The sequence below is a fragment of the Bacillus sp. AM 13(2015) genome (assembly GCF_001518755.1).
Taxonomy (GTDB): domain Bacteria; phylum Bacillota; class Bacilli; order Bacillales; family Bacillaceae; genus Bacillus; species Bacillus safensis.
On sequence record NZ_LKCP01000022.1, the window covers coordinates 1 to 115,343 of the forward strand.

Consider the following 115,343-nt stretch of genomic DNA (forward strand, 5'->3'; position numbering starts at 1 on the left):
ATTCGGCCTTTTGATATCGGCTACTCCATCCTCAATTGACGCAGCCAATTCTGGAGAAATGGACGGCTCTTCTTTGTACTGAATTTCTGCAACCCCAATTCGTTTTCTTTCTTTTTTTCCAAGTACGTAAGCAGTAAAAAGTATAAAAAGACCGCCTCCAACCATCGTTGGGAGTAATGGAATGAAAAATTCGCCTGCATCTAATCCAAGCGCCGCGATGGCACGAGTAGCTGGGCCGCCCCATGGCGTCATTCCGCTCATAATTCCTAATGATAATAATGAAATTGTTCCTAAAATTAATGGGTTCATCCCAATTCTTAAGAAAAGTGGCAGCATAGCTGATACGGTAATCATATACGTTGTTGTTCCATCACCATCTAAAGCAACAAGCATAGACAAAATCGCTACCCCAAAAGCAATTTTGACAGGATCACCTTTTACAATACGTAGAATGAGTTTAATCAGAGGATCAAACAATCCAGCATCCAGCATGACACCGAAGAATAAAATCGCAAATAACAATAAAGCAGCTGATGGTGCAACAGTTTTCAGTCCATCAAGCATCATGTCCCCTAATCCTTTGTTAAAGCCACCGATCAATGCAAATATGATAGGTACAACGGTTAGAGCCACCACCGGATGCATACGTTTAGTCATAATGAGAAATGTAAATGTCAAGACCATCAAGATCCCTAAAATAGCTAGCACTTTATATCCCTCCATCCTCTTCTTTACATGATCTGCAAGCGCCCCCTTGCACTTGCGATCTATATGTTAGCGCTTTCTATTTCAAGGATATAATAGCTTTTTTTATAATGAAAATATCGATTTTTTCGTATATTCAATAAATTCCTTTTATAATCAACCTTGCTGATTTCTTAAAAACTCAATGAACGCTTTCACAACAGACAAATGAAGTGAGTCTGGCTGGTACATGAGCCATGTATCTCTTAAAACAGGCTGTCCATCTTTATACGAAAGACCTTTTACAAATAACTCATCACTTGGTCTGAGGCAAATTTCTGGGACAATGGCATAGCCTAAACCATGCTTCACCATCTCTTTTGATGTATCCTGACGGTCTGTCTCCATTGTGACAAGCGGAGGCATTGTGAATGTTTCCTGCCACCATCTATTAATCAGCCGTTTCAATGAACTGTCTGTATGATAGTCAATGAGCGGCAGATTCGGGAGATCCCTTAGCTGGATTTCTGATTTTGAAATGATGCAAAGACGCTCTTTATCGAGCAAAAAACGCTCTCCATTCCAGTCATAATCGCCTCTTAAAATCCCTAAATGCACACTTGATGTTCCTAATAAATCCATTACCTTTGTGCTCCAGCCTGTGTTGACCATAAATTGAACATGTGGATACTGCTTAGAAAATTCTTTTAATATTTCTGGCAGTTTATACTGGGCAAAGTTACTTGAGACCCCTAACCGGATCGTCCCTTTGACCTTTTTTTGCATATTGAGCATGCCATCTTTTGTTTGCTGCAGCTGTTTGAGCATGTCATTTGCATATTTAGCCAAGTATTCGCCCTCTGATGTAAATTCAATTCCTCGTTTTCTTTTAAAGAAAAGCTTCATATCAAACTCCTCTTCAAGCTGTTTCAAACGATAGCTTAGGGCAGGCTGAGAGACAAATAATTTTTCTGCCGCTTTTGTGATGTTCTTTTCTTCATAAAGTACCTTTAAAAACCGCCAATCTTTTTCATCCATTGTTTGTCCTCCTTTTTTACTAATTATAAAATAATTTTATTGATTTCTCTTAAAATAATGTATTTAACTTATTTCTTATTATACTTTACCATTTTGGTTAGATAAACAGTTTATTAAAAATTGAGGGTGAGAGTAATGAGAAAAGTTCCAATCACAATCATGCGAGGCGGTACAAGCAAAGGGGTATTCATTCACGCGAACAATGCACCATATGAACACGATGAGCTCGAAGCATTTCTATTAGACATAATGGGCAGCCCTGATCGGCTGCAGGTCGATGGAATCGGCGGCGGTAATTCTTTAACAAGCAAAGTGGCGATCATCGATAAAGCCACACGCCCGGATGTGGATGTGAACTATACATTTGCACAAGTCAGCATTAATGAGAGATATGTCGACTTTAAAGGAAACTGCGGGAACATCTCATCAGCCGTTGGGCCGTATGCGATCATTAAAGGACTTGTTCAAGCGGTTGAGCCCATTACGACTGTACGTATCCTCAATACCAATACAAATAAAGTCATTACGGCAGAGGTCGAGGTCGAAAATGGAGAAGTAAAATTTGAAGGACAGGCAGAAATTCCAGGCGTAAAAGGAACTGGTTCTCCCATTTATTTATCCTTTGAGAAACCTGAAGGCGCTGTCACAGGTAAAACCTTTCCAACTGGAAACAAAATTGATACGATTCAAACAAAGTTTGGCGAGATTCCAATCTCGATCGTTGACATTGCAAACCCAATTGCCTTTATTCGCGCGAAAGATATTCAATTAAAAGGAACTGAATTGCCTGAAGAGTTTACAGACGAATTACTGGACGATTTAGAAGAAATTCGTTCCCTTGCTGCTGAAATGTGTCATTTTGCACCAAAAGAAATGGCCACATTACAGTCTCCAGCTGTTCCAAAGCTTGCGCTCATTAGCGAGCCTACTGATTATGTAGATACAAATGGCATCTTGAGACGAGCAGAAGATATGGACATCATCGTTCGTATGCTATCGATGCAACGACCGCACCAAGCACTTGCCATTACCGGGTCTGTCTGCGTGACAGCCAGCTGTTTCTTAGATGAAACGCTTCCTTCTCAGCTGTTTCAAGGAAAAGATGACACCCTTCGAATTGGGCATCCTGCTGGTATTATGCAAACTGAAATTGACATCTCTGAAAACAGAGTCAAAGTTATTCGAACCGCAAGAGAAATTCTAGACGGAGTTGTCTTCACAAAACAAGACTATGTGATTCAGCCTCAGATTAAAAGAGAAGCTTAAAGCAGACGATGTTCTCGTCTGCTTTTTTTAATGCTGTAGCGGTGCATCTATATCTCCGGCCGAATGAGCTTTTATTTGCCCTTTCTCATCTTTTAGCTGGAGATGACCGTTGTGGTTGACCCCGCAGCAAATACCCTCTTCCCATGTTTGTTTTTCACGGTCTAACGAAATCCGCAGCGGTTTATGAAGACGATATAACCGTTTGTTGTAGAGGGCAGTGAGTGATTCAAACCCTTCATTCTTCCAGCGTGTATGATATTTTTCAAAAGCGGCTGCAAGTTCCTTCACAAGCTGATCGGCATTCACCTCTGTAAGCTCTGATAGGCAAATGGTTTTGTACGGAACATGCTCTGGCTTTGTCTTCACATTAATGCCAACCCCGATATAAATAGCGGTACGGTCCGCTTCAATCAATGTGCCTGATACCTTTGCTTCATTGATGAGAATATCGTTTGGCCATTTAATCGCCAGCTGATCCTCAGCCCTTATGAGAGATTTAAGTACATCGTAGATCGCTAGTGCGGTCAGCGGAGCAATCGTTGACTGGGTGGAGAGTTCTTCTGGCGGCAAAACTGTCATGGTCACAGCGACATTTCCTGCAGGCGTTTCCCACGGCCTGCCTAGCCTGCCTCTTCCTGCTGTCTGCTGATGTGCATAGACAGCAAATGAAGGTTTTTCTCCTTGCTGAATGAGCCTTTTCGCTTCATTATTAGTACTATCAATGGTGTCATATTGAAAAATCTTCATGTGTTCTCCTTTTGTTTCTTCTTGATATGGTCTTTTTATTATAACAAAATGAAGCTTACACGTTGACGAGACTGCATACTACCCATTTCGCTGAGCTTGAAATGTCTCTTTTTCTTCCTCTGTAAATGGAACAGGAGCGCCTGTTTCTTTATTAATTTGGACCATGGTGACTGAGCCTGTAAAGCATGGTTCCTGCTGCTCGTTTTCTCCTAAGTAATGAAGGATAAGTGAGCTTGACCCGACTTTTTCCGGTTTTACATACACACGAAGCCGTTCCCCTATCTCCACCTGTTTGATGTAATCACATTGCAGGTTTGCCACGACTGTAATCGTCTCTTTCACACGTTTCATTCGTTTATCCACAATTCCTGTTTTTTGAAAAAAGGCAATCCGTGCTTCTTCAAAATACACAAACGGGGTGACATTGTTCATATGGCCGAACATATCCGTTTCTGAAAAACGGACAGTCGTTTCAACATAAAATCGAAAAGATGCCCTCCACTCTTCAAACGGTTCCTTAATATATGACGGAAGTCTCACTTCATCATCTCCTTATTCATCAATAAACGCCTCTCCCAATATTGGAAGAGGCGTTTATTTTGTGTTCCACCCAGCCTCTTGTAAACACTCATCATGATTGGCAAAGAGGACTGAATGTGATGTTATTCTGCGTGATCGCTTCCGAAGAAGTTACGGAAAGCTTGTAATGTTGTATCTCGGTTAAGTGCTGCAATTGATGTTGTCAGCGGGATTCCTTTCGGACAAGCCTGCACACAGTTTTGAGAGTTCCCACAGTTCGCAAGACCGCCGTCACCCATAATTTCTTCTAGACGGTCAGACTTATTCATCGCACCTGTCGGATGTGCGTTAAATAGACGTACTTGTGAAAGCGGTGCAGGGCCCATAAAGGAAGACTTATCATTCACGTTTGGACAAGCTTCAAGGCAGACACCACATGTCATACATTTAGAAAGCTCATATGCCCATTGACGTTTTTTCTCAGGCATTCTTGGTCCAGGTCCAAGATCATATGTGCCGTCAATTGGCACCCATGCTTTTACTTTTTTCAAGGAGTTGAACATACGGCTTCTATCAACCTGCAAGTCTCTCACGACCGGGAATGTCTTCATCGGCTGAAGACGGATCGGCTGATCCAACTGATCAATTAGTGCTGTACATGACTGGCGTGGTTTTCCATTAATGACCATAGAGCAAGCTCCGCACACCTCTTCAAGACAGTTCATATCCCAGTTGATCGCCGTTGTTTTTTCACCTTGTTTATTGACCGGGTTACGTCTAATTTCCATGAGTGCAGAAATGACGTTCATATTTGGGCGGTAAGGGATTTCGAATTCTTCATCATAAGGCTTTCCATCTGCTGTATCTTGACGCGTGATAATGAATTGAATTGTGTTTTTTTCACTCATCTTATTTCTCCACCTTTTTCTTCGAGTAATCTCGTTTACGAGGTGCAATTAACGATACATCGACGTCCTCATAGTGGAATGCAGGCTTTTGATTTTTCCCTTTGAACGTAGCCATCGTTGTTTTAAGGAATTCTTCATCGTTTCTTTCTGGGAATTCCGGTTTATAGTGTGCGCCTCGGCTTTCATTCCGGTTATATGCCCCGATCGTAATGACTCTTGCCAGCTGAAGCATGTTGTCAAGCTGACGCGTGAAGGCAGCGCCTTGGTTGCTCCATGATGCGGTATCGTTGATGTTGATCTTCTTGTAGCGCTCCATTAGTTCTTCGATCTTCTGATCTGTTTTTAAGAGTTTGTCATTGTAACGAACCACTGTAACGTTATCCGTCATCCATTCTCCAAGCTCTTTATGAAGCACGTACGCATTTTCTGTACCATCCATGCTGAGGATGTTGTCCCATTTCTCCTGCTCTTTCTTCACGGCACTGTCAAATGTTGCAGAAGAAAGGTCTTCCGCAGACTTCTCAAGACCGCTAATGTACTTCACTGCATTTGGTCCAGCGACCATTCCGCCGTAAATCGCAGAAAGAAGTGAGTTTGCACCAAGTCTGTTTCCGCCGTGCATCGAGTAATCACATTCTCCGGCAGCGAACAGACCTTTGATATTCGTCATTTGATCATAATCGACCCATAATCCGCCCATTGAGTAATGAACAGCAGGGAAGATTTTCATCGGAAGCTTACGCGGGTCATCACCCATGAATTTTTCATAGATTTCAATGATTCCGCCAAGCTTAATATCAAGCTCTTTAGGATCTTTATGAGAAAGATCGAGATATACCATGTTCTCTCCGTTGATGCCAAGCTTTTGCTCGACACATACGTCAAAGATTTCACGCGTTGCGATGTCACGCGGTACAAGGTTCCCGTATGCTGGGTATTTTTCTTCAAGGAAGTACCAAGGCTTCCCGTCTTTATATGTCCAAACTCGTCCGCCCTCACCACGAGCTGATTCACTCATAAGACGAAGCTTGTCATCTCCTGGAATCGCTGTTGGGTGAATTTGAATGAATTCTCCATTTGCATAATGCGCACCTTGCTGATAAACGATAGATGCAGCAGACCCAGTGTTAATCATGGAGTTCGTTGATTTACCGAACACGATTCCAGGGCCGCCTGTTGCCATGATGACCGCATCTGAACGGAAGGATTCAATTTCCATTGTCGTCAAGTTCTGCGCGACAATCCCTCGGCATACTTCCTCGTCATCTAAAACAGCACCAAGGAATTCCCAGCCTTCATATTTCGTGACAAGTCCTGCTACTTCGTAGCGGCGAACCTGCTCATCCAGTGCGTATAATAGCTGTTGGCCTGTTGTAGCTCCAGCAAACGCTGTACGGTGGTGCTGTGTTCCCCCGAAGCGGCGGAAGTCCAATAATCCCTCTGGTGTTCTATTAAACATAACACCCATACGATCAAGTAAGTGGATAATGGACGGCGCTGCTTCACACATTGCCTTTACTGGCGGCTGGTTGGCTAAGAAATCTCCGCCGTATACCGTGTCATCAAAATGCTCATAAGGTGAATCCCCTTCACCTTTTGTATTGACCGCTCCGTTGATTCCGCCCTGTGCACATACAGAATGCGAACGTTTCACAGGTACGATTGAAAATAGTTGAACAGCTGTTCCCGCTTCTGCTGCTTTAATAGTTGCCATGAGACCAGCTAAGCCGCCTCCGACAACGATGATGCTAGAATTACTCATTGTAGCCCCTCTCCCTCTTCTACTAATCTATTTCCTCTTAAACAAAAGCGAAAATTGCTCTTAGCCCTACATATGAAAGCGCTATAAATATACCTAATGTCACAAATGTGGAGATTCTTTGTGAGCGTGGTGAAACCGTAATTCCCCAGCTGACAGCAAATGACCACAAGCCATTAGCAAAGTGGAAAATAGTAGATAAAACGCCGACAATATAGAAACCTAGCATAAATGGAGAGCTTAAAATATTCGCCATCATGTCGTAGTTGACTTCAGCTCCAAGCTGAGCTTGAATGCGTGTTTCCCATACGTGCCAAGTGATAAAAATCAATGTGATGATACCTGAAACCCTTTGCAGTCTGAACAACCAGTTTCTTAAGTAACTGAAGCGAGACGTGTTGTTTTGTGCCGTAAAGGCTATGTACACCCCATAAACAGCATGATAGATCAGTGGTAAGAAAATCACGAACAGCTCAAGTGCGTACCTGAATGGCAGCTGTTCCATAAAGTGTGCAGCTTTGTTAAACGCCTCTGGTCCATCCGTCGCAAAGTGGTTAATCACTAAGTGCTGTACTAAAAATAGACCGACCGGAATGACGCCAAGCAAAGAATGCAATCTCCGATAAAAAAATTCTTTGTTCCCCGACATTACTTTACCCCCTAGTAAAAAAAGTGCAATTGCTTGAAAATTGTCTTACCCCCGCTTCTTTCAATTGTAAGCACTTTATTCAAATTTATTGACAATTTCATTTTACTCCTATGTCAAAAAAGCGTCAAGAAACCGCGTACATAAATTAAAATTTTCCGAAATTTAAAAGTTTTAAATCAAAATTCGTTTTACTACAATAAGAATTTCTTAGACTTCAGGGAAAACTCTGTCATCATATGCCCACATAAGCTATAATAAATTGTTGAAAGAGGGGAGCCGTACAATGAATAAATTCGAATCTAACTTAGAACAGCTAAAAGAAATTGAAGTCAATGGATTTGCCTACGAGCTGATACGCGAAGTTCTGCTGCCAGATATTCTTGGTCAGGACCATTCATCTATGATGTATTTTGCGGGTAAACTGCTTGCTCGTAAATTTCCTCAAGAGTCATGGGAAAAGATCCCCGAATTTTTCCATGATGCCGGATGGGGGACTCTCACAATGGTCCATTCGAAAAAACAGGAAATTGAGTTTGAGCTCGAAGGTCCACTAGTATCCAATCGACTCACCTATCAAAAGGAGCCATGCTTTCAGATGGAAGCGGGTTTTATTGCTGAACAAATTCAGCTTCTTAATGAGCACGTAGCTGAATCCTATGAACAAGTGAAAAAGCGTGCTGAGAAAGTCATTTTAACCGTAAAATGGGATTTAAGAGACCCTAGCTAACAATGCTTATGAAAGGCGTGGACTTCGTGTCACGCCTTTTTTATATGCCCTTCTATCATAGCATACACACAGAAGCTGGATTTCCTTTCATCAGAAAAACATCTACCCCAATTCGGAGTAGATGCTCCTTGTTCATTTTTTACTTTTTTGATATGTCTTTAAGTATCCCTTCACCTTTTCTGCATCTGGCTTTAACTCGTTTTTTGTTTCGACAAGCGGACTGACTGTAGATGAAGCCTTGTTTTTATGACCTTGGTAGAAGTTGACGAATTCCTCTTGATTGATTGAGTAAAGGATGGCTTTTCGTAAGTCTTCACTTTTTGCCACTTCACGTTTAGACGTGTTAAATAACAGATAGGCAACAGCATTACTCTGATTCTTTTGCAAAGCTAGCTTGCTGTCTTTCTCGACCACATCATATTTTGTTTCAGGTATTCCGTTAAAAATATGAATCTCACCATTTCGAAGTGCAGATAGTGCACTATCTGGATTTTCGATAAATCGAACAGTGACTTGTGAAATGTTTGGCTCGTTCTCTGTTCCTTTCATATATGCAGGGTTTTTATAAAAAACCGCTTCATAGTCGTTCTTATAAGATAAAATGTATGGACCGCTCGCAAACAATTCGTTGTTGTATTTCTTCCCTTCTGTCACTGTATTTTGATCACCATAAGGTATATCCTTTGATGGATCAAAGGAATCAACATCATATGTGTTTATACGCTCTACCTGTTTCTTGGAAACAATTCCAGCTGATTGGTGGGCTAAATAGTTTAATACTTGCGGGAATGGCTCTGTTGTCGTGATCTTTACCACTTGATACGCACCTGCTTGATTGTCTGCATCTTCTTTATCTTTTACGAGCTTTTTCACCTTCTGTTGCACATCTTTTTCTAAATCTTCTTTGATCGTACCGCCATTACCTGATGTTGCTTTCAGTTCAGATAGATCGGTTACAACCTCTGCGCTTTGAATATGCTCATGCAATGAGTATGTACGATGGTCTGGTACTGCGTTTTTATCCTTGGCTCTATTCAGCGAAAAAACCACATCATCTGCACCTACTCGTTCACCCGAATCCATCGCTTTTTTATTCTCCACCTTTGCAAAACGGATATCGTCTCTTAATAAGAAGTAATAATGTGTTTTATCTTTTGCTGCGGCATGATTCCAAGAAAGTGAACCTTTTGATGTGACTTTATCATCATCTGTCAAATTCACAAGTCTTACATACATATTGGTATTCAGTGTATTAATTGATCCATCATTGCCTTTGATCGGATCAAGCGATGTAAGGGAAGCCAGCGCCTGCTGCGTGATGAGCAGATCTTTATTTCTTTTGGATGAATCGTTAAAATCAATTGATTCCCATGCAACTGCCCGAGATTTAGCTAGACGAACGGTCTTCTCATTGATCACACCTTTGTTCACACCTTGAGCTTTCAATGAATTGTAAAGCGGCGCAATATAGGCCTTATCAAAGACGAGACGCTTTTCTAATTCTTGATACGTTTGAATGTATTCGTCAGGCGTTTCTGTTGCTGCTTTGTCAATCAATTGATCGATTTGTTTATCTGACATGATGCTGTTATCAGCACCAGTTTTAAACAGGCCACGAACCGCATAATCTGGGTTCCCCGTCACAGTCGTCCAGCTCGAAAGAACGATGTCATAATTCCCGGCATCCTTTTGAGCTGTATAGCTGCCATAATCAGGCTGAATATTGAGTTTTACTTTAAAGCCACTCTTGACCAATTGATCTCGAACGATATTCAGGTCATCTTCACTGCTGCTCATTCCAAGTAACTCAATGGTTTCTTTCGACGTTTGACTACCTTCCTCATTTCCTACACTTGACTTCGTATTGACACAGCCTGCTAATACGAGAAGCAATATGATGAGCAATGATAATACACTTTTTTTCATAGTATTTCCCCCTTTTGTTTTTACATTTCATCTAATTTTGGATCTAACGCATCCCGTAATGCGTCACCTAAAAAGTTAAATGATAAGACAAGCATGATAATGGCGAGCCCTGGAAAAATGGCTAGATAGGCATGAGATTCTAAGTAGGTACTCCCCGCTTTTAATATATTTCCCCATTCCGGAATATGAGGTTCAACACCAAGACCCAAGTAACTCAAACTACTTGTTGCAATCACTGCCGACCCAATTGTTAAAGTGGCTTTCACAATCATCGGCGCCAGTGCATTAGGGACAATTTCTTTAAAAATAATAGACCAATCACTAGCACCTAATGCACGGGCTGAGTGAACATATTCTAGATTAGAAATCATCATGACATTGGCACGCATTGTTCTGGCATAGGTCGGAATCGCTCCTACACTAAGAGCAATGATCAAGTTCACAATATTGGCTCCAAATGCTGCAATGATAGCGATCGCCAGCAATATACCAGGGATGGCATAAAGAACATCCAGCAGCCGCATAATGACATGATCTATTTTTGGCGTGTAGTATCCTGCAATCGCCCCCAAAAAACCTCCAATGACAGCTGGAATAAGGGTTGAAATGCAGCCAACGAGTAAGGAAATTCTTGCCCCAAAGACAATTTGCGAAAATACATCACGGCCAAATTGATCAGTTCCAAGTGGATAAGCAAGACTTGGTGTTTGCAAAATAGCACCATATTGATTCTCGACCGCCAAGTCATAATCGAAGGTAAACACACTCCACATTGACAGAGAAAAAACAAAAACAATAAACAACAGTCCTAGCATCGCTGCTTGGTTTCTCGTTATTTTCTCCCAGATGGAACGCCATTTTTCAAAACGATATTTTTTGATATGTCCTGTTTTCACCGCAAGCTGTATCGCCAGAAGAAGAGCAAATACGTTGCCCATCACAGATGAAAGCACAAGGGTAATAGCAAAATATGTTCCCGCTACCGGTGATAGCTTTCTATCCTCCTGCTTGATGACAAACACAAATACTGCCGTATAAAAGAGGCCGATGACAAGCAGAATCAGCATAGCAAGCGGAAAGGAATCCGTTACATAGGGTTTGAATAAATTAAGAGCGGACAAAGCCATCATCACGATATGATTGATCAGCATGTAAAAAGCAAATATATATGCCAGAGATTTTCTTTCTTTTATGAGACTAAAGGCAAAAACGGTGATGATGAGATGACCAGCCAAAAGACTCAACAGCTGCACATAACCTAGACATCTCGTGAAGGTTTGAATTACACCTGTCTTTTCTAGATCGTTCTTCATTTTCCATGTAATACTGACTTGAATAAGCGAAAAGAAAAGGTAAATAAAAGATACACTGAACATCAGTGGCTTCACGGTTTTATTCGCAATATCAACGCTGTTTATAAAGAAAAGAATGGTCAAGACAATTGATGCAACAGATGTGAATTTTGCGCCAATATACTCGATAGACCGCTTTTTCACATGATGCTGCTCATGAGAGTGAATCGACTTCATCGTTGCTGACATTCCTACACCTACTTCAATATTGTTTCATCTTTGATCTAATACGAGGATCAAAAAATGCATATAAAATATCAATGATGACATTCACGACGGAGATGGTAATCGCCACATATACAACCCCTCCCAAAATACTCGGAATATCAGGGATAAACTGCTTATCAACAATATAGCTTCCAATTCCACTAATGTTGAATACCTTTTCTGTAACAGCCGCTCCTCCAAGCATGCCGCCGAAAAGCAGTCCAATAACGGTAATAATCGGAATCATGGCATTGCCAATTCCATGTCGCCATAGAATATACTGCTGACTTAGCCCCTTTGCTTTTGCTGTAATCATGTAATCTTCATGAATAACTTCGAGCATAGATGACCTGGTCATCCGAGCAATTGAGGCAGTTAACCCCGTACCAAGGACAATGACTGGCATGAGTAAAGATAACCAATTTTCTGGGGAATACGTGGCGGGAAGCCATTTCCATTTAATCGAAAAGTTCAAAATGAAAATGAGTCCTTGCCAAAAGTTTGGAATAGACAACCCAAGTAATGCGATAAACATGAACGAATAATCAAAAAATGAATATGGTCTTGTCGCAGAAATAACCCCTATTGGAATGGCAATCACAATCGCCATGACGAGTGACCAAACAGCTAATGTGAGCGTGATAGGAAATTTATTCGCTATGCTTGTTGCCACTTCTTCATTTCCGGTAAACGATTTTCCTAGATCAAATGTGAAAAGTCCTTTTAAAGCATTCCAAAGCTGTTGGATATATGGTTGATCTAGACCATATAGGTGATTAAAAGCTGCGATTTGCTCATTTGTTGCGGATTCTCCAAGAATATTTACTGCTGGATCAAATGGAGAGAAATAGAGAATGGTAAAGACAAGAATGACTACACCGATAATCACCAATACACTCATAAGAAGCCGTTCAACAACATATTTCAAGAATGCATGCCGGTATAAAAAAAGCAAAATGTACATTGGTAAGCCTGGAATCAATGTCATCTTAAGAAAAAGCCGGTTAGATAATAGTGAAGCAAAAACCGTGTGAAACGTGACTTTCGCCTGACCATGTTTTTTCAGCTCTTCCTCAACCTTCAATTTCACTGTTTTTTGAAAGGCTTCTTCTGTCCACTGATGAGTGAGGCTGTCGATCTCATGTGGGTCTATTTTTTCATGGAAGAATTCTTTTTTCCTCAACACTTGCTGCTGAATATCCGCTCTCATTTTCTCTTTAACGCCGGAAACATCTAAACGAGCCTTCACTTCTTCTAATACATGAATATATGTATCTTGTTTACTCTTATGTAAATAATAAAAAAACACAAACAAATGCACGGGTAAACCAACAATCCACAGCACTAATTGATATGTGCGGCGCGATTGAATGTCTTGAAATATTCGACTGACCCAGGATGGATGAGATATGCCGCCAATCTCATCATGTTTTACAGCTACCATTCTCGACAACCCATCGTGCCCCCTTTCACATGAATGTTCGTTCCAAAAAGTTAATTGCATTATTCCGATCTGTATAGTAAAGTTTATGCTAGCTTCATTTGAAAGTCAATATCCATATCATACAGGTGGTGGAAAAAATTGAAGGATTTAGCACCTCTTCTAACAGTGAAGGATTTACATATATCTTTTCACACACGAGATGGCGAATTAGAAGCTGTCCGTGGCATTAGCTTTGAAGTAAACAAAGGAGAAACACTTGGTATTGTCGGGGAATCAGGAAGCGGGAAAAGCGTAACAGCCCGGAGTATTTTACAACTTCTTCCATCACCTCCTTCTTTTTTAAAATCAGGAAGCATCACCTTTCAGGGGGAAGAACTCACAACAAAAACGGAAAAAGAAATGCAGGCTGTAAGAGGGCGTGATATTGGCATGATTTTTCAAGACCCAATGACTTCTCTCAATCCAACGATACGGATCGGCCCTCAAATCGCTGAAAGCTTAATCAAACGCAAGAAGCTTTCAAAAGAAGAAGCGAAACGACAGGCCATTGACCTGATGAAACTTGTAGGAATTCAGCATAGTAAGGAGCGCTATCAGCAATATCCGCATGAATTCTCTGGCGGTATGCGTCAACGGATCGTCATTGCCATCGCTTTAGCCTCTCAGCCAGCCCTGCTTATCGCAGATGAACCAACAACTGCACTCGATGTGACGATACAAGCCCAAATTTTACATGTGATGAAGGATATTCAAGAGCGGTTTGGGACATCGATTATTTTCATCACACACGACCTAGGCGTTGTTGCCGGAATGTGTGATCGAGTGGTTGTGATGAAAGAAGGAAAAATTGTCGAATCCAATACAACAGAAGAATTGTTTGAGAACCCTCAGCATGCATATACACAACAGCTTCTCAATTCTTTGCCTCGTTTACATGAAAAGAAAAAAAACAAGAAAAATTTTGATGCCATACATATCCAACAACTTTCGCCTTTACTGGAAGTTAAATCATTATCTCAGCACTTTCAAATCGGTAGAGGGCATGTGCTAAAAGCGGTTGATCAGATTGATTTTTTGATTAAACGCGGAGAGACACTAGGACTTGTTGGCGAATCAGGTTCAGGGAAATCAACCACTGGCCGAGCGATACTTCGCTTAAACGAACCAACAGACGGCGATATCTTATTTCAAGGAATTCCAGTTCACCGTCTGTCGAAAAAAGAAATGAAAACGATGCGGCGGCATATGCAAATGATTTTTCAAGACCCTTATTCTTCTCTAAATCCTCGCTTTAAAGTGCTGGATATTATCGGACAGGCGCTTGATCTCCACAGGTTAAGCACAAACAACACCGAAAGGAGAAAAAGGGTGGAAGCACTGCTTGAGATGGTCGGCCTCAAGCCGTCACATGCCGATCGGTACCCTCACGAATTCTCCGGAGGACAGCGTCAGAGAATTGGGATCGCCAGGGCGCTTGCCGTCGAACCACAATTGATTGTATGTGATGAACCTCTGTCTGCACTTGATGTTTCTATCCAAGCGCAAATCGTACGATTATTAGAGGATCTTCAGAAAAAGCTTGGGTTGACTTATTTATTTATTGCACACGATTTGTCGATGGTGAAACATATTAGTGACCGAGTGGCTGTGATGTATGCTGGTAAAATTGTTGAATTAGCCGAAAGTGAGGAGCTTTACAACAATCCGCAGCATCCCTACACAAAATCGTTACTTTCAGCCATCCCTATACCTGACCCTAAAGTGGAAGCAAAGAAGGAAAGATTCGTTTCAGCAGAACAGATGGACGAAGATCCTTATCATTTACAGAATGCAGAGCTAGTGGAAATATCAAAAGATCACTGGGTTGCCATTCCAACAGCACAATAAAAAAGAGGTGTACCCTTTGTAGCGGGTACACCTCTTTTGTTGTTTAAGAATGAGCAGCTGCGCTCACCTTTGATAAATCAAACGCATCATGCAGCGCTTCAACTGCTTTGACCATATCATCACGGCCGACCACTGTTGAGACTTTGATTTCAGACGTACTGACCATTTTCACTTGAATATCTTTTTGCGCTAACACAGCGAACATTTCAGCGGCTACGCCTGGGTTAGAGACCATTCCAGATCCCACGATGGATACTTTCGCTAATTTGCTTTCTGTCTCAATCTGCTCGTAGCCAAGCGCCCCTTTATATTCTTCTAATACTTCAACTGTTTTGGACAAATCATCCGTTTTCACAGAGAAAGAGATCGACGTCTGGTTGGTGCTTGTGACAGACTGAATGATGATATCAACATTGATATTCTGTTTCGCAAGCGTCGTAAAAATGGTCGATAATGTTGTGAGACCGCTTGAAAGCCCGCACACTGTCACACGTGTAATCTGATCTTCAAACGCAATGCCTCTGACGACTAAATTTTGTTCCATGGATGATTCCTCCTCAATTAACGTACCCGATTCATTTTCAATACTAGAACGGACTTCTAGCGGGACTTGATAATTTTTCGCAAATTCAACAGCTCTTGGATGCAGGACCCCAGCTCCTAAATTAGCCAGCTCAAGCATCTCATCGTATGAAATACCTGCAAGTTTCCGCGCAGATGGTACATAACGCGGATCTGTCGTAAACACTCCTGGTACATCTGTGTAAATATCACATTTATCAGCTTTTAGTGCGGCAGCCAGTGCCACAGCAGTCGTATCTGATCCTCCGCGTCCAAGTGTTGTGATATGTAAGTCATCTGCAATTCCTTGGAAGCCTGCCACAACTACGACTTTCCCCGCACTTAATTCCTCTTTTATTCTTGCTTCATCAATGTCCACGATTCTTGCATTTCCGTGTACATGCTCTGTTTTCATACCAGCCTGCCAGCCTGTGAAGGAAATGGCATCATAGCCTCTTGCTTGGAGCGCCATCGCTAATAATGAAATGGTCACCTGTTCACCAGTTGCGAGCAGCATATCCATTTCTCTTTTGCTTGGATCGTCTGTAAGTTCTTTCGCTAGGTCTACTAGAACATCTGTTGATTTACCCATCGCTGATACAACCACAACCACATCATGTCCTGCCTCGCGTTCAGCGATCACTCTCTTTGCGGCATTGCGAATTTTTTCTGTTGACCCAACGGAAGTTCCGCCAAATTTTTGTACAATTAATCCCATGTCTACCACCCTTTTTCAAAAGTTCACGTGTGAGAGAAGAGGCTGCTTTGGAGACTGTCCGCTCACTGCAAATAAAAAAGCAATGAGAGAACAAATCTCCCATTGCTTTAAAATCATCATTAAACGATGCAAACAATGAGATAGCCCTCCAAGAAAATGAATTCTTGACAGCCCTACATTTCTTCAATGTACAGCCAGCGAATAAAATGAGTGGATTTTATTCACTTCGGCGACGCTCCCCTTTCAGCCCTCTTCTTAGATCCCATCGATCTCCGAAGGCTTACTCTTGAAGTTCGCACCTCTATCTTCAACAAACAACACGTTCATTTATTAAATTAGTCACATCTTAACAGACTTTTGGAAAAAGTACAATCTATTTTTTTAATGCTTCCATTAAAAGTTCAGCCGTCTGTTTTGGAATGCCCGCCTCCTGAAAGTCTTGGATAGAGGCTTCTTTCATCTTTTTCACAGAGCCAAAATGTTTGAGGAGCTGCTTTTTACGCTTCTCTCCGATACCTGGTACATCGTCTAAAATAGACTGGAATGCATTTTTTCCGCGCAGCTGCCGGTGAAAGCTAATGGCAAACCGGTGCACTTCATCTTGAATGCGCTGCAATAAGTAAAAGGCCTGGCTATTTCGCTCCAGCGCAACAATTTCAAGTGTATCTCCCATCATGAGATTTGAAGTCCGGTGTTTTTCATCTTTTACAAGACCTGCGACTGGGACAGACAAATTCAATTCATTTTCAAGCACATCGATGGCTGCGTTGATCTGTCCTTTTCCTCCGTCAATTAAAATTAAATCTGGCAGCGGCAGTTCATCCTTTAACACGCGGGTATATCGTCTTCTAATGACTTCACGCATGGATGCATAATCATCTGGTCCTGAGACGGTTTTAATTTTGTATTTTCGGTATTCCTTTTTATATGGCTTCCCGTCCTGAAAGACAACCATGGCAGAAACCGGGTCTGCTCCTTGAATATTGGAGTTATCAAACGCCTCAATTCTGTACGGCATATAAATATTAAGCGCATCCCCAAGCTGCTTCACCGCACCAATTGTCCGCTCTTCATCACGCTCAATGAGCGAAAACTTTTCTTTTAAGGCGATTTTGGCATTTTGATGGGCAAGTAAAAGTAAATCCTTTTTCTTTCCTTTTTTCGGCTGGTGAACGTTTGTCTCAAGTAATTGCTCAATCATCTCTTGATCGACACTGTCCGGCACCAAAATTTCCTTCGGCAGAAAATGGTTGTTCTTTTCATAAAATTGCCCCATAAACGTGAGGAACTCCTCTTCAGGGTCCTGATACATAGGAAACAGGCTGACATCACGTTCAATCAATTTCCCCTGTCTGATGAAGAAAACTTGGACACACATCCAGCCTTTATCATAGGCATAGGCGAAGACATCTCGATCTGATAAATCACTCATCGTCATTTTCTGTTTTTCCATCGTTGAGTCGATATAAGCGATTTGGTCTCTCAGTTCTTTTGCCCGTTCAAACTCTAAATTTTCAGCAGCTTCCTGCATCTTTTCGGTCAGTTCTTTTTTGATTTGCTGATGTCCTCCGTTTAGAAACCTTGTGATTTCGTCCACGAGCTGCTTATTCGTTTCCTCGGAAATGTCATACACACATGGTGCAAGACATTGCCCAAGATGATAATAAAGGCAGACACGGTCAGGAAGAGTGGCGCATTTTCTCAGGGGATATAAGCGGTCGAGCAGCTTTTTCGTTTCTCGTGCTGCTTGTACGTTTGGGTATGGACCGAAATATTTCCCTTTGTCCTTTTTTACATTGCGGGTGACGATCAGCTTAGGGTGGCGTTCATTCGTAATTTTTATAAATGGATACGTCTTGTCATCCTTAAGCATGACATTGTATTTTGGGTCATATTTTTTGATTAAATTCAGCTCTAAAATGAGCGCTTCGATATTAGAAGAGGTGACAATGTATTCAAAGTCTTCAATTTCACTGACAAGCCGCTGCGTTTTGGCGTCATGTGATCCAGTGAAATAAGAGCGCACCCTGTTTTTTAACACCTTTGCCTTTCCCACGTAAATGATCGTATTTTGTCTATCTTTCATTAAGTAACAGCCTGGTTGATCCGGCAGGACTGACAGTTTTTCTTTGATTAGTTTGTTCATATTTTCATCCGTCCTTGTTTTCCTCTTTCACTCCTTCTAGTGTATCACGAACATTTGTTTTATACCATGTTGAAAGAAAAGCGGCTCTCGTCTTTACGAGAACCGCTTCAATGATCATGCCGCTTGGACATAGATCGGTTTATAGATGTTTGTTGACAAGTTCAGCAAGTGCTTCTTTTGGTTTGAAACCAACAGAAGTTTCTACAACTTCACCGTCTTTTAAAACAAGAAGTGTTGGGATACTCATAACGCCGTATTTACCAGCAGTTTCTTGGTTATCGTCTACATCAATTTTTACAATTTTCATTTTGTCGCCCATTTCTTGATCAAGTTCTTCAAGAACTGGAGCAATCATTTTACAAGGTCCACACCATGGTGCCCAAAAGTCTGCAAGAACAACACCTTCTGCAGTTTCTTGTGAAAATGTTGCGTCAGTAGCTTTTACGATTGCCATTATTCATTCCTCCAATGTAAATTATGCTTTTTAGTATAGCATCTACCAATGTGACTTGCGAATGAAATGCTTACGAATCATTTTTTAGGAAATGAATTAAAAAACAAACCGTATAATCGCACCAATAACAACAATCGCACCGATGATCATTAGAATGGTTCTAAGCATATGACATGACACCCTTTCCGCTTCATTTACAATGTATGATGCCCCAACATTCTTCTCACCAAACATCGAAATATGCAATCAAGTGAGGTCGACAGTTATCATGACCACTGACATTGGCGGCAGCTCTACCGTTAATTCCCCGGGATTTACAGTCATTTGCTGAAAGTCTTTTGGCTGAACAGAATGAGGATCATCAAATGTATTATGCGCATTCATGCGATCAGCCGTCAGCACACGTCCAGTGACTTTCGTTTGTGCATCAACCCCTTCAATGGCAAGGGATACCTCTTTTTGTTCATGCGGATTCAGGTGACAGTAGCTAATATGCATCTTACCTGATGAACGCGAGGCTGACACACTGACCTGAGGAATTTTTTCACCTTTTCGTTCATACGGCGGTGAAACGAACTCCACTTCAAGCGCTTCTTCCTCTTGATGCACTTGAAACATGTGAAACACATGATACGTAGGTGTCAGAAGCATCTTTTCGTCCTTTGTTAATACCATCGCTTGCAACACATTAACCGTCTGAGCAATATTTGCCATATGAATCCGCTCGCAATGGCGATGAAAAATATGAAAATGGAGGGCGGATACAAGGGCATCTCTTAGTGTGTTTTGCTGATATAAAAACCCAGGATTTGTCCCTGGCTCTGGGTCATACCATGTCCCCCATTCATCAATAATCATCCCAATTCGCTTGTCTGGGTCATAACGATCCATGATTTCTCCATGGTCCTCGACAAGCCGTTCCATCTCATAGGCTTTTTTCAGTGTGATAAACCATTCATCCTCGTCGAATTCAGTCGCTGACCCTTTTTTCTCCCATGTACCAGGTACAGTGTAATAATGTAAACTGAGCCCATCCATCCACGGTGCAGCCCGCTCCATCAATACTTTCGTCCAATTCACGTCATTAGAGTTCGCGCCGCAGGCGATTTTATAAATACGCTGCCCGGCAAATTCTCTTACGTACGTTTGATAGCGTTTATATAAATCTGCATAGTATTCAGGCGTCATATTCCCGCCGCAGCCCCAGCTTTCATTGCCTACACCAACATAGGTCAGCTGCCAAGGTTCTTGTTTTCCATTTTGAATGCGCCAGTCGGACATAGGTGTCCCTTTTGGAAATGTCATGTATTCGACCCAATCGGCTAATTCTTGAACAGACCCGCTTCCCACATTGCCGCAAATGTATGGCTCACATTCAAGCAGCTCACACAATGCCATAAATTCATGTGTACCAAATGCATTGGATTCAACCGTCCCACCCCAATGGGTATTTACCATTGGCTTTCGTTCACTGAGATCACCTACACCATTTGCCCAGTGATACTCGTCTGCGAAACAGCCCCCCGGCCACCTCAGCACCGGAATATGTAATGCTTGAAGCGCCTTCAGCACATCAGTACGAATCCCGTCAATATGGTCAATCTCTGAGTCTTTTCCTACCCAAATCCCGTCATAAATCCCTCTTCCTAAATGCTCCTGAAAGTGCCCATAAATGTGTTTAGAAATGCGTCCGATCACGTCATTGACTTTTACTGTCCCCTTCACTTGTCAACCGCTCCTTTTTTTCTTGATTACATACAAAAAAACCCAGAATACCTAGGCATTCTGAGTGTATGAGCGTTACGAGTGGATATTCATCTTTTTTAACTCTTCATTCAAAAGCGGTACCACTTCAAACAAGTCACCGACGATTCCGTAATCGGCGATTTTGAAGATTTCTGCTTCTGGGTCTTTGTTGATCGCCACAATGACTTTACTGTTAGACATTCCCGCTAAATGCTGAATCGCTCCTGATATCCCGCATGCAATATAAAGGTCAGGTGTGACGACTTTTCCCGTTTGACCAATTTGCAGGGCATAATCACAATAGTCAGCGTCACAAGCTCCGCGCGAGGCTCCGACTGCTGCCCCGAGCGTCTCAGCGAGTTCATTCAGCGGTTCAAAGCCTTCCTTGCTCTTAACCCCGCGTCCTCCAGCAACAATGATCTTTGCTTCCGATAAATCTACACCTTCTGACGTTTTTTTAATGACTTCCTTCACGATCGTCCGAAGGTTCTGAATATCGACAGAAACCGGTGTGACTTCTCCGCCTCGTGACGCATCCCGCTCAAATGGCGCCACGTTGTTTGGCCGGATGGTCGCTAGAAGCAGGCGGTCTGTGGAAATGACTTTTTCGAAGGCTTTTCCAGAGTAAATCGGTCTGGTGAAAACAAGATGTTCGCCGGTAACGCTTACATCGATCGCATCTGAAATCAAGCCAGTCTGGAGACGTGCGGCTATTTTCGGCGACAAGTCTTTTCCGATAGACGTATGGCCAAAAAGCACAGCATCTGGATCGACCTGATCTAATATGGCTTGAAGCGCCTGCGCAAAACCATCTGACGTATAATATGAAAGGTGCGGATGCTCCACAATCATGACATGATCTGCTCCATAGTAAAGCAGTTCATCGGCTAGGCCTTTGACGTCATCCCCTATTAACACGCCAATGACCTCACCACCATCTGCCACTTTGTGAGCGGCAGCAATGGCTTCAAATGTCACATTTCTTAATTTACCGTCACGACTTTCTCCAAGTACAACAACTTTTTTACTCATCTTCAAGCTCCCCCTTGTTCTCGTGATATCGTAAAGTGGATGTTTAGATGACTTTTGCTTCATTTCTGAGTAGATCTGTCAGTTCTTTGACTTGATCCTGAAGCTCGCCGCTCAGCACCTTGCCACCCTCTTTTTTCTCCGGTAAGAAACGTTCAATTGTTTTGATTTTATATGGTACATCGTCTTCGTCCAGATCTAAATCATCAAGTTCCAATTCTTCTAAAGGCTTTTTCTTTGCCTTCATAATGCCTGGTAATGATGGATAGCGAGGCTCATTGAGTCCTTGCTGAGCTGTGACGACTAGCGGGAGTTCGGTAGAAATGACTTCCACATCACCCTCTGCATCTCGTTCAATCGATGCAGAGCCGCCGTCAATTTGAATACTTGTTATCGTTGTCACATATGAAAAGCCGAGTAATTCAGCAAGACGCGGAGCTACCTGTCCAGAGCCGCCGTCAATTGCTACATTCCCTGCTAAGATCAAGGAAGCTTCTTTGTCTTTTAAATAGTGATAAAGAATGGTAGAAGCTGAATATTGGTCCCACTCTTCTAGATCATCTTCCATGTTTAATAAGACGGCCCTGTCACAGCCCATTGCAAGCGCTGTTCTCAGCTGTTTCTCCGCATCTTCACCGCCAACTGTCACAACGGTCACTTCTCCCCCGTGCTCATCACGAAGCTGAATGGCTTCTTCAATGGCATACTCGTCATAAGGATTAATAATGAACTCTGCTCCATCTTCTTGAATTGCACCAGACTGAATAGAAATTTTCTCTTCCGTGTCAAACGTACGCTTCATCAAAACAAATATATTCATTTATTTCTCCCCCTTGTGTCGTACTTATCCCTTATTCCCCTTTAAAGTTCGGTTTGCGCTTTTCGATAAAGGCCTGGATGCCTTCTTTGGCGTCATTTGATTGGAAAACCTCACCAAACTTTTTGGCTTCCAGCTTCATTCCGCCGTCATATGAATACAGTTTTGTTGCGTTCAATAAATCAAGCACATATTCAAGTGATTTTGGGCTTTTCGCTGCAAATTTCCCCGCAAGTGTTTTGGCCGCTGTGAGCGCTTCTTCCTCTGTTTCTGCCAGCTTTGTAACAAGTCCGCAGGCAAATGCTTCTTCACCTGTAATCGGTTCAGCTGTTCCCATCATTTCAAGCGCTTTAGCAGAACCAACGTAGCGCGGGAGGCGCTGCGTGCCGCCGAATCCTGGAATAATGCCGAGGTTTAGTTCTGGAAGTCCAAGCTTCGCATCTTTTGTTGCGATTCGGATATCACAAGACATGGCAAGCTCAAGGCCTCCGCCTAATGCTGCTCCGTGAATCGAGGCAATGACTGGTTTTGGACATTGTTCAATCCGTTCAAAAACTTGCTGTCCTCTATCTGCGAGGCTTGCATAATCAGACTCTTCCTGTAAAGTGGTAAATTCTTTAATATCAGCACCTGCTGAGAAGAATCTGCCTTCTCCGTGAATCACAATCGCTCTTACTTCTTCATTCTGTTCCAGCTCATCGAACATGTCATTAAGCTCAGTGAGCAGCTGAGAGGATAAGGCATTTGCAGGTGGGTTCTGAATCGTGATGAGCGCTGTCTGTCCTTCATGATGTAAGCTGAGTATCTTTTCCATGTCAATCATCCTTTTTCACATTGTTTTTAGGATTGATGTATTCCGCTTAACAGCAGATCATGTACATTTTCTGCGAGTGCAGGCAGATCATACTTTTGATCATTCATGACCCATGTTGTTGCGGTTTCATCAATCGTCCCAAATACCATTTGTCTCGCTAAGCGGACATCTAAATTTTGTCTGAATTCTCCTGTTTTCTTTCCTTCTGTTAAAATTGACTCGAGCATATTTAAATACCCTTTTAGCACTTCATTGATTTTTTGCCGCAGCTCAAGGTTTGACTGCCTGAGTTCAAGCTGTGTCACAAGAGCCAAATGATGATTTTGCGCCAGCATGCGAAAATGCTCCTCAATCAACAGTAGAAGCTTTTCTTTGGCAGACGGCTTCTTTTGAATATCTGTTTCCATCCGTTCGATGAATTGTCCCATTTTTTCTTTGAACAATGAGATGAGAATATCCTCTTTGTTTTTGAAATAAAGATAAATGGTTCCGTCTGCGACCCCTGCTTGTTTCGCAATCTTTGAAACTTGTGATTGATGATAGCCATTCTCTGCAATCACCACAACTGCTGCATCAATAATTTGCATGTACTTCGGTCTTTTCTGCTTCAATGTGCTTCGTCCCTTTCTAAATTGAATGAGCATTCATTCATAACTTTATGTTAAAAAGAAACGGGTGATTTGTCAAGAGATCTTCTTCTTTCTTTTCAACCTTTATCATACCAGAGCAGGCTGTTATCATTCAAATCATCCGGCCGCTCGACCGGATGATAAAGGTCGTTATTTCTTTAATTGATCAACAGCTGTTTCAGATGATGAAGCGTGCTTTCTTTTTTCTTCTTCAATTAAAACTCTGCGCAAAATTTTTCCGACAGCCGTTTTAGGCAGTGACTCTTTAAATTCATACACGCGCGGTACTTTAAATGAAGCAATTCTCGTTCTCACAAAGCGATCGAGTTCATCCTCTGTTAAATAAGCATCCTTTTTCGGCACAACAAATGCTTTTACTGTTTCTCCTCTATAAGGGTCTGGTATACCTGCGACAACAACTTCTTGTACAAGCTCATGCTCATAAAGGGCTTCTTCGACCTCTCTTGGGTAAATATTATAACCGCTCGCAATAATGACATCCTTTTTCCGGTCAACGATATAGAAAAAACCGTCTTCATCCATATACCCAATATCTCCGGTAAAAAGCCATCCATCCCTTAATACAGCTGCTGTCTCCTCTGGCTGATTCCAATATCCTTTCATAACCTGCGGTCCTTTGACGATAATTTCTCCGTGCTCATATGGCTCTTTGAGGCCACCCGTTTCCTCGCAATAAATACCTGCGTCTGTTCCAGGCCACGGACAGCCAATGCTGCCTGTTTTATTCGCTCCCCATAAAAAGTTAGAATGGGTCACTGGTGAGGTTTCGGAAAGACCATACCCCTCCACTAAACGTCCTCCTGTTAATTTCTCAAAGTTCTGTTTGACTTCAACAGGAAGAGCCGCCGAGCCGCTTAAACATGCAGTAATGGACGACAGGTCATACTTTTCAATATTGGGATGATGCAGCAAGGCGATATACATGGTTGGTGCACCTGGAAAGAGTGTCGGTTTCTGTTTTTCAATCGTTTTGAGGGTATCAACTGCGTCAAATCGAGGAAGGAGAATCATTGAATGTCCTTCTTTGACAGCAAGATTTAATACAGTCGTCATTCCGTATACATGAAAAAACGGAATAATGCCGAGGATTCGTTCTTTTCCTCTTGTCGTTTTATACATCCAAGAAGCGCACATTTCAGTATTCGCTAAAATATTTTCATGCGTCAGCATGACCCCTTTTGGTAAACCGGTCGTTCCACCTGTATATTGCAAAACAGCGACATCCTCTTTCGGTTCAAAGGCAAGCTGCGGGATTTGTTCTCCTGATGATTCTTTCATGATTTGTGAGAAGTGATGAATGGTATCACTTTTCTCGACTTGGATGACCATTTTATTTTTTCTTTTTTGGACGATAGGAAACAGAATGTTTTTTGGAAATGGTAAATAATCCTGTAGTTTGGTGATGATCAAGTGTTCCATACTTGTCAGCGCTTTCATTTTATAGGCCTTTGGATACAATAAATCCAATGTAATCAGCACTTTGGAGCCGCTGTCCTCCATTTGATATGCCAATTCTTTCTCCGTATAAAGCGGGTTCGTTTGAACAACGATGCCGCCTGCAATTAAAACAGCATAATAAGAAATGACCGATTGAGGACAGTTTGGCAGCATAATCGCTACTCTGTCGCCTTTTTTCACGCCAATTTCCATCAGGTGACCAGCTAGTTTCAATGCGTCTTCTTGGAGCTGCTCATAGGTGATGTTTTTTCCTAGAAAATGAATGGCTGTATGCTCAGGTGCAGCCTCTGCGGAGCTGAATAAGTAAGATTGTAACGTCTCATTTGGGATGGTGAGTTCGTGGGGAATTTGATTCGGGTAATGCAGAAGCCAACGTTTATCTGACTGCATAAAAACCCTCCTTCCTGAACTTTCGTACTATTTTATTATAGCAAACTTTTCCTTAAGGCAGTTTGCTTTTTTCAAATAGAGCTTGGTTCCATGACCTCTTTATTTCTTCGCTGGTGTTTCGATCGATGCTCTTTTTCCTTCATGATGCCACTGTTCATATAATCCACCGATTGCACGGAATGACTCATTTACTCTCTCCACGATCTGTTGATGGATACTCGGATCATTAGGTAAATGTGTCTGGATGTTGTCGACTTGATACTGCCTCATCATGTCGATGTAGACTGTGAGAAAAATCGTGTCTTCTAAAATCCAGTAAATGACTTCATCCGCCTCTTTTGTTCTTTTGTGCAGCATTTGGATTCCTCGTTCATATTGAATGAGAATATAGCCGCTCGGATCAATTTGAACATAAGGGCTCAAATCATCAAAAAATCCAGTCGTTTGAAATGGACGTGCAATATACGGTTCATATATGTCTCTTGGCAGGGATGTTCTTTGGAGACATGTATCAATACACTTTATGATTTCGTCTTTTTGCAGAATTTGCTTCATATGATTCGCCGCCTTCGGGTGAGATAAAAGCTGCCAAGGGACCCCTGACAGCTTTCTCACTTTGTCTTTTTCATTTCACAGGAACATGTAAACGGCACCAATGACCGCAAAAGTGCAGGCAACTACGATTAAAACTTTTGCTAGCTTTTCCATGTCGTCTCCTTAAATGCCGGCTGCTACTACGTAAGACAGCCCAACTGAAATAATGAGTGAAATAAACCCGACCGCTCTATTATCATTCTCAATCTCTTTGTCTACTTTAAATCGTGGTGTTAAAAATTCAAAAATGAAATAGCTGACAAGCAGCATCACAAAGCCGTATACGCCCCATCCAATCATTTGCAGAAGGGAATTGTGCTGTGCAATAGAATGCTGAAACACATTCGCAATCCCAAAGATCTTTCCGCCTGTTGCCATGGCAACAGCTAAGTTCCCACGCTGAATCTCTTCCCAGTTTTTATAGGAGGTGACGAGTTCAAAAATGGTTAGAAATAAGACAAGACATAGAACGGCCACGCTGTAATAGGCGGCAATTTCCACAAGTTCATTTTCCCAAAAGGCTTTCATGCGTTTTCTCCTTTTTACTTTAATTCGACGATGGTAACGCCTGATCCTCCCTCGCCTTGTTCCCCAAAACGAGCATTTTTCACACTTCGGTGCTGTTTCAGTAATTCCTGAACCCCTTTTCTAAGGGCGCCAGTTCCTTTTCCGTGAATGATCGACACACGGGGATAACCGGCTAAGACAGCATCATCTAAATATTTCTCGACTCTGCTTAAGGCATTTTCATAACGCTCTCCTCTTAAATCAAGCTCAAGCGATACATGATAATCTTTTCCTTTGACTGCCGTAATGGCTTTCTCCTGCTTAAATTCAGGTGCCGATTTGATAAATTCCATGTCTTTTTCTTTTACTTTCATTTTCAGAATGCCCATTTGGACACTCCATTCTTTGTCACCTGTTTGTTCAAGCAGTGTTCCTTTTTGCCCGAGGTGAGCACCTTCACTTCGTCGCCTGATTTTAGCTGTCTTGCTGCTTTTTTCGCCGGCTCTGGCTTTTTCTTCCGGTCAAACTCAGGCACTGCTTCTTCAAGACGCTTTCTCGCATCGATGAGTTCATGCTCTTTGAATGAGCGATGCTCATTTTTTATCGAACGAAGCTCTTGAATGATGTCTTCTGCTTCTTTTGAGGCTTGTTCAATTTTTTCTGCCGCTTTTTGTTCAGCTTCTTCAAGCAGTTTGTCCTTTTGCTCATTCCATTCAAGAATTTGTCTCTGCAATTCTTTATGAAGCTTTTCTGCTTCTTTTCTATAGACTTCTGTCTCATGCAGCTCTTCTTCCGCTTGTTTCTTGCTGTCTTCTAATGAAGCAATCATTTGGTCTACTTCATTATGCTCGGCATGCATATCCGCTTTTGCCCGGTCAATGAGGTGATCTGGCAAACCAAGACGTTTAGAAATTTCAAATGCATTACTTCGTCCGGGCACACCGATGAGCAAGCGGTACGTTGGTGATAAGGTTTCAATGTCGAACTCCACGCTCGCATTTGTGACACCTTCTCGGTTATATCCGTAAGCCTTCAGCTCAGGATAGTGAGTCGTTGCGATGACACGTGCATTTGTTTGATGCACCTCATCTAAGATACTCATGGCCAGCGCGGCACCTTCAGCAGGGTCTGTTCCTGCCCCTAATTCATCAAATAATACGAGTGAGTTAGATGTCAAATTCTTTAAGATATCCACAATATTGACCATATGAGATGAGAACGTACTCAAGCTTTGCTCAATGGACTGTTCATCTCCAATATCAGCAAAGACTTGGTCGAATACAGCTACTTCCGAGCCTTCTTCAACTGGAATATGAAGGCCTGCTTGCGTCATAAGCGTCAAAAGACCAAGCGTTTTTAAAGTAACGGTCTTACCCCCTGTATTTGGACCAGTAATGACGATGGTTGAAAAATCTTTGCCGAGCTCAATGTCGTTTGCCACAACCTGATCACGAGGCAATAGAGGATGTCTTGCCCGTTTTAAATAAATCTCCCCTTGATCGTTCACAGCAGGCTTTGTGGCTTTTTCTGCCTTTGCATACTTGGCTTTAGCAAAAATAAAATCTAGCGTTTGAAGCTCCTTTACATTGTGAAGTAGTTCTTCAATGTGTTCTGACACGCTCGCTGTCAACATTTGCAGGATCTTTTCGACCTCTTGTTTTTCTTTTAAACGGGTTTGCTGCAAAGTGTTATTTAAATCCACGACCACTTGCGGCTCGATAAAAAGGGTTGCCCCAGATGATGACTGATCGTGAACAATTCCGCCGTAATTCGAGCGGTACTCCTGCTTTACTGGAATCACAAACCGGTCATTACGAATAGTAACAATCGTGTCTGACAGCATTTTTGAAGCAGATTGTGAACGAATCATGGATTCTAATTTATCTCGAACTTTTGATTCAAGTGAGCGTAATTGAATCCGCAATGAACGAAGTGCCGAAGTGGCATGATCGAGAACTTCTCCATTATCTCCGATACAGCTTTCGATTTCTTTTCTGACTTCTGGCAGTAAAATCAGTGTCTCTGCATATGTATGAAGGCGCGGTATGTCTACACCATCTTCATACATAGACATGAGAAAATGTTTCATATTCTTCACAGCATATAATAGTCCTGCAATTTCCATGAGCTCAGATGGGCTTAATGTACTTCCGATTTCTGCCCGTTTGACCCCGCGTCTAATATCCGTTAGCCCGCCAAATGGCGCAGATCCCTTTAAACGGATGACATCCTGTGCTTCTGCTACCTCTTCCAGCAAATGCTGAATGGTTTCTATATCCGTCAGCGGCGTTAAATCCTGCGCTCTTTCTTTTCCTAATGAGGATGCGGTATAGGACATGACTTTTTCTTTTACTTTATGAAATTCTAATGATGCTAACACTTTTTGTTGCAGCATGGTCCAGCCTCCTAACGACTACCTGTCACGCGTTAAAAACTTTTTGATCTCGTTTAGAGAAAAAGTATTCACGACATTTGCTTTTGGTGTCCAGCCTTTTCTTGCAGCTGTTACACCAACTTCCATATGATCCAGCATGGCGATATTGTGTGCATCTGTATTGATCATGATGTTCACACCTGCTTCGTTTGCTTTCATTAAATGCTCTGTTTTCAAATCAAGTCTTGACGGGTTGCTGTTGAGCTCTAGTGCAGTTCCCGTTTTCTTCGCAAGCTCTATGAGCTGATCTATATTTAAGGCATAGCCGTCTCGTCTGCCGATCAAACGGCCTGTTGGATGTGCAATTAAATCTACATGCTGATTCCGCAGGGCATTTTCAAGGCGCTCCATGATGACTTCCTCCGGCTGAGAAAAGCTAGAATGGATAGACGCAATCACAAAATCCATGTCTGCTAAAAAGTCATCATCATAATCTAATGATCCATCCGGGAGAATATCCATTTCGACCCCTTTGAAAATGTGAAAATGCTCGAATTCTTGATTGAGCTTGTCAATTTCTTTTGCTTGCAGACGTAAACGTTCTTTTGTTAAACCGTTTGCTACTTTTAAATATTGCGAGTGATCTGTAATCGCCATGTATTCATAGCCTTTTGCGATACATGCCTCTGCCATTTCACGAATAGAAAATGCGCCATCACTCCAAGTCGAGTGCATATGAAGGTCGCCTTTAATATCTTTTAGCTCGACAAATTGCATACTTTCTTTATACGTATCAATCTCCGCTCCGGTTTCACGAATTTCTGGCGGAATGAGCGGAAGTTGAAAATGCGCATAAAAAGCGGCCTCGTCTTCGAACGTTTTTACTTCTCCAGTTTCAATTGTTTCCACACCATATTCACTAATACGCTCTCCGCGTTCCTTCGCCAGCTGACGCATTCGAATATTGTGGTCTTTTGAGCCAGTGAAATGATGCAGCGTTGTTGCAAATTGGTCTGTTGTCACAAGCCGGAAATCTACACTGATCTCAAAATCAAGGGCAAGAATGACAGATACCTTCGTATCACCGCTTGCGATGACGTCTTTGACATCTTGAAGTGCAACGAGCTGCTCTCTGACTTGTTCAGGATTGTCAGTCGCGATGATATAATCTAAATCTTTGACTGTTTCCCGTGCACGTCTTAAACTGCCAGCTCTTGAAAAACGAAGAATCCCCTTCATCTGTTCAAGCGCATGATCAATCCGCTCTGCCACATCTAATGCAAAGCCAATTGGCAGTCGTTCTGGCTGTTTTCCAGCCTCCTCAAGAGCGGCGAGTATCTTTTCTTCGGTTTTTTTACCGAAGCCTGCAAGCGCTTGTACTTTTTCCGCTTCGCATGCTTCTTTTAATGATTGTGCATCATGGACACCAAGCTCTTGGTAAAGCTTAGCAATCTTCTTCCCGCCAAGCCCTTGCAACTTTAAGAGCGGAACAAGTCCTTCAGGCACTTCCTTTTTTAATTGTTCGAGTGTTTCTGATTGTCCTTTTTCGATATACTCTGTGATCACAGCAAAGGTTCCTTTTCCAATGCCGGGTAATGCTAATAGATCATCTATTTGCGAAAGGCTGCGGTCGTCTTGTTCCAGTGCCGCCGCTGCTTTACGAAAGGCAGAAATTTTAAAAGGATTATCTCCTTTTAGCTCCATATATACTGCAATTGTTTCAAGAAGTTTGATAATATCTTTTTTATTCATCTCTCATCCTCCAGCCGCTTTGGCATCTTCCTATATAAATATACAAACTTTCCCTTCATCCTACAACTTTCTGTCATGGAATGAGAAAAAACTTCTCCAGGAAAGGAGAAGTTTTTAAACTCCATACGTCGACCATAGGTCTTTGACAAGACCGGACAGGTAAGGGGTGTTGTTTACGATCACATCTGCTAACATTGATTTGCTCATCATTGTCTGCAGTGCATCTACTGGAAGTAATGCAGCGACAAACAATAGAATAAACACAAATAAATAGGTTTCAAGAAATCCTAAAACACCGCCAAGCAGTTTGTTCACCTGTTTAATCACAGGTATACTTGCAATGGTTGTGAGCAATCCGCCAATGATGGCGAGCAGGATTTTGGTCAAGATAAACAGAATGATAAACGCAATGGTATTATAATAAGCTGTTTCTAGATTTCCACTAAAGAAAGCAAGCTGCGGTTGACCGCCGCTAAAATTAGGTGCTGGAATCCACGTAAGCTGTGGTGCAAGTGACTGATAAAACATGGAAGCCACTAAGATAGAAACAACAAAGCTGATCAATTTAATAAATTGAAGAATAAACCCGCGTTTTAGACCGACAAGCGTTCCCATAAGAAGCAAAAACAAAATGATGATATCGATCACGGTAATTTCATTCCTTTTCTTTTAGCTGAATCTCTAATTTTTCGTATTGCTCTTTTAATTTCAAGTAGTCGTGGACGACATTGACTGCTGTCAGTACAGCTAATTTGTTTATATCAAGGTATGGATTTTTTTCGTTTATTTCTCTCATTTTATCATCAACAATTGACGCAACATGTCGCATATGCATCTTCGTTTCTTGTCCGATGATCGTATAGGACTGTCCGTAAATCTCAACTGTTGTTTTCGTTTTACCGCCGTCAGACAACGTTTCTCCTCCATTCCACGAGAATCCTAGTCTCTATCATAACATGTTTAGACATTGAATGGAAAGACGAGCCCTTCCCTGTTATGGTACACTTTAGAAATCAATGATATCAAGGTAAAAAGGAGTTATCCACTGTGCCCCAATCCGTTTTAAAAGCAACATCAGAAGACCTCAAAAAGATGAAGAGCGCGTATGCGCACCATTTAACAGACACTTTGCCGCCAGGTGCCCTCTTTCAAGCAAAAGTCCCTGGCTGTACGATTACAGCCTATCGATCTGGGAAAGTGCTCTTTCAAGGACAAAAGGCAGAAGCTGAAGCCAGTCAGTTCAGCCACTTGCAAGCAGCTGATACGAAAAGTCAAAAAGCACCTGCTGTTACAAAATACAGTCCGCCGCCCGGCATCGCTTCCATGTCGGTCATCGGTTCAGACGAAGTAGGTACAGGTGATTATTTTGGACCGATCACAGTCTGTGCGGCCTATGTTGATGCCAGCCAGCTTGCTTTAATGAAAGAGCTTGGCGTAAAAGACTCAAAGGGATTAAAGGACCCTCAAATTATTAACATTGCCAAGGATCTCATCAAAACCATTCCGTTCAGCCTTCTCGTTCTCCGAAATGAAAAGTACAATACGATGCAGGAAAAGGGCATGAGTCAAGGAAAAATGAAGACACTGCTTCATAACCAAGTCATTACCTCTGTGCTAGAAAAACTGGGCGGACAGCAGCCTGAGGCTATTTTGATTGACCAGTTTGCAGAACCAGGCATTTATTTCAGGCATCTGGCTGGGAAAAAAATCATTCGGGAGCGGACGTATTTTAGCACAAAAGCAGAAGGCATCCATTTGTCAGTCGCTGCGGCTTCCATTATCGCAAGGTACGCCTTTTTAATTGAAATGGACAAGTTATCAAAGGCTGCAGGCTTTGACATCCCAAAAGGAGCCGGCCCTCATGTAGACAAGGCCGCCGCCAAGCTCATCAAGCTGCATGGTGAAGATGCTTTACGTCAATTTACAAAGCTGCATTTTGCCAACACACAAAAAGCGAAAAAAATGCTATAAAAAAAGCTAGGGCCCATGAGGCCTTAGCTTTTTTCTTTAACCGCGTAAGACGGCTTGATACGTATCTTCTAGTGCTTTCAATACTTTTGTATGAACAGCTGTGACTTCTTCCTCAGTCAACGTTTGTTCAGGGTTTAAATATTGAAGAGAGAATGCAACAGATTTTTTGCCTTCTTCCATATGTTCCCCTTCGTACACATCAAATACAGAGAGGTCTGTGAGTAGATGACCACCTGCTTCATAGATGACTCGCTCCAGCTGTCCGCTTGAGATATGCTGATCGACAACAAGTGCGATATCTCTTGTCACAGCAGGGAATCTCGGAATCGCTGTATATTTCATATCCTTCGTTTCAGATGTCATCACATCTGTTAAATCAAACTCGAACACATACGTTTCTTTTAAATCCAATTCTTTTTCAACAACTGGATGCAGTGCGGCAACAAAGCCAATGACTTTACCATTTAAGTGAACATCTGCTGTTCGACCTGGGTGAAGACCCTCACGCTCTGCTTGAACATATGTGATTTGGTCTGACACACCAAGCTTTTCGAACAATCCTTCAGCAATTCCTTTCGCTACATAAAAATCGACGGCTTTTTTCTCGCCCTGCCAAAGATTTTTATGCCATAAGCCTGTCAGCGCACCAGCGACATGTTCTTTTTCCACTGGTTTTGCTCCTTCAGCTTCTGCTAAGAAAACAGATCCCGTTTCATAAAATCCAAATGAATCGGCTTGTCTTGCCAAGTTATATGCTACAGAATCAAGTAAGTTTGGCAAAAGACTTTGTCTCAGCACACTGCGTTCCTCACTCATTGGCAGAGAAAGCCTCGTTTCATAAGCTGGATGCAGGGCAAAAGCTGTGGACTTATGCTGATTCGTCAATGAATACGTAATCGCTTGAGAAAGTCCTGCGCCCTCTAAGAAACGTCTTACCTTTCTGCGCTTCACTTGGTATGGCGTGAGACCGCCAACCGTGCCAGCTGTTGCAGGCAGTGTAGATGGAATATTATCGTAGCCGTATAATCTTGCAACTTCTTCAATGAGGTCTTCTTCAATCGTAATATCCATTCTGCGGGAAGGAACTGTTACGACAAGAACATCATTTGATTCGCCCACCGTGAAGCCTAGTTTGTTGAAAATCTGAACCATATCTTCTTTTGAAATGCTCATTCCAAGCACCTTGTTCACACGCTCAGTTGATACGTGGATGACATTCATACTTGCTTCAAGGTGATTTTCCTCAACTGTACCGCTTAGCACTTCGCCGCCTGCATACATGCTGATCAATTGAGCTGCTCTTTCTGCTGCCGACTTCGTACGCTGCGGATCGAGTCCTTTTTCAAATCGTGTGCTTGATTCACTGCGAAGTCCTAAGTCTCTAGATGCTTGACGGACTGTTTGACCGTTGAAATATGCCGCTTCTAAAAGAATCGTCGTCGTCTCATCACGCACCTCTGATTCAAAGCCGCCCATGACGCCTGCTACCGCGTGCGCTTTCGTTCCATTTGTAATGACAAGATGCTTTGATGACAATGTACGCTCTTGTTCATCGAGTGTTTGAATGATTTCGCTATCAGTTGCTTTACGAACGACCACCTGTTTTGAACCAAAGCGGTCATAATCAAAGGCATGAAGCGGCTGGCCGTATTCAAGCAGTACAAAATTTGTAATATCCACGACGTTGTTAATTGGACGAATGCCTGCATTCATCAATCTTGTTTGCATCCAAAGCGGTGCTGGTCCAACCTTTACATTTTTAATGATCTTTGCTGCATAAAGTGGATTCGCTTCTTGATCCTCAATTTTTACAGAAATATAGTCTGCTGCTTTTTCAGAAGAAGTGTCATGTGCTGTTTCAGGAAGATTGATGTCTCTTCCTAAAATGGCCGCAACCTCATAAGCGACACCTAGCATATTCAGGGCATCCGCACGGTTTGGTGTTAAGCCAAACTCAAGTACTGCATCATCTAATTGAAGTGCTTGAAGAGCATCATCCCCTGGTTTCACGTCATTCGGGAAGACAAAGATGCCTTCTGCATATTCTTTTGGTACGAGCTTGCTCTCTACGCCTAATTCTTGCAGAGAACAAATCATGCCAAGAGACTCTTCACCGCGCAGTTTTGCTTTTTTAATTTTAAAGTTGCCAGGAAGGACTGCACCAACTGTTGCGACGGCCACATGCTGTCCTTTCTCCACATTCGGAGCCCCGCAAATAATTTGCACCGGTGCGTCTTCGCCGATATCAACAAGACATTTGTTTAATTTATCTGCATTCGGATGCTGTTCACGTTCAATGACGTGTCCAACGACAACCCCTTTGATGCCTTCACCTTTATATTCAACGGCTTCCACTTCAATTCCGCTTCTTGTGATTTTTTCTGCTAATTCATCCGGCTTGATGCCTTCTAAATCGACATAGTCTTCTAACCATTTATATGAAACAAACATGTTGATTTCCTCCTCTTAGTCCTGCTTGAATTGCTTTGTGAATCTAATGTCATTTGTGTAGAAATGACGAATATCATCAATGCCGTATTTCAGCATCGCAATCCGTTCCACACCCATTCCAAAAGCAAAGCCTTGGTAAGTTTCTGGATCAAATCCGCTCATTTTCAGGACATTCGGATGAACCATTCCTGCACCTAAAATCTCGATCCAGCCTGTTCCTTTACATACAGAGCAGCCCTTCCCGCCGCATTTAAAGCAAGACACATCGACTTCAACAGACGGTTCTGTGAATGGGAAAAAGCTTGGACGCAGTCTAATTTCACGATCTTCTCCAAACATTTTTCTTGCGACTGTCTCCAGCGTTCCTTTTAGATCACTCATGCTAATATTGTGATCGACGACAAGCCCTTCAATTTGCATAAATTGATGTGAATGAGTCGCGTCATCACTGTCACGTCTATATACTTTCCCAGGACAGATGATCTTCACAGGACCTTGTCCTTTATATTTCTCAAGTGTACGTGCTTGCACTGGTGATGTTTGTGTTCTCATCAGTGTATCTTCCGTAATATAGAAGCTGTCCTGCATATCACGTGCTGGATGCTCCTTTGGAAGATTCAATGCTTCAAAGTTATAGTAATCCGTTTCCACTTCAGGACCTTCTTCAACGGTATAGCCCATTCCGATAAATAAATCTTCAATGTCTTCGACAACTATCGTTAATGGATGTCTTGCCCCTATTTTGATTGGACTTGCCGGCAAAGTAACATCGATCGTTTGAGAAGCAAGTTTTTTCTTTACTTCTTCTGCTTCCAGCTGTTCATTTTTTTCAGCAATGGCACCAGCAATCTGCTCTCTTACTTCGTTTGCGAGTGCACCCATTTTTGGTCTTTCTTCCGCGGAGAGCTTGCCCATTCCGCGAAGTACTTCTGTAATCGGTCCTTTTTTCCCTAAATATTGAACCCGAATGTCATTGACCTCTTTGAGCGAGCTAGCTGCTTCAACCTTCGCTATCGCCTCTGTTTCAAGCTGTTTTAACGTTTCTTGCATGAGTGTAATCCTCCTTTTGATATACAAAACCGCTCGGATAAACGGCTGTTTGATCGTTTGAAGACAATAAAAAAACCCGTCCCTCCATAAAAGAAGGGACGAGTTGTGGTCGCGGTACCACCCTTGTTAAGCACAAATGCATGTGCGAATAAGCTTCATTGACATAACGGAATCAAACGAATCCGGTTCACCTTTACGCAAAGCAACGCCTGCGGTCCCGGTGACAACTCCAGAGGTGAATTCCTGTTTCAGCATTCCTTAAATGCACTTTCAGTCTACGATGCATTCTCCCTATAAGGCCGCTTCTTGAAACAATCTTCCTCTATCATGGTTTTTAAAATATTAGTTTTATTATAGTGAAAATGAACGCATGTTGCAACATTATCCGCGCAAATGATAGACAAGAACAGCTGCTGCAACAGCTACATTTAATGATTCTGCCTGCCCATACATTGGTACATATAAATTTTGGTCTGTCATTTGCAGAATCTCTGGATCAATACCAGCTCCTTCATTTCCAACAATTAATGCAAATGGGCCTTCTGCCGTTACGCTTTTATACTCTTTCGCATCTTTTAAGGCACTGCCGTATACAGGTAAGCCTCGTTCTTTCAGTTTCATGATTGCCTGTTGAAGGGATTGCTTTAAGATAGGCAGGTGGAAATGAGACCCTTGTGCGGAACGGAGCGTTTTTCCGTTAAACGCATCAACTGTTCCTTCTCCTAAGATCACAGCATCAAGACCAGCGGCATCTGCTGTTCGAATGAGTGTGCCTAAATTCCCCGGATCCTGCACTGCGTCTAATAAAAGAAGCCGTTCAACCTTCTTTTCTTCAAAAACAGGAACTGTACAGACAGCGGCAATGTGCTGAGGCGTTTCTGTTTCTGTCATGGCAGAAAAGGCCTCTTCGCTCAGTTCATAAAGCTCAATGTCAGGCTGGATATGAGGAGGAAGCCTATCGGGCGAAGTGACCATTAATTCCTTCACAATCCCGCTCTTTAATGCTTCTTCGACTAAGTGTATTCCCTCAACGAGAAACAGCCCCGTTTTCGTTCTTTCTTTTTTCGTATGGAGCTTTTTCCACTGTTTAATGTTTGTGTTTTTAGCTGATTCTATATATTTCAAGCGACGTTAACTCCTTTAATTATCATGAATTTATTATATCTCATGCACACTACATAATAAACCTGTCTTTGAGACAGAATAGGGCTATTACCATCAAAAAAGGAGTGTGGGCAATGGATTTTAATTTAAGAGGCGCAGTCATTCAAAACATTACTGGCCATAATCAAGAACAGCTTGAACATACGATTTTAGATGCTATTCAAAGCGGCGAGGAAAAAATGCTGCCAGGTCTTGGCGTGTTGTTTGAGGTGCTATGGCAAGAAGCATCAGAAAACGAAAAAAATGAGATCCTTGAAACACTAGAGCAAGGCTTAAAGCCTCAGCAGCAGCAATAAAAGAAGCCGGTTTGCTTATAAAAGCAAGCCGGCCTTTTTCATTTAGCCAGTGATAGGCGTTTCCATTCGAAGCGCTGGATCACGCCAGATTTCAACCCATTTTTTAATCGCAAACACAATAATCACAAACCCTAAGATCAGCATGATGATCGAAAGCACCGCATTCAGCACACTATAGCCGGATGCTTCAGGATTGAGATATACATTCGCTACCATCCAATAGCCTGCATAATTTACCGTCACATATAAGTAAGCAAGCGGAATTAAACAAGTCAGCATATAACGTCTTTTATCTGCAATTTTTAATACAACCGTTGCCCCGATGATCAACCCAACCGAAGCCATTAACTGGTTTGAAACCCCAAACAGCGCCCAAATAGACCCGATGTCACCTGAGTAAAGTAAGTATCCCCACATAAAACAAGCAAGAGCACTTGCAAACACCGAACCTGGTACCCAGTCAGTTCGTTTAAGCGGTTTATATGCTTCACCTAAGAAGTCTTGAATCAAATAGCGTGCCACACGTGTCCCCGCATCAATAGCCGTTAAAATAAAAACAGCCTCAAACATAATGACAAACTGGAAGAAGTAAGAAGCCAAATGACTAAAGAACGGAATTCCCGTAAAGATATACGCCATCCCTACCGCTAATGTTACGGCACCACCCGTTCTTCCTTCTAAATCAAGGCCGATTTCCTTACTCAGCTGCGGAAGGTTTTCAACGCTCATACCGAGTGTCCGGAACACTTCTGGCGTACTGTTTATCGCAAAATAATCTCCTGGATGCAGGGCCGTAGCCGCAATTAAAGCCATAATCCCAACTAAGCATTCGACCAGCATTGCACCAAACGCAACAGGCTTCATATCACTCCAGCGGTCCAGCATCTTAGGTGTTGTCCCTGAACCAACAAATGCGTGGAAACCAGAAATGGCACCGCAAGCAATGGTAATCGAAATAAATGGCCAGACAGGACCAGCTAATACAGGTCCTCCTCCGTTCACAAACTCTGTAAACGCCGGGAATTGAATGGACGGATTCACCACAAAGATGCCGGCAATCAGCGCAATGAATACACCAATTTTCATAAAACTACTTAAATAGTCCCTCGGTGCAAGCAGCAGCCAAACTGGCAGAGCCGCAGCAAAAAAGGCATAGATCGGCAGGGCAAGAGCAAGCGTTTTTGTATCAAGTGTTAAAAAATCACCTAGTGCCGTTCCTTGAATATTTGGACCAAGGAATACACCAAACATCAGCAAAATAAATCCCGCAGATGTCGCCAGCTTTAAATTGCCTGTTTTTTTATAATACAGACCAACTCCCATCGCAATCGGAATCGTGATTCCAACTGCAAATGTCCCCCAAGGGTTTCGTTCTAAAGCATGAAGCACAACCATAGACAAACCTGCCATTGTGATTGTAATAATAAACAGCATCGCAAGCCCTGTACAAAACCCTGCAACAGGCCCCAGCTCTTCCTTCGCTACCTCTGATAATGATTTCCCCTTTTTACGCATCGACGCAAATAAGACGACTAGATCATGTACAGCTCCGCCTATGACTGCACCAATTAAAAGCCAAAGGAGACCAGGTAAATACCCAAATTGAGCGGCTAAAATCGGACCCACTAACGGACCAGCAGCTGCAATCGCAGCAAAGTGATGCCCAAATGTGACCCATTTATTTGTCGGCACATAATCTTTCCCGTCCTCTAGTAGGTGAGCCGGTGTAGGATGATCATCTGTCACCTTTAATACCTTGACCATCATAAATGTGCCATAAAGACGATAGGCAATCGCTAAAATACACATAGATCCTATTACAATTGTAACCGCATTCATTTAACCATCCCCTTTGTATAAACAATTTGTTACAAATATAACATAAATTGATTGATTTTTCTTTTTTTAAAACCAAGTTGACAAATAAGAATAATATGTTTATTCTTAAGGTAGCTTCACCTACTTCCATAAACTCTCTTTTGGCAGGGCATTCTATGGCTCTGTCCTTTTTATTGCTTTCATCTTACAAAAATAAACGCTTGATCACATGTGCCTTATTCACTAGGAAACGTTCTCTTCTTTTACCAAAAACAGTTCTTTTGGCGCATCTCGAAAAAACATCGTTCATTTCCTGGGAAATTCAATAAAAAAAGCCTTTCCCCTGTACTGAGGAAAGGCTTCCTTACTTATGAACCGTACGTAATTTGTTCGACGGTTTTTTGATCAAGTCTTTTGATCACTTCTGTTAAAAGCTTCACTGCATTTTCATAATCATCTCGGTGAATCATTGCAGCATGGGTATGAATATATCTGCTCGGAATTCCGATAGATAGTGATGGAACACCATGACCCGTTAAATGAATACCGCCAGCATCTGTCCCGCCGCCAGGCATTGAGTCATATTGATAAGGAATGTTCAGCTCATCCGCTGTTTGGACAACAAAATCACGAAGTCCTTTATGAGAGACCATTGAAGCATCAAATACAACAATCGTTGGGCCTTTGCCAAGTTTGCTTGTTGCTTCTTTCTCAGTGATGCCTGGTGTATCTCCTGCCACACCTACATCAATGGCAAATCCAATATCAGGCTGAATTGTAGCCGCTGCTGTTTTAGCTCCGCGCAGGCCTACTTCCTCTTGGACAGTTGCGACGCTGTAAGCAATATTCTCATGCTGAGCGTTGTGTAAGTTTTTCATGACATCAATGGCCACGGCACATCCAATGCGGTTGTCCCATGCTTTTGCAAGGAGCATTTTTTCATCATTCATGACTGTAAACTCAAAGTAAGGAACGATTTGATCTCCAGGCAGCACACCCCACTCCATTGCCTGTTCTTTGCTTGACGCCCCAATATCAATAAACATATCCGTAATCTCAATTGACTTTTTGCGAGCTTCAGGTGACAAGACGTGTGGTGGTTTAGAACCAATGACCCCTGTAATCTCTCCCTTTTTCGTTACAATGGTGACACGCTGGGCCAGCATGACCTGTGACCACCAGCCGCCGACTGTTTGAAAACGAATGTAGCCTTTGTCATCAATTTTTGTCACCATGAACCCTACTTCATCTAAGTGACCTGCGAGCATAATTTTAGGCCCGTTTGCGTTTCCTTCCTTCTTAGCGATCAAGCTGCCAAGGCGGTCTGTAGAGACTTCATCTGCATATGATTCTATGTATGTCTGCATGACTTTTTTGACATCACGTTCATTTCCTGGGATCCCTTTTGCATCCGTTAGGTCTTTCAGCATAGTTAATGTTTGATCTAGCTTTGTCATTCCATTTATCCTCCTTTATCTTCATGGTGCATTCTTATTATACAAAACCTCTTTCGTTCAATACGATCTTTTTATGAATATTTTTTCGTTTTACGAAATATTTTTTAAAAAAAGTTGAAACCTTTTGGCGTTTTCATTCGTAGTACATCAGATAACGGTATTGGAGGTGCATCCTGTCATGTTTGTAATCCTCATGAGACTAGCTCTTGTTGCACTGCTTGTCTACATCTTCTACATGGCGGTAAAATTCTTCTCAAATCCGAGAAGAAAGCTGAAACAAGCACAATTAAAAGAAGGCTTTTATTTTATGGACGAACAGCAAAACGCGCGCAAAAACTTTAATTTCGTCTATAAAGGTGTCTTGTTTGAAGGGGAGAAGCATGTTCCTTCTAAGGATCATCCTCTGTTTGTCCACTCCATTTACGTTTGGACGGAGTCACCTGAGAAGCTGAGTGAATTTACATTAGAAGACTTTGAAAAACTAGAGGAAAACATTATCGAGCGTTATCCTCAAACCAAAATTGATTGGGATCAGCCCATTAAAAAAATCAAACAAAAAAAAGGAGCAGACACGCCGTCCTGATGGCGTCTGCTCCTTTTTCAAGTAACTTGGATATATCCCAATAGGATCAACTGCAAAATCATTAATACAGGCATGCCGATTTGAAAGGCAGGATGCTTTGTTTTATGCCGGAAATACTGCATTCCCAGATACGATCCAGCGGCGCCAAAAAGCACCGCAGCACTCCATAAATGCGCCTCTGAAATTCTCCATTTATGTGCTTTGGCCCGGCGTTTGTCCTCACCCATGAGAAAAAAGCCGTAGCCATTCACTAAAATAAGCAGCAGGATCAAAGCCATATTCATTCATTTCACCTCACATGATGAGAAAAAAAGATCACCCCTCGAAGGAATGATCTTTTATAAAACTTACTTGTCTAGTTGTGCTTTTGCAGCATCAGCAAGCTGATTGAATGCATTTAGGTCATTCACAGCAAGGTCAGCAAGCATTTTGCGGTTTACTTCGATACCAGAAAGCTTTAAGCCATGCATTAAACGGCTGTAAGAAAGACCGTTCATACGAGCTGCAGCGTTGATACGAGTGATCCATAGTTTACGGAAGTCACGTTTTTTCTGACGACGGTCACGGAAAGCGTAGTTTCCAGATTTCATCACCTGTTGGTTTGCTACTTTGTATAATCTATGTTTTGAACCGAAATAACCTTTTGCTAATTTAAGAACCTTTTTACGACGCTGACGCGACACAGTTCCGCCTTTTACTCTTGGCATTGTAATTCCCTCCTATGATTCCTATTCCAAATTACTTGATGTTTGCAAGTTGTTGTTTGATACGTTTGAAATCTCCAGCACTTACGATTGCGCTCTTACGCAATTTACGTTTTTGCTTTGTAGATTTGTTAGCGAACAAGTGACTTGTGTACGCATGAGAACGTTTAAGTTTACCAGAACCTGTTTTTTTGAAACGTTTAGCAGATCCGCGGTGAGTTTTCATTTTTGGCATTGGATGTTTCCTCCCTCTGTTACTTTACTTTTCGACTTTTGGTGCAAGCATGAGGAACATGCTGCGTCCGTCCATCTTAGGTTTTGTTTCTACTGTTGCTACTTCAGCGCAAGCTTCAGAGAAACGGTCTAACACGCGCTGTCCGATTTCTTTATGCGTAATCGCACGGCCTTTAAAGCGGATAGAAGCTTTCACTTTATCTCCCTTTTCAAGGAATTTGATTGCATTACGGAGCTTCGTGTTAAAATCATGTTCATCGATTGTCGGGCTCAACCGAACTTCTTTTAAGCTAATGATTTTTTGATTCTTACGTGCCTCTTTTTCCTTCTTCTGCTGTTCGAATCGGAACTTACCATAGTCCATGATTCGGCAAACAGGTGGTTTTGCATTTGCAGCAACTAACACAAGGTCAAGATTAGCTTTAGCAGCAATTTCCAGAGCTTCCTGGCGGGTTTTAATCCCAAGCTGATCGCCATTTTGTCCGATCAAACGAACTTCACGCGCACGAATACCTTCATTAACTAATTGATCTTTGCTAATAGTGAGCCACCTCCATGAGATTTTGAATTGAGTTCACAATTCATTTTGACCATTTCGTTGTATGTTTTACAGGCAAACAAAAAGTGTGGGCATATAAAACACCCACACTGCGAACATTTGCATGAAAAAATAAATGTACGGTCAACCTGTCAACTACAAACATGTGTCAATCAGGTGAGAAGCGGGTGCTTCTGCTTGTGATATCTATTCAATTCGTTAACTATTCTACACAATTTTCATTTGTCCGTCAAGTAACCGAACTCTTGAAACAACTTTTTCAGTGTAACATGATGAAACGAATTGGGCAAGACTTTTTCACACAATGCCGCCATCAAAGAATCAATTGCATAAAGATTGGGATGACGATAACGGTCACAACACCTACGACCACAACGGCGATACTTGCCATAGCTGCTTCTACTTCTCCCATCTCAATTCCAACAGAAACTCCAAGTGCATGTCCTGATGTACCAAGTGCAAGACCTTTTGCCACTGGGTTTTTAATGCGGAACAATTTTAAGAAGAAGGCACCTAGTGCATAGACAATGACGGCATTAAATATGACCGCAAAGGCTGTGATATCTGCAATTCCGCCAATATCTTTTGCAATCGGGAGAGCAATCGCTGTTGTCGCTGCTTGTGGAAGCATGCTTTTCATCACAGCCGCATCTAAATGAATTCCTTTTGCTACGAGATATACGATCGTAATGGAACAAAGTGAACCTACAAAAATAGCGGATAAAATTTGCCACCAATATTTTTTAAGCAAGGCTCTTTGCTTATAAAGCGGGATAGCGAAAGCAATCGTGGCAGGCTCTAAGAAAAATTTGATAATCTTGCCGCCCTCATTATAATCTGCGTAGGAAAAACCACCAACTTTCAAAAATAAAATGCCCAGTACCATCGCCACAAACAGCGGGGTAAACAAGAAGAAACCTTTTGATTTTTTAAATAAGAATGTCCCTATTCCAAAAGCGACTAATGAGACGACAATGCCAAAATAAGGACTCATTGTACTTGTACCCATTTTGCATCTCTCCTTTAATGCGTACTTGAAGCTGGTTTATTTGAATGAGAAGGAGCAGATTTACTCTCCTTTGTCTCTTTACGTTTCTGTGGTCTTTCTGATAATTGCATGAGAAGCTGTGAAAACAGCCCTGTCGCTGCAAGTAGCATAATGGTTGCAATGATAATGACACCGACTACTTGCACACCTACTTCTTGCATGACACCTAGTGATTGAATAACTGAGATCCCAGAGGGAACAAATAGAAAGCTAATGAGTCCTGTCAATGTTGTACCTAATTGCTCCACCTGCTCCAGTTTGACAATTTTCGTTGTTAACAAAACAAATAATAGAACCAAACCAATCACGGATGCGGGCATCGGAATCGGTAAATACATTGAAATGAGATTAGAAACGAACATTACGGTTGCAAAAATAAATGCTTGAGATAGAAATCCATATACTTTCGTGGCACTCATGCCCCTTCACCTCTTTCTTCGACTGCCATAAGTATACGGCATGAAATAAACGAATAAAGCGTTTACAATAAAACTCACCAGATTCAATGACTGAAATGCAAAAAACGAGTATTGAAATACAAACAAAAAAAGCCCTCCTACTCTAGCAGGAGTGACTTCTTTAATTCTTTGGCATATGTGCGGCTGACAGGAATGATGGACCCGTCTGTCATATGCAGATTGTACGTCGAATTAAACCACGGCTGTACTTCTTTCATATGAGAGGTATTCACGATATAGCTGCGATGGACCCTCATAAAATAAGCCTCAGGAAGTTTCTTTTCAATGACCACCAGCGGTTCTGTGACCTCATACATGTGATCCTTTGTTTTCACAACCTTTTTCCCCTCGCTTAGTCCTACATACATGATCTCTTCAACTTGCAGGATCACAATAGAGTCATCAACTGAGATCGCTAATTTTTGCTGATGGGGTATTTTCTCATCTGACAGCTGGTGCTCTTGCGTTTCAACAGATTTCCATTTTTTAAACTTTTGAATGGTCTGGAGCAAACGCTCTTCATCGAATGGTTTTGTTAAGTAATCAAGCGCACTTACCTCAAACGCCTTCAGCGCATATTGATCAAAGGCTGTCGCAAATACAACCGCTGGCGGATCAGACATCCGGTTGAGCCTTTTGGCAATATCAAATCCATTCTCACCAGATAAATCAATGTCTAAAAAGAGCAGATCCGGCTTCTGATCGACCATCCGATCAAAAGCAGATTCTATATTTTCTGCTTCCTCTATTTGAACTTCCTCTTTCGTTCTTCGTAATAAGTATTTTAATTCATCTCTTGCTAACACTTCATCATCTACAATTAATACCTTTATCAACGAGAATCATCCTTTTTTACATAATCCATTGGAATGCGAAATGAGATGTCAGTGCCTTGGTCACTATGAATCGATAAAGCAGCTTGTCTGCCAAAAATCCCTCTTAACCGCTGATCTAAATTAAAAAGGGCTGTCCCTGTTCCTTCTAGTGATTCGACAGGCGCTTTTAATAGTTGAGCCATCTTATCATCTTCAATTCCCTGCCCATTATCTGTTACTTTCATATAAACATGCCCATCTTTCATCAAAGCGGATACGATGACTTCACAATTTGTTTGATGTTTAGGAAAAGCATGTCTCACAGCGTTTTCAACAAGCACCTGAATCACAAAGGGCGGAATCATCACCTGCTCCAGCTCCTTTTCAATTTGAAAGGTCACATGGTACTTATTTGGAAATCTTGCTTGTTCAAGTGACAAATATGCCTCCACATGCTGAATCTCTTTATGCATCGGAATCAGCAGCTGGCGGGCACCTTGCATATTTGAGCGAAAATAAATACTTAGCTGCAACAGCAGCTTCCTTGCCATCTCCACATTGGTTCTGCACAAAACAGAGATGGTATTAATGGCGTTAAATAAAAAGTGCGGGTTCACTTGTGCTTGAAGGGCTTTGATCTCTGCATCTTTTAGCAGGCGGCTTTGGGTTTCCGCCTCTCCAAGCTCAAGCTGTGTGGAAAAAAGCATCGCCAAACCTTCTGCAAGCTCCTCTTCCACCCTGCTTAATCCGACCGGAGAATTGAAATACATTTTTAACGTCCCGATCGTTTGACCGTTTGAAGTGAGCGGCAGCACGATTGCGGCTTCAAGAGGGCAATGGGCGACGGAACAATTGATTTCGCCCTTCGAATGTGCCTTCATAATCTTGCCGCTCATCAAGACTTGTTTCGACAGCCCCGTAATCAGGCTTTTAGATGGAATATGATGATCTGTTCCATCTCCGACATGCGCTAAAATCTTTTCTGTATCTGTTAAGGAGACCGCATCTGTTTCAGTCAACCGATGAATGATCTCCGCCACACTTTTACAAGACTGTTCATTTAAACCTTGGCGGAAAAAAGGCAGTGTTTGATCGGCGATCAAAAATACACGATGCGTCTGCATCGCCTTTGCCTGCTCTTCTTGCCGAATGACTGACTGTAAAATAGATAAAAAGATAAAGCTGCCGATTCCATTCACAAAAATCATCGGCAGGGCAATGATACTGACTAGCCCCCATGCATCGGCGAATGGTCTTGCAAACAGAAGGATAATGATCATCTGTAATGATTCCATCGCCACACCAAAAAGGGCTGCTTGGCGAGGTGTCACCATTCGATTCCTCCGCTTAAACCTGCTGCCGACATAACCTGCAATGACACCGGCTAAAATGGAAGAAATCGCACAGCTGAGCGCGGTGCTTCCTCCAAGGGAATAGCGATGAATTCCAGCTAAAAGCCCTGCGCCAATCCCTACAAACGGCCCCCCGATCAAACCGCCCATTTCGATCCCCATAATTCTCGTATTGGCGATAGAGCTTGACGAGCCGAGATGATAAGAAAACTCATGATTCATGACAATTTGCTGCTGAATTTCAATTCCTGTGTAATTGCTGATAATGCTAAAAGAAGCAAAAATGAAGACAAGGATTGCCTTTTTCCGAAATCCTTGATTATGTAGCAATAGATTGCGAAAGCCCTTCACATGAGCAAGCACAAATCCTAGAATAACGATGATCCCTACACGCTCGATCATCATGATAATTAAATGAAGCAAACCGGCCACCTCAAATGATGTATGTCATATCTACTGTCTTTCTATTCTATCATGTGCGGTCAATGATCAAAGATCTCTCAAATCTTTTCTTTATTGGCCTCTTCTTCTATTGTAAAATGAACATGAGCCTGTCACTTGCAATTGAAGGTAACACATACATAACAAGGGAGAAGATCATGAAAGCCGTATTTTTCGATTTAGATGATACTTTACTTTGGGACGAAAAAAGCATTCACACAACTTTTCAGGAAACTTGCCGGGAAGCGGAAAAGAAATATGGACTCGATCCAGAATCATTTGAACAGATTGTACGTGAAGAAGCAAGAAAGCTGTACTCTTCCTATGAAACATATGATTATACTGTCATGATCGGCATTAATCCTTTCGAAGGACTGTGGTCCAATTTTAGTGAACCGATTAGCGAAGGCTTCCAAAAGCTGAACGCCATTGCACCAGAATATCGCAAAAACGCTTGGACCAATGGCTTAAGGGCAGCTGGAATTGACGATGAGGCATTTGGACAATATTTGGCTGATTTCTTTGCAGCAGAGCGCAGAAAACGCCCATATGTCTATGAAGAAACATACCCTGTTTTAAACCGCCTGAAAGGCAGCTACGAATTGCTCCTTTTAACAAACGGAGATCCTAGCCTTCAAAAGGAAAAACTTGCGGGTGTTCCTGAGCTTGCTCCTTATTTTAACGAGATTGTGATTTCAGGGGATTATGGGAAAGGCAAGCCTGATCCAGGTATCTTTGAGCACTGCCTTCAGCTGTTAAACTTAACAAAAGACGAAGTGATTATGGTTGGGGATAATCCAAAAACAGATATTCTCGGCGCATCTCGCGTTGGCATCCAAACCGTTTGGATCAATCGCCATGGCAAGAAAAATGAAACAGATGTGACGCCTGATTATGAAATCAAAGACTTACATGAATTGTTTGATATATTAAAATAGAACAAAAAAACACCCTTCTCCTGACGAGATTGGGTGTTTTTTATTCACAGAGCTAAATGATTGCTGCTAGACTTTGCGCTTGCCGGTCTAAGCCGCGTGCTGCTTCTCCTACAATGATGAATTCTTCGCTTGCCAGCTTTACAAGATCCCGGTTTGTAAACACGGTTGTCTTTGCCCGGCTTGTTCCGCTGCTGACCTTCTCTACTTCTGCATGGATCGCCTTCACATATTGATCTACCTTGACGATCGCTTCTTTTGAATTTGTCGCAAGCTTTCGAATTTCTGCTGCCACTACACTAAAGCCATTTCCATAGGAACCCGCATGTGCCGCTTCTATTGCCGCATTTAAGGCGAGCAGCTGGGTTTGTGAAGAAATACTGTTAATGGTTGCAGCAATGGAGCTGATGGACTCTACCTGCTCTGTTAATCCTTTTAGCAAGCTCATATTTTGATCGGTTTCGTTTGCTATATGATTAAAGGAGGCATTGACACTTTGACTATGCTGAATGCCAACTTCTGCTCGTTCCATTAATTTCGCAGACATCTCCTTTAAGTCTTCTACAACCTGTTTCATCGAGAGTTCTCTCTCTGTAATATCTGTCGCCACTTTCACAACACCCACTACAGTTCCTTCTTCATCTCGAACAGGTGAATATGTCGCTTCAAGCCATAAGCTGCTGCCGTCTTTTGTGACCCGCTGCACTTTTTCCTGAAAGACTTGACCTTCTCTCAAACGCTTCCAAAACATGTGATAGCTTGTGTGTTCTGTAATATGTGGAGGACAAAACTGTCTATGTTTAAGACCGATCATCTCTTCTTTAGAATATCCCATGGCTTTTGCAAAAATATCGTTCACCCATAGAACTTCACCTGCCACATTAAATTCAATCATTGCCAGCGAGTGCTCTAATGCACGGAGAACGGCTGATTGCTCCAATACTTGTGACGATAAAGTGTTTGTTGTTTGCTTCATCGATTTCATTCCCCCAATTTGTCTCAAACCAATAGTACATACTTACCCTTACTTTTGTACTATCTAAACGTCTCTTTTTAGGAATTGGATCACTATTGGAGAAAGTTTTCCAAAAAGAAAAAAGCCAGTGATCTAAAAAGAATCACTGGCTGCTTCATTATTTTTTCGCTTCTGCTACTGCATGTTTCACAAAGGCTTCAAGATCCATTGTTTCTGAATCTTGTTCCCCATATTTTCTAACATTGACAGCGCCATTTTCTGCTTCTTGATCTCCGACAACAAGCATGTACGGAATCTTTTGCATTTGCGCTTCTCTAATTTTGTATCCGATCTTTTCATCACGGCTGTCAAGCTCTACACGAAGACCTTCAAGCTGTAAACGTTCTTGCACTTTTTTCGCATAGTCTAAATGAACAGACGGTGAAACCGGGATGACTTGGAATTGTACAGGTGCCAGCCATGTTGGCAGCGCTCCTTTGTATTCTTCAATTAAGAAGGCAACGAAGCGTTCCATTGTAGAAACAACGCCTCTATGAATGACGACTGGACGATGGTGCTTTCCATCTTCTCCGATATATGTGAGATCGAAGCGTTCTGGAAGTAAGAAATCAAGCTGTACAGTGGATAATGTCTCTTCTTTTCCAAGAGCTGTCTTCACTTGTACATCAAGCTTCGGACCATAAAATGCTGCTTCGCCTTCTGCTTCATAATAATCGTGGCCAAGCTCGTCCATTGCATCCTTCAGCATCGATTGTGCTTTATTCCACATCGCATCGTCATCGAAATACTTCTCAGTATCTTCTGGATCACGGTAAGATAAGCGGAATGTGTAGTCATTCAAGCCAAAGTCTTGATACACTTCTTCAATTAAGCGAACTGTACGGATGAACTCGTCTTTGATTTGATCTGGACGAACAAAGATGTGTGCATCGTTTAATGTCATACCGCGGACACGCTGAAGGCCGGATAAGGCACCTGACATTTCATAGCGGTGCATTGTACCAAGCTCTGCAATACGAATTGGCAATTCGCGATAGCTGTGCGGCTCGTTTTTGTAAATCATCATATGGTGCGGACAGTTCATCGGACGAAGAACAAGATCTTCGTTGTCCATTTCCATCACGGGGAACATGTCTTCTTGATAATGCGCCCAGTGTCCTGATGTTTTATACAACTCAACATTCGCAAGAACTGGTGTGTACACATGCTCATAGCCAAGACGCACTTCTTTATCGACAATGTAACGCTCGATGACGCGGCGGATCGTTGCGCCTTTTGGCAGCCAAAGCGGAAGTCCTTGACCAACTTTTTGGGAATTTGCAAACAGCTTCAGCTCTTTTCCAAGCTTACGGTGATCGCGTTCTTTCGCTTCTTCAAGCAGACGTAAATGCTCATTTAAATCTTCTTTGCTGAAGAAAGCTGTTCCGTAAATACGCTGAAGCATTTGGTTGTTACTGTCACCTCTCCAGTATGCACCTGCAAGGCTTAACAGTTTAAACTCTTTGATTTTCCCTGTAGACGGCAAGTGAATCCCGCGGCAGAGGTCAAAGAATTCACCCTGCTCATAAATCGTCACAGCTTCACCTTCTGGAATCGCCTCTAACAGCTCAAGCTTCAACTCATCACCAATCGCTTCAAAGCGCTTTTTCGCTTCTTCTCTTGATACTTCAATTCGCTCAATTGGCAGATTGCTGTTAATGATTTTCTTCATTTCTTTTTCAATCTTTGGCAAGTCTTCAGGTGTGATGGCTACATCGATGTCCACATCATAGTAGAAGCCATTTTCGATGACAGGACCTACGCCAAACTGAACGTGATGTTCTTTTCCATACAGGCGTTTGATCGCCTGCGCTAGCAAATGGGCTGTGCTGTGGCGCATAATGTCGAGTGCTTCTTCACTTTTATCTGTGATGATCTCGATTGTTCCACTTTCTAATAGCGGCGTACGCAGATCTATTTCTTTACCGTTCAATTTACCGGCAAGTGCTTTTTTCTTTAGGCCCGGGCTAATTGATGCCGCGATGTCTTCTGTTGTAGCTGTTTTGTCAAACTCCTTGACTGCTCCATCTGGAAATGTAAGTTGAATTTGTTCTGACATCTCTGGTCACTCCTTTTTTTGGCAATATAAAAACCCCGCCCCCTGGAAAGGGACGAGGTTGAATAAACGGAATCGTGGTTCCACCCTTTTTCCCGTACTTGCAGCTTGCTTTTCATAAGCAAATACGGCTTGCGGTTCGATAACGGGAATTCCCGTCAGCCATTACTAAAAAGTTCACAGCTGATGTTCAAAGGTGGTAAAGCAAATGGTCCTCTGCTAGGAAGCTTTCAGCCGCGGCTTCCCTCTCTTTAAGCGGGTGTTCATTTGTTCATGTCCTTATCAATACGGTCTCTGTATGAAGTTACACCGTATTATAAAACGTTTTTTCGTGAAAATCAAGAAAGCTTTTCACTTTTCTTGTCGAAATGGTCATGTACAAATTGAACATTGTGCTCTTGGAAAGAATGAGACGGGAACACCTCGACCCTTTCTTGAAAAATATTTTGAATCGTTTGCACCATCGAGTGACCTGTATCATTTGTAAATAGGTCAATTTTTTGCGGTGCAATGGAGACAAGCGGTGCAATCAGCTGCGAATCAATATACATTGGATGCTCTCTTACAAACTGTCTGTCTATGTATTGTTTTTGATCACGCTCAGAAGCGTAGCGAAATTCCCAAATCACCAGGCGGTCCTGATGCACAACATGTACTTTTTCGAGCCTAGGCTCTCTTGCCATCACATAGTCTCGAAGCGATTGAATGAAGTTTTGATACTCTTGCTCCATTTTGTATTCTTCAATGGACACTTCAACATAGTTCTTCAGCCTTCGATCATATTCTGACAGTCTAAATGTCATAAATGAACCAATTGAAAAAACACCTTGCTGTAAAGAAATTGCCTCAAGCTCCTTTTTTAAAAGGGCTTCTCTTGATGGGTCTTGCTGAATGCCGGGAATATCATCTAAGTCCCCGTTCATGATACTGTGAGCGATGGAAAGAATTTGGTGCTGCTCTTCGGGATCTTTAAACAAATAAGTGTTTTCAAGGATGCTGCGCATGCGCTCATTTTCTTTGCATTCCAAAAAAAAGTGAACCAATAATGGCCGCACAATGTGCTCAAGTGCTTCTTCTGATTCCTTCGCCTCTATGAGAAGCCGGTCTTTCCCTTGTTGAATTGACATGTGATGCCGACTGTCCAAGTGTTCAGCAAGATGTAAAAAAGCGGCGGTATCATATTCATCTTCAAAGATTATTTCAAGCATGTTTGTCCCCCCTAACGACATCTGTTACATATATATGGGGGAAACATAAAAAATAGACGCCTAAAATAAATCAGGCATCTTTCTTTTTAAAATGAGTGGAACGGAGATAAAGATCAAATAAATCAAACAAACAACCACTAAGGCGGCATAATTGCCGCTGACAAAGCTTGAGCCGAGAACATTTAACGCAATTGTACCCGGTATTAAGCCTAAAAAGGTGGCTGCCACAAATGCACGATAATTTGCACGTGAAGCGGCTGCCGCATAGCTGACAAAATCAAAATGAATCGGTGCAATACGCAATAACAAAATATAAAGAAATCCATGCTCCTGAATGCGGGACGTCACCGCTTTCAGTTTCCGGCTGTTTGATTCCGTTTCCTTCTTTTTCGCACGAAAGGTTGAAGCAATCATGAAGGAGCCTGTTGCCCCGGCTGTAGCCCCAATGAGGGCATAGATCGTCCCAAGGACACTGCCGAATGCCAAACCTGCCGCCAAAGAAAAGACTGTAATCGGGACGAGAACAAACGGGCGGAAAAGAGATAAGAAAAGAAAAACAAAGGGAGCCAGTATCCCAAATTGAAGCACCCAATTCTTCACATCTTTCGGCGCGAGCTGAAGATGCTGTTTATTCAGCCACCACAGCGCAGCAGCAACAATGCCAATCACGAGAAAAAGCAGCCATTTTCTTTTGTTCATTTCATTTGCTCCTCCTTCAGGTGACATACGCTTTTATAAATGACGGCGGTTTTCTCCTTCGAGCAAGACCGGCTCTGCTAAATAGAGAATCCGTTCCATTAAACGAGCGGCTTTGACCTCTTCTTTTTCCCCGCGCTGTGAGTACGTAAAGTGATGCTTCAGCTCATTTGGTGAGAAATTAGAAGAGAAAAACGTCGGCAGCTGCTCTGCCATACGGTATTGTAAGATCGTACCGAGCAACTCATCCCGCACCCAGCTTGTCATCGATTCTGCTCCAATATCATCAAGCATTAAAATCGGGGTGGATTTAACCATATTCAGCTTTTCTTCTAGCGTATGATCAGCTAACGAATTTTTTAACTCTCTCACAAATTCAGGCACGTAAACAAGGAGAGATGGGTATTCTTTCTCCGCTAGCTGCTGCGCAATGGCTGCCAGAATATACGTTTTTCCTACTCCAAATTTTCCGTGTAAATACAAGCCTTTTCCTTTTCCAGTCTCATCATAGCTTTGGAGGAATTGACCTACTTTTTGGATGACCTCTTGTCTTCCCACAACGTTCAGATCAGCGAACGTCGCTTGAAGGACATTTTGCGGAATATACATGCTTTTCATCAGCTCTTGCTGTTTTTTCTGTCTATCGAGCCGCAGCTTGACTGGACAAGGGGAATATTCAATATCAATACTCTGACCTTTGATTACAAGCTTCGGGTGATACCCATCTAAAATGGCATTGACGTTTTCGTCATCTAAGCAGTAAGAGCAACCCTTCGACTGCTGCACATATTCAAAGAGCCGGTTCAAGCTGCGATTGATCATGTCTTCATGTATTTCTTCTTGATGCTTCTGTAAAAAGGCCTTCACATCTTCATCAGATAACACACTTTCTTTAATCTGATTGTATCTCACGCGAAAATCTACTCGTCCTTTTAGCTGTTCAAATGAACGACCGATCGGTTTCATCCCATCTCACCTCACCTTAATGTGCATTGTACTTTTTCATATTTTTAAACTGATCTAACAGTTTTTCTTTTTCTCGTTCGAGGTCTTCTGTAGACAGATTGTCCGTTTGCTCTTTTGCCGGCTGTTCTTTCGTTTCGGTTTCTTTCATCCAGTCAGGCAGTTTCTCTTCCCTGACGACTTTTCCTGAACCATATGTGCTGCGCTGCTTTTTCTGCTGCGCCCACTCTGTCATTTGTCTGTTCTCTTCTTTAGCAATTTTCATGGCCGCTGCTACAGTTTTGATTTTCTTTCTCACCCAATGAGCGGCGATTTTTTGCATATATGTTTTCGACAGCTTCATATCTGTTTTGAGTAAGGTATAGTAGATGAGAACATTCATGACACCTGGCTCTAGCTGCTGCTCGAGCATGATATCTTCGACAATTCTTAAGTCGGCATATGTTGGCTCAATACCATCTGCCATGTCTTTTAGCAGCTCTCTAGGCGAAATATGATCCAGCTTTTCAATCAATTTTGCATCTGGAGTATCCGCTGCCGGCGTCTTTGAAGCCTCTTGTCGCAAGTGTCTTGGCTGTTTTTGATCAATCAGCTTTGGTTGTTCGCCTCTGTATTCAATTTGGTACCAGTCTCTTGCTGATTTTCTCAGCTCTTCTGTTGAGATCATTTGATCCGAACCGCATGCACCTGCTACAATATTTTGCATTTGAAGCGGGGTGATGCCGTATACAACAGCTAACTTCTTAATTGTTTCTTTCACCTGCTTTGTCAAAGCCTTTCTCGGAATCATCATGTCAGACATACCGGCTAATAATAGATCGAAATCAAAGGATTCGTCTGAGAGTGGTGCCGGCTGACTCGATCCAACGGTCGCATATTCATAGCCTTGATCAAGCGATGACGCCTGATGAATTTCTTCTGTCATCTTGCGTTCGCCTGGCTGCAATACGTGAAAGACTTCTTCAAACGACCGTGAAATGTTCTTTGCTTCTGCAGGAACACCTGGATAAGAGAAATAATCACGCAGCTGCATATATTTTGCTTTTTCTACACGATGGTACAGCAGGACATTCAGCATACCATCTTGGAAAAACTCATCCGGTCTTAGCGGCGGTACAAGCTCATATGTAAACAGTCTGCCTTCTTCCGTTTCCTGTTCATATGTGCGGAGTAAGCCGATCGCTTCAAGCTTTAAACGTTCCTCAAAAATATCATTTAAATTCGTCTGCAGCATGACCATGAGCTGCCGGTGAGGTGCAGGTTTTCCCCACATACGATTTTGTTCCAGCTCTCCCCACAGCGTCATGTATAAGCTGAAAGCGGACATGCCAATAAGCGGCTGATATAAAAGAGTGATGAGCTGTCTATCGATGTCACCGAGCAATGAAGCGCTTTTGACGACATACGGATCGACGGCTAGCACTTCCTTCCAATGCTCTGTCATATGCTGATCCTCCCCATGAATTGCGATTGTTTCCATTGTACACTCTTTTTGCGTTTTACGCTTTACGCAGGAAAAAGAGCATGAAGAATCTCCAGCTCTTTTTAGCGTTCTTTCTTTAATAGATCTTTTAATTCATCAATAAAGACATTGATGTCTTTAAACTGCCGGTAAACCGAGGCAAACCTAACGTAAGACACTTCATCAATTTTCGCCAGCTCGTCCATCACCATTTCACCTACAAGCTCGCTTTTCACTTCTGACATGCCTTGATTGCGCAGTTCTTTTTCGATATTAAAGCAGACATCCTCCAGCTGCTTTAAAGCGACAGGACGCTTTTCACACGCTTTGATAAGTCCTCTCAGCATTTTTTCGCGGCTGAATTCTTCTCGAATTCCTTCTTTTTTCACCACAATCAGCGGTAATTCTTCTAATTTCTCAAACGTCGTAAAGCGATATTGGCAGCTTTCGCACTCTCTTCTACGACGGATGGATTTCCCTTCATCTACTGGTCTTGAATCAAGCACCCTTGTGCCAAGGTGCTGACATGTGGGACATTTCATATCATCAGCTCCGATCTATTCTTGGAAGTTGTTTGTCTAGTTCATCATAAAGGGACAGAACGGTCTTCTGACTATAGCCGAAATCTGTTGGCAGGGCCGTTTCTGTTGTCACATTAAAATCGACAGCTGTTTCAAAAGGACGAATTGAAATGACAGTCGCCACGAGAAAGGCTTTTTTCGGCAATCGTATGTTTGCACTGATTTCACCTCGTTCTGCTGAAACAGATGTCACTTGATAGGAATCGTTTCGGGAAAGAATGGCTTCCACCGCTTGAAAAACTTGTGCATTCGTCGATTTGTAGTAATGGCTTTTCAGTTCTGACACTGGATGCTCGTCAGATGTTTCTGTATGGTTTGACATGAACCGTTTAAAATTTTGTCTTAAAATCATACACGTATCCCCTTTGCCATAATGCCTCTTTCTTTATTTTATAAAAAAACCTTTGTTTTCCTAGAACAAAAGTATAGACAAGCTGGGGAATGTTGGATTTTTTCTCAAATAAATATAAAAAGGAGCATAACACAAAGGCATTTAATGCTTTTGGCCAGCTCCCATTGCAATCTTTTTTATGTTTACAGTGCTTTGGCTTGTGCCTGTTTTACTTGTACAGGTCCCATGCCTCGAGGAATTTCGATGTTTTCTCTTGTTTCAGCACCTAATTCATCTCCGATATGATCTGCTGCAATATTCGGATCTAGGTCGCCGCAAGTATAAACATCTATGCTCGCATAACCATGTTCAGGAAAGCTGTGAATTGTCAGATGAGATTCAGAAATAATGACAACTCCACTTACTCCTTGAGGTGCAAATTTGTGAAAAGCAACCTCTCTTACCTCAGCTCCTGATTTCAAAGCTGCATTTACAAACGTTTTTTCAATAAAATCCATGTCGTTCAGTTTATCACAGTCGCATCCCCATAGCTCGGAGATAACGTGACGTCCGATTGTTTCCATCATGGACCCCCCTTTAAACAAGAATGAAAGAGTGAAGTTCTAAGCAGCCGGACCGGACATATACCACGGGGGAAAGTTAGTCCTAAGAGGTCCTAACCCTTTAAGTATACCCGAATGAGTCTGCGAACAAGAAGTTCACGAAAAATAGTATACTTTGTTTAGACCCATTTTGCAAGCTGTGTTTTTAGTGGGATTTTCTCTCATTTCTTGAAAAGGGACGATCGTCTTCTTCATTTCAAACAGCAGAAAGCTCTTTCATCTGTGCGCCGACAAATTTCACAAGGTCAACCACTCGGCATGAATAACCCCATTCATTGTCATACCATGCAAGAACTTTTACTTTTCTCCCTTCCATTACCATCGTTGTCAATCCATCAACGACTGCTGAGTAAGGGTTCGTGTTAAAGTCCGTAGAGACAAGCGGCTCATCTGTGTAATCTAAAATACCAGCAAGAGATGTTTTAGATGCATTCGAGAAGGCTGCATTGACTTCTTCTGCTGTGACATCTTTTTTTAAGTCTACAACAAGGTCAACCATCGACACATTGGAAACTGGCACGCGGAGTGCAAGCCCATGCAATTTCCCTTTCATGTGCGGAAGCACTAAAGAAAGCGCTTTAGCGGCACCTGTCGTAGTTGGAATAATGGACTGAGCACATGCTCTTGCCCGGCGCAGATCCTTATGCGGGTTATCGATATTTTTTTGATCATTTGTATAAGCATGAACCGTTGTCATTAACCCGTTGTCGATGCCAAATTCATCATCTAACAGTTTCACAACTGGTGCTAAACAGTTTGTTGTACAAGATGCGTTTGAAATAATGACGTGCTTTTCAGGATCAAGATCATCCTCATTGACACCCATCACAATCGTAATGTCTTCATTTTTACCTGGAGCTGTTAGAACGACTTTTTTCGCTCCGGCATCTATATGGCCCATCGCTTGATCTTTTGAATTAAATTTACCTGTTGCTTCAATGACGATATCAATCCCAAGCTCTCCCCATGGAAGCTGCTTTGGGTCTCTATTATTAAGCAAAAGCACTCTTTTGCCATTTACAATCAAGGCGTCATCTTCTGCTGTCACATCACATTCGTAACGTCCATGATTTGTGTCATATTTAATTAAATGTGCTAGCGTTTCGGCAGGATAGCTTGCGTTCACCGCTACAATTTGAATTTGATCATCAAGCATTGCTTTTCTGAAGACCATGCGTCCAATTCTGCCAAACCCATTGATCGCTGCTTTTACCTTCATGAACAGGTCACTCCTCTATTATGTGTTATACTCAATAAATTTATTTATGAAATTAGTATATCACATTAGAATGTAATTGCCAGTATATAAACGTATATTTTCTAAAAAGGGCTGTTCTTTTCAAAGGAAATAAGAATAAAGCATAAAAAAAGAAGAGTACGTGTATGTACTCTTACTTATCTGTATGTTCCCATTCATTTAATATGTTCTGCAATTGCTTTCTGATAAACGCGAGATCTTGTGTGTTCTCTATCACGTGGTCTGCTTTTTTACATTTCTCCTCAAGAGACTGCTGAGAGTGAATACGATTCAGTGCTTCTTCCTCGCTGAGGTCATTTCGATTCATGAGCCGCGACAGCTGCAATTCAGGCGTTGTATACACCACAATGATGCGGTCGACGAGGCTTTCCAGCTGACTTTCAAATAAAAGCGGGATATCGAGGACAACGAAGGTTTCTTGCTGACTAACTCCTTCATCTCTCTGTTTGAGCATTTCCTTTCTCACTTCAGGATGAACAATCGCATTCAGCTGCTTTCTTTTCTCTTCATCAGAAAAAATGATGGCTCCAAGCTGCTGCCGGTTCAGCTCCCCATTTGGCCGGAGAACATCCTCGCCAAAGGTTTGAACGATTTGTTGAAGAGCTGGTGTACCTTTGGCAACCGCTTCTTTTGCAATGACATCTGCGTCCACGACCCGAATGCCCTGCTCTTTTATCATTTGCGAGACGGTGCTTTTTCCACTAGCAATCCCGCCTGTTAATCCAATGACAAGCGTCAATTGATTTCCTCCTTTACAGCTTCCACACCCCAATTAAAATGAGCAGAAGCCCTGGTAAGCATGCAAGTTTATCGATCCAGCGCCAATTTGCCAAGTAATGACCAGAACGAAGCCCAATACACACAAAGAGTGAGCTCATCACGGCCACAGTGATACTCATGACAATTGGTGAAAAGCCTAGAATCGCAGCGCCAATCCCTGCGCCAAATGCATCAATGGATAAAGCAATCCCAAGAAGCACCGCTTCTATTCCATTAATCGTCCCAGAACGGTCAATATCTGCACTTGTCGGTTTGCGCAAAATTTGAATGACAAGACCAAGTGATTGCACTTCCACATTAAGCAATGTCTTTTCATGAAGTAGCAAGTCACGCTCTTTCGCTGGTTTGTAAAATTGATAAAGGACCCAAAGTCCAATAGCGATCAAAATGCCTCCACCAAGTTTATCTGTCACTGAGACAGGGAGGAATGTCGTCAGCAGGCTGCCAATCAGCATAGAAATGAGCAGCACAATCCCTGAACAGCATGCAATAATGACAATCGCTTTAAATGGAATCTTCATTTTACGAAGTCCATACGTAAAGCCTACAGAAAAGCTGTCAATGCTGACTGCAATAGCTAAAAACAGGAGCGAAATCGAAATCATACCTGAACTCTTCCTTTCTGTTCATGCAACGATGATCAAGAGTCTCTAGGCGTCCTTAGACTCTTCTTCACTATATGAAGAGCAGGTGGGCTGTGTGTCAGTCTACACCTTGCTGAAAAATGAATGTTTTTTATCGTATGCACAGCAAAAAGGAAGCATGCTGATGGCTGATTTTTATTGAGGACGTTTTTGGCAGGTTACACAAAAATGTGTGCCGCGCCCTCCGACTACTGTTTTCTCAATGATGCTTCCGCATGTTTGACAAGGCTCTCCCCGCCGGTCATACACAAGAAGCTGCAATTGAAATGTTCCAATATCACCTTGTGAATTGATATATGAGCGAATCGTGCTTCCTCCTGCATCTACCGCTACTTGAAGTGTATCGATAATATGCCTGTGAAGTACTTTACACGATTCAAGGCTGAGCTGATTCGCTTTTGTTTCTGGATGAATGCCTGCTTTAAACAAAACCTCATCTACATAAATATTACCTAGTCCCACGACAATCTTTTGATCAAGCAGCGCTGTTTTGACCACACGGGATGTTTTTTTCAATTGCTCCCATAAATATTCCGGAGTGAATTGATCATCAAAAGGCTCATACCCCAGCTGTGAGAGCGGGAGTTCCTTTTCCTCTTCCCCCGGCTGAAATAAATGCATTGTGCCAAATTTACGCACATCATGATACCGAAGCTCAGTACCATCGGTAAATGTAAAGACGACGTGTACATGTTTATCGTATGGTTCATGCGCTTCATGTACACGGTATTTCCCTTCCATCCTTAAATGGGAGACCATTACGTAGTGGTCTAAATGAAAGAGCAGGAACTTTCCTCTTCTTTCAATGGTTTGTATCGTTTCTCCTACCATCCTTCTTGCGAACTCTTCCGGCTCCCCAGGACGTTTGATGATATTTGGCCATTTGATATCGACCGTTTCAATCGTTTTTCCTTCGACTAACCGCTTGAGTGTGCGCCGGACGGTTTCAACTTCTGGTAATTCCGGCATGCTCCTCGCTCCTTTTTCTCTCTCTATTATTTTGCGTCGTACCAAGATGGGCCTGAAGCAAAATCAACTTTTAGCGGCACATCTAGCTGAAGTGCATTTTCCATGACTTCAGGGACAATTTTTTCGAGTATGGCAATTTCTTCTTTCGGCGCTTCGAAGATCAATTCATCGTGCACCTGTAATAAAAGATTTGCCTGCAAGTTTTCTTCTTTTAACTTACGCGCCATATCAATCATGGCTTTTTTAATAATATCAGCTGCACTTCCTTGGATCGGTGTGTTCATGGCTGTTCTTTCCGCAAAGCTTTTGATATTAAAATTACGGCTGGTGATATCCGGGATATACCGTCTGCGTTTGAGAAGTGTCGTGACATATCCTTTTTGTTTCGCTTCCTGCACAATCTCTTCCATATAGGTTTTCACGCCTTTAAAGCTTGTTAAATAGCGTTCGATAAAGGCAGCTGCTTCTTTTCTTGTGATCCCAAGATTTTGAGATAATCCATAGTCACTGATTCCATATACAATTCCGAAGTTGACAGCCTTGGCTTGTCTTCTCATAGAGGAAGTCACTTCTTCTTCTGAGACATGGAACACGTCCATCGCTGTTTTCGTGTGAATATCCATATCTTGCGTAAACGCTTCGATCAAATTCTCATCCTGAGAAATATGAGCGAGTACACGCAGCTCAATTTGTGAATAGTCAGCAGCAAACATAAGCCAGCCTTCTTTTGATGGAACGAATGCTTGACGAATCTTCCGTCCTTCCTCTAAACGAATCGGGATGTTTTGCAGGTTTGGATCTGTTGAGCTTAGTCTTCCTGTTTGCGTGAGCGCTTGATTAAATCGTGTATGCACTTTATGTGTATCCTTGCGCGTTACCTTCATTAAGCCTTCCACATAGGTCGATTGGAGCTTTCCAATTTGGCGGTAATGCAGAATAGACCGAATGATTTCGTGCTTATCTTCAAGCTTTTCAAGAACATCCGCAGATGTCGAGTAGCCTGTTTTTGTCTTTTTAATAATCGGCAGACCTAATTTTTCAAAAAGAATCACACCAAGCTGTTTAGGAGAATTGATGTTAAACGTTTCTCCTGCTAAGCGGTGAATGGTTTCTTCATATTCTTTCAGCTTTTTCGCTAACTCTTCACCCATCTTCTCTAGGCGCTCAATATCTACCTTTACGCCAAGTGATTCCATTTCACCTAAGATGAGGGCAAGCGGCAGCTCTAAGTCTTCATACAGTTCATGTTGATCATTTTTTTCTAGTGCTTCAAGTGTTAAGTCATGCAGAGCAGAGATCGCCGCTGCTTTTCGTCCAAGATGTTCCTTCAGTTCATCTTCAGGTGGGATCGCCTGCTTTGCTCCTTTTCCGTACACTTTTTCATCAGAAAATGCGATGTTCAGGCCGTATTCCTTCGCCACACTTGCGACGTCCTCATAGGATTTCTGAGGATTGACGACATAGGAAGCGAGCAGGACATCGTTATCGACACCTTTTAGATCGACATCGTGCCATCTGAGGGCGACAACTGCTCTTTTTGAATCGAAGACCCATTTCTTCTTCGTTTCATCCTGTACCCATTGTTTAAATGCATCTGATTGAAGTGCATCTTCTTTCGTGATAAAAAATGCACCGTTTTCATTATGGATCGCAAAACCGATCAAATCCGCTTCATGATAATTATCTCCAAGCTGTTCTACCACAAGGGCGGCGTGATCTGTCAGCATTTCATCCGTTACATCGGTCATTTTTTTCACTTCTAATGCTTCAACTTCGACCTGTTCACCTGTTTCTGGTGCTTCTCCTAGACGCTCTAGCAGCGTTTGAAAGCCTAGTTCTTTATAAAGAGAGATCACTTGATCCATATGAGGACCTTCATATGCGAGATCCTTGCTTGATACATCAATTGGCGCTTCGACAAGAATCGTTGCGAGTTGTTTACTCATCACCGCTTGCTCTTTATATTCTTCAAGCTTTTCTTTGAGTTTTTTACCACTGACTTCGTCAATATGTTCAAGCAGGTTTTCTACCGTTTCAAACTGCTTTAACAATTTTATCGCTGTTTTTTCCCCTACACCGGGCACCCCTGGGATATTATCTGAGGAATCTCCCATCAAGCCTTTCATATCGATGATTTGATCTGGGCGCAGACCATATTTTTCTTCAATATGAGCCGGTGTGTAATATTCTACTTCTGTAATGCCTTTTTTCGTAATTGCCACCGTCGTATGGTCTGTTGAGAGCTGCGTTAAGTCCTTATCTCCTGAGAAAATTTTCACTTCAAAGCCGTCTTTTTCTGCCTCCACAGCCAATGTCCCGATAATATCGTCAGCCTCGTATTGAGGAAGCTCGTACCTTTTCACCTGATAGGCATCTAATAGTTCACGGATAAACGGCATTTGTTCTGATAGCTCTGGCGGTGTTTTTTGTCTTCCGCCTTTATATTCTTTAAATGTCTCGTGGCGGAACGTTGTTTTCCCCGCATCAAATGCCACAAGCATATGGGTTGGCTTCTCGTCCTCGAGCATCTTCATTAAAATCATTGCAAAGCCATAAATGGCATTTGTATGGACGCCTTTATCATTTGATAGTAGCGGCAAAGCAAAAAAGGCTCGATAAGCGAGACTGTTTCCATCCACTAGTACTAATTTCTTTTTGTCTGTCATGTTTTAATCCTCCATCGGCTGAGCCATTTCAGCCGTCTCTTTCACACATTGTATCATCATTTTATCAAAGTTTATTTTGAAAAGAAAATAGTCGAACCTGCATAAAAAAGGGACGAAAACAACAAGTGTTTTCGTCCTTACAAAATTGGCTCCTTGGATGAAGGGGTTCCTATTCATCCTACCAATGATTGTTTAACTAAACATGAATCCATTGTAAAGATCATGTAAATTTTAACGTGACTTTCCTTTTTTTCCTATTTTGATTTCAGGCTCACTGTAAAAGTCGTTCCTTTCCCTTGTTTGCTATGGACTGAAATCGTCCCTTCATGCGCCTCCACAAGGTGTTTGACAATCGCAAGACCAAGTCCTGTTCCGCCTGAATTTCTACTTCTATCTTTATCAATTCGATAAAATCTCTCAAATATTCTTGGAATCTCTCTTTTCTTCATGCCGATTCCTGTATCTGCTACATCAAATTCATAGGCGCCTTTCCGCGGTCTTGCCGAAATGGTGACACTCCCTCCCTCTGGTGTATAGGTAAGGGCATTGTTCACGAGATTGAGGAAGATTTGCTTTAATCTCAACGGATCTGCCATCACATAGACAGGCTCTTTCGGGATACGCACTTGTAATTGAATACCTTTTTCCGCAGCCTTTTGTTTTAAAAGGACTTCAATCTCTTGAATGATTTCTGACGCATTGGCGTCTTGAATATTTAGTTTGAAATGTTGCTGCTCGATTTTGGAAAGATCGAGTAAATCTTGAATGAGAGTTTCGAGTCTGACACTCTCTTTTAGAATGATGGAAAGGAATTGTGTCAGCGCTTCTTTGTCATCAATCGCTCCATCAAGAAGGGTTTCGGAGAATCCTTTAATCGACGTAATCGGTGTCTTTAATTCGTGAGACACATTGGCGACAAAATCTTTTCGCATTTGCTCGAGCTGCTTTGTTTCTGTCACGTCATGAAACACAAGGACAATTCCTTTCCATTCATCGTCTGTACTTAAAATTGGGACACCATCCACTTGGAAGTAGCGCCGTTCAATGTCAACGGCTAGGCGCAAAAACTTCCGCACCTTCGTTTCTGTCATAAAAATTTCGTCAATCAGCTCAATAATTTCGTCATGTGTAAATGCTTCATGATACAGCTTGTGCATGTAAATGTGCTTTTGCACCTTAAACTGCTTGCGGAAGGTTCGATTGACTAGGTTGATATACCCCATCTTATCAATCAAAATAATTCCTGCACCGATGTTTTCAATGACTGTTTGCAGACGGTCCCGCTGCATTTCACCAGTGCTTGTCATTTCTTGAAGGCTTTCTGCCAGACGCTTCATTGATGTATTAAGCTCACTAGTTTCAATGATGAGCTCTTCATAATGATTGGTATCATAGTTCCCGCGTTCCAGCTGTTTGGCTACCTTTGTGGCATAATCTATCGGTTTTACATATTTCATTGACATGCGGTATCCAAAGAAAACGATGATAATAATCGCCGAGCCAAGACAAACGGCTAATGCGAGCCAAAGCTGGCCGTCAATTTCATTTAAAGGCTGGAATGACGCATGGAGAAATAAATAGCCTGCCGGTTCGTTTTGTTTCACGATAGGGACTGCGTAATGAAACAGCGCATCCTTTTCATCCTCAATGACGACGCCTTTTGTTTGAAGCCGTTCATTGTTCAGTGTGTTTTGAATGATGCCCCTTTGCTCCGCTTGACCCGTTGTATGTATGATATTCCCCTTCAGATCCACAATTGACGCATTCATGTCGAGATGCTGCTTTGCCTGATTGAGGATCTCCTTGTTTTGCTTCGCCTGCAGATCATCACCATCCATGGAAGAAAGAAGAAAGCTCGATTCATTTTCCATTCGTTCCGTTAATTTTGTTTCATAAAAAACATGGAACATGTGATCCAAGAAAAGGCCAAGTGCAACAAACACAATAAAAAGGAGAAAAATAAGTCCCGAAAACAGGCGGGTTCTTATTTTACTCATTTGGCTTTGGCTCCTCCAATTTGTAGCCTAAGCCGCGAATGGTTTTAATGTATGTTGGTTTTTTCGTATTCTTTTCAATTTTGTCCCGCAAGTGGCTGATGTGTACATCCACAATACGAGTGTCTCCTGCAAAGTCATAATTCCAAACGGCACTTAGCAGCAGATCACGTGTGAGGACACGTCCTTTATGCTTGGCCAAATAAAGCAGCAGTTCAAATTCCTTCGGCGTAAGCTCTAGACGTTCTTCTTGGAAGTAGACTTCGTAGTGTTCTGGTAAAATGCGCAGTTCACCAATTTTGATTTGGTCTGCAATGACCTCTTCCTTGTCCTCTTGCGTGGGGGCAGGCTGAGATTGCTGCGCTCTTCTTAAGATGGCTTTTACCCGAGCACCCACTTCTCTAGGACTGAATGGCTTTGTCATGTAATCATCGGCTCCAAGTTCAAGGCCGAGCACCTTATCAAATTCATCGTCCTTTGCTGTCAGCATTAAAATAGGGAACATCATTTTTTGAATTCTCAGTTGTTTGCACACTTCAATGCCGTCCATCTTCGGAAGCATTAAATCTAATACGATGAGATCAGGCTGTTCACTTGCTGCTTTTTCAAGCGCTTCTTCCCCATCTCTTGCTGTGACGACATCATAGCCCGCCCTTTCAAGGTTATAGCTTAGAAGTGTTACAATCGATTCTTCATCATCCACAACTAATATTTTTTTATTCATGTTGTGCCTCCAATTAGTGATTTCCCCTGCATCCGTTTTTTTGTATCTTATGTGAAAAGCGAGAAGTCATGCTTTCTCTTTCATTTTAACGAAAGCTTAACAAGAGGACAATTTAAAATTTCGACAAGATTTGTTTTGTAAACAAAAAGAAGGCCCCTCATAAGAGAAGCCTTCTTTTTTTCATATTAAGACAATACTTTCATGACGTTCTTAACAGATTCAACAGAACGGTCAAGCTGACTTCTTTCTTCTTCTGTCAGCTCAAGCTCAATGATCTGCTCAAGGCCGTTTCCACCTACGATTGTTGGTACACCAAGGTAAATGCCTTCGTAGCCATATTCACCTTCAAGGTAAGCAATCGTTGGGATTACGCGGCGCTGATCTTTTAGAATCGCCTCAACCATTTCTACAAGTGAAGCAGCAGGTGCATAATAGGCACTACCGTTACCTAATAGGTTCACGATTTCGCCGCCGCCTTTTCTTGTTCTTTCAACAATCGCATCAATTCGATCTTTTGGAATCAATGTTTCAAGCGGGATACCGCCTGCATAAGAGTAACGAACAAGCGGAACCATGTCATCGCCATGTCCACCAAGGACAAAGCCCGTCACATCTTTGACAGATAGGTTTAATTCTTGAGCAACAAACGTACGGAAACGTGCTGTATCAAGAATACCCGATTGTCCAATGACTTTTTCTTTTGGTAATCCTGATTCTTTATAAACTGCATATGTCATTGCATCAACAGGGTTTGTTAACACAACAATAATGGCTTCTGGAGAATATTTAACGATTTCGCGTGTCACGCTGCGCATGATTTTTTCATTTGTTGACACGAGATCGTCACGGCTCATTCCCGGCTTTCTTGCAATTCCTGCCGTAATGACCACGACATCAGAACCGGCTGTATCTTCGTAGTTAGAAGTGCCTGTAATGTTCGCATCGAAACCTTGAACAGGGCTTGCTTCCAGCATATCAAGAGCTTTCCCTTTTGTTGGGTTCTCAAGCTGCGGGATATCAACTAAGACGACATCCGCTAATTCTTTTTGAGCTGTTAAAAATGCTGTAGTTGCTCCAGTAAAACCTGCTCCGATGACAGATACTTTTTTACGCTTGTTTGCCATTTCCTTTTTCCCCTTTAACTTTAAAGTTTAAGAATCAAGACAAGTTTTTGATGAGCTCGTCAGCAAACTCAGAACATTTCACTTCTGTTGCGCCATCCATTAATCTAGCAAAATCGTAAGTGACGACTTTAGATGCAATTGTTTTTTCAACAGATTGAATCACTAGATCAGCTGCTTCCTGCCAGCCAAGGTGCTCAAGTAAAAGCACGCCTGATAGAAGAACAGAAGATGGATTCACTTTATCAAGACCAGCATATTTTGGTGCTGTTCCGTGAGTCGCTTCAAAAATAGCGTGTCCTGTTTCGTAGTTGATGTTCGCTCCTGGCGCGATACCAATTCCACCAACTTGTGCTGCAAGTGCATCAGAGATGTAATCTCCATTTAAGTTCATTGTAGCCACAACATCGAACTCAGCTGGACGAGTTAGGATTTGTTGAAGGAAAATATCTGCAATGCTGTCTTTGACAATGATTTTGCCAGCAGCTTCTGCTTCACTTTGCGCTTTGTTTGCCGCATCTTTTCCATCTTGTTCTACAATACGATCATATTGTGCCCATGTAAAGACTTTGTCGCCAAACTCTTTTTCAGCCACTTCGTAGCCCCAGTTTTTGAAAGCACCTTCTGTAAATTTCATGATGTTTCCTTTGTGAACAAGCGTCACAGATTTACGGCCTTGGTCAATTGCATATTGGATAGCCGCTCTGACAAGACGGGATGTTCCCTCTTCAGAAACTGGCTTGATTCCGATACCTGACGTTTCTGGGAAACGGATTTTGTTCACACCTAATTCGTTTTTCAAGAAGTCAATTAACTTCTTCACTTCGTCTGAACCTTTTGCATACTCAATACCAGCATAGATATCTTCTGTGTTCTCACGGAAGATCACCATATCTGTGTCTTCTGGACGTTTGACAGGAGAAGGTACGCCTTTGAACCAGCGAACTGGACGTAAGCATGTGAATAAATCAAGCTCTTGTCTAAGTGCCACGTTTAATGAACGGATTCCTCCGCCAATTGGTGTTGTTAGTGGTCCTTTAATCGCAATTAAGTATTCACGAATGTCTTCAAGCGTTTGCTCAGGAAGCCACTCTCCAGTTTTATTGTAAGCTTTCTCACCTGCATATACTTCTTTCCAAGTGATTTGCTTTTCACCTTTATATGCTTTTTCTACAGCTGCTTCAAGTACTCTTGATGCTGCTTTCCAAATGTCAGGACCGATTCCGTCCCCTTCGATAAACGGGATGATTGGATTATTTGGTACATTCAATACGCCGCCAGTAACTGTAATTTTTTCGCCTTGTGACAATGATATTACCTCCCAGGTTATGTAGTGAATATTTGAAACTTCTTGGCTTGATGTCTGCAAGCAAAAAAGTTTTTCACGTGATTCGTTTTTTGTTGATGTTGATATGGAGGCTGATTAGCCTTTTGAAATCAGCCCCCGCTTATTCTATAAACATTAGTCTCTTTCACTGATCGGAACAAAGGTTTGAAGATCAGGTCCAATGTAATCAGCTCTTGGACGGATGAGTCGGTTGTTGTCATATTGCTCTAGAATATGAGCAATCCATCCAGAGAATCGGCTGATCACGAAAATTGGTGTAAATAAGTCATGATCAATGCCAAGACTGTGATATACAGATGCAGAATAAAAATCAACATTTGGTGGAAGATTTTTCTCTGATGTCACGATTTCCTCTGCGCGAACAGACATTTCATACCATTTCGGCTCGCCAGTGAGGTTTGTTAAACGCTGGCTCATTTCTTTTAGGTGCTTTGCACGCGGGTCACCTTGACGGTATACGCGGTGGCCAAAGCCCATAATTTTTTCTTTCTTCTCTAGCTTACCATGAATATAGGAATCTACGTTTTCAACTTCGCCAATTTCTGAAAGCATCTTCATCACGCCTTCATTAGCGCCGCCATGAAGCGGTCCTTTCAGCGCACCGATAGCCGCTGTCACACCAGAGTAGATATCTGATAGTGTAGCAACACATACACGTGCTGTAAATGTCGATGCGTTTAATTCATGATCCGCATGTAGAATAAGCGCCTTATCAATGGCTTCAATTTCTACTGGTGATGGCTCTTCGCCATTTAGCATATACAAGAAGTTTGCAGCATAGCTGTATTCTTCTTTTGGCTGTACAGGCTCAAGTCCTTTGCGAATGCGAGAAAACGCAGCGACTAGTCCAGAAATTTTCGCCTGTAAGCGAATTGCCTTTCTGTAATTCGCTTCTTTGTCCATAATCTCTGATTCGTCATCTAGTAAACCTAGTAAGGATACTGCTGTACGAATCGCAGACATTGGATGAACCCCATCGAGCGAATAAGATTTAAAATGCTCAATGATTTCTTGCGGAATCTGAGCATTTTCATTGAGCTGTTGTTTTAATTCACTCAGCTCCTGCTCATTCGGCAGCTTTAAGTGCCATAACAGGTAGACAATTTCTTCGAATGTAGCTTTTTCAGTTAAATCATCGATATTGTACCCTACATAAGTAAGAGTATCATCAATAATTGAGCTTACGGATGAAGTTGTTGCCACGATACCTTCAAGACCTCTTGTTGCTGTCATGTTCAATCTCCCCTTTTTAAAAAGATTCCCCTTCGTTGCAGATTCTCACTTTTTGAAAGCGCTATCCAATCCGAATAAGATGGCAGTTTCTGAAAAGAAAATGCTTACATTTACCTATACGGTTAGAGCGCTTTTAGCCTCATATCTCTTGTGTGATCAATGAGTTCAAAATTAAGCCTATTCCCATTATAAACAATAATCAGACATTTGTTAAATGTTTAACTATAATTTTTTTTGATATTTTTTTTTCCAGTCTCCCATATCAGGCATGGAATAAAGGGAATTTGCTTCTTTTAATATATTTAATTATGTTTTTTTGCAAAAGCTCACGCAAGAAAAAATTTAAAAAAGAAAGTGGCAGGAACCACTCTCTTTTCACCCGCTGAAAAATTTCACAGCCTGCATCGCCAAATAAGCAATTCCTGCCCCGATGAGCGGTCCAACAGCCACCCCTTTAAATAAGCTGACTGCCAAAATGGTACCGAACACAAGCGCTGCCGTAATATGCGGATCATTTTCGAGTAGCACAATCCCGTTTTTTGCAATTAATGCTACTAATATACCCGCTCCAAGAGCTATCCAAGCATAGGAAGATTTCATCGCTTCTCCAAGCTGCTTAAATCCAATATCACCTGTTGCAATCGGGACCAGCACAGCAATGGTAATAACGGTAACTCCCCAATTAATACCTTTAGATTGAAGAACCGGGAAAATTTTTTGATCCAGGCCAATCAGCTTAATCGCGATCAGTACAGAGACCGCTAAAATTAACGAATTGTTTTTTGCAATAAGTGCAATAACGAGTAAAAGTACCAAAAATAAATTTGCTTGAGTAAACATACGCCGCTCCTTTCTTTCTTTTTATTGCGACCTTTTCATATTACTAATCTTTTTGAATAAAATGAAGTATCGGACATGCTTGTTTTTTGGAGGGGATTGTGTGAATCACGCCTATGTGGCCATTTTTCTGCGAAGTTTGATGATAATCAGCATTGCTGTTTTTGCTGTTGTCTTTTTATATCAGTCTTTTCCGTTTTTATATCCTTTTTGGATCGCCCTTATCGTGTCTTGTTTAATTCATCCTGCCGTATGCAAAATCGAAGAGATCACCGGGATGCCGAGAGGACTTGTTGTGGTCATTGTGCTCTTGCTCTTTTTAGTCGCAGCCGCCGGCTTCATGACGCTTTTAGTGGCTGAAATCATTTCAGGGAGTGCTTATTTGGCAAAGGTGCTGCCTGGCCATCTTGATCAATTGATTGGTATTGTAGAGCAATTTTTCACAGATAAAATTCTGCCTTTATATCATGATGTCACAGCCCAATTTAATACGCTTCAAGCGGGCCAAAAGGAATCGATTTTGGGACAAATTCAAGCACTCGGTGATGAAGCTGCCGCAAAAATCGGGACTTTTCTTTCAAAAACACTAGAGCTTATTCCCAGTTTTTTAGGTCTTTTGCCTGATGCAGCAGCAACATTGTTATTTTCTGCTCTGGCAACTTTTTTTATCACGAAAGATTGGTTTACATTAAAAACATATGGTTCACGTATCTTTCCCGCAAAATGGATGCAGCATACACGCGCCATTTTATCTGAAATTAAAAAAGCCATTACCGGTTTTATGAAGGCTCAGCTTCTGCTTGTGGCCATGACGATTGGTATTGTATTGATTGGACTCATCGTTTTAAAAGTCGAGCATGCCCTTGTGATTGCTTTATGTATTGGATTTGTCGATTTACTTCCATATATCGGGAGCGGCACTGTTTTCCTACCGTGGATCATTTATTCTGCTATGACAGGAAATCTTTCACTCGCCATTGGACTGGGCATTTTGTATATTGTTGTCCTCATTCAAAGACAAATATCAGAGCCAAAAGTCTTAAGCAAATCCATCGGACTTAATCCTCTAGCAACGCTTGTGGCGCTATTTGTCGGGTTAAAATGGTTTGGTTTTCTTGGACTTGTGATTGGCCCTGCTTCCCTTGTCGTGTGGCAGGCGTTCCGTAATGCAGGAGTTTTCAGAGATATTTTTGAGTACATTCGGTATGGCATGCAAAAATAAAAGAGACCTAGGCTGAAGGTCTCTTTAGCGAATGATTGTATAGCGGTTGCGATTAGACAAGTTTCTAAGCCAGCGTTCAAAGAGCGGCTTAATTCCCTTTCTCGTTACCGGAATGAGCAGCAAAGCCCCAATGAGATCTGATAAGAAGCCTGGAATGAGCAGCAACAGACCGCCAATCAGAATACAAAAACCATCGACAATCGCTCCCCCTGGCATCTTGCCATATTGTAAATCTCTCTGTACTTTTTGGAAGGCTTCTATTCCTTGTTTTCTTGCGAAATAAGCACCTAATGCACTTGTCAGCACGATGAGCAGCATCGTTGGCAAAATGCCAATGATTTTACTTGAGATTAAAAATAAACTAATTTCCACCGCAGGGAACAGAATTAATAATAGTAGAAAATATTTCTTCAACCATATCACCTCATGGGGTATCTTTCATCGAAAGCTGTTTACTTTTTTTAGTGTAACATAAAAAAAAGAGAGGAGTCAGACAACTCCCCTCTTGGATGATTTAAAGGACGCTTGCACGGCCTTTGTAGATCGCTCCGCGTGCTGGATCTACTGTAATCTCTTCGCCTTCTTTTAATAGTGTTGTTGCACCGTCAAGACCAACAATTACTGGAATGCCAAGGCTTAATCCAACAACAGCTGCATGGCTTGTTAAACCGCCTTCTTCTGTGATAAGGGCAGATGCTTTTTCTAAAGCTCCCATCATATCACGATCTGTGCAGTTTGCGACTAGGATCGCACCGTCGTACATTTTTTCTTCTGCTTCTTTTCCGCTTTGTGCAATGACAACCGGTCCAAATGCAGATTTACGGCCAATACCTTGACCTTTCGCAATGATGTCACCGACAACATATACTTTCATTAAGTTCGTCGTACCTGTTTCACCAACTGGCACACCTGCTGTAATGACGATTAAATCGCCGTGTCTTACATAGCCTGTTTCAATAGACTTTTCTACTGCATTCTCAAGCATTTCATCAGTAGACGTCGTTTTTGATCCGCTCTTTGCAAATACACCGAATACGAGTGAAAGCTTTCTTGCCACTGATTCGTTTGCTGTAACTGCTACGATTGGTGCTTTTGGTCTATATTTTGAAATCATTCTTGCTGTATGTCCGCTTTCCGTAGGCGTCACAATGGCTGCCACATCAAGCTTCATTGCTGTATGTGCAACAGATTGACCAATCGCATCTGTAATGCTGACTTCTACTTCTTCGCTTCTGCGAGAAAGAATTGCTTTATAGTTTAGCGCTTCTTCTGAACGTGATGCAATGTTATGCATCGTTTGTACAGCTTCTACTGGATATGTTCCTGCTGCTGTTTCACCAGAAAGCATAATCGCATCTGTACCGTCAAAAATAGCATTTGCCACGTCACTTGCTTCCGCGCGGGTTGGACGAGGGTTACGCTGCATGCTGTCCAGCATTTGAGTCGCTGTGATGACAGGTTTGCCTAAACGATTGCATTTTTTGATCAGCATTTTTTGAACAAGCGGTACTTCTTCTGCCGGGATCTCTACACCAAGATCTCCACGCGCAACCATTAAACCGTCAGATACCTCAAGGATTTCGTCGATGTTATCAACACCCTCTTGGTTTTCAATCTTAGGAATGATTTGAATATCAGTCGCATTGTTCTTTTCAAGAAGCTCACGAATTTCAAGAACATCAGAAGCTCGTCTAACAAAAGAAGCTGCGATGAAATCGACGCCTTGTTCAATTCCAAACAGAATATCATTAGCATCCTTTTCTGTAATACCTGGCAGGTTCACACTGACGCCAGGTATGTTGACGCCTTTTTTGTTTTTGAGCGTGCCTGTATTCATGACTTTAGTGACGATTTCTTTGCGGTCCTTGTTAATTTCTTTTACTTCTAAACCAATCAGACCATCATCTAATAGAATCGTTGAACCTACTTCTACATCATGAATTAAATCTTCGTATGTCACACTAATTTTTTCCGTATTTCCAACAATGTCTTCCATACTCACGATAAGATCAGCACCAGCGACTAGCTCAATTGAGCCGTTTTCAACTGTACGTGTACGGATCTCTGGACCTTTTGTATCTAGAAGGATCGCAATGTCCTTGCCTAATGTTTTACCTGCTTTACGTATGTTTTCAATGCGTGCACCATGCTCTTCAAAATCTCCGTGGGAGAAGTTTAGTCTGGCTACATTCATTCCTGCTTCAATCAATTCAGTCAGCTTTTCAATGCTTTCACTTGCTGGACCGATTGTACAAACGATTTTTGTCTTTCTCATTACTGTTCCTCCTAAGGTCTTCTCGTTTTATATAGAGAGCTCTTGTGAAAGTCGGTACATATTTTTATCGACTGTATGTTTTTTATCTAAGATTTCTAAAATATCATGATGGACAAGTTCATTGCTTTGAATGCCTACACAGCGTCCGCCTTGTCCTTCAAGGAGAAGCTCGACTGCGTATGCTCCTAAACGGCTTGCCAGTACACGGTCAAATGCACTCGGAGAACCTCCGCGCTGAATATGTCCTAAGACAGATACACGTGTTTCAAGGCTTGTCTCCTCTTCAATCCGCTTACCAAATTCAACACCGCTGCCTACGCCTTCTGCAACGATAATAATACTATGCTTCTTGCCGCGCTCGTGACCTCTTCTTAACCTAGCAATAATTTCGTCCATGTCATAGTCTGCTTCAGGAATCAAAATAGATTCGGCTCCGCCCGCAAGACCGGACCAAAGGGCAATATCACCAGCATGTCTTCCCATTACTTCCACTACGTATGTACGTTCATGAGATGTGGCTGTATCACGAATTTTATCAATGGCATCAATGACAGTATTCAGTGCTGTATCAAAGCCAATAGTGAAATCAGTACCTGGAATATCGTTGTCAATCGTGCCAGGGACACCTACACATGGAAAACCGAGCTCTGTTAATTTCTTCGCTCCCATAAATGACCCGTCTCCACCGATGACTACAAGTCCTTCAATACCGAATTTTTTTAAGTTTTCAATTCCCTTTTCACGACCTTCAACTGTCTTGAATTCAGGACATCTTGCCGTGTAAAGTTTTGTTCCTCCACGATGAATGATATCGCCTACTGAACCTATTTCGAGTTTCTCAATTTTACCGTTAATTAGACCTGAGTATCCATTATAAATACCGTAAACTTCAACATTATGGTAAATTGCTTTCCTTACAACTGCGCGCACAGCTGCATTCATTCCTGGGGAATCCCCACCGCTTGTTAAAACTCCTATACGCTTCATCTTTTTCACCTCAGAGACCATATATGAATTAAACATACCATTTCCACTGCTTGAAAACAATCATGAGCAAATTTGGATGTTTTCAATACGAATTTCTAAAACCGTACTTATTATACAATTAAATAAACCGTTTTTAAACAAAAGTTAAGAACGTCTTGAAAGCAAATTTCTCTGAAATCTGTAGAGACAAGTGCTATAAACCTTGTCATATCAGGGTTTTCAGACGTTTCAAATTTTATGAAAACAAAAGAAAATTATTTTCAAATAGCGCTTACATGAGGTCGGTTTTCATGAAAAAAGATGAAAAAAATAAACGCCAGCCAAAAAGGCTGTACGTTTATTTAGTTTACCCCAATATATTGATTTTCAATCGATACTTTCCCGATTGCTTTGTATTTTTCATATCTTTGTTCGACTAGTTCTTCAGGTGTTAGTTTGAGCAAAGATGTAAGTGATTGTTTTAATACATTTTCCATGTAGGCTGCTTGTTGTTTCACGTCTCGATGTGCTCCACCTTGCACTTCTTTAATAACATCATCTATAATATCTAATTCTTTTAGGTCTGGAGCGGTAATTTTCATTGATTCTGCAGCTTTTTTCGCAAGTGATGAGTCCTTCCAGAGCAGTGCTGCTGCACCTTCAGGTGAAATCACTGAATACGTTGAGTTTTCTAGCATGAATAGGTGGTTTCCTACGCCTAAGCCTAGTGCGCCGCCGCTTCCGCCTTCTCCAATGACAATACAGACAACTGGTACACGAAGTCCTGCCATTTCGAATAGGTTTTTCGCAATTGCTTCACTTTGTCCGCGCTCTTCAGCTGCTTTACCAGGATAAGCTCCTTTTGTATCAATAAAGCAAATGATCGGGCGATTAAATTTATCTGCTTGTTTCATCAAACGCAGCGCTTTACGGTAGCCTTCTGGATGAGGCATTCCGAAATTACGGCGCAAGTTTTCTTTTGTATCTTTACCGCGCTGATGGCCAATAACAGTGACAGGAAGCCCTTTAAACGTGGCAATTCCTCCAACGATCGCTTCATCATCACCATAAAAACGGTCACCGTGACATTCGAAAAAGTTGTCAAACAGCTCTTGAATGTAATCGAGAGTTGTTGGGCGCATCGCATGCCTAGCAATCTGCACTCTGTCCCACGGCTTTAAATTTGTATAAATGTCTGCTTCAAGCTTGCTCAGACGCGTTTCAAGGCGCTCAATTTCTGCACTTAAATCCATTTCTGAGTTTTGTGTGAACTTTTTCAGTTCATCAATTTTCGCTCGAAGTTCAATGACAGGTTTTTCAAATTCTAGTTCTCCAGCCACTCTCGTTCACCTCCTGTGCTGTGTAGCGCTAAGATTCGGCCTAGTGTTTCTTTCATTTCTGCACGATGGATGACAGCATCAAGCTGTCCATGCTTCATTAAAAATTCAGCCGTTTGGAAGTCCTCTGGCAGGTCTTCACGAATCGTTTGTTCAATGATTCTGCGGCCTGCAAAACCAATTAAAGCACCAGGTTCTGCAAAGTTGTAATCACCGAGAGACGCAAAACTAGCTGATACACCGCCAGTTGTTGGGTTCGTCATCACAGAGATAATCAACCCTTGATCTTCGCTGAACAGTTTTAATGCTGAACTTGTTTTTGCCATCTGCATCAGACTGAGAATTCCCTCTTGCATTCTCGCTCCACCAGATGCAGTAAAGATAATAAACGGCACCTTGTCCGCTTTTGCTTTCTCGATCGCCAGTGTGATCTTTTCACCAACAACCGATCCCATGCTGCCCATACGGAACGTGGCATCCATGACAGCAATCACAGCACTTTGGCCTTCAATCTCACCTTTACCTGTGACAATGGCTTCATTCAAAGATGTTTTTTCTCTGTCTTTCTCAAGCTTTTCTTCGTAGCCTGGGAAACCGAGCGGGTTTGCTGAAATGAGGTGCCCGTTAAATTCTTCAAATGTGCCTTCATCTACAAGGCTTTCGATACGTTGTTTTGCATTCATTTGCAAATGTCTGCCGCAATTCATGCAAACACGTAAATTTTTATCTAGTTCTTTGGTGAGCATTATTTTTTTACATTGCGGACATTTGGTCATGATGCCTTCAGGCACATCTTGGCTTGCCTGTTCAGAGGGTACAGATGCATATTTTTTCTTTTTACTGAAAATATTCTTGATTGACAAATGACTACCTCCCTTTTTGAAGGGTTTTTTCTTTACACGCACATCCACTATTATAGGACATGTCATAACTGTACCGAAACTATTGTACTTTTTTTGTCAAACGCTGTCATCCTTCATTCAATTTTTTCAGTGGGGAATTGATGAGAAATGAGTAGGTGTTTGGGGCGCTGAGCAGTTGATATGTTTGAATTGTGAACGTCTACAAAAAAATCTCATTCCGGATGAAAAATTTTTCGCGTAAGAGAGGAAATGTTGCACGTTTTTCCTCCAATTTCAGAAAAAACGTGCACACTTTTCCAGTTAATTATTCGCCGATAATCGTTAATTTTCTTGTTTTTTCAGCGACCGCTTCTGGGTCGACTTTGATTCTTGCAACGCCAGTTCCATTGCTGCTTTTGCCACAGCTTTTGCTACCGCTGGTGCCACGCGTGCATCAAATGGTGCAGGAATGACATATTCAGCTGACAATTCCTCATCTGAAACAAGAGACGCTATCGCTTCAACAGCTGCGATTTTCATTTCTTCGTTAATGTGAGTTGCACGTACATCTAATGCTCCGCGGAAAATTCCTGGGAATGCCAATACGTTGTTCACTTGGTTCGGGAAGTCAGAACGACCAGTTCCTACAACACTTGCACCTGCTGCATGTGCATCTTCTGGCATGATCTCTGGATTTGGATTAGCCATAGCAAAGATGACAGGATCTTTTGCCATTTTTCCAACCATATCTTTTGTTAAAGCGCCTGCTACAGAAACCCCGATAAAGACGTCTGCGCCTTCAATGACTTCTTCTAATGAACCTTCTTTGCGGTCTTGGTTCGTGAATTTAGCTACTTCGTTTTTCACTGCATTCATACCATTCGGGCGGCCTTCGTAAATGGCACCTTTCGTATCACACATAATGATATCACGTACACCGAAATGATAAAGAAGTTTGATAATCGCAATTCCTGCTGCCCCGGCGCCGTTTGCCACTACTTTGATTGAAGACATAGATTTTCCAGAAAGCTTCAGTGCATTCACTAGTCCTGCTACTGTCACAATGGCTGTTCCGTGTTGATCATCGTGGAAAACTGGAATGTTTGTCTCTTTTTTCAAGCGCTCTTCAATGATAAAGCAGTTAGGAGCTGCAATATCTTCAAGGTTCACACCGCCAAAAGTCGGCTCAAGAAGCTTCACTGTTTCAACGATTTTGTCTACATCGTTCGTCGCAAGCGCGATTGGGAAGGCATCTACGCCTGCAAAGCTTTTGAATAATACGGCTTTCCCTTCCATTACTGGAAGAGATGCTTCTGCACCAATATTTCCAAGCCCTAAAACAGCGCTTCCGTCTGTGACAACAGCGACCATATTGCCTTTCATTGTATAATCATACACTTTGCTTGTGTCGTCATAAATATCTTTACATGGTTCTGCAACACCAGGTGAATAAGCCAAGCTCAAGTCTTTTGCATTTTTCACTTGTACTTTTGATTTTGATTCGAGTTTGCCTTGATTCTCTTTGTGCATATGTAATGCTTCTTCTCTTAATGACATGTGATGAACACTCCTTCAAGTGGAAAATGATTTAATGATTTGCTAAATTGATAAGCACATACTGGCAGTTTTAAATACACAGAATCTTTAAAATGATAACACAATAGGTGAATTTGTAAAACATATTCAGGCGATTTGTCATCATTTAATCACAACGTTTTGTTCACCGAGCAGCTCTTTTAACTGGAAAATCACAGCATGATCTGCATGAACTTTGTATGCATCTGGAAGTCTCATCGTCTTTTTTTGCTTCTCATAATACAAATAGACATCTGCTTCTCCGCTGTGCATCGAGAGGACTCGTTTTACTTGCTCTAGCAGCTCCTGCGTATGATTCTCTTCTTTCACCCGAATGTAGACAGACTCTTTTCTTTTTACGTCCATCTCTTCAAGCAAAGCAGCTTCTTGCACGATGATTTGACTGCTGTCATTTCTGACTTCTACTCTGCCTTCCACATAAAGCATGGTGCCCTCCTCAAGTAAGGGGGACAGCTTTCTAAATTGCTCTGGAAAGACGACGCCTTCCATTTCTCCCGTTTCATCCCCAAATGTAACAAATGCCATCGATTGTCCATTTTTTGTCCGAATCGATTTCACTTTTGTCAAAAGACCACCCATTGAAATCTTCCGCTTAATATAGGAAGAAAGTCTGATGATTTCCACTGCACCATTCTCTCTTAAGCGGTCTCGGTATGCTTGTACTGGGTGATTTGATAAATATAACCCGAGTGCCTCTTTTTCAAATTGCAGGAGATCAACAAGCGGCATTTCTTCTATCTCCGCATATTTTGGCTTAATGGAGAAGGTTGTATCCCCAAGAAAGTCCAGCTGATCCTCTGGATTTAAAAATGACACGTGGTCTAACGCAATATCTATCGATGCTAATAACGAAGCACGATTGGGATAAAACTCATCCATCGCTCCTGAAAAAATGAGCGCTTCAATCGTTTTTCGGTTGACACTCTTTGGTGATACTCTTGCGCAAAAATCAAATAAATCTTCAAACGGCTTTTCCTGTCTTGCCCTGTATATATCCTTTACAGCTGACACTCCGACATTTTTAATCGCTCTTAAGCTGTAGCGGATCTCCCCTTTTTCAACCGTAAATGGAAACTCACTCTTATTAATAGAAGGCTTCAACACAGATATCCCTTTTTCCTTCGCCTCATAGAAATATTGAGCAATTTTGTCTTCATTTCCAATTACACTCGTTAAAAGACCGCACATAAAATATAACGGATAATGCGCTTTTAAATAAGCAAGCTGAAAGCCAATCATGCTATATGCAACAGCATGGCTTCTATTAAAACCATAGTTTGCAAATTTGACGATTAAGTCATAAACGTCATTTGCAATGTTAACAGGATACTCCTTTTTTAGGCATCCTTCAACAAAATGGCTTCGCTCTTCATCAAGGACCTTTTTATCCTTCTTCGAAACAGCTCTTCTTAATAGATCAGCCTCGCCCAGCTGAAAACCAGCCATCTTCGCTGCAATCAGCATGATTTGCTCCTGATAGACGATGACCCCATATGTATCCTTTAATATGTCATACAAATCAGGATGAGGGTAGGAGACCTTGACTCTGCCATGCTTTCGGTCGATAAAAAGCGGGATATTTTCCATTGGACCTGGACGATAGAGGGCATTGACCGCTACGATATCTTCTAAACTAGACGGCTTCAGGCGTCTCAGCACCTGACGCATTCCCTGTGATTCAAGCTGGAATATTCCAGTTGTATCGCCCGCAGATAACAATTCAAACGTTTTCTGATCCTCATATGAAATGTCACTAAAGTTAATGTGGACGTTTTCCTGTCTTTCAATCTGGTTTTTAATGGATTCAATTAATGTTAAGTTTCTGAGCCCTAAGAAGTCCATCTTTAAAAGTCCGAGATCTTCTAAATAATTCATGGCATACTGCGTTAAATACACACCTTCATGGCCGTCTTGAATCGGAACGACCTCTGTCAGCGGCTCTTCGCTCAGCACAACGCCAGCTGCATGTGTCGAGGTGTGTCTCGGTAAGCCTTCTACCTTTAAAGCAGTTTGGAAGACCTTTCGAAGCTCTTCAGATTGCTGAAGCATCGTTTTTAATTCAGGAGATGCAGTCACCGCTTCTTTCAGCGTCGTTCCTGGCTTTGATGGAATCAGCTTGGCAAGACGGTCCGCTGCCTTTGAATCGATTCCCATCACACGTCCAACATCCCTTAAAGCAGCCTTTGCTGCAAGTGTTCCAAACGTGACAATTTGCGCCACATGCATGTCTCCGTATTTGTCTTTTACATAAGAAATGATTTCGTCTCTTCTCGTGTCGGGGAAATCAATATCAATATCTGGCATACTGATTCGCTCTGGATTTAAGAAGCGCTCAAATAAAAGACCGTGACGGATCGGGTCGACATCCGTAATAAACAGAACATATGCAACAAGTGAACCCGCTGCTGATCCCCGTCCAGGGCCTGTGACAATCCCTCTGTCATGCGCATACTTCATAAAATCCCACACAATGAGAAAATAATCACTGAAATTCATTTTTTGGATAATGCTCAGTTCATATTCAAGTCTTTTGACATACGTGTCATGTGAAGCAATCTTTCTTTGCATCATCCCTTCTGCGCACACTCTGCGTAAAAACTGATCTGCTGTTGATTGATCAGGAGTTGGATAGGATGGAAGTTTTGTCTGCCCAAGATTTAAATCGACCTCGCAGCGGTCTGCAATCTCCACCGTTCTTGTCAGCAGCTCTCGATCATCTCTATACCATTCCAACATTTCTTCAAAGGATCTGAAATGCTTTTCTCCTCGGTCTTCCTCTATCTCTGAAAGCTGCTCTCCTGCTTTAATAGCCTTTAAACACGTATAAGCCATTTTATCCTCTCGATTGATGTAGTGAACATCCCCCGTCGCAACAAGAGGTATGTCCACACTTTGTGAGACATCCCGCAGTTTGCTGGTGAGCGATTCGTCCTGCTGAAATGGCTGAAGTGCGATGTACACATGACCCTCGCCGAATATATGCTTTAATTGTTTTGCGGCTTCACGCGCTTCTTCTATCTGATCATGCTGCAAAAGCGTTTCAATATACCCAGATGCGCCTGGTGTGATCGCAATGAGCCCGCGATGATAGCTTTTGAGCCATTTTTCTTTCAGTCCGGCTTTTGATTTTGATTTCAGCACACTGCTGATTTTGATCAGGTTTTGATAGCCTTCGTTGTTTTTTGCAAGGAGTACCAAGGGATAAGCCTCTGTCTCTTGTTCATCTATGAAGACAGAAGCTGTTAAACCGATAACCGGCTTGATGCCATGTTTTTTACATTCCTTATAAAATTCAACCGTTCCATACATCACATGGTCATCGGTAAGAGCAAGCGCCTTGCAGCCAAGTTCTTTTGCTTTCAGTACAAGCTCCTTTACTTTAGCTGCACTGCTTAACAAGCTGTATCCACTGTGGACCTGAAGATGAACATAAGACATGCTAAATCCACTCCTTTCGTCTAAAGTCATTCTTTCATTATAAAACGCGATGCGATGAGAAACAAATGTTCTTTCTTTTCTGTCCGTTCATACTTGTCCAGCACACACCATATATTGAATAGAGTGAGGTGGACAAAATGGATGTGAAGGAAGCTTTTATTCCGAATTTTATCAGCTGTTATTTTATCGCCCTTGGGGTCATTTTGGGTGGTGCTATCATAGGCGGTGTTGGTGCGTATTTATCTGGTCAGCCGCCTTTATCCATTATTACTAGTCTTGCCAACCGTTTAAAGATTTGGGCGCTTGTCGCCGCTATCGGCGGAACATTTGATGCTGTTTATAGCTTTGAACGAGGCATTTTCGAAGGAAACACGCGTGATATTTTCAAGCAGATTTTATTAATTATCTCTGCCATGGGCGGCGCACAAACGGGGTATCTCATTATTACGTGGCTCACCCAGGAGCATGTGTCATCATGAGGGTGCCGGAGCTGTATAAACGCCCAGGCTGGCAGCGTTTTTTTGCAGGAATGATGTTTGGTGCGATTGTAAGCTGGCTCATTTTTCTCTTTACATACGGAACCTTTCAGGAAAAGCAAGTAACACTGCTGAGAAGCCAGCAGCATCATATGGACAGTTTGAAGGAACAAATCACACTCTATCGGGAAGATTTGCATAAGTTAAATGAGGATAATAAGAAGCGGCTGCTGATCCAAAGCGTAGATGTTCATCTCGTGAATCGTGAGCAATATAAAATCCCAGAGCCAGATACGCTGAAGTTTGAAGACCAGGTCAAGGAGGATATCTCAGAAGTCATTACAAAGGATATTGAAAGTGTCTATAAAACAAAGGAATTACTAAAACGGACAGTGGAAAATAAAGAATATACGATTCGGGAAAAGGCATACCGAGCGAAAGTGACAGAGCTGACAATTTATACGAAGCTTTCACTTGAAGTACGTATTTCATTTGCTGAATAAAGAGGTTGTGGAATTTTTATGAATTTCTGCCCTCAATGATCGCTTTTCACGCTTCATTTTTATACACTAAAAGTAGAACGAGATCTTAAATAGAAAGAGGTGAGGACAATGGAGGTTTACAGCTATCGTCAAATGGCACGAGACAAAGCAAGCCGGATCAAAGACGGCATGTGTGCTTATGCTGAGACAGAAATGATGGCTCATTTAATTAAAAAAGAATTAAAGCATCAAAATCTCCAAGCCTATGAAGATTCAACAGACATCGGCTGCTGGTTTATCCCTGTGTGCAAGTAACCCTTTTCTCCATGACAAAAAAGAGAGAAGGGACTTCATATCCCTCCTCTCTTATGATGATGATTTACATACTTCTTCTAAATCACGCAAAATCTCATCTGCTACGGCCCAATCATAAATGGACGCACCGGCTGCAAGCGGGTGGCCGCCGCCATGATATTTTTTCGCAATGGTGTTAATGACGACTCCTTTAGAGCGGAATCTGACACGAATCTGATCGTTTTCTTCCACAAAAAAGACCCATGCCTTAATGCCTGCAATATTTCCTAGTGTCCCAACAAGCTGTGAGGCCTGCTGCGCTGTTGTTTGGAACGATTCCAAAATTTCACGCTTAATGAACACAGATGCAACCCCGTTCTCTGACAAAGAAATATGTTGAAAAATATAACCATTTAATTTCACGACATTCAAATCTGTCTCATACAATTGATTGAAAAGATCTGAAGATGAAAACGGATATTCGATGAGTTCCCCTGCATATTTGAGTGTCTTTTTCGTTGTGTTTGGGAAAAGGAAGCGGCCAGTGTCTCCTACAATGCCGGCATAGATCAATTCAGCCGCCTTTGTATTCAGCTGATATCCTTCTTCTTTCCCCTCTAAGTACAATTCATAAATCATCTCGCTCACAGAGCTTGCCTCTGTATCCACCCAAAGCAAATCACCATAAGGATCTTCATTCGGGTGATGGTCGATTTTCATCAGCTTATCGCCCATTAAATAGCGCTGATCATCAATTCTTGCTTGATTGGCCGTATCACAGACAATGACAAGGGCCCCTTTATACACGTCGTCTGGTATCTCATCGAGTTCATATAAAAATGAAAGGGATGGCTCAGGGGTTCCTGTCGCATAAATATTTTTTTCTGGATAGGTGGCACGCAAGATTTCCGTAAGGCCGCACTGCGATCCATACGCATCAGGATCTGGTCTTACATGTCTATGAATGATGATGGTGTCATATAATGATATGGTTCTAATCAGTTCTTTTTTCATAAAAACTCCTTCTCATGCGATACTCTTTTTATTATTAAATCATAATCTATCGTGACGGAAAAGTGAGGAATAGACAATTTATTCTAGTAAGCAAGCCTATTTACGTTTAAAATAGGGTTGTAACCACTTACAATGGAGGCTTGGCACATGCTTGTTTTGATTGTGTTTATTATTTGTTCTGCCATGTTTTATTTATACTACAAAGCGAAAAATGTCCGTACGAACCGGCCAGTTGAGAAAAAATTCTGGTCGGCGAAATCCAGTATGGCCCTTGGCTGCTTTGTCCTGCTTTTCGGTGTGAATCAATTATTTTTAAACCGCTCGTCACTCGCATTTGTCATCGGATTTATTTTTGTTGCTGTCGGTATCGGCAGTACATGGGCTGGGTATAAAGCCTACAAGCATTACCTTCCGCTCTTTTTAAAAGAAGGCGAAAAAGATCACGCGTAATAAGGAAAGGGGCGACATGGGTTCGCCCTTTTTATCATTATCCCCTCTCCATCAGCTGCACCATCAGCATCGCTTTACCTACGATATTCGATTGGTGATAAACCTCGACTTCCAGCTTTCCAAACTTGCGCCCTACTTCTAAAATATTCGGCTTGATCTGGATTGTGGATTCCATTTGGACTGGTTTTAAGAAGTAGACAGAAAGACTCTCGACGATCAGCTCGCCCTTTTTATGAGATTTTAAGAAGCGGTTGGCTGATTCGATTAAAATTTGTGTGAACACCCCATATGAAATGTTTCCAAGCTGGTTCGTCATTTGCGGGGTGACCTCATATTGATAAACCGCATCTGCTTTTGGTTTTTCTGTATCAGCTTCTTTAAACCCTCTTGAGACAACATCATCCAGCTTTTCTCCAACCTGCGGCTGCTTTTGAATCATTTGGAGCGCCTTGAGCACATCCTGACGGCTGATCATCCCGATCAGCTTCGCATGATCATCCACAACTGGCAGCACCTCAATGCCTTCCCACACCATCATTTGGGCAGCTGAGGCGACAGATGTTTTGCCAATGACCGTCAGCGGATTTTTCGTCATCACCTTTTCAATCGGTGTGGAGCGGTCATGCCCCGCAATATCCTTTGAGGTGAGGATGCCGTGAATCTTCATTTGATCATCTGCGACCGGGAAACGGCCGTGGCCAGTTTCATAATTCTTTTCATACCATTTTTCTAGCTTATCCTCTGGTGATAAATACACAGTGCGTTCAATCGGCGTTAAAATATCTTCTACAAGCACAATCTCTTTTTTAATTAATTGGTCATAAATGGCTCTGTTAATGAGAGCCGCTACGGTAAATGTATCGTAGCTTGTTGATAAGATTGGCAGCTCTAGCTCATCTGCGAGCTGAATGATTTCATCATCTGTTGAGAATCCGCCGGTGACCAGCACAGCCGCCCCTGCCTCTAATGCCTGCTTATGGGCATTGATCCGGTTTCCGACGATGAGAAGGTTGCCAGCTGCCGTATAGCGCATCATCGCATCCAGCTCCATCGCTCCGATGACAAATTTATTTAACGTTTTATGTAAGCCTGCTCGTCCTCCAAGCACCTGTCCATCAATGACATTAACCACTTCTGCATATGTCAGTTTTTCAATATTTTCTTTTTTCTTCTGTTCAATTCGAATGGTGCCGACTCGTTCAATGGTACTGACGAATCCTTTATTTTCAGCATCTTTGATGGCCCGGTAAGCGGTGCCTTCACTCACTTTCATTTCTTTCGCTATGCGCCGGACAGAAATTTTCTCCCCGACATCTAAAGAATCAATATACGATAAAATTTGCTCATGCTTTGTCGCCAATCCCGTTCACCCTTTTTGTTTTCAGCGTTTTCATCTATGTTTCATTATAAGGGCAGGAGGCTTTTAATAGCAATTTGTCTTTTCTTTCAGCAGATGAAGGTAAACAAAAAAGCCGGCATTTGTGTGCCAGCTTTTTTCGTATGGGGATTAAATCTCGATTGATTCCCCGCTATTTAACACATGACCGACGCCGCCATGCAGGCTGTCTGCAAATGCATGCGGATCCTGTTCAATTGGCGGGAATGTGCTGTAGTGAATCGGAACGACCTGTTTTGCCCGCAGCCATTCTGCTGCAATTCTTGCATCCTCCGGCCCCATCGTGAAGTTATCACCAATTGGTAGGAATGCGAGCTCAATATGATTCAGCTCACCAATCAGCTTCATATCTGAAAAGAGTGCAGTGTCTCCAGCATGATAAATTGTTTTGCCCTCTGCGGTAAATAAAATACCTGATGGCATCCCTGTATACGTAATTGTCTGTGCCTCTTCATCAATGACAGCAGAACCATGGAACGCTTGCGTGAGCTTCACTTTACCAAATTCAAACTCACGGCTGCCTCCAATAGAAAGCGGGTGCGTTTTCACCCCTTGCCAGCTTAAATACGTGGCAAGTTCGAAAGGCGCGACAACAAGTGCATCATTGTTTTTAGCGATTTCAATGGTGTCACCGATGTGATCTCCATGTCCATGTGTCAGTAAAATGACATCTGCTTTCACATCTTGCGGATTGATATCTGTGTGCTTATTTCCATTTAAAAATGGGTCAATCCAAATATGATATCCGTTTGTTTCAATGTGTACGACTGAATGTCCATGATATGTAGCTTTCATGTAGTATATCCACCTTTCAATTTTGATCTCATATCATTTATTCCCTCTATAAAAAGCTAAAAAACTTAATGCCTGTGAATGACGTTAAGACCACCTGTTGCTTCAATGACGGTGCCTGTAATGAGGTCTGAACGGTCATCACATAGAAATGAGATGATACGTCCTATATCCTCTCCAGTACCAGACCTGCCTATTGGCGTTTCTTCGTCTTTGATTTGGCGGGCTTCCTCTATTGTCGATTCTTTCATGTCTCCAACGATTTTGCCTGGACAAACCATATTGGCGGTGATGCCGTTTTCGGCTTCTTCAATCGCAATGGTTTTCGTCAATGACGCAAGGCCCACTTTTGCCGCTCCAAAGGCTGATCTGTGCATCCAGCCTGGCGCATGGTCTGCACCTTGGAAGCCATAAGTGATAATGCGGCCAAAGCTTTGTTTTCTCATCATTGGGATGACCATGCGGAACAAATGGAATACTGCTGATAAGTTGCCTTCTATCATTTGATACCATTCATCTTCAGAGTAATCCGCCAGTTTTTTTCGTTCAAAAATATAAGGACCAGCATTGTTAATCAAGGCATCAATCCGCCCAAATCGCTCTATTGCCAGCTCTACCATGTTTTTTAGATCTTCTTTTTTTGTCACATCACCTTGGACAAATTGAAGCTTATCTTCGTACTGCTGTAATTCTTCTCTCATCTGCCGGACAGCTTCATCATCACTTCGATAATTCACTGTCACAGAATACCCCATATTCAGTAAAGACTCGGTGACTTTCCGGCCAAGTCCTTTAGAACCCGCTGTTATTAATGCGTGTCGCACACAATCTCCTCCTAAAGCAAAGGTTGCAAGTTCACGTGTTTCTTATCTTATCTTTTACTTTACTATAAACCGGCATCTGGCGCACTTATGAACCCTTTATCAATAGGAGTAAAACAGTATAGGGTGATTCATCCACTTTTTCAGATCCCATGAGCCATGGATATCGAGAAGCAGCGAAACAAAACGATAGCATTCTCTCACCTCTTGAAGCTCGCGAGGAAGCGGACAAATCTCTTCATACCCCAATTGGACATCGCGGGCAGCTTCTTTTGTCAAAAGGTATTCCAATGCAATAAAATCAAACGCAGCTGGTCCATATACGACATATTCTGTATCAACTAACTCGTTACTTGATCTTCTTTTTCAATATATTGAGACGGATCTAAATCAATTAAAATAAGACTGGCTGAATCAGGAGGCTTCAGCTTTCCAATCTTTTGCAACACAATTTCTGTATAACAATGAAATTCAGTCTGATCAGCATAATAACGCTCTATGAGTTTGGGTACAGCCTTTTTTAACACCGCATGAAATTCTCTCAAATGTTTCTTTTCAGCTCCGTATACTGCACCAAAAAAGTCAGTTCTATATGAATGAAGATGTGCTAGTTTCCTCCCATAATCCTTATAAAAGTTTGATGAACGTCCATAGAAAGATGTGAAAGGTGTTCCTTCTACTTTCTCCATTACATAAAAATGTCTCCCTGCCTTCTTCACTTTACGAACAACTTCTGGAATCTGAAACGAATTCGTATGAGACAGTTTTTGATTAATTTGATCGATATACTTTTGTGTAGTATGAGCATCTACTCCATAGATCATATTGATCCCAGTCACAAATTCACTTTCTTCTCCTGCAGTTTTAGGAGATTTGATCACATACTCCGTTTTATCTTGTAAGGAGATCAGCCACACATCATTGGCCCGTCCGTCATATTGTTCTCCTAACGTTTTCATTGATACGATCGGTTGATGAAACAAAGCCTCAAGCGTTTTCTTCATGATCTGCTGTCACTCCCTTTTCTGCTTGACGCTAGTATGCTTTCATTTTCTCCAATGGTCATCAATCTCCTTTTTCCATGACAAAAAACCATCCGTATCATACGAATGGTTTTTTGCGTGTTATGCCAGGCAGGCTTTTGCTTTTTCTAAAGCGAGCTGGATTTGTTTGAATCCAGTTCCGCCTGCACTTGTTCTTTTTTCAACCGCCACATACGGATCAAGAACAGTGTAAATGTCTTGTTCAAAAAGCTCGCTTGCTTCTGTAAAAGTTTCAAAAGGAAGATCACTTAAGTAGATGCCTTTTTGAATACATGTATACACAAGCTTGCCAACGATTTCGTGTGCTTCACGGAATGGCATGCCTTTTTTCGCAAGGTAGTCTGCCACTTCTGTCGCATTTGAGAAATCTTCTTTTGTTGCCTTTTTCATGACATCTTCGTTGACTGTCATCGTTTGAATCATACCTGTGAAGATTTGCAGGCTGCCAGCGATGGTTTTCACTGTATCAAACATGCCTTCTTTATCTTCTTGCAGATCTTTGTTATACGTAAGCGGCAAGCCTTTCATAATCGTGAGAAGCCCCATTAGGTTGCCATACACACGGCCTGTTTTTCCGCGGATTAATTCAGCCATATCCGGGTTTTTCTTCTGCGGCATCATGCTGCTGCCTGTTGCATACGTATCATCGAGTTCAATGAATTTGAATTCTTGTGAGCACCATAAAATGATTTCTTCACAAAAACGTGAGAGGTGCATCATCACAAGACTGCTATTAGACAAAAACTCTAAAATGAAGTCCCGATCACTCACACCATCAAGGCTGTTTTCGTAAATGTGATCAAAGCCAAGCTGCTCTGCAGTATATTCACGATCAATCGGGAATGTCGTTCCTGCTAACGCTCCGCATCCAAGCGGAGATACGTTAATTCGCTTCAATGAATCTTGAAAGCGCGCTTTGTCACGCTCAAGCATCCAAAAATAGGCGAGCATATGATGGGCAAACGAAATAGGCTGTGCACGCTGCAGGTGCGTATATCCTGGGAAAATCGTTTCAACGTGCTGTTCTGCCTTTTCTACAAGCACCGTTTGAAAGGAAGAGATGAGTTCAATGATATGCTCTACTTGGTTATTCAAATATAAGTGCATATCGGTTGCAACCTGATCATTCCGGCTTCTCGCTGTGTGCAATTTGCCGCCAAGCGGACCAATCTCATCAATGAGCATTTTTTCAAGGTTTAAATGAATGTCCTCATAATCTACTGAGAATTCCAGTTCATCCGCTTCTGCCTTTTTCATGAGCGTATTTAGTCCGTCTTTGATGGCAGCGGCCTCCTCATCACCGAGGATACCGCATTTATTCAGCATACTTGCATGAGCAAGGGAGCCGGTCAGATCTTCTTTCACTAATTGTTTGTCGAAATGAATGGACGCGCCAAACTCATCGACCCATTTTTCTGGTGTTTTTTGAAATCGGCCTCCCCAAAGCTTTTTCATGCTTTAACCTGCTCCTTTTTATTCACGATGCTGTTTACTTTTGTCGGTAAGCCCCAAAGGTTAATAAATCCTACAGCTGCATCATGATCAAATTCATCTGCTTTTGTATAAGTTGCGAGATTTTCATCATAAAGTGAATATGGTGATTTACGTCCTTCTACAATGGCATGGCCTTTAAATAGTTTCACACGTACAACACCCGTTACGTTTTGCTGTGTTTCTTGTAAGAATGCATCTAGTGCTTCTTTAAGCGGTGAGAACCATAAGCCGTTGTATATTAATTCAGCCATTTTTTGTTCCACGATTGGTTTAAAGTGTGCGACTTCTTTAACAAGCGTTAAGTCTTCAAGCTCTTTATGTGCTTTAAGAAGTGTGACTGCACCTGGGCACTCGTACACTTCACGAGATTTGATCCCAACAAGTCGGTTTTCAACGTGATCGATTCTGCCAACACCATGCTGACCAGCGACTTCATTTAAATGAAGGATAAGATCAGATAATGAATACTGGATTCCGTCAATCGCTGTCGGTTTTCCTTTTTCAAACGTGATTTCAATGATTTCAGGTGTGTCAGGCGTTTTTTCAAGTGGATTTGTCAGATCATATGCACCCTCTGGCGGCGCAGCCCAAGGATCTTCTAAAATGCCACATTCGTTACTTCTGCCCCAAAGGTTTTGGTCGATTGAATATGGGCTGTCTAAGTTAATCGGAATTGGAATACCATGTTTTTGTGCATAATCGATTTCCTCATCACGAGACCATTTCCATTCACGCACTGGCGCAAGAACTTCTAGATCTGGATTCAATGCTTTAATGGATACTTCAAAACGAACTTGGTCGTTCCCTTTTCCAGTACATCCATGAGCAACAGCTACTGCATTTTCTTTTTCTGCTACTTCCACTAATTTTTTTGCAATAAGCGGACGGGATAGTGCAGATACTAGTGGGTATTTTCCTTCATACATTGTGTGTGCTTGTAATGCAGTGAGTGCAAACTCTTCAGCAAATTCTTCTTTTGCGTCAATCATGTATGATTGAACCGCTCCGACTTGAAGCGCTTTTTGTTGAACGAATGCCAAGTCTTTTCCTTCACCTACGTCAAGGCAGCAAGCAACAACTTCGTATCCTTGCTCTTGTAGCCATTTAACTGCAACAGAGGTATCAAGACCTCCGGAATATGCTAATACAACTTTTTTATTTTGTGACATGATTGAAAAGCTCCTCTCGCTTGTTTTGATTCTGTGAATGTTTTTGCATAAAAATAAGTTTTAATTTATAAACATGCATTTAGTATGTATACACTGTAACAAGGAAAAATTGTTTTTTCAACCCCTTTATGAAAAAAACTCTGCCAAATTTTCTTGGCAGAGTCATTTTGGGCTATTTTTGATCTTTTTCAAGCTCTCGTAAGACGTGAGGAAGCTCTGGAATCACGAGTTTTGTCATGGCTAAACGAACGGCTCCGGTAGATCCTGGCGTCGCAAAGACAGCCTTTTGATTGACGACCCCTGCCGCTGCCCGGGACAAGATAGCAGCTGAACCTATGTCTTCTGTATAGCTGAGCATGCGGAAGATTTCACCAAAGCCAGGCAGCTCCTTGGAAAAAAGAGGGGTAATCGCTTCAATGGTTACATCCCTTGCAGCAATTCCTGTTCCGCCATTTAACAAGACGGCGTCTATTTTCGGTTCGCTTGTTCCTTCCAGCACAGCGTCTTGAATCGATCCAATATCATCTTTTACAATATCGTATGCAAGAACAAGATGTCCCTGTTCTTTGAGCAAATCAATCATCAGGCGCCCGCTTTTATCTGTTTCCTTCGTTCTTGTATCACTGACCGTAATGACCTTCACATAAAGCCTTTCTTTCGCCTCTCGTTTATGTTCTGTCACGCTCATTTTCCGCACCGCTCCCTTTTGCTTCATATTGGACAACATTATAGCATGCTGCTTTTAACAGAAAAAAGCTCTTTTCCTTATTGGAAAAGAGCTCAGATTGTTGACAAAGGGCTAAAATGATTTTGATTTTAGCCCTTTGTCTTCTTTTCAGCGTAATAGAAAACCTTTGCAGTCTAGGAAGGACGAGCACCGGAGCGGAGCGAATTTGACATTCGTGAGCACCGAAGCGCAGACCTGCGGGCGAATGTGAGGGTTTGTCTACACCCTGAGCTTTTCAAACTTGATTACGCTAAACGCATAACGTCTCTTGCAATCATTACTTCTTCGTTTGTTGGGATGACGATCACTTTTACAGGAGAGTGCGGGTAGCTGATGAATGCTTCTTCGCCTCTCATGTTGTTTAGGGAAGGATCCCAGTAAACGCCCATGAATTCTAGACCACGAAGTACACGTGCTCTTACTTCTGAACTGTTTTCACCGATTCCAGCTGTGAAGATGATCGCATCTACGCCATTCATTCTTGCTGCATAAGAGCCGATGTATTTATGAATACGGCTCGCAAAAATATCAAGAGCAACTTCTGCACGGTCGTTTCCTTCTTCTGTTGCTTCTTCAATATCACGAAGGTCACTTGACAGACCAGACACACCTAAAAGACCACTCTTCTTATTCAAAGTAGAAAGCACTTCTTCAGCAGTATGTCCTGTTTTTTCCATAATGAATGGAATAAGAGCAGGGTCAATGTTACCTGAACGTGTACCCATTGCAACACCAGCAAGTGGTGTAAAGCCCATAGATGTATCGATTGATTTTCCGCCTTCAACTGCTGCGATACTCGCACCATTTCCAAGGTGGCAAGAAATCAGACGAAGCTCTTCTAGTGGACGGCCTAATAGCTCTGCTGCACGCTCTGTAACGAACTTGTGGCTTGTCCCGTGGAATCCGTATTTACGAATACCAAAGTTTTTGTAGTAGTCGTACGGAAGGCTGTATAGGTAAGACTGCTCTGGCATAGTTTGGTGGAACGCTGTATCGAACACAGCAACCGCTGGTACGTCAGGCAGAATTTGTTTGAATGCTTTGATTCCTACAACGTTTGCAGGGTTGTGAAGTGGTGCAAGCTCTGAAAGCTGATCAATGTCGTTAATCACTTCATCAGTTAAAAGTACAGAATCGCTGAATTTCTCTCCGCCGTGAACAACTCGGTGTCCTACGCCATCAATTTCATTAAAGTCTTTGATGATGTGAAATTCAGTTAGTTTTTCAAGCAGCATTTTGACCGCTACTGCGTGATCTGGAATATCTGTCACTTCTGTTTTCTTTTCTCCATCTACAGAAATCGTGAAGATACTGTTGTCCATTCCGATTCTTTCAACAAGCCCTTTTGTTAAAACGGTTTCTTCTGGCATGTCGAACAATTGGAATTTAAGAGATGAGCTTCCTGCGTTGATTGCAATAATTTTGGACATTACTGTCGCTCCTTTTACTCAGTTGTTATATAAGGTTTCACGTTTTTTCCGGTGCTATATTCAACCTGTTTGACGGGTCTTTTATAGTTTAACGATAAGTCCGAAAAATATCTGACTTTTTCATTTAAACATTGAAAACTTTGCATTTCAAGTGCACCTTCAAACTGTTATCGCTTACATCAATAAGTCATTATTTTCTGAATAGTAAAATAGCCAGAAATATCTCTGGCTATTCTTTCGTTTCTTTTTCTTCTATAAACCACTGGTCTAATTTTCTCATCACACCGACCATTGCTTCCTTTTGTGAGAAAGATGGAAGATTGGCAAACAGCATTCGTTTTGGTGCTTCCAGCCCTTCTCTTTTCTTTTGCATCACAAATAAGCTTTTGGCGTGTTTCTTATCCTTAAACATGGACACTGGCAGCTGAATTAACGCATTCATATACGCATGATCTTTGATGAAATCCTTTAATTGTACGCTTTCTTTACCTTCAAACAAATCGTTTGGAATGATGAAGAATAAGAAGCCGCCTTCTTTTGTGTAGCGGAGGCTTTGTTCAATGAATAAATAATGGGCAAAGGCATGTCCTTCTTTTGCCTGCAATTCAAAGTCTGCTGCACGCTCATCATTTGGATAATAGCCGACTGGCAGGCTGCATACAGTGACATCTGCCGGTGAGATCAGAAGCGGTTCAAGACTGTCCTGGTGGAAAAGCTCGACTTCTTTCTCCTCTAAATTCGCCTGGGCCCAAGCAATTTTAATGAGCACATCATCAATTTCAGACGCAAAGCCGCGCTTTGTTTCTGCAGTGAGATTGTTTAAAACCGCAAGAAGTAAGTTTCCTGTTCCCGCTGCTGGATCAAAGACAACAAGTTCTTTTTGACCTTCTAAAAATTTATTCACCAAATAGCTGACAAACAGTCCAATCGTATCTGGCGTCATCTGGCGATTTGGATGAGAAATATCCTTTTGACCTTTCAATACGGCGAGCTGAAACGCTTTACGAATCTGCTCATGATCATAAGAAGCAAAATCTGCTTTCTCTATTAAATCCTTTAATAAACCGTTTCGATCATTTGCTTGGAAAAAGGCTTCTCCTGCTTCTGCCAATGCCTCAATATAGGAAATGCTCTGTTCCTTTTTCAATCGAATAGAAGCTGTATCGAGCAGTTCAAAAATAGTACTTACTTGATCTTTCTGCAATGCTTTTCTCTCCTCGCTTTGTTAAAAGCTATATGTTCTCATTGAAAAGAGCCCCAGGTTGAAGCCGGAGCTCTTGTCGATGCTGCTTTTATAACAGTGATTTTGCAGCTTCAATGGCTTTTTCATAATTTGGGTGATTCGTTGCTTCACTTACGTATTCAGTGTAAACCACTTTTCCGTTAGGGTCTAATACAAAGACTGCGCGCGCCAATAAACGCAATTCTTTCATATACACTCCGAATGCTTCACCAAATGACATATCTCTGTGATCAGATAATGTTTCGACATTTTCAATTCCGTTTGCTCCGCACCAGCGTGCTTGTGCAAATGGAAGGTCTGCACTAATCGTATAAATATTGACCGGACCTAAACCCGCTGCCTCTTCATTGAAACGTCTTGTTTGTGCGTCACACACACCTGTATCAATAGAAGGAATCACTGAGATGATCGTCACTTTTCCTGCTAAATCAGAAAGTGAAACTTCTCCAAGTGAGTTCGTTAAAACCGTAAAATCAGGAGCCTGCTCGCCTACTTTTACTTCATTTCCTACAAGCGTGACAGGACTTCCTTTAAATGTGATCGATGCCAAAACAATTCCTCCCTTTTCAAATGTATGGTTCTATCATAGTAGAGAAAGCAAAAAACTGCAAAGCCTAATCGTCCATTTTGAAAAAAAAGTTAACTGCAGCGCAGCTAACTTTTTAAAGGTCTATGTCATCTAGTTTTCGTTCTTTATGACGGTGCTCCCGCTCATCCTTCTTAAACATGTGCTGAAGACGTTCAATTGCTTGAGGAGCAGAATCCAATATTTTATCGAGCAGATGTGTGTGTTCATCCAAATGAAGCATTCGAACTCCGTTTGTTCCTACAATTAAGAAGGCAATTGGTGTAATCGATACCCCGCCGCCGCTTCCGCCGCCAAATGGGAGTCTCGGTTCTTTTCGTTCTTGATCATCAGAACGCTTTTCCTTCTTTTGGTTCCCGTTAAATTCACTGCCGCCGGCTGCAAATCCAAAACCAACCTTTGACACAGTGAGAATGACACTGCCGTCAGGGGTTTCGACTGGATCGCCGATGATTGTATTCACATCTATCATTTCTTTTAAGTTTTCCATCGCTGTCTTCATGAGACCTTGGATTGGATGATCTGCCATTTTCGGGTTCCTCCTTAAACAGATGATTCATTCTTCGTTGCTTGAAGAGAGGCACTTTTTCTCGCCTTTCTCCCTTTTAACCAATGGACAAGTAAACGAATGGCTGCAAGCATAGCATGTCCAATACGAAAATAAGCTATACATGTAAACTGAGTCTGCGATACGTTGTGCTGAAAGGCCGGAATGACTTCATATACAGGTTTATGCTTAAAGGTGAGATGCTCCTGCATAAAGGCAAGCAGCGCTCCTTTAACTGACCACACACCGCCGGCTGCTACACCTGTTAAAGCGGCGTCATGAAAGCCGATCCATGTCGACCAGTGAAATGAGACAACCCTTATGTGAATGAAGAACTTGCGCATGATCCGGTTTAAATCGACAATCTCTTTTGTGATGCGCTCCATTTGATGAAGGATTTGCTTCATATCACGTTTTCCTACTTTTTTATGCATCGATTCTTTTTCGTGATCAGGGGTTTTGGCGCTTTCCATTTTCTTTTCACGAATATCAATCGTTTGGTCTTCTGGATTGACCCTCACCATCGGAATCTCTTTTTTGAGTCTGATCAATCCATATAAGGTGATGACCTTCAGTGCAATATGGTCATTGTCGTTTGTATGCGAATAGTCCAGCGAAATGGTTACTTTCATGAAAATCAACAAGATCACAAGAAACAACAACGCTGCGATCCAAACGTAAAGCACTGTGCTCACTTCCTCCATAACAAATGATGCTTCCCCTACGATTATGGCTCTCATTCTGGATTTTATACCCAATCAACAAAAAAAGAGTTTGACCAGTACGCGGCCAAACTCCTCTGATTATACGTTTGATTCTGTTTTTTCATATAAATGTTCATGGACGACCACTGTATCAGCAAAGTAATCATGAACCCCTTGCTTTTTCGGCGAGAACCCAACGATTGCATAGAGAACAAAGATCGTATTAATGTAGCGTCCCACAATCTCTCTAAAGAAAATAACATCCCATGCCAGCTTCTTCTCAGGCTGAAGTGAGACCACTTTAATCCCAAACACCATCTTGCCGAGTGTTTGTTGAAAGATTTTCGTCATGATGGCGAAATAAAGGAGGAATACAATCGTCGTTGTGACGGAAAATGGAGAAAACCATCCCCCTCCTTTGGACCAACCAAACAGACTAAAGATTGGAGAAACCGTCAAATGGTTGACACCCCAGACGACGAGCCAATCAAGAATAAACGCCCAAAATCTAATCCAAAAACCTGCAAACGCCTGTGCTTCAATTGAAGCGCGCTTCACAAAGGCCGGCTTCGATTCTTCCTCTTGGCTGCGGCTTTCGCTTACTTCATCGAATGTAGAATCCATCTATGATCCCTCCTTTATTTTGAATAGAGATACATCGGTTTAGACCCATTTGAGCCAGCCAGTGTTTCTTTTAAATTCAGAAAATCAATTTCGCTTTTAAAGAGCTTGCTTGCACTCATGTTGAAGAGAGAGTTCCAGCCAAAGCTTTGAGAATAGCTGACCACTGTTGCTCCTTTTAAGCCTTTTTCATTTTTCTTCATCGCTTTTAATGCATCTTCATAATACCCAAGCTCATCGACTAATCCGTTCGATTTTGCCTGTGTCCCGTCATATACTCGGCCGTCAGCAATTTTCTTGACTTCCTTTTTTGACATGCCTCGTCCTTCAGAGATCACTTTGACAAATCCTTCGTAAGAGTTATCGACCATGCTTTGCATGATGTTGCGCTCATCTTTTGTCATATCACGGTTAGGAGACATGATGTCTTTGAACTTCCCGCTCTTAATCGTTTCATATTTAATGCCCAAATTATCTGCCAGCTTTGAATAATTCAAGCTTTGCATAATAACACCTAGCGATCCTGTTAATGTTTCAGGTGAAGCAAAGATTTTCTTCGCTGGAGTTGACACGTAGTAGCCGCCAGAAGCTGCCATTGAGCCCATAGATACGTAAATCGGCTTCTTTGCTTTTTTCACTTCTTCTAATTTTTTATGTATTTCAGCACTTTCATAGACACCGCCGCCAGGAGAGTTAACGCGCAGCAGTACGCCTTTTACCGAAGCATCCTCTTTCGCTTTATCTAGTTCCTTGAGGAATGCACGATGATCATACCCTTCTCCGCCTAATAGGCTCGAGGCACCTCCATTATCTTGAATCGTTCCATTAATCTCAAGAACAGCAATCTTGCCTGCACCGCTGCCATTCTCTAGTACCTTCTCTTCTATTTCATCCCCGAATTGATAGCTCATTTTATTGTCATTGAAGCTATCGAACAAGGCCATCGTGACACTAATTACAATTGAAAATCCGAAAACACCAAGTGCAATAATTAGCGCTACCCATCTTTTCGCATTCATCTTTTTCTCCTCCTTTTGATCTCACTTCATTCATACGAATGCCCACATGAAATGTTTCACAGGAATTGTGGTTTTTTTACATTTCATGTAGGCATATGATAGCACCTCTCTTAAATAACGATCAACTTTACATCGTCTACGTAGACAAGCGTATGACGAAAAATTGGCTTTTTTATCCTCTCCCTGCACCTAATAGGCTATATCTTCACCGCAACGAAACACCTAAACCATTCTTTCATGAGAAAACGGCTATTCAATTATGCTCAGGATTCAGCCATTTCGAATCACTCACATCGACTCATTTCTCATCATGCAAATCTGATCATTAGATGGTTCTTTCTAATGTTTTTACTTTCATATGAAAAAAGTGTAAAATGTGAGCAAGGGTTTTCATGTAAGCCCTTTATTATTGGAAATTATTTTTGACAGCAAAGGGGAGAACGTCAATGACAGACAATCGACGCAATGTATTTTTCTTTTACAAAAAAGATCATGAATTGGATGGACACATTTCTTCTCTCGAGAAGCTCGCTACCGATCAAGGCTTTCACGTCGTCAAGCGTGCAGAGGATGCCCATATTATTGCTTCAATTGGCGGTGATGGCACATTTCTTCAAGCAGTCCGCAAAACGAACTTCCGGGATGACTGCTTGTATGTAGGGGTATCAAAATCAGAGAATACGCACCTATACTGTGATTTCTCGTTAGAACATTTTGATAAAATGATTGATGCCATGAACACTGAACAGCTTGAAGTGAGAAAATATCCAATTATCGATGTAAGCGTTGACAGCACAAATCAGTTCCATTGCTTAAATGAACTGTCGATCCGCTCCAGCATTATTAAAACATTTGTGATCGATGTGTATATAGATGATTTCCATTTTGAAACTTTTAGAGGCGACGGCATGATTATTTCCACTCCGACTGGTTCAACGGCTTACAATAAATCCGTGAGCGGCGCCGTGGTTGATCCGATGCTTCCATGTATGCAAGTCACAGAGCTTGCATCTCTGAATAACAACTCGTACCGTACATTAGGCGCTCCTTTCATTTTAAGCAGTGACCGTAAGCTGACGCTGAAGGTGGTGCAGGATGGAAACGATCATCCAATTATCGGGCTTGATAACGAAGCGCTCGGTACAAAACACGTCAAACAAATTGACATTGGACTTTCAGGAAAAGTGATTAAAACGGTGAAATTAAAAGACAACTCTTACTGGGAAAAAGTAAAACGAAGATTCCTTTAATCTTTCAGATTATTGAGGGTTTAAAGCTCCTTTATGGGGCTTTTTTTTATGTCTTTTCATTCACGGTCATGGTTATGGTATGATGTCACAAGTATGATTGTACGAAAAGGAGAACACGATGACATTACAACATTTTGATCAATATCCATTAAGTGATGAATTGAAACAAGCGCTAGAAGCGCTTCACTTCCATACACCTACACCCGTTCAGCACGAGACATTATCTGTTGCTTTTTCAAAGCAGGATTTAATCGTCAAATCTCAGACTGGCAGTGGCAAGACTGCAGCATATGGTCTGCCGATTTGTGAAATGGTTGATTGGGCTGAAAATAAGCCTCAAGCACTTATCCTCGTTCCGACACGAGAACTCGCCATGCAGGTCAAACAAGACCTCACAAGCCTTGGACGATTCAAACGAATCAAAGCCGCAGCCATTTTTGGAAAAGCCTCTTTTCAAGCGCAGAAAGTAGAGCTTTCACAGAAAAACCATATTGTGTGCGGGACACCAGGCCGCATTTTGGATCACCTTGAGAAAGGCACCCTTTCTTTAGAAAATCTCAAATTTTTCGTGTTAGATGAAGCGGATGAAATGCTGAACATGGGATTTATCGATCAGGTTTCTTCTATTATTCAGTATCTGCCGCCAAAGCGCATGTCGATGCTATTTTCAGCGACAATGTCTGAAGATATGAAGAAATTGAGCGAACAATTTTTACAATCACCGAAAATCATTGAGATCGCACGTGAAGAAACGTCTGTACAGCAAATCACCCATACCGTAATTGAAACAGAAGAGGAATCGAAATTCTCCCTTCTTCAGCGGACGATCGTCATTGAAAATCCAGATAGCTGCATTATTTTCTGTAATACACAGGACCGGGTGAATGAACTCACGATGAAGCTGGATGAATGGGATGTGCCTTGTGACAAAATTCATGGCGGCATGAGACAGGAAGACCGCTTTGATGTGATGGATGAATTTAAAAAAGGTGAATTCCGTTATCTGATCGCAACAGATATAGCAGCCCGGGGAATTGATGTCAGTGATATGACACATGTCATTCATTATGATCTTCCTTATGAAAAAGAGCGCTATATTCACCGAACTGGTAGAACAGGCAGAGCGGGAAAAAGCGGAAAAACGATTGCGTTTATGACAAAGAATGCTAAGCCGCTTATTGATGAATTAAAGCAGGATGCCGGCATAGATTTTCAAACTCAGCCTTATCCAACGAAGGAAGAAGCAGAAAAGCATGTAGAAAGCTTTGAAGAAAAGATTGAAACGCCTGTTCAAAAGGAAAATAAACAGGCAGGCGTTGAGAAGGATATTATGAAGCTTTATTTTAACGGCGGAAAGAAAAAGAAGCTGCGAGCTGTTGATTTCGTTGGGACCATTGCCAAAATAGATGGCGTTGCATTCGATGACATTGGGATTATTACAATTCAAGACACGAAAACATATGTAGATATTTTAAACGGCAAAGGTCCTCTTGTGCTGAATGCCATGCGCCACACAACCATTAAAGGCAAGCAGTTAAAAGTACATGAAGCACGTTCATAAAAAGTAAAGGCTCAGCGCCTTTACTTTTTTATTGATGATGTAATAAGCGCACAAACGTTGATCCCATCAGCCTTTTTGATGACAAACATGACAAATGTCATATTGAATACATGATGGGTGCTACTATGAGCATGACACCTTTCCTTCTATACTTTGAAGTAGAAAGAAACGGAAAGGACTTGAACGTTCATGACGACTTCAACAAACACACAGCAGCAAGCTACTTTAAGAAAACAAGTGGGTCAATTCTCTGGTGCTGATTCGAAAAAAAGTATCATTCAACTCTTTAATACATTCATTCCATTTTTAGGGCTTTGGTTTCTTGCCTATTATAGCCTGAATATCTCCTACCTTTTAACCCTCTTCTTTGCGGTTATTGCAGCTGGGTTTTTAGTACGTGTCTTTATTATTTTTCACGACTGCTGCCATCAATCCTTTTTTAAACAGAAGCCGCTAAATCACCTGTTCGGTTTTTTAACGGGCGTACTCACCCTTTTCCCTTATCTTCAATGGCAACGAGATCATTCAATTCACCATGCCACAAGCAGCAATTTAGACAAACGAGGTACTGGCGACATCTGGCTCCTAACAGTCAAAGAATATCAAGAAGCATCAGCATGGACGAAATTTCGCTACAGATTTTATCGTAACCCGTTTGTGATGTTTATTTTAGGACCGATCTTTGTCTTTCTCTTAAAAAACCGTTTCAACGTCAAAAATGCTCGTAAAAAAGAGCGTTGGAACACGTATTTCACAAACGTGAGCATCATTGCGTTAGCAGCCGTAACATGTCTTCTTTTTGGCTGGCAGGAATTCCTGCTTGTTCAAGGTCCGATCTTCCTAATCTCAGGATCTATCGGTGTATGGTTGTTTTATGTACAGCATACGTTTGAGGATTCTTATTTTGAAGCAGATGAACATTGGAACTATGTGCAGGCAGCTGTTGAAGGAAGCTCTTTTTACAAATTACCAAAGCTTCTTCAATGGTTAACAGGTAATATTGGTTACCATCATGTCCATCATTTAAGCCCAAGAGTACCGAATTATCATTTAGAGCATGCTCATGAGCAAAGTGAACCGTTGCAAAATGTCCCAACCATTACATTAAAAACAAGTATTGAATCCATGAAATTTAGATTGTGGGATGAAGAAACGAAAGCATTCGTTACCTTCAAAGAGGCAAGGCAATCTAAGAAGATGAACGTCCCTGTTATCAAAGGAGACATTCTGAAGAAAAATGCATAATTGGTTCAAGCTCTTTCTTACACTAGAAGGAGCTTGTTATCATTTACAGGATGCAGCCGCATGTTGAATTTGATAAAGTAAGGAAAAAGAATGAAAAAGGTGGCACACGGATGAAAAAACAGTTTAAAATTCAAAAATTGCATGGGATTTCCCCTTATATATGGGCCATTTTTTTCATCCTGCCCTTCTATTTTATCTTTAAGACACCTTCGACTTTAGGCATTGTGATCGGCATTATTTTGAACGTCGTCTTTTTCGCTGTGTATCGTTTTGCGTTTGTCGCAAAAGGCTGGTCTTTATATGTCTTCGGTCTTTTATTGATCGGTATTTCAACTGGTTATGTGATGCTCTACAGCTATATTTATTTCGCTTTTTGCATCGCCTATTTTAACGGACATATCAAACGAAAAGTCCCCTTTTATATCTTGTACTATATCCATCTGGCGAGCGCCGCCGTGGCAGTGAACTTTAGTTTGATCTTAAAAAAGGGCTGGTTTCTCACACAAATTCCTTTTGTCGTCATTACCCTGATTAGTGCCATTCTTCTTCCACTTAGCATTCGAAGCAGGAAGGAACGTGAACGGCTTGAGGAGAAATTAGAATATGCCAATGAACGGATTGCTGATCTTGTGAAGCTGGAAGAAAGGCAGCGCATTGCTCGCGACCTGCATGACACCCTTGGACAAAAGCTTTCTTTGATCGGTTTAAAAAGTGATCTTGCCCGTAAACTCGTGTATAAAGACCCTGAACAGGCTCGTGCCGAACTCAAAAGCGTCCAGCAGACTGCCAGAACGTCTCTCAATGAGGTGCGAAAGATTGTTTCCTCTATGAAAGGCATTCGAATTAAAGATGAAATGTCGAACATCGAGCAAATTCTCGAAGCAGCTGGAATTGAATTGATCTATGATGAAAAGGAAGCACCGAAACACATCTCACTCCTGAACGAAAACATTGTGAGTATGTGCATCAAAGAGGCGGTGACGAATGTCGTCAAACATAGTGACGCGACGGTTTGTAAAATCACCATTCACCAAAAATCAAAGGAAGCGATCATCACCGTTGAGGACGACGGAACATTTAAAGGCGACTATCCTTCCTCTCAATCGAAGGGTCACGGCCTTTTAGGAATAAGAGAAAGATTGGAATTTGCAAATGGCCGCCTGCGTATTGAGACAAAGGATGGGACAAAGCTCATTATGATCATTCCAAATGATTCAGCTGCAAAAGAAAAGGAGGGGATGAAATGATCAACATCTTTATCGCAGAAGATCAGCAAATGCTGCTTGGTGCACTCGGTTCACTTCTCGATTTAGAAGACGATATGACGGTTGTTGGAAAGGGTACGAATGGTCAAGATGCCATCGATTTTGCCAAAAAACACGCTGTTGATATTTGCTTAATGGATATTGAAATGCCGGGAAAATCTGGACTTGATGCAGCGGAAGAGCTTAAAGGATCAGATGTGAAAATCATCATTTTGACGACCTTTGCCCGCTCTGGTTATTTCCAAAGAGCGTTAAAAGCTGGCGTCAGCGGCTATATGCTGAAAGACAGCCCCAGCGAGGAACTCGCAAGTGCGATTCGCAGTGTGATGAAAGGGAAAAAGGTGTATGCCCCTGAATTGATGGAAGACTTATATAGTGATGAAAATCCTTTAACGGAGCGAGAGAAATCGGTCCTTGAACTCGTCGCAGACGGTAAAAACACAAAAGAAATTGCAAAAGAACTCAGCATTAAAAGCGGCACTGTCCGGAACTACATTTCCATTATTTTAGATAAGCTAGAAGTTAAGAACCGCATCGAGGCCATTACCCGCTCAAAAGAAAAAGGCTGGTTTAAATAAGAAAAAAGATCAGGACACACGCTGCCTTGATCTTTTTTTTGATAAAAAATCTCATCTTTATTTTTTATCACCAGCTATCAAAATGTCATTGACAACAGCCCACAGTCCTATGATATGATATCCGAGTGATAATAATTATCATTATCACTAATTCAACCAAATATACGGCTATGTGCCGATTTCAAAGGAGTCTACATTCATGAAGAAAATATTGTTCCCTCTGATGCTCATCTTTGTACTTGCATTGAGCGCATGTGGCAATAGCAGCAGCTCTTCCTCAAATAAAGGAAATCAATCAACATCATCAGACAAAATTACATATCAATCTGAAAATGGACCTGTGAAGCTACCAGCGCATCCAAAACGTGTTGTTGTTCTAGGTTCTTACACAGGTAATGTCATGTCACTTGGTGTGAACCTTGTCGGCGTTGACTCTTGGTCCAAAAAGAACCCTCGCTTCCAAAAGGAATTAAAAAATGTGGAAGAAGTATCGGATGCCAATGTAGAGAAAATTATGAAGCTAAAGCCTGATGTCATCATTGGTTTAAGCAATACTAAAAATGTAGAAAAACTCAAAAAAATCGCACCAACCGTTTTGTTTACGTATAACAAAGTCGATTACCTTCAGCAGCACATTGAAATTGGAAAAGTATTAAACAAAGAAAAAGAAGCCAAAGCTTGGGTAAAAGATTTCAAAAAACGTGCAGATGAAGCTGGAAAAGAAATCAAAGCAAAAATCGGTAAAGATGCAACAGTTTCTGTCTTTGAAAGTGGCACAAAAGAGCTCTACGTCTTTGGAGATGCATGGGGCCGCGGAACAGAAATCCTCTACCAGGAAATGAAACTGAAAATGCCTGAGAAAGTGAAAGAAAAAGCATTAAAAGCCGGCTACTATGCAGTTTCACAGGAGGTCATTCCTGAATTTGCTGGAGATTATATGATCATTAGTAAAAACAGCGAAATGGACAATTCCTATCAAAACAGTAAAATTTACAAGTCCATCCCAGCTGTCAAAAAACATCGTGTGTATGAGGCCAATGCAGAAGAATTCTATTTTAATGACCCGATCACACTTGAATACCAACTCTCATTCTTTAAAAAGCACTTTTTAGGTAAATAAGCTGAAGCAAGGGATCTCTTCCCTTGCTTTTTTCTTGTCTACTTCTAGCGGCATGGTCCTTTTTCCGCTACAATGACAACAAGCGAATACAAAAAGTGTGGTGCTGATTTTGTTTAAGATTTTACTAATTGAAGATGATACAACACTCTTCCAAGAAATCAAAGAACGTCTAGTCAACTGGTCCTATGATGTTTATGGGATTCAAGATTTTCATCAGGTGCTGCAGGAATTCACATCTGTCCAGCCTGATCTCGTCATTATTGATATACAGCTGCCAAAATACGATGGCTTTCACTGGTGCCGGATGATTCGGCATCATTCAAATGTTCCAATCATCTTCCTCTCCTCAAGAGACCACCCTGCTGATATGGTCATGTCGATGCAGCTCGGAGCCGATGATTTTGTGCAAAAGCCCTTCCACTTTGACGTGCTCATTGCCAAAATTAATGCTGTTCTTCGCCGAGTGCATGATTATAATGCAGAGCCGGCCAGCCTAAAGGTGTGGTGCGGCGCTGCCATTGACCTAGAAAAAAACACCGTAACAAATGATCACGGTGAGGTTGAATTAACAAAAAATGAGTTATTTATTCTCAAGGAATTGATTCAGCATAAAAATCATATCGTCAGCCGGGAATCACTCATTCAAGCATTGTGGGAGGATGAACGATTTGTCAGTGACAATACACTGACTGTAAACGTCAACCGGCTCAGAAAAAAACTAGACGAGATCTCCCTTGGCGCCTTCATTGAGACAAAAGTGGGTCAAGGCTATCTTGCAAAAGAAAAGGATGATCAATGATGCTGCAAGCATTTTTAAAAGAACGAAGAAGCTGGATTCTTTTCTTTCTTAGTTTGCAGCTCCTCATTCTATTTGTTGCTTATTTGGATACGACCATTCCCATCGCTTCTCTTTTCTATATTGTGCTATTATCTACGTTTCTCATGATTGTCTTTCTCTTTTTTCGATACCGAAAAGAAACGGCTTATTATGAGAGGTTGAAAGAATGGGATGATGACATTGAACATCAAATGCGGCTAACCCCCTCTTCCCCATTTGAGCAGCTCATACATGATGCGACGTCAGAGCAAATTGCACGCTACCGGCGGATGGCAGCAGAGCAGAAAATCGCTCTTGAAGAAGAAAAAGATGAATTGCTCTCTTGGATACATGAGGTCAAAACACCGCTTACAGCGATGCGCTTAATGATTGACCGCTTAACAGATCAGCAGCTGAAATCAAATATGACGTACGAGTGGCTCAGAATACATTTATTACTTGATGCCCAGCTGCACCAAAGCAGAGTTCGTCATATCGAGAATGATTTATTCATTGAAAAGCTGGACCTGCAAAGCATCATCGCAAAGGAAATCAAAGCGCTCCAATCATGGTGCATGCAAAAAGGAATCGGCTTTGAGCTGGCGCTGGAGGAACGTACCGTATTAAGTGATATAAAATGGCTATCCTTTATGCTCAGACAGGTACTCACAAATGCAGTCAAATACAGCCATTCTTCCGATATTGTCATTGAAAGCAAGCAAATAAATGACCAAGTCATGCTGACAATCACAGATCAAGGCAGAGGAATTGATCCAAGAGACATCTCTCGTATTTTTGAAAAAGGCTTTACCTCGACAAGACATCACAATGACACCGCCTCAACAGGAATGGGGCTCTATTTAACGAAAAAAGGAGCTGACGCTCTTCATATCACGATCGAGGTCAACTCCACGATAGATCAAGGTACAACCTTCACCTTCACCTTTCCGAAAAAGAATGATTTTGTTCATATTGCGAGCATGTAAAAAGCAATCGCAATCTCTTCGCGGCTGTCAAAACTTGCGCGAAGAGATTGAGGTGGCTTACTTAGGAAATACTTCCCGCTTCTTGGTGAAAAACATCTCCCATCTGTCTCCGTCTATAAATACTTAATATCAGCCCAACAGCCATCATTTCTAGAAGAATATGTGAACCTCCATAGCTCATGAAAGGCATAGACACTCCAGATAATGGCAACAAGCCAAAGTTTGTGAAAATGCTTAACAGATATTTTGCTGCAAACACAGCCGCTAAACCTGTCATGACCATTTTGCCATAAGCCATTTTCACTCGTTTTGCTGTACGAAATACTCTGTGAATAAAGATGACAAACAACAGGAGCGCAATGAGCCCTGCCAACCAGCCAAATGAATAAATGATATATGTAAACATCCAATCCGTGTGAACCTCAGACATAGCATAAGGTGTGATCTGAAGCCCGTTTGAGCTGAATTCATGAACTTTGAAAAAGGAACGGTGTCTATCTGCTTGAAAAAGAGAAAACACTTCAAACATTAGATATAACACGCCTGTTGCCGTCAGCAGAATGATTTGCTTATAACTTGCGCTAGACACATACATCACGGTTAAGCACATGACCAGACAGATAACGGTCGCAGGAAGAAAACCAATCGTACTGATTAAAATAATCGGTAAAGCCATCATCCCTACTCCAAGCCAAGTTTTGTACGCATTTTCCCAATTCCAATTGTGAAAGATCCCTGCTAAAGAAATAGCTAGAAGAAAAGGCATAATCTCAGTCAAATTTATTGATACATCACGTATTCTTAAAAAAAGAATACCGTTCACTCTTGACCCGAACATCATCGAAAAAATCAGCATTCCGAGTGTCCCAATGTATAAATACCAAGAGTATTTCAATAAGCGCCGATAATCGAAGGAAAACAAACCAAACATAAGCGCTAAACCTACCAGATAAAAGGCAAGGCTTTTATAAAAAATGTTCATGTTTTGAAGATTTGTAAAATCTGAATGAAACTGTAAAAAGTACATCACAAGCAGCCCGCAAGAACAAGCGGCTAGCACTAGAAGAATCATCTTAAAATCGATTTGGACTTTATGTGTTTCGTGAAGCTGCGTTCCGAGAATTTCCGCATCACCAATTTGGTCCAACGCTTGCTCTACCGCCTCTTCTTCAGACATCCCAGCATTCATTGCTTCCTCTTTTAGCGTGTATAGATGATCCATCAGCTCAAGCTTTATATTCGAATGAACATCTTTATTTTTAATTCGTTTACATACACTTTTGACATACTTCTCGAACTTTTTATCTAATCCCATGCGATTTTCTCTCCGTTCAAAACGCCATCAACTGCTTGTTTGAATACGTTCCATTCTTCTTTCTTTTCCTGTATCAATGCTTTCCCTTGTTCATTTATTTTGTAATACTTTCTTTTCCGGTTGCCATTCCCTTCGCCCCAATAAGAGATAATGAACTCTTTCCCCTCCAAATTGTGCAAAATAGGATAGATTGTTCCTTCTTTAAAGCTGAAAATCCCTTCCGATTTCGTCTCTAATTCTTTAATCATTTCATATCCATACATCGGTCTTTCATTTAATAAGCTTAAAATAAGGGTAGCTGTACTTCCCTTTAGAAGCTCTTTACTCACTTTCATTCTTAGTTACCTCCAATACATAGATTTACTATGCATTTATTTAATATGCATATCATACATGAATAAAATGGCCATGTAAAGCTTCAAAACAGCATCCTGACATGAAAAATCTGAGAAGATTGATACATAAGAGTGAAAAACAGATAAAATAAATGGGGAAAGAAAACTCACCCTAATAAGAAACTGGTTTACATACAATTTGTTTAAAAAACAAGCATGTGACAACAATGTCACATGCTCGTCTGTTTTGTTCGCCAAATCGAAGGACGTCTGGCAGGCTTCTTTTTATACTAGAGTTATCAATTAAAAGAAAAAGGGGTTCAGCAAATGAACATTTTAGAAGCTCGCAAAATTTATAAAAGCTATGGAAATAAATTCAACAAACAAGAGGTGCTGAGTGGTATTGATTTAACCATTGAAGCCGGGGAATTTGTCAGTATCATGGGGCCATCAGGCTCGGGGAAAACAACCCTTCTGAACGTATTGTCGTCTATCGATCATGTGTCCAGCGGATCCATTCGTATTGCAGATGCTGAGATGACGCAAATGAAGGATCAGCAGCTTGCGGAATTTAGAAAAAAGCAGCTTGGCTTTGTTTTTCAAGATTATAATTTACTTGATACACTCACAGTCAAAGAAAACATCCTTTTGCCTTTATCCATCTCCAAAACGCCAAAAAAAGAAGCTTTTGAACGTTTTCAACAGCTTGCAGAAGACATGGGGATTTATGAACTAAGAGACAAATACCCGAACGAACTCTCTGGCGGACAAAAGCAGCGGACATCGGCGGTTCGTGCCTTCATTCATGAACCAAGTCTTATTTTCGCTGATGAACCTACAGGGGCACTTGATTCCAAATCGGCATCTGACCTGCTCAACAAACTGCAAGATTTCAATCGCAAACGAAAAGCGACCATTGTGATGGTGACACATGATCCTGTCGCAGCCAGCTATTCAAGCCGCGTCATTTTTATCAAGGATGGACAGATTTATACACAGTTGAATAAAGGCGCTTTAGAAAGAAAAATGTTTTTCGAGGATATTATGAAAACGCAAGGTGTCTTAGGCGGTGTGAAGCATGAACATTAATCAGCTCATCTTTCGTAACCTGAAGAAAAATTTGAAGAATTACTATTTATATGTGTTTGCTCTCGTGTTTAGTGTGGCGCTCTATTTTTCCTTTGTCACCTTGCAATACTCACCAGCACTTGATGATGTAAAAGGCTCCATTAAAGGCGGTGCTTCGATTAAAGCCGCTTCGGTTCTGCTTATAGCCATCGTCGGTATTTTCCTGCTATATGCGAATAGCATTTTTATTAAGCGCAGAGGAAAAGAAATAGGTCTCCTGCAGCTCATTGGTATGACGAAACAAAAAATTTCCAGACTGCTCAATGCAGAGAACTTTATTCTATACGTGACAGCCATGACTATCGGCATCATTGCAGGCTTTATCGGTTCAAAGCTGATGCTGATGGTGTTATTTAAAGTGACTGGTGTTAATGCCATCGCCAATCTGCATTTTTCGGGCATGGCCCTTCTGCAAACACTCATTGTCTTTTTTATTATCTATGGATTGATTATGCTGAGAAATAGACGTTTTATTAATAAACAAACGATTTTATCTTTGTTTAGAACAACGTCTTCGACAGAACAGCGTGTGAAAAAGATCTCTGTGTTTGAAATCATCATTGGAGTGTTCGGTATTGTCTTGATCAGCTCAGGCTATTATATTTCTTCTAAGCTTTTTACCGGCTCATATACGTCCATGTTTGAGTTACTTTTAGCCATGATTTATATTCTAGCCTCTGTTATCATCGGTACCTTTCTTTTTTACAAAGGCTCTGTTTCTTTCATTGCCAATATTGTACGTAAAAGAAAAAATGGCTATCTCGCCATTCATGAAGTATTATCTCTGTCATCCATTATGTTCCGGCTAAAATCAAATGCACTGCTTTTAACGATTATTACAACCGTATCTGCACTTGCCATCGGTTTGCTGGCTCTTAGCTACATTTCCTATTACTCAGCAGAAAAAACCGCTGAGCAGATGATTCCAGCTCATTTCGCCATGGGCTCAGAAAAAGAAGCAGCAACCTTCACTCGTGCACTTTCTGACAAACATATTGCTTATGATCAAAAGCAGTTCAAAGTGATTCAAGCGAAATTTGATGCGAAAAAAATAGTGGATTCAGAGGTGAAAAATATGAAGAATGATCCAGGCGTATTGACACTGCCTGTGATCAGTGAGAAAAATGCACCAAATTTTCATGTGGAGAACAACGAAGTATTTTAAGCGGCTACAGTGATCTATTAAAGAAAATCATGCCGATTCAAAGCTCAGGCGATGTGAAGCTTCTCATTAAGAAACCGCTTGATTTGAAAGTCATAGATATGAAGAAAGATTATCTCATTTCTTACAACTTCACTTTTGGCGGTCTACCTGTTGCCGTCGTGAGTCAAGATGTTTTTGAGCAGCTCGATCAACAAAAAGATCCAAAGCTACAGCTTGAAAATAGCCAATATATCTCAGTCAATATAAAAGATGATAAAAATCTTGAACAAGCAAATAGCGTGTTTACATCTTTAAAACTAAGTGACAACAGCATGTCTCAATTAGCTTCAGCTCAGCAGCAAAAACAAACAATAGGACTGATGATGTTTGTGGTCGGGTTTTTAGGCCTTAGCTTCCTTGTCACATCTGGCTGTATTTTATACTTTAAACAAATGAATGAAAGTGAAGAGGAACAAAGCTCCTATACGATCTTGCGTAAGCTTGGTTTTACTGAGAAGGACCTATTAAAAGGCATCCGGCTTAAACAGCTGTTTAACTTTGGGATTCCGCTCATCGTCGGATTGCTGCACAGCTACTTTGCTGTACAATCAGGCTGGTTTTTATTCGGCGGAGAATTGTGGACTCCAATGCTCATCGTTATGTCGATTTACACTGTCCTCTATTCTATCTTCGGATTCCTATCTGTCCAATATTATAAAAAGGTCATTAAGGATTCCTTGTAATCAATTCCCCATAGGCAACGCCTATGGGGTTATTTTATTTATGAAGGTGTTGATTCAAACTTGTGTGATAAAATATGGTCTCTTGCCTCATAAGCTTTTCGTTTGACCTCTTCTAGGTTCACACCGACTAGCTTTCCGTTTTGTTTCACTGCTTTTCCAGCAACATAAACAGAATCAACATTTGAAGGATGTGCCGTTTGGACAACCGCTCCAGCCGGATCTGTCATCGGAAGAAGATTCATGCTTGTCCGATCGATCAAAATAAAATCCGCTTCTTTCCCAGGTGTAAGCGACCCAATTTTATGATCAAGCTGTAATGCACGAGCGCCATTGATCGTCGCAGCCTCAAGCATTTGATGAGCTGACAGCCCAAGTTCAGGTCCCGGCATGATCCCATCCATTAACAACGATTGATTTTGGATCGCGCGCTCTGCCTGAAGCCCGAATTTCATTTGAGCAAACAAATCTCCACCTGTCGCTGTCACTACGTCTACACCGAGCGTTGGAAGAACACCTTGTTCAATCGCAAGTCCTGTGACAGGATAACCGTGACCCATCATCATTTCAATTTCAGGGGTAATGGAGATGGAGCTTCCGCTGTCTGCCAGCATCTTCATTTGATCCGCATCGATTGCGTTAATATGCACCATGTTCAAATCAGGTCCGAGCAGCCCTGCTTTGTGAAGCCGCTCAATCGATCGATCCTCCGCTCCCCAATTTCCAAAGCCGATGTGCATACTACATAGAGCATCTAGAGACCGAGCTGTTTCAATTTCAAATACCGACGTCTCCCATGAAGAAAACTCTGGACCACGAATCGCAAGTCCCATTGTTAAAAGCTGATCTGATGATTGAAAATGCGCTTTTTTCACACGTGCTGCGTCCTCCATATTGGTGAGCGTACTCTCTCTATCCCAATATTCAGCATCTCCAGAGGAACCAAAAGCAAAAACAGCTCGTATACCCGCATCTTTTAATCCTCCAATGAGCTCTTCTGTATGATCCATTGAATTGATCATCGTCCAATCTAAAAACGTGGTCACACCTGCATCTAAAGCCTCTAATGCCCCTAAATAATTGGCGATTCGATCGTCGGATGGGCGTCTCATTGCTCCATAGTTGCCATAATAGATTTTGCTTAAATATGTCTGCAAAGACCAATCTGTCCCTATGCCCCGGATGACAGACTGCCACACATGCCGATGTGTATCTACAAGACCTGGCATAATGACCATATCAGATGCATCAACAATGTCTGCATCACTTACTTCAATTGAAGGTCCAACTTCTAAAATGTGTTTCCCTTCAATTAATAAATCTCCCTTTTCAAGAAAACCTAAAGATGGATCAAGTGTTAAGAGTGCTGCATCTTTAAACAATGTTTTCTTCATCCATATCCCCCTTTTCAAATGACGAGGATAAGTGACCCCGCCTCAATGTCATTTTAAAACAGAAAAGGATCAAATTAGAAGAAAAGTGGCTTATCAAAATATATTAAGAGCTGATGTTTCTGAAATAGTTGTATGTGCGTTTTAATTTGATGTCATGCTTCCCTTTTGGACTTTCCATCATCCCAAACTCAAAGAACTTCACAGGTTTGATTCCGACATATTGCAAGAGAGCTCGTTTCATTAACATCTTGTGCGCATTTTGTAAAAAGAACAAAGGGTAGTTGGTTGGTCCTTGCATTGTCGATACACAAACGGCACTTTTCCCTTTTAATAATCCTTCTGGCAGCAGACCGCCTGTTTGACGATAAGCGAAATTCGCAGCAAACATGCGGTCAATAAAGCCAAGCAGCATAGCTGGCGGCCGCCCCCACCAAATGGGATAAACGAACACGATTTTATCCGCCCACATGATCTTATCCTGATACTCGCGAATGTCAGGATCTTTATGCATATCACGTCTCTTTTTCTCTTCATTAAAAACAAGTACAGGATCAAATTTTTCTTGATATAAATCGATGATTTTCACTTCTTGAACGATTGGATTTTCTTCGCTGCCTCTAACAATTTCTTTAAAAAAAGCACCATTTAAACTATTGTGATGAGGGTGAGTATAAATAATGAGTACATTCATCTTTTTCTCCTTTAGTTATCATTTGATAATAAAAAGATATACCCCAATCGATTAGTTGTCAAATGATAATTGTTTTTTGATAATAAATTTGATATGTTACATAGGAGGTGATCATCATGCAACATCCACATTTCTTCAAGGAATTCGTCGCATTTGCTTCTACTTTTTCAGAGCTAAAACATGATCTGATGAGCAAAGTCAAACCACCAGAATTAACAGCCTTACAATATTTAATTTTAGAGCAGCTAGCGGTCAGCGAACCGCTTACCCCTAGTGACATCGCAGACTGTCAGCATATGTCTCTTCCAAATGTCAGCAGAGAACTGAAAAAACTGCACGAAAAACAATTCATTGATAGAGAAGAAGACCGTGTTGACAAACGAAAGCATATCATTATGCTTTCTGACAAAGGCCGTACCTGTATGAACGAGGCCTTTCAGCATATCGAAAGGATGCTAATAGACAGCCTATCTTCCTCAGATATAGAACAAATGGATGATATCGTACAAGCTCTCCGTCTATTAAATCAAACGATTTTTAAAAAATGACCCAATGAAAAAAGCATGGGCGCTACGCTCATGCTAAGGATTTTGTATCTTATTAATGAAGGGATGCTAAAAGATACGTTATGAAACCAACAATCGGAATGATCGGGATCATTAATTTCAATGTTGTATTCGTATTCTTATATAAATTCCATAGCAATACTGGTATACCAAATGTTAACGTATCTAAAACAGCAAGAACTACTCCTTTACGCTGTTCTTTATGAGCCATTTTAAAAACCCCCCTATTCACCAAACTTTTTTCACACAATAACCG

At 41.8% G+C, this 115,343-nt stretch carries 106 protein-coding genes, 3 pseudogenes, 1 riboswitch and 2 other annotated features (1 of these 112 running past the window's edge); of the genes and pseudogenes, 23 read left to right on the forward strand and 86 right to left on the reverse strand.

The features are described 5' to 3' along the window. The coding region (locus AOQ70_RS02335) for a citrate:proton symporter (protein ID WP_231730813.1) at window positions 1-708 on the reverse strand (708 nt) is incomplete at its 3' end. Between the two features lie 153 nt (window positions 709-861). After that, window positions 862-1,722, reverse strand: coding sequence for a LysR family transcriptional regulator (locus tag AOQ70_RS02340; protein ID WP_047202631.1), 861 nt, complete (start codon window positions 1,720-1,722; stop codon window positions 862-864). Window positions 1,723-1,857: 135 nt separating this feature from the next. On the opposite strand from AOQ70_RS02340, the gene AOQ70_RS02345 reads away from it, so the two are divergent. Then, complete coding sequence (locus AOQ70_RS02345) at window positions 1,858-2,988, forward strand: 2-methylaconitate cis-trans isomerase PrpF family protein (RefSeq protein WP_039180474.1); 1,131 nt, start codon at window positions 1,858-1,860, stop codon at window positions 2,986-2,988. A 27-nt stretch (window positions 2,989-3,015) separates the two neighbouring features. On the opposite strand, the gene AOQ70_RS02350 is transcribed toward AOQ70_RS02345, so the two are convergent. The 5 genes from AOQ70_RS02350 to AOQ70_RS02370 all read right to left on the reverse strand — a co-directional run bounded on the left by AOQ70_RS02350 (window position 3,016) and on the right by AOQ70_RS02370 (window position 7,570). Beyond that, the gene (locus tag AOQ70_RS02350) at window positions 3,016-3,735 is read right to left on the reverse strand and encodes a biotin--[acetyl-CoA-carboxylase] ligase (protein WP_059374735.1); all 720 of its coding nucleotides are present in this window, start codon (window positions 3,733-3,735) and stop codon (window positions 3,016-3,018) included. A 78-nt stretch (window positions 3,736-3,813) separates the two neighbouring features. Then, window positions 3,814-4,275 carry an acyl-CoA thioesterase gene (locus AOQ70_RS02355; RefSeq protein WP_059374736.1) on the reverse strand — a complete coding sequence of 154 codons (462 nt, stop codon included), beginning with the start codon at window positions 4,273-4,275 and terminating at the stop codon, window positions 3,814-3,816. Between the two features lie 122 nt (window positions 4,276-4,397). Next, window positions 4,398-5,162 carry a succinate dehydrogenase iron-sulfur subunit gene (sdhB, locus tag AOQ70_RS02360; RefSeq protein WP_046311996.1) on the reverse strand — a complete coding sequence of 255 codons (765 nt, stop codon included), beginning with the start codon at window positions 5,160-5,162 and terminating at the stop codon, window positions 4,398-4,400. A gap of 1 nt (window position 5,163) precedes the next feature. Beyond that, window positions 5,164-6,924, reverse strand: a complete 1,761-nt coding sequence (gene sdhA, locus AOQ70_RS02365; protein ID WP_048239041.1) for a succinate dehydrogenase flavoprotein subunit — start codon at window positions 6,922-6,924, stop codon at window positions 5,164-5,166. A 37-nt stretch (window positions 6,925-6,961) separates the two neighbouring features. Continuing rightward, complete coding sequence (locus tag AOQ70_RS02370) at window positions 6,962-7,570, reverse strand: succinate dehydrogenase cytochrome b558 subunit (protein ID WP_039180486.1); 609 nt, start codon at window positions 7,568-7,570, stop codon at window positions 6,962-6,964. Between the two features lie 283 nt (window positions 7,571-7,853). Here AOQ70_RS02370 and AOQ70_RS02375 point away from each other — a divergent pair, with 283 nt between their 5' ends. After that, entirely contained in the window at window positions 7,854-8,297 is a 444-nt protein-coding gene (locus AOQ70_RS02375; RefSeq protein ID WP_024423214.1) for a YslB family protein, read from the forward strand. Between the two features lie 132 nt (window positions 8,298-8,429). Here the strand turns inward: AOQ70_RS02375 and AOQ70_RS02380 are convergent, their stop codons facing one another. Genes AOQ70_RS02380 through AOQ70_RS02390 form a run of 3 tightly spaced genes read right to left on the reverse strand, consistent with a single transcriptional unit; the run spans window position 8,430 to window position 13,235 of the window. Beyond that, a complete protein-coding gene (locus AOQ70_RS02380; RefSeq protein WP_059374738.1) occupies window positions 8,430-10,223 on the reverse strand; it encodes an ABC transporter substrate-binding protein in 1,794 nt (597 codons plus the stop codon). A 20-nt stretch (window positions 10,224-10,243) separates the two neighbouring features. Continuing rightward, window positions 10,244-11,764: an ABC transporter permease gene (locus AOQ70_RS02385; RefSeq protein WP_231730814.1), complete on the reverse strand. Its 1,521-nt coding sequence runs from the start codon at window positions 11,762-11,764 to the stop codon at window positions 10,244-10,246. A 13-nt stretch (window positions 11,765-11,777) separates the two neighbouring features. After that, window positions 11,778-13,235: an ABC transporter permease gene (locus AOQ70_RS02390; protein ID WP_180272422.1), complete on the reverse strand. Its 1,458-nt coding sequence runs from the start codon at window positions 13,233-13,235 to the stop codon at window positions 11,778-11,780. Between the two features lie 129 nt (window positions 13,236-13,364). Here AOQ70_RS02390 and AOQ70_RS02395 point away from each other — a divergent pair, with 129 nt between their 5' ends. Continuing rightward, window positions 13,365-15,113 carry an ABC transporter ATP-binding protein gene (locus tag AOQ70_RS02395; RefSeq protein WP_059374742.1) on the forward strand — a complete coding sequence of 583 codons (1,749 nt, stop codon included), beginning with the start codon at window positions 13,365-13,367 and terminating at the stop codon, window positions 15,111-15,113. A 43-nt stretch (window positions 15,114-15,156) separates the two neighbouring features. On the opposite strand, the gene AOQ70_RS02400 is transcribed toward AOQ70_RS02395, so the two are convergent. The 15 genes and pseudogenes from AOQ70_RS02400 to zapA all read right to left on the reverse strand — a co-directional run bounded on the left by AOQ70_RS02400 (window position 15,157) and on the right by zapA (window position 32,036). Next, window positions 15,157-16,392, reverse strand: a complete 1,236-nt coding sequence (locus tag AOQ70_RS02400) for an aspartate kinase (RefSeq protein WP_059374744.1) — start codon at window positions 16,390-16,392, stop codon at window positions 15,157-15,159. A 133-nt stretch (window positions 16,393-16,525) separates the two neighbouring features. Beyond that, window positions 16,526-16,704, reverse strand: a riboswitch (Lysine riboswitch). 61 nt (window positions 16,705-16,765) lie between these two features. Beyond that, entirely contained in the window at window positions 16,766-18,538 is a 1,773-nt protein-coding gene (uvrC, locus tag AOQ70_RS02405; RefSeq protein WP_024423216.1) for an excinuclease ABC subunit UvrC, read from the reverse strand. Between the two features lie 139 nt (window positions 18,539-18,677). Then, window positions 18,678-18,992, reverse strand: coding sequence for a thioredoxin (trxA, locus tag AOQ70_RS02410; RefSeq protein WP_007501629.1), 315 nt, complete (start codon window positions 18,990-18,992; stop codon window positions 18,678-18,680). Between the two features lie 246 nt (window positions 18,993-19,238). Continuing rightward, window positions 19,239-20,717, reverse strand: a complete 1,479-nt coding sequence (locus tag AOQ70_RS02415) for an alpha-N-arabinofuranosidase (RefSeq protein ID WP_059374746.1) — start codon at window positions 20,715-20,717, stop codon at window positions 19,239-19,241. A 75-nt stretch (window positions 20,718-20,792) separates the two neighbouring features. After that, complete coding sequence (locus AOQ70_RS02420) at window positions 20,793-21,770, reverse strand: electron transfer flavoprotein subunit alpha/FixB family protein (protein ID WP_059374748.1); 978 nt, start codon at window positions 21,768-21,770, stop codon at window positions 20,793-20,795. Window positions 21,771-21,813: 43 nt separating this feature from the next. Next, complete coding sequence (locus AOQ70_RS02425; RefSeq protein WP_059374750.1) at window positions 21,814-22,587, reverse strand: electron transfer flavoprotein subunit beta/FixA family protein; 774 nt, start codon at window positions 22,585-22,587, stop codon at window positions 21,814-21,816. Window positions 22,588-22,618: 31 nt separating this feature from the next. After that, window positions 22,619-23,398 (reverse strand): enoyl-CoA hydratase, encoded by a 780-nt coding sequence (locus AOQ70_RS02430; RefSeq protein WP_024423220.1) that lies wholly within the window; start codon window positions 23,396-23,398, stop codon window positions 22,619-22,621. 26 nt (window positions 23,399-23,424) lie between these two features. Then, complete coding sequence (locus AOQ70_RS02435) at window positions 23,425-24,009, reverse strand: TetR/AcrR family transcriptional regulator (protein WP_039180499.1); 585 nt, start codon at window positions 24,007-24,009, stop codon at window positions 23,425-23,427. A 168-nt stretch (window positions 24,010-24,177) separates the two neighbouring features. Beyond that, on the reverse strand, window positions 24,178-25,896 hold the full coding sequence (locus AOQ70_RS02440; protein WP_059374752.1) for an AMP-binding protein: 1,719 nt from the start codon (window positions 25,894-25,896) through the stop codon (window positions 24,178-24,180). 99 nt (window positions 25,897-25,995) lie between these two features. Further along, the gene (locus AOQ70_RS02445; protein ID WP_059374754.1) at window positions 25,996-26,451 is read right to left on the reverse strand and encodes an immunity 63 family protein; all 456 of its coding nucleotides are present in this window, start codon (window positions 26,449-26,451) and stop codon (window positions 25,996-25,998) included. 162 nt (window positions 26,452-26,613) lie between these two features. Further along, window positions 26,614-27,018 (reverse strand): DUF350 domain-containing protein, encoded by a 405-nt coding sequence (locus AOQ70_RS02450; RefSeq protein WP_008345990.1) that lies wholly within the window; start codon window positions 27,016-27,018, stop codon window positions 26,614-26,616. A 14-nt stretch (window positions 27,019-27,032) separates the two neighbouring features. Further along, a pseudogene (locus AOQ70_RS02455) lies at window positions 27,033-29,389 on the reverse strand (endonuclease MutS2). 21 nt (window positions 29,390-29,410) lie between these two features. Then, window positions 29,411-31,123 (reverse strand): DNA polymerase/3'-5' exonuclease PolX, encoded by a 1,713-nt coding sequence (gene polX / locus AOQ70_RS02460; protein WP_059374756.1) that lies wholly within the window; start codon window positions 31,121-31,123, stop codon window positions 29,411-29,413. Between the two features lie 114 nt (window positions 31,124-31,237). Next, window positions 31,238-31,771 (reverse strand): CvpA family protein, encoded by a 534-nt coding sequence (locus AOQ70_RS02465; RefSeq protein ID WP_024423226.1) that lies wholly within the window; start codon window positions 31,769-31,771, stop codon window positions 31,238-31,240. A 7-nt stretch (window positions 31,772-31,778) separates the two neighbouring features. Continuing rightward, on the reverse strand, window positions 31,779-32,036 hold the full coding sequence (zapA, locus tag AOQ70_RS02470) for a cell division protein ZapA (protein WP_012010831.1): 258 nt from the start codon (window positions 32,034-32,036) through the stop codon (window positions 31,779-31,781). A 134-nt stretch (window positions 32,037-32,170) separates the two neighbouring features. Here zapA and rnhC point away from each other — a divergent pair, with 134 nt between their 5' ends. Next, the gene (gene rnhC, locus AOQ70_RS02475; protein WP_082700803.1) at window positions 32,171-33,094 is read left to right on the forward strand and encodes a ribonuclease HIII; all 924 of its coding nucleotides are present in this window, start codon (window positions 32,171-32,173) and stop codon (window positions 33,092-33,094) included. 36 nt (window positions 33,095-33,130) lie between these two features. On the opposite strand, the gene pheT is transcribed toward rnhC, so the two are convergent. The 3 genes from pheT to AOQ70_RS02490 form a co-directional block, all read right to left on the reverse strand. Continuing rightward, window positions 33,131-35,545: a phenylalanine--tRNA ligase subunit beta gene (gene pheT, locus AOQ70_RS02480; RefSeq protein WP_059374758.1), complete on the reverse strand. Its 2,415-nt coding sequence runs from the start codon at window positions 35,543-35,545 to the stop codon at window positions 33,131-33,133. 15 nt (window positions 35,546-35,560) lie between these two features. Further along, a complete protein-coding gene (pheS, locus tag AOQ70_RS02485) occupies window positions 35,561-36,595 on the reverse strand; it encodes a phenylalanine--tRNA ligase subunit alpha (RefSeq protein WP_047202641.1) in 1,035 nt (344 codons plus the stop codon). 381 nt (window positions 36,596-36,976) lie between these two features. Continuing rightward, entirely contained in the window at window positions 36,977-37,720 is a 744-nt protein-coding gene (locus AOQ70_RS02490) for a TrmH family RNA methyltransferase (RefSeq protein ID WP_058838299.1), read from the reverse strand. Between the two features lie 113 nt (window positions 37,721-37,833). Between AOQ70_RS02490 and sspI the strand changes: the two genes are divergently transcribed. Next, window positions 37,834-38,055, forward strand: a complete 222-nt coding sequence (gene sspI, locus AOQ70_RS02495) for a small acid-soluble spore protein SspI (protein ID WP_024425725.1) — start codon at window positions 37,834-37,836, stop codon at window positions 38,053-38,055. A 42-nt stretch (window positions 38,056-38,097) separates the two neighbouring features. On the opposite strand, the gene cstA is transcribed toward sspI, so the two are convergent. Next, window positions 38,098-39,894 carry a carbon starvation protein CstA gene (cstA, locus tag AOQ70_RS02500; protein ID WP_039180524.1) on the reverse strand — a complete coding sequence of 599 codons (1,797 nt, stop codon included), beginning with the start codon at window positions 39,892-39,894 and terminating at the stop codon, window positions 38,098-38,100. A 347-nt stretch (window positions 39,895-40,241) separates the two neighbouring features. Then, complete coding sequence (locus AOQ70_RS02505; protein WP_024425723.1) at window positions 40,242-41,330, reverse strand: M42 family metallopeptidase; 1,089 nt, start codon at window positions 41,328-41,330, stop codon at window positions 40,242-40,244. A 178-nt stretch (window positions 41,331-41,508) separates the two neighbouring features. Between AOQ70_RS02505 and AOQ70_RS02510 the strand changes: the two genes are divergently transcribed. After that, on the forward strand, window positions 41,509-41,913 hold the full coding sequence (locus AOQ70_RS02510; RefSeq protein ID WP_024426127.1) for a hypothetical protein: 405 nt from the start codon (window positions 41,509-41,511) through the stop codon (window positions 41,911-41,913). Between the two features lie 17 nt (window positions 41,914-41,930). On the opposite strand, the gene AOQ70_RS02515 is transcribed toward AOQ70_RS02510, so the two are convergent. The 8 genes from AOQ70_RS02515 to AOQ70_RS02550 form a co-directional block, all read right to left on the reverse strand. Next, entirely contained in the window at window positions 41,931-42,197 is a 267-nt protein-coding gene (locus AOQ70_RS02515) for a DUF1294 domain-containing protein (RefSeq protein WP_039180532.1), read from the reverse strand. A gap of 63 nt (window positions 42,198-42,260) precedes the next feature. Next, complete coding sequence (gene rplT / locus AOQ70_RS02520; RefSeq protein ID WP_007501659.1) at window positions 42,261-42,620, reverse strand: 50S ribosomal protein L20; 360 nt, start codon at window positions 42,618-42,620, stop codon at window positions 42,261-42,263. A 31-nt stretch (window positions 42,621-42,651) separates the two neighbouring features. Continuing rightward, entirely contained in the window at window positions 42,652-42,852 is a 201-nt protein-coding gene (gene rpmI, locus AOQ70_RS02525) for a 50S ribosomal protein L35 (protein ID WP_003216324.1), read from the reverse strand. A 24-nt stretch (window positions 42,853-42,876) separates the two neighbouring features. Further along, window positions 42,877-43,392, reverse strand: coding sequence for a translation initiation factor IF-3 (gene infC, locus AOQ70_RS02530; protein ID WP_024425720.1), 516 nt, complete (start codon window positions 43,390-43,392; stop codon window positions 42,877-42,879). A 71-nt stretch (window positions 43,393-43,463) separates the two neighbouring features. Continuing rightward, window positions 43,464-43,595: a sequence feature (ribosomal protein L20 leader region), on the reverse strand. A gap of 128 nt (window positions 43,596-43,723) precedes the next feature. Next, window positions 43,724-44,419, reverse strand: coding sequence for an antiholin-like protein LrgB (gene lrgB / locus AOQ70_RS02535; protein WP_024425719.1), 696 nt, complete (start codon window positions 44,417-44,419; stop codon window positions 43,724-43,726). Between the two features lie 14 nt (window positions 44,420-44,433). Continuing rightward, window positions 44,434-44,877, reverse strand: a complete 444-nt coding sequence (gene lrgA / locus AOQ70_RS02540) for an antiholin-like murein hydrolase modulator LrgA (RefSeq protein ID WP_059374760.1) — start codon at window positions 44,875-44,877, stop codon at window positions 44,434-44,436. Window positions 44,878-45,014: 137 nt separating this feature from the next. After that, window positions 45,015-45,752: a LytR/AlgR family response regulator transcription factor gene (locus AOQ70_RS02545; RefSeq protein ID WP_059374762.1), complete on the reverse strand. Its 738-nt coding sequence runs from the start codon at window positions 45,750-45,752 to the stop codon at window positions 45,015-45,017. Next, the gene (locus AOQ70_RS02550; RefSeq protein ID WP_059374764.1) at window positions 45,749-47,506 is read right to left on the reverse strand and encodes a sensor histidine kinase; all 1,758 of its coding nucleotides are present in this window, start codon (window positions 47,504-47,506) and stop codon (window positions 45,749-45,751) included. Before AOQ70_RS02550 ends, AOQ70_RS02545 begins: the two co-directional genes overlap by 4 nt. A 176-nt stretch (window positions 47,507-47,682) precedes the next feature. On the opposite strand from AOQ70_RS02550, the gene AOQ70_RS02555 reads away from it, so the two are divergent. Next, window positions 47,683-48,462: an HAD family hydrolase gene (locus AOQ70_RS02555; RefSeq protein WP_041086561.1), complete on the forward strand. Its 780-nt coding sequence runs from the start codon at window positions 47,683-47,685 to the stop codon at window positions 48,460-48,462. Between the two features lie 52 nt (window positions 48,463-48,514). Here the strand turns inward: AOQ70_RS02555 and AOQ70_RS02560 are convergent, their stop codons facing one another. The 20 genes from AOQ70_RS02560 to AOQ70_RS02655 form a co-directional block, all read right to left on the reverse strand. Next, the gene (locus AOQ70_RS02560; RefSeq protein WP_059374766.1) at window positions 48,515-49,435 is read right to left on the reverse strand and encodes a methyl-accepting chemotaxis protein; all 921 of its coding nucleotides are present in this window, start codon (window positions 49,433-49,435) and stop codon (window positions 48,515-48,517) included. 157 nt (window positions 49,436-49,592) lie between these two features. After that, window positions 49,593-51,533, reverse strand: a complete 1,941-nt coding sequence (gene thrS, locus AOQ70_RS02565; protein ID WP_024425713.1) for a threonine--tRNA ligase — start codon at window positions 51,531-51,533, stop codon at window positions 49,593-49,595. Between the two features lie 45 nt (window positions 51,534-51,578). After that, window positions 51,579-51,825, reverse strand: a binding site (T-box leader). A 43-nt stretch (window positions 51,826-51,868) separates the two neighbouring features. Beyond that, window positions 51,869-52,738, reverse strand: a complete 870-nt coding sequence (gene ytxC / locus AOQ70_RS02570; protein ID WP_059374768.1) for a putative sporulation protein YtxC — start codon at window positions 52,736-52,738, stop codon at window positions 51,869-51,871. Window positions 52,739-52,798: 60 nt separating this feature from the next. After that, window positions 52,799-53,437, reverse strand: a complete 639-nt coding sequence (locus AOQ70_RS02575; RefSeq protein ID WP_059374803.1) for a TVP38/TMEM64 family protein — start codon at window positions 53,435-53,437, stop codon at window positions 52,799-52,801. A 33-nt stretch (window positions 53,438-53,470) separates the two neighbouring features. After that, a complete protein-coding gene (dnaI, locus tag AOQ70_RS02580; RefSeq protein WP_024425710.1) occupies window positions 53,471-54,400 on the reverse strand; it encodes a primosomal protein DnaI in 930 nt (309 codons plus the stop codon). 16 nt (window positions 54,401-54,416) lie between these two features. Beyond that, on the reverse strand, window positions 54,417-55,841 hold the full coding sequence (locus AOQ70_RS02585; protein WP_059374805.1) for a replication initiation and membrane attachment family protein: 1,425 nt from the start codon (window positions 55,839-55,841) through the stop codon (window positions 54,417-54,419). Window positions 55,842-55,942: 101 nt separating this feature from the next. Then, window positions 55,943-56,401: a transcriptional regulator NrdR gene (gene nrdR, locus AOQ70_RS02590; RefSeq protein ID WP_003216720.1), complete on the reverse strand. Its 459-nt coding sequence runs from the start codon at window positions 56,399-56,401 to the stop codon at window positions 55,943-55,945. A gap of 4 nt (window positions 56,402-56,405) precedes the next feature. After that, window positions 56,406-56,792 carry a hypothetical protein gene (locus AOQ70_RS02595; RefSeq protein WP_047202651.1) on the reverse strand — a complete coding sequence of 129 codons (387 nt, stop codon included), beginning with the start codon at window positions 56,790-56,792 and terminating at the stop codon, window positions 56,406-56,408. Window positions 56,793-56,974: 182 nt separating this feature from the next. Next, entirely contained in the window at window positions 56,975-57,355 is a 381-nt protein-coding gene (gene speD, locus AOQ70_RS02600; protein ID WP_003216492.1) for an adenosylmethionine decarboxylase, read from the reverse strand. A gap of 235 nt (window positions 57,356-57,590) precedes the next feature. Further along, window positions 57,591-58,613, reverse strand: coding sequence for a glyceraldehyde-3-phosphate dehydrogenase (locus tag AOQ70_RS02605; RefSeq protein WP_024425707.1), 1,023 nt, complete (start codon window positions 58,611-58,613; stop codon window positions 57,591-57,593). 172 nt (window positions 58,614-58,785) lie between these two features. Continuing rightward, the gene (coaE, locus tag AOQ70_RS02610; protein ID WP_059374770.1) at window positions 58,786-59,391 is read right to left on the reverse strand and encodes a dephospho-CoA kinase; all 606 of its coding nucleotides are present in this window, start codon (window positions 59,389-59,391) and stop codon (window positions 58,786-58,788) included. A 13-nt stretch (window positions 59,392-59,404) separates the two neighbouring features. Continuing rightward, a complete protein-coding gene (gene ytaF, locus AOQ70_RS02615; protein WP_034279660.1) occupies window positions 59,405-60,037 on the reverse strand; it encodes a sporulation membrane protein YtaF in 633 nt (210 codons plus the stop codon). A 174-nt stretch (window positions 60,038-60,211) separates the two neighbouring features. Continuing rightward, complete coding sequence (gene mutM, locus AOQ70_RS02620; RefSeq protein WP_024426140.1) at window positions 60,212-61,045, reverse strand: DNA-formamidopyrimidine glycosylase; 834 nt, start codon at window positions 61,043-61,045, stop codon at window positions 60,212-60,214. 26 nt (window positions 61,046-61,071) lie between these two features. Continuing rightward, window positions 61,072-63,711: a DNA polymerase I gene (gene polA, locus AOQ70_RS02625; protein WP_041086577.1), complete on the reverse strand. Its 2,640-nt coding sequence runs from the start codon at window positions 63,709-63,711 to the stop codon at window positions 61,072-61,074. Between the two features lie 254 nt (window positions 63,712-63,965). After that, window positions 63,966-65,708 (reverse strand): two-component system histidine kinase PnpS, encoded by a 1,743-nt coding sequence (pnpS, locus tag AOQ70_RS02630; RefSeq protein ID WP_059374772.1) that lies wholly within the window; start codon window positions 65,706-65,708, stop codon window positions 63,966-63,968. Continuing rightward, window positions 65,701-66,429: a response regulator transcription factor gene (locus AOQ70_RS02635; protein WP_039180559.1), complete on the reverse strand. Its 729-nt coding sequence runs from the start codon at window positions 66,427-66,429 to the stop codon at window positions 65,701-65,703. Before AOQ70_RS02635 ends, pnpS begins: the two co-directional genes overlap by 8 nt. A gap of 185 nt (window positions 66,430-66,614) precedes the next feature. Continuing rightward, entirely contained in the window at window positions 66,615-67,553 is a 939-nt protein-coding gene (gene mdh / locus AOQ70_RS02640) for a malate dehydrogenase (RefSeq protein WP_008356047.1), read from the reverse strand. A 34-nt stretch (window positions 67,554-67,587) separates the two neighbouring features. After that, window positions 67,588-68,859, reverse strand: coding sequence for an NADP-dependent isocitrate dehydrogenase (icd, locus tag AOQ70_RS02645; RefSeq protein WP_024424789.1), 1,272 nt, complete (start codon window positions 68,857-68,859; stop codon window positions 67,588-67,590). 153 nt (window positions 68,860-69,012) lie between these two features. After that, window positions 69,013-70,131, reverse strand: coding sequence for a citrate synthase (gene citZ, locus AOQ70_RS02650; protein WP_024424790.1), 1,119 nt, complete (start codon window positions 70,129-70,131; stop codon window positions 69,013-69,015). A 375-nt stretch (window positions 70,132-70,506) separates the two neighbouring features. After that, the gene (locus tag AOQ70_RS02655) at window positions 70,507-70,971 is read right to left on the reverse strand and encodes a DUF441 domain-containing protein (protein ID WP_007501699.1); all 465 of its coding nucleotides are present in this window, start codon (window positions 70,969-70,971) and stop codon (window positions 70,507-70,509) included. Window positions 70,972-71,071: 100 nt separating this feature from the next. Here AOQ70_RS02655 and ytvI point away from each other — a divergent pair, with 100 nt between their 5' ends. Further along, the gene (ytvI, locus tag AOQ70_RS02660) at window positions 71,072-72,190 is read left to right on the forward strand and encodes a sporulation integral membrane protein YtvI (RefSeq protein ID WP_059374774.1); all 1,119 of its coding nucleotides are present in this window, start codon (window positions 71,072-71,074) and stop codon (window positions 72,188-72,190) included. Window positions 72,191-72,214: 24 nt separating this feature from the next. On the opposite strand, the gene AOQ70_RS02665 is transcribed toward ytvI, so the two are convergent. From AOQ70_RS02665 to dnaE, 7 genes and pseudogenes are all read right to left on the reverse strand, one after another. After that, on the reverse strand, window positions 72,215-72,604 hold the full coding sequence (locus AOQ70_RS02665) for an FxsA family protein (RefSeq protein WP_039180564.1): 390 nt from the start codon (window positions 72,602-72,604) through the stop codon (window positions 72,215-72,217). Window positions 72,605-72,704: 100 nt separating this feature from the next. Further along, window positions 72,705-74,465, reverse strand: coding sequence for a pyruvate kinase (gene pyk, locus AOQ70_RS02670; protein WP_039180567.1), 1,761 nt, complete (start codon window positions 74,463-74,465; stop codon window positions 72,705-72,707). Window positions 74,466-74,492: 27 nt separating this feature from the next. Further along, the gene (gene pfkA, locus AOQ70_RS02675) at window positions 74,493-75,452 is read right to left on the reverse strand and encodes a 6-phosphofructokinase (RefSeq protein WP_024424794.1); all 960 of its coding nucleotides are present in this window, start codon (window positions 75,450-75,452) and stop codon (window positions 74,493-74,495) included. A 341-nt stretch (window positions 75,453-75,793) separates the two neighbouring features. Then, window positions 75,794-76,771: an acetyl-CoA carboxylase carboxyl transferase subunit alpha gene (gene accA / locus AOQ70_RS02680; RefSeq protein WP_039180569.1), complete on the reverse strand. Its 978-nt coding sequence runs from the start codon at window positions 76,769-76,771 to the stop codon at window positions 75,794-75,796. Beyond that, entirely contained in the window at window positions 76,756-77,631 is an 876-nt protein-coding gene (gene accD / locus AOQ70_RS02685; RefSeq protein ID WP_034279640.1) for an acetyl-CoA carboxylase, carboxyltransferase subunit beta, read from the reverse strand. Before accD ends, accA begins: the two co-directional genes overlap by 16 nt. Before the next feature lie 304 nt (window positions 77,632-77,935). Beyond that, window positions 77,936-79,167: pseudogene (locus AOQ70_RS02690) on the reverse strand (NAD(P)-dependent malic enzyme). A gap of 141 nt (window positions 79,168-79,308) precedes the next feature. Continuing rightward, a complete protein-coding gene (dnaE, locus tag AOQ70_RS02695; protein ID WP_059374775.1) occupies window positions 79,309-82,644 on the reverse strand; it encodes a DNA polymerase III subunit alpha in 3,336 nt (1,111 codons plus the stop codon). 137 nt (window positions 82,645-82,781) lie between these two features. Between dnaE and AOQ70_RS02700 the strand changes: the two genes are divergently transcribed. The 3 genes from AOQ70_RS02700 (at window position 82,782) to AOQ70_RS02710 (ending at window position 83,917) form a co-directional block, all read left to right on the forward strand. After that, on the forward strand, window positions 82,782-83,123 hold the full coding sequence (locus tag AOQ70_RS02700; protein ID WP_024424798.1) for a YtrH family sporulation protein: 342 nt from the start codon (window positions 82,782-82,784) through the stop codon (window positions 83,121-83,123). Beyond that, complete coding sequence (ytrI, locus tag AOQ70_RS02705; protein WP_003216226.1) at window positions 83,120-83,623, forward strand: sporulation membrane protein YtrI; 504 nt, start codon at window positions 83,120-83,122, stop codon at window positions 83,621-83,623. Before AOQ70_RS02700 ends, ytrI begins: the two co-directional genes overlap by 4 nt. 108 nt (window positions 83,624-83,731) lie before the next feature. Further along, the gene (locus AOQ70_RS02710; RefSeq protein WP_003216400.1) at window positions 83,732-83,917 is read left to right on the forward strand and encodes a hypothetical protein; all 186 of its coding nucleotides are present in this window, start codon (window positions 83,732-83,734) and stop codon (window positions 83,915-83,917) included. Window positions 83,918-83,968: 51 nt separating this feature from the next. Here AOQ70_RS02710 and AOQ70_RS02715 read toward each other — a convergent pair whose 3' ends face one another. Next, on the reverse strand, window positions 83,969-84,910 hold the full coding sequence (locus AOQ70_RS02715) for a DHH family phosphoesterase (RefSeq protein ID WP_059374777.1): 942 nt from the start codon (window positions 84,908-84,910) through the stop codon (window positions 83,969-83,971). Window positions 84,911-85,057: 147 nt separating this feature from the next. Here AOQ70_RS02715 and AOQ70_RS02720 point away from each other — a divergent pair, with 147 nt between their 5' ends. After that, complete coding sequence (locus AOQ70_RS02720) at window positions 85,058-85,360, forward strand: YtpI family protein (protein WP_003216665.1); 303 nt, start codon at window positions 85,058-85,060, stop codon at window positions 85,358-85,360. A 37-nt stretch (window positions 85,361-85,397) separates the two neighbouring features. Here AOQ70_RS02720 and AOQ70_RS02725 read toward each other — a convergent pair whose 3' ends face one another. The 14 genes from AOQ70_RS02725 to sppA form a co-directional block, all read right to left on the reverse strand. Beyond that, window positions 85,398-86,720, reverse strand: coding sequence for a CBS domain-containing protein (locus AOQ70_RS02725; RefSeq protein WP_059374779.1), 1,323 nt, complete (start codon window positions 86,718-86,720; stop codon window positions 85,398-85,400). Window positions 86,721-86,867: 147 nt separating this feature from the next. After that, complete coding sequence (locus tag AOQ70_RS02730) at window positions 86,868-87,551, reverse strand: metal-dependent hydrolase (protein WP_039180583.1); 684 nt, start codon at window positions 87,549-87,551, stop codon at window positions 86,868-86,870. 65 nt (window positions 87,552-87,616) lie between these two features. Beyond that, window positions 87,617-88,372 carry an SDR family oxidoreductase gene (locus tag AOQ70_RS02735; RefSeq protein ID WP_039180586.1) on the reverse strand — a complete coding sequence of 252 codons (756 nt, stop codon included), beginning with the start codon at window positions 88,370-88,372 and terminating at the stop codon, window positions 87,617-87,619. A gap of 338 nt (window positions 88,373-88,710) precedes the next feature. Further along, window positions 88,711-89,373: a phosphotransferase gene (locus AOQ70_RS02740; RefSeq protein ID WP_231730815.1), complete on the reverse strand. Its 663-nt coding sequence runs from the start codon at window positions 89,371-89,373 to the stop codon at window positions 88,711-88,713. 120 nt (window positions 89,374-89,493) lie between these two features. Next, window positions 89,494-90,867, reverse strand: a complete 1,374-nt coding sequence (argH, locus tag AOQ70_RS02745) for an argininosuccinate lyase (RefSeq protein ID WP_024424805.1) — start codon at window positions 90,865-90,867, stop codon at window positions 89,494-89,496. Further along, the gene (locus AOQ70_RS02750; RefSeq protein ID WP_024424806.1) at window positions 90,864-92,075 is read right to left on the reverse strand and encodes an argininosuccinate synthase; all 1,212 of its coding nucleotides are present in this window, start codon (window positions 92,073-92,075) and stop codon (window positions 90,864-90,866) included. The genes argH and AOQ70_RS02750 overlap by 4 nt, the downstream gene beginning before the upstream one ends. A gap of 172 nt (window positions 92,076-92,247) precedes the next feature. Beyond that, a complete protein-coding gene (locus AOQ70_RS02755; protein ID WP_039180591.1) occupies window positions 92,248-92,763 on the reverse strand; it encodes a MogA/MoaB family molybdenum cofactor biosynthesis protein in 516 nt (171 codons plus the stop codon). 284 nt (window positions 92,764-93,047) lie between these two features. Then, window positions 93,048-94,232, reverse strand: a complete 1,185-nt coding sequence (locus tag AOQ70_RS02760) for an acetate kinase (protein WP_024424808.1) — start codon at window positions 94,230-94,232, stop codon at window positions 93,048-93,050. Between the two features lie 229 nt (window positions 94,233-94,461). Further along, window positions 94,462-95,436 carry a class I SAM-dependent methyltransferase gene (locus AOQ70_RS02765; protein WP_039180596.1) on the reverse strand — a complete coding sequence of 325 codons (975 nt, stop codon included), beginning with the start codon at window positions 95,434-95,436 and terminating at the stop codon, window positions 94,462-94,464. Window positions 95,437-95,524: 88 nt separating this feature from the next. Next, window positions 95,525-96,025: a thiol peroxidase gene (gene tpx / locus AOQ70_RS02770; RefSeq protein ID WP_024424810.1), complete on the reverse strand. Its 501-nt coding sequence runs from the start codon at window positions 96,023-96,025 to the stop codon at window positions 95,525-95,527. 112 nt (window positions 96,026-96,137) lie between these two features. Then, complete coding sequence (gene ytfJ, locus AOQ70_RS02775; protein WP_024424811.1) at window positions 96,138-96,590, reverse strand: GerW family sporulation protein; 453 nt, start codon at window positions 96,588-96,590, stop codon at window positions 96,138-96,140. Between the two features lie 14 nt (window positions 96,591-96,604). Beyond that, on the reverse strand, window positions 96,605-97,312 hold the full coding sequence (locus AOQ70_RS02780; RefSeq protein ID WP_059374780.1) for a DUF2953 domain-containing protein: 708 nt from the start codon (window positions 97,310-97,312) through the stop codon (window positions 96,605-96,607). Between the two features lie 99 nt (window positions 97,313-97,411). Further along, complete coding sequence (locus tag AOQ70_RS02785) at window positions 97,412-97,936, reverse strand: RDD family protein (protein ID WP_041086612.1); 525 nt, start codon at window positions 97,934-97,936, stop codon at window positions 97,412-97,414. Between the two features lie 14 nt (window positions 97,937-97,950). Further along, window positions 97,951-98,952 carry a signal peptide peptidase SppA gene (gene sppA / locus AOQ70_RS02790; RefSeq protein ID WP_059374781.1) on the reverse strand — a complete coding sequence of 334 codons (1,002 nt, stop codon included), beginning with the start codon at window positions 98,950-98,952 and terminating at the stop codon, window positions 97,951-97,953. Between the two features lie 446 nt (window positions 98,953-99,398). Here sppA and AOQ70_RS02795 point away from each other — a divergent pair, with 446 nt between their 5' ends. The 8 genes from AOQ70_RS02795 (at window position 99,399) to AOQ70_RS02830 (ending at window position 107,774) form a co-directional block, all read left to right on the forward strand. After that, window positions 99,399-100,202, forward strand: a complete 804-nt coding sequence (locus AOQ70_RS02795) for an NAD kinase (protein WP_024424814.1) — start codon at window positions 99,399-99,401, stop codon at window positions 100,200-100,202. Between the two features lie 118 nt (window positions 100,203-100,320). After that, window positions 100,321-101,763: a DEAD/DEAH box helicase gene (locus AOQ70_RS02800; protein WP_059374783.1), complete on the forward strand. Its 1,443-nt coding sequence runs from the start codon at window positions 100,321-100,323 to the stop codon at window positions 101,761-101,763. A 189-nt stretch (window positions 101,764-101,952) separates the two neighbouring features. Beyond that, window positions 101,953-103,008: a fatty acid desaturase gene (locus AOQ70_RS02805; protein ID WP_039180608.1), complete on the forward strand. Its 1,056-nt coding sequence runs from the start codon at window positions 101,953-101,955 to the stop codon at window positions 103,006-103,008. A 110-nt stretch (window positions 103,009-103,118) separates the two neighbouring features. Beyond that, on the forward strand, window positions 103,119-104,255 hold the full coding sequence (locus tag AOQ70_RS02810; RefSeq protein WP_059374807.1) for a sensor histidine kinase: 1,137 nt from the start codon (window positions 103,119-103,121) through the stop codon (window positions 104,253-104,255). Next, window positions 104,252-104,851, forward strand: a complete 600-nt coding sequence (locus AOQ70_RS02815) for a response regulator transcription factor (RefSeq protein WP_058838277.1) — start codon at window positions 104,252-104,254, stop codon at window positions 104,849-104,851. Before AOQ70_RS02810 ends, AOQ70_RS02815 begins: the two co-directional genes overlap by 4 nt. Before the next feature lie 199 nt (window positions 104,852-105,050). Next, window positions 105,051-105,971 carry an iron-hydroxamate ABC transporter substrate-binding protein gene (locus AOQ70_RS02820; RefSeq protein WP_059374785.1) on the forward strand — a complete coding sequence of 307 codons (921 nt, stop codon included), beginning with the start codon at window positions 105,051-105,053 and terminating at the stop codon, window positions 105,969-105,971. 109 nt (window positions 105,972-106,080) lie between these two features. Then, a complete protein-coding gene (locus tag AOQ70_RS02825) occupies window positions 106,081-106,770 on the forward strand; it encodes a response regulator transcription factor (RefSeq protein ID WP_047203767.1) in 690 nt (229 codons plus the stop codon). Continuing rightward, entirely contained in the window at window positions 106,770-107,774 is a 1,005-nt protein-coding gene (locus tag AOQ70_RS02830) for a sensor histidine kinase (protein ID WP_059374786.1), read from the forward strand. Before AOQ70_RS02825 ends, AOQ70_RS02830 begins: the two co-directional genes overlap by 1 nt. Window positions 107,775-107,835: 61 nt before the next feature. Here the strand turns inward: AOQ70_RS02830 and AOQ70_RS02835 are convergent, their stop codons facing one another. Beyond that, on the reverse strand, window positions 107,836-109,089 hold the full coding sequence (locus AOQ70_RS02835) for an FtsW/RodA/SpoVE family cell cycle protein (protein ID WP_059374788.1): 1,254 nt from the start codon (window positions 109,087-109,089) through the stop codon (window positions 107,836-107,838). Then, window positions 109,080-109,424 (reverse strand): PadR family transcriptional regulator, encoded by a 345-nt coding sequence (locus tag AOQ70_RS02840; RefSeq protein ID WP_047203764.1) that lies wholly within the window; start codon window positions 109,422-109,424, stop codon window positions 109,080-109,082. Before AOQ70_RS02840 ends, AOQ70_RS02835 begins: the two co-directional genes overlap by 10 nt. Before the next feature lie 327 nt (window positions 109,425-109,751). Between AOQ70_RS02840 and AOQ70_RS02845 the strand changes: the two genes are divergently transcribed. Both AOQ70_RS02845 and AOQ70_RS02850 read left to right on the forward strand, forming a co-directional pair. Beyond that, window positions 109,752-110,513 carry an ABC transporter ATP-binding protein gene (locus AOQ70_RS02845; RefSeq protein ID WP_024426158.1) on the forward strand — a complete coding sequence of 254 codons (762 nt, stop codon included), beginning with the start codon at window positions 109,752-109,754 and terminating at the stop codon, window positions 110,511-110,513. Then, window positions 110,503-112,439: pseudogene (locus AOQ70_RS02850) on the forward strand (ABC transporter permease). Before AOQ70_RS02845 ends, AOQ70_RS02850 begins: the two are co-directional and overlap by 11 nt. Before the next feature lie 38 nt (window positions 112,440-112,477). Here AOQ70_RS02850 and AOQ70_RS02855 read toward each other — a convergent pair. Together AOQ70_RS02855 and AOQ70_RS02860 are read right to left on the reverse strand one after the other, a co-directional pair. Next, complete coding sequence (locus AOQ70_RS02855) at window positions 112,478-113,830, reverse strand: amidohydrolase family protein (protein ID WP_059374790.1); 1,353 nt, start codon at window positions 113,828-113,830, stop codon at window positions 112,478-112,480. A 103-nt stretch (window positions 113,831-113,933) separates the two neighbouring features. Continuing rightward, complete coding sequence (locus AOQ70_RS02860) at window positions 113,934-114,521, reverse strand: NAD(P)H-dependent oxidoreductase (RefSeq protein ID WP_058838272.1); 588 nt, start codon at window positions 114,519-114,521, stop codon at window positions 113,934-113,936. Between the two features lie 116 nt (window positions 114,522-114,637). Between AOQ70_RS02860 and AOQ70_RS02865 the strand changes: the two genes are divergently transcribed. Further along, on the forward strand, window positions 114,638-115,069 hold the full coding sequence (locus AOQ70_RS02865) for a MarR family winged helix-turn-helix transcriptional regulator (RefSeq protein ID WP_059374791.1): 432 nt from the start codon (window positions 114,638-114,640) through the stop codon (window positions 115,067-115,069). Window positions 115,070-115,121: 52 nt separating this feature from the next. Here AOQ70_RS02865 and AOQ70_RS19645 read toward each other — a convergent pair whose 3' ends face one another. Further along, window positions 115,122-115,298 carry a hypothetical protein gene (locus tag AOQ70_RS19645; protein ID WP_180272423.1) on the reverse strand — a complete coding sequence of 59 codons (177 nt, stop codon included), beginning with the start codon at window positions 115,296-115,298 and terminating at the stop codon, window positions 115,122-115,124. Window positions 115,299-115,315: 17 nt separating this feature from the next. After that, on the reverse strand, window positions 115,316-115,343 hold the 3' portion of the coding sequence (locus AOQ70_RS02870; RefSeq protein ID WP_039180634.1) for a hypothetical protein. Its footprint extends 725 nt past the window's final position; the window shows 28 of its 753 coding nt (coding positions 726-753); its start codon lies off the right edge, out of view; the stop codon is at window positions 115,316-115,318.

What these genes read in the sequence shown, in the direction of transcription:
- dnaI (WP_024425710.1), bottom strand. Translation starts at nt 54,400, where the DNA reads ATGAAACCGATCGGTCGTTCATTTGAACAGCTAAAAGGACGAGTAGAT.
- AOQ70_RS02860 (WP_058838272.1), bottom strand. Translation starts at nt 114,521, where the DNA reads ATGAATGTACTCATTATTTATACTCACCCTCATCACAATAGTTTAAAT.
- AOQ70_RS02845 (WP_024426158.1), top strand. Translation starts at nt 109,752, where the DNA reads ATGAACATTTTAGAAGCTCGCAAAATTTATAAAAGCTATGGAAATAAA.
- AOQ70_RS02420 (WP_059374748.1), bottom strand. Translation starts at nt 21,770, where the DNA reads ATGAGTAAAAAAGTTGTTGTACTTGGAGAAAGTCGTGACGGTAAATTA.
- AOQ70_RS02700 (WP_024424798.1), top strand. Translation starts at nt 82,782, where the DNA reads ATGGATGTGAAGGAAGCTTTTATTCCGAATTTTATCAGCTGTTATTTT.
- AOQ70_RS19645 (WP_180272423.1), bottom strand. Translation starts at nt 115,298, where the DNA reads ATGGCTCATAAAGAACAGCGTAAAGGAGTAGTTCTTGCTGTTTTAGAT.
- argH (WP_024424805.1), bottom strand. Translation starts at nt 90,867, where the DNA reads ATGAAAAAGCTTTGGGGAGGCCGATTTCAAAAAACACCAGAAAAATGG.
- pyk (WP_039180567.1), bottom strand. Translation starts at nt 74,465, where the DNA reads ATGAGAAAGACAAAAATCGTTTGTACAATCGGTCCAGCAAGTGAAAGC.
- AOQ70_RS02800 (WP_059374783.1), top strand. Translation starts at nt 100,321, where the DNA reads ATGACATTACAACATTTTGATCAATATCCATTAAGTGATGAATTGAAA.
- AOQ70_RS02820 (WP_059374785.1), top strand. Translation starts at nt 105,051, where the DNA reads ATGAAGAAAATATTGTTCCCTCTGATGCTCATCTTTGTACTTGCATTG.
- AOQ70_RS02575 (WP_059374803.1), bottom strand. Translation starts at nt 53,437, where the DNA reads ATGAACAAAAGAAAATGGCTGCTTTTTCTCGTGATTGGCATTGTTGCT.
- AOQ70_RS02340 (WP_047202631.1), bottom strand. Translation starts at nt 1,722, where the DNA reads ATGGATGAAAAAGATTGGCGGTTTTTAAAGGTACTTTATGAAGAAAAG.
- AOQ70_RS02760 (WP_024424808.1), bottom strand. Translation starts at nt 94,232, where the DNA reads ATGTCCAAAATTATTGCAATCAACGCAGGAAGCTCATCTCTTAAATTC.
- dnaE (WP_059374775.1), bottom strand. Translation starts at nt 82,644, where the DNA reads ATGTCTTATGTTCATCTTCAGGTCCACAGTGGATACAGCTTGTTAAGC.
- AOQ70_RS02345 (WP_039180474.1), top strand. Translation starts at nt 1,858, where the DNA reads ATGAGAAAAGTTCCAATCACAATCATGCGAGGCGGTACAAGCAAAGGG.
- pheT (WP_059374758.1), bottom strand. Translation starts at nt 35,545, where the DNA reads ATGTTTGTTTCATATAAATGGTTAGAAGACTATGTCGATTTAGAAGGC.
- AOQ70_RS02780 (WP_059374780.1), bottom strand. Translation starts at nt 97,312, where the DNA reads ATGGAGGAAGTGAGCACAGTGCTTTACGTTTGGATCGCAGCGTTGTTG.
- rplT (WP_007501659.1), bottom strand. Translation starts at nt 42,620, where the DNA reads ATGCCAAGAGTAAAAGGCGGAACTGTGTCGCGTCAGCGTCGTAAAAAG.
- nrdR (WP_003216720.1), bottom strand. Translation starts at nt 56,401, where the DNA reads ATGAAATGTCCCACATGTCAGCACCTTGGCACAAGGGTGCTTGATTCA.
- AOQ70_RS02715 (WP_059374777.1), bottom strand. Translation starts at nt 84,910, where the DNA reads ATGAAAAAAGAACTGATTAGAACCATATCATTATATGACACCATCATC.
- AOQ70_RS02855 (WP_059374790.1), bottom strand. Translation starts at nt 113,830, where the DNA reads ATGAAGAAAACATTGTTTAAAGATGCAGCACTCTTAACACTTGATCCA.
- AOQ70_RS02750 (WP_024424806.1), bottom strand. Translation starts at nt 92,075, where the DNA reads ATGTCACAAAATAAAAAAGTTGTATTAGCATATTCCGGAGGTCTTGAT.
- lrgB (WP_024425719.1), bottom strand. Translation starts at nt 44,419, where the DNA reads ATGGGTACAAGTACAATGAGTCCTTATTTTGGCATTGTCGTCTCATTA.
- sppA (WP_059374781.1), bottom strand. Translation starts at nt 98,952, where the DNA reads ATGAATGCGAAAAGATGGGTAGCGCTAATTATTGCACTTGGTGTTTTC.
- thrS (WP_024425713.1), bottom strand. Translation starts at nt 51,533, where the DNA reads ATGTCAGAACAAATTCAACTTACATTTCCAGATGGAGCAGTCAAGGAG.
- AOQ70_RS02400 (WP_059374744.1), bottom strand. Translation starts at nt 16,392, where the DNA reads ATGGGATTAATTGTACAAAAATTTGGCGGAACTTCCGTTGGGTCAACA.
- speD (WP_003216492.1), bottom strand. Translation starts at nt 57,355, where the DNA reads ATGGAAACAATCGGACGTCACGTTATCTCCGAGCTATGGGGATGCGAC.
- polX (WP_059374756.1), bottom strand. Translation starts at nt 31,123, where the DNA reads ATGAATAAAAAAGATATTATCAAACTTCTTGAAACAATTGCAGTATAT.
- lrgA (WP_059374760.1), bottom strand. Translation starts at nt 44,877, where the DNA reads ATGAGTGCCACGAAAGTATATGGATTTCTATCTCAAGCATTTATTTTT.
- polA (WP_041086577.1), bottom strand. Translation starts at nt 63,711, where the DNA reads ATGACAGACAAAAAGAAATTAGTACTAGTGGATGGAAACAGTCTCGCT.
- AOQ70_RS02505 (WP_024425723.1), bottom strand. Translation starts at nt 41,330, where the DNA reads ATGACAAAGCTAGATCAAACATTAACTATGCTGAAAGACCTAACGGAT.
- cstA (WP_039180524.1), bottom strand. Translation starts at nt 39,894, where the DNA reads ATGAATGCGGTTACAATTGTAATAGGATCTATGTGTATTTTAGCGATT.
- AOQ70_RS02370 (WP_039180486.1), bottom strand. Translation starts at nt 7,570, where the DNA reads ATGTCGGGGAACAAAGAATTTTTTTATCGGAGATTGCATTCTTTGCTT.
- trxA (WP_007501629.1), bottom strand. Translation starts at nt 18,992, where the DNA reads ATGGCAATCGTAAAAGCTACTGACGCAACATTTTCACAAGAAACTGCA.
- AOQ70_RS02865 (WP_059374791.1), top strand. Translation starts at nt 114,638, where the DNA reads ATGCAACATCCACATTTCTTCAAGGAATTCGTCGCATTTGCTTCTACT.
- AOQ70_RS02805 (WP_039180608.1), top strand. Translation starts at nt 101,953, where the DNA reads ATGACGACTTCAACAAACACACAGCAGCAAGCTACTTTAAGAAAACAA.
- ytfJ (WP_024424811.1), bottom strand. Translation starts at nt 96,590, where the DNA reads ATGGCAGATCATCCAATCCAAGGTCTCATGAAGACAGCGATGGAAAAC.
- pfkA (WP_024424794.1), bottom strand. Translation starts at nt 75,452, where the DNA reads ATGAAGCGTATAGGAGTTTTAACAAGCGGTGGGGATTCCCCAGGAATG.
- uvrC (WP_024423216.1), bottom strand. Translation starts at nt 18,538, where the DNA reads ATGAACAAACTAATCAAAGAAAAACTGTCAGTCCTGCCGGATCAACCA.
- citZ (WP_024424790.1), bottom strand. Translation starts at nt 70,131, where the DNA reads ATGACAGCAACAAGAGGTCTTGAAGGTATCGTGGCAACAACTTCATCC.
- AOQ70_RS02555 (WP_041086561.1), top strand. Translation starts at nt 47,683, where the DNA reads ATGAAAGCCGTATTTTTCGATTTAGATGATACTTTACTTTGGGACGAA.
- AOQ70_RS02840 (WP_047203764.1), bottom strand. Translation starts at nt 109,424, where the DNA reads ATGAAAGTGAGTAAAGAGCTTCTAAAGGGAAGTACAGCTACCCTTATT.
- AOQ70_RS02755 (WP_039180591.1), bottom strand. Translation starts at nt 92,763, where the DNA reads ATGAGCGTGACAGAACATAAACGAGAGGCGAAAGAAAGGCTTTATGTG.
- AOQ70_RS02440 (WP_059374752.1), bottom strand. Translation starts at nt 25,896, where the DNA reads ATGCAGTCAGATAAACGTTGGCTTCTGCATTACCCGAATCAAATTCCC.
- ytrI (WP_003216226.1), top strand. Translation starts at nt 83,120, where the DNA reads ATGAGGGTGCCGGAGCTGTATAAACGCCCAGGCTGGCAGCGTTTTTTT.
- AOQ70_RS02710 (WP_003216400.1), top strand. Translation starts at nt 83,732, where the DNA reads ATGGAGGTTTACAGCTATCGTCAAATGGCACGAGACAAAGCAAGCCGG.
- sdhA (WP_048239041.1), bottom strand. Translation starts at nt 6,924, where the DNA reads ATGAGTAATTCTAGCATCATCGTTGTCGGAGGCGGCTTAGCTGGTCTC.
- AOQ70_RS02350 (WP_059374735.1), bottom strand. Translation starts at nt 3,735, where the DNA reads ATGAAGATTTTTCAATATGACACCATTGATAGTACTAATAATGAAGCG.
- pheS (WP_047202641.1), bottom strand. Translation starts at nt 36,595, where the DNA reads ATGCAAGAAACGTTAAAACAGCTTGAAACAGAGGCGATAGCGAAGGTT.
- ytaF (WP_034279660.1), bottom strand. Translation starts at nt 60,037, where the DNA reads ATGATTTCGATTTCGCTCCTGTTTTTAGCTATTGCAGTCAGCATTGAC.
- AOQ70_RS02655 (WP_007501699.1), bottom strand. Translation starts at nt 70,971, where the DNA reads ATGTTTACTCAAGCAAATTTATTTTTGGTACTTTTACTCGTTATTGCA.
- AOQ70_RS02835 (WP_059374788.1), bottom strand. Translation starts at nt 109,089, where the DNA reads ATGGGATTAGATAAAAAGTTCGAGAAGTATGTCAAAAGTGTATGTAAA.
- AOQ70_RS02380 (WP_059374738.1), bottom strand. Translation starts at nt 10,223, where the DNA reads ATGAAAAAAAGTGTATTATCATTGCTCATCATATTGCTTCTCGTATTA.
- AOQ70_RS02445 (WP_059374754.1), bottom strand. Translation starts at nt 26,451, where the DNA reads ATGAAGCAAATTCTGCAAAAAGACGAAATCATAAAGTGTATTGATACA.
- pnpS (WP_059374772.1), bottom strand. Translation starts at nt 65,708, where the DNA reads ATGAGTAAAATAAGAACCCGCCTGTTTTCGGGACTTATTTTTCTCCTT.
- mutM (WP_024426140.1), bottom strand. Translation starts at nt 61,045, where the DNA reads ATGCCGGAATTACCAGAAGTTGAAACCGTCCGGCGCACACTCAAGCGG.
- AOQ70_RS02385 (WP_231730814.1), bottom strand. Translation starts at nt 11,764, where the DNA reads ATGTCAGCAACGATGAAGTCGATTCACTCTCATGAGCAGCATCATGTG.
- AOQ70_RS02605 (WP_024425707.1), bottom strand. Translation starts at nt 58,613, where the DNA reads ATGAAGGTAAAAGCAGCGATCAATGGGTTTGGCAGAATTGGACGCATG.
- AOQ70_RS02585 (WP_059374805.1), bottom strand. Translation starts at nt 55,841, where the DNA reads ATGACAGAGCATTGGAAGGAAGTGCTAGCCGTCGATCCGTATGTCGTC.
- AOQ70_RS02795 (WP_024424814.1), top strand. Translation starts at nt 99,399, where the DNA reads ATGACAGACAATCGACGCAATGTATTTTTCTTTTACAAAAAAGATCAT.
- mdh (WP_008356047.1), bottom strand. Translation starts at nt 67,553, where the DNA reads ATGGCAAACAAGCGTAAAAAAGTATCTGTCATCGGAGCAGGTTTTACT.
- AOQ70_RS02595 (WP_047202651.1), bottom strand. Translation starts at nt 56,792, where the DNA reads ATGATTTTAAGACAAAATTTTAAACGGTTCATGTCAAACCATACAGAA.
- ytxC (WP_059374768.1), bottom strand. Translation starts at nt 52,738, where the DNA reads ATGCTTGAAATAATCTTTGAAGATGAATATGATACCGCCGCTTTTTTA.
- rpmI (WP_003216324.1), bottom strand. Translation starts at nt 42,852, where the DNA reads ATGCCAAAAATGAAAACTCACCGCGGATCTGCTAAACGTTTCAAAAAA.
- AOQ70_RS02635 (WP_039180559.1), bottom strand. Translation starts at nt 66,429, where the DNA reads ATGAATAAAAAAATATTAGTTGTGGATGATGAAGAATCGATTGTAACA.
- AOQ70_RS02425 (WP_059374750.1), bottom strand. Translation starts at nt 22,587, where the DNA reads ATGAATATATTTGTTTTGATGAAGCGTACGTTTGACACGGAAGAGAAA.
- sdhB (WP_046311996.1), bottom strand. Translation starts at nt 5,162, where the DNA reads ATGAGTGAAAAAAACACAATTCAATTCATTATCACGCGTCAAGATACA.
- AOQ70_RS02810 (WP_059374807.1), top strand. Translation starts at nt 103,119, where the DNA reads ATGAAAAAACAGTTTAAAATTCAAAAATTGCATGGGATTTCCCCTTAT.
- AOQ70_RS02720 (WP_003216665.1), top strand. Translation starts at nt 85,058, where the DNA reads ATGCTTGTTTTGATTGTGTTTATTATTTGTTCTGCCATGTTTTATTTA.
- AOQ70_RS02450 (WP_008345990.1), bottom strand. Translation starts at nt 27,018, where the DNA reads ATGAAAGCCTTTTGGGAAAATGAACTTGTGGAAATTGCCGCCTATTAC.
- AOQ70_RS02830 (WP_059374786.1), top strand. Translation starts at nt 106,770, where the DNA reads ATGCTGCAAGCATTTTTAAAAGAACGAAGAAGCTGGATTCTTTTCTTT.
- AOQ70_RS02815 (WP_058838277.1), top strand. Translation starts at nt 104,252, where the DNA reads ATGATCAACATCTTTATCGCAGAAGATCAGCAAATGCTGCTTGGTGCA.
- AOQ70_RS02375 (WP_024423214.1), top strand. Translation starts at nt 7,854, where the DNA reads ATGAATAAATTCGAATCTAACTTAGAACAGCTAAAAGAAATTGAAGTC.
- AOQ70_RS02560 (WP_059374766.1), bottom strand. Translation starts at nt 49,435, where the DNA reads ATGAAGCAAACAACAAACACTTTATCGTCACAAGTATTGGAGCAATCA.
- AOQ70_RS02515 (WP_039180532.1), bottom strand. Translation starts at nt 42,197, where the DNA reads ATGAATATGGCTTTGATCCTGCTGCTTATTTTAGTGAATGGCTACGGC.
- sspI (WP_024425725.1), top strand. Translation starts at nt 37,834, where the DNA reads ATGGATTTTAATTTAAGAGGCGCAGTCATTCAAAACATTACTGGCCAT.
- AOQ70_RS02730 (WP_039180583.1), bottom strand. Translation starts at nt 87,551, where the DNA reads ATGAAAGCTACATATCATGGACATTCAGTCGTACACATTGAAACAAAC.
- AOQ70_RS02740 (WP_231730815.1), bottom strand. Translation starts at nt 89,373, where the DNA reads ATGAAGAAAACGCTTGAGGCTTTGTTTCATCAACCGATCGTATCAATG.
- AOQ70_RS02510 (WP_024426127.1), top strand. Translation starts at nt 41,509, where the DNA reads ATGTTTGTAATCCTCATGAGACTAGCTCTTGTTGCACTGCTTGTCTAC.
- AOQ70_RS02430 (WP_024423220.1), bottom strand. Translation starts at nt 23,398, where the DNA reads ATGGAAAAGATACTCAGCTTACATCATGAAGGACAGACAGCGCTCATC.
- AOQ70_RS02785 (WP_041086612.1), bottom strand. Translation starts at nt 97,936, where the DNA reads ATGGATTCTACATTCGATGAAGTAAGCGAAAGCCGCAGCCAAGAGGAA.